The sequence below is a fragment of the Spirosoma soli genome, from assembly GCF_042684525.1.
Classification (GTDB): Bacteria; Bacteroidota; Bacteroidia; order Cytophagales; family Spirosomataceae; genus Spirosoma; species Spirosoma soli.
In genome coordinates, this window is the sequence record NZ_JBHULN010000003.1 from 57672 (window position 1) to 173014 (window position 115343).

Here is a 115343-nt window from a genome sequence, read left to right on the forward strand (position 1 = left end):
AGCCCTGGCCAAATGACCCTAAGCTGAACTGCGTAGCAGTTGCTATGCTAATGTATTTTGCTTATCTGATTCTGCGCGGCTCCTTTGACGATGAGCAGCGACGCGCCCGTATTTCGGCCGTCTATAACATTTTTGCCTTTGCCGTATTTGTGCCGCTGATTTTCGTGGTGCCACGCCTAACCGACTCGTTGCATCCTGGCAACGGGGGTAATCCAGCATTTGGCAAATACGACATGGACAATAAGATGCGTATGGTGTTTTACCCGGCTGTCATCGGCTTTACACTGTTGGGGGTTTGGGTTACTGAGCTACGTGTTCGGTTACGTCGGCTGAAAGCCATATTGGACGAGTAATTCCGGAATGATTCGCCCTGTTTTTACGTTATTTTTTAAACTAGTTAGGATTCCAATGCGACTGTCTTTTCTGACAAAAGCCCCCTTAGCGGCTCTACTTCTCTTCGGCCAGAACACCATGGCTCAACAACCTGTTCAGAACGGCGTTGAGATGGCCGATCGGCTACGGGAGGATGGTAAAATATGGGTAGTCGTAGCCGTGATTGCGGCTGTATTCGTAGGTATCATCATTTACCTTGTCCGGCTCGATCGCCAGCTTGGTAAGTTAGAGAAAGAAGTTAAAGAAAAGCGCACTACCAGTTCCGTTCGATTATAGACCCAATATGAAACTCACGCACATCTTCGGCATCATTGTCATCGCACTGGCCATTGGCATCATTGTGGCAACGGCAGGCGACGCTAGTTCTTACGTTACGTTCAAGCAAGCGACTGAACTTGCCCAGGACGGCGACGATAAAATGATTCACGTTGTTGGCAAAGTAAAAAAAGACGCACAGGGCAAGATTGTCGATGTATTTTACAACCCGGCTATTGACCCAAACCACTTTGAGTTTACTTTGGTCGATACGGACAACCGGTCACAGAAAGTTGTTTACAACAGCCCTAAGCCACAGGACTTTGATCGTTCGGAGCAAATTGTAGTTATCGGTGCCATGGAGGGCGACCACTTCCAGTGCAACAAGATTCTGCTGAAGTGTCCGTCTAAGTATCAGGATGGCAAGCTGGAAACGACCGAACACACGGCTAAAACGGCACAGTTATGAGTGTTCAGGAGATAGAAAGAGCAGCAAAAGAACTGCCTGTTAATGAATTGGATAGCCTCATAAGTCGATTGTTCGACTACTTTCATGAAAAATGGGACAATCAGATACTATCTGATCTGGAAGCCGGTCGCTTTGATGCCCTTTTTGATGAACTTAAAGACGAATACGACAAGGGGCTAACAAAACCATTATGACGCACAAAACATTTGCTCGTTTTTGGAAGCGTTATAGTGATCTCCCTAGGGATATTCAAGAATTAGCTGATAAGAATTATGAGCTGCTCAAATCTGATCCGTTTCATCCGTCTTTGCATTTTAAACGCTTGGGAGGAAAGAAAAATCTTTGGTCCGTTAGGGTAGGCGATAGTTACAGAGCATTAGCTATTGAACCAGAGGAAAACGTTCTTGCCTGGTTTTGGATTGGCACTCACGCTGAATACGATAGAATTATTACTCAATGATACACACTACAGTCGGACAACTCGGCCACTTCTTCGTTATCCTGTCCTTCGTGACAGCCCTTGTAGCGACAGTTGCCTATTTTCTATCGGCGCTTGGCCGGCGCAGTTCCAGACAAAATGTTCTGGTTGAAGAGCCTCAGTTAGCATACGCCGGCGAATCGTCGTTCGGCGGCAAGACGGCTAAACGAAAAGATAGAGCCGTTACGCCCGTTAGCGAGCAGCAATCCCAGAAGGACGACTGGCGGACGCTGGCCCGATGGGCCTTTTATATCCACGGTCTGGCGGTAGTTGGAGTGGCGGTTAGTCTGTATTGGATCATCTACAATCACTACTTCGAATACCATTACGCCTGGAGCCACTCGTCGCTGGCTCTGCCCGTTCAATACGTCATTTCATGCTTCTGGGAAGGTCAGGAAGGTTCTTTTCTGCTTTGGTTGTTCTGGAACGCCATGCTGGGAGCCATTTTGATTCGCACCAGCGGTAAGCAGTGGGAAGCGCCCATGATGGCCATCTTCGCTTTGGTACAGGCATTCCTGGCATCAATGATTCTCGGTGTGGTCTTTGGTGATACGTTCAAGCTGGGTTCTTCTCCCTTCTTGCTGCTAACCGAAGCCATGCCCGATGCGCCTATTTTCACGGCCGATCCTACCTTCGTCCCTAAAGATGGTAATGGCTTGAACCCGTTGCTCCAGAACTACTGGATGGTGATTCACCCGCCCACCTTGTTTCTAGGCTTTGCCCTGACGCTGGTGCCGTTTGCCTACTGCATTGCGGGTCTGTGGCGCAACCAACCCCTCGAATGGATACGGCCTGCCCTGCCCTGGACGTTGATCGGTGCCATGATTCTTGGCATTGGTATCATGATGGGCGGTTATTGGGCCTACGAAACGCTCAACTTCGGTGGCTATTGGAACTGGGACCCGGTCGAAAACGCCATTTATGTACCCTGGCTCGTTATGGTGGGCGCGTTACATACGATGCTCATTGCCAAACGTTCGTCAACAGGCTTGAAGACAGCGGTTATTTTGACCATTGCGCAGTTTCTGCTGATTATATATTCTACCTTCCTGGCGCGTAGCGGCATCCTGGGCAACGCATCGGTTCACTCGTTTACCGATTTGGGCCTATCGGGACAATTGCTGGTTTATCTGTTGGCGTTTGTGGTGTTAGCCGTTTTTCTGGCAGCACGCAAGTGGAAATACATTCCCTCGGATGAGCAGGAAGCTTCGGTGTATACCAAAGAGTTTTGGTTGTTTATCGGCGCAACGGTGCTGTGCCTGGCCGCTTTCCAGGTAATTGCAACCACCTCCATTCCGGTTTACAATAAGATTTTAGAAGCTTTCGGTAAAGTGTCTAACCTGGCGCTGCCAGTTGATCAACCCGGCCATTACAGTAAGTTCCAGATCTGGTTTTTCGTAGTCATTGCCTTGCTGACGGGAATCGGTCAGTTTATGTGGTGGCGTAAAGTTGAGAACAAGAAATGGGATGCGCTCATCACACCCGGCATTCTGACACTGCTTATCAGCGCGGCCGTCATTGGTTCTGGTGCGATTAAAAACCCAGTATACATGGCCTTACTAGTCGCTTCGGTATTTGCTCTGGTAACGAACGGTACAATTCTGCTCGGCATTGTTAGAGGGAATTACCGGCTCTCAGGCGGAGCCATTGCGCACATTGGTATGGCACTGATGCTAATTGGCATTCTGTTTTCGTCCGGCTACTCACGGGTTATTTCCTTAAATGGCAGTGGCCTGATGATTTCCAATTCTGAGGATTTCACCAAGAACGGCAATAAAGAAAACAAAGAAAACGTCTTGTTATGGCTCAATCAGCCCGAACGCATGGATCAATACCAGGTTACGTACCGGGGTCAGCGCGTTCAGGTGCGCGATGTGCCGGGTTATGTTCCGCGACAGGATGTAGCCGTTATTGAAGGCGATTTTCATGGGGTGGCACTGCGCGATATTGAGCAGAACGGAAAGCTTTACCATAAAAAAGGAGATACCCTGGCAATGTATCCTGAGAACGTCCACTATGCGGTTGAATACCGTGAGCCAAGCGGTAAAGTATTTACGCTTTACCCTCGAATCCAGGTGAACCAGCGCATGGGAGTGGTGCTCTCGCCCGATAGTCGCCACTCGATGGACCGCGACATCTATACGTACATCGCTACGGCTCCCGATCCGATGGAAGAGTCTAAATGGGAGAAAACCGAAACCTACAGCGTCGCGGTTAAGGATACGTTTTTTTTGAATGACTACGTAGCCATACTGGATGATGTGGTTCGGACAAACGAAGTGGAAGGTACTCAGTTAGGCCCTAATGATGCCGCCGTACGAGCGCGGGTGCGCATCCTGAGCAAGAATGGGGAACAAGTGCTCAGCCCCGCCTTTATTATCAAAGACCGTATGGTTGGTCGGCGAGCTGAGACTAGTGATGAGCTGGGTATTCGGATTCAATTGAACGAGATTGACCCGCGTAGTGGCAAATTTACCTTCGCCGTTAACCGAACCCAGCGCGACTACGTCGTCATGAAAGCCTTCGAGAAGCCGCTGATTAATATTCTCTGGATTGGCACCCTAATCGTAGTGCTGGGCTTCCTGATTGCCACCATCCGGCGGTATCGGGAGTTTACAAAGATGCGCGACAAGGTCGTGGTATAACTGTATATGCCATTCAGCCTTCGGTTGGTTGTTATCAGCATGCATACGTGCTGGTAATTGCCATCAGAAGGCTGACTGCTAAAAATAGATCATGAAACTTAAGCTATCTGAAATCTTACTCTTAGCCGCTGCCGGTGGCTTTCTCGTTATATGGATAGCCGAATACCAACGGACTACGTTTGCTGACAGTTATTGGTTGTTAATGGTATGCCTGGGCTCTTTGCTGGCGTTCCAGTACGTTAAAAACCGTAGGCTTGAGCGAGAGAAGGCAATATCACCCACGATTAAACAAATGGTGGAGGACCGTACGAAAACTGGAAGCTCTGGAAAGAAGTCATCTAAAAAGAAATAGCGTACTTTGCCATCTCAGTTGGTAGACTGATCGCTGAGGTAGCATAAACTATGGAATCCTACGCCCTTCTTCTCGGCGCGTTACTCGCTCTGGTGTTAGCCGGTTTTTTTTCGGCGGTTGAAATGGCCTATGTATCCGTCAACCGACTCTATTTTGAGCTTCACAGTAAGCAGGGCCCTCTGGGCGAAAAGCTTGTTTCGGGCTTTTTAAAGAATCCTATTTTATTTGTTGGCACAACCCTGACAGGTAACACACTCTTTCTGGTGTTATATACTGTCTTAGGCGTAACGGCCCTGAACCCGTTGCTAATGGCATCAATTCCCGATGCCTACGATAGTCCTGTCCTGTTGGTCGTTCTTGAAACAATCATTTTAACGGTTATTTTCCTGCCACTGGCCGATTATCTGCCCAAAAGTCTGGCGCTCATTCATCCCGACCGTTTTTTAGAGTGGCTGGCCGTACCGTTATGGGTCATTTATCAGGCCATTGCTCCCATTGTCCGGGTGCTGGTCGGTACGGCCCGCTTTTTCATTCGTTACGTACTGGGCAAACGCAATCCAGAAATCAGGCCGGTGTTTGGGCTAACGGATCTCAACCACTACCTCCAGCAACTCAACCAGAAAGCCGATACAGAAGAAGACGTTGAAGTAGATACGCGTATTTTTAACAATGCCATTGAATTTCGTGATGTTCGCGTACGGGATTGCCTCGTTCCCCGTACAGAGATTGCAGCCGTCGCCGTCGATGATACGGTTGAAGAGCTGCGTCAGGCGTTTCAGGACAGCGGTCACTCAAAAATTGTGGTGTATCGGGATACAATCGATGATGTAATCGGGTATTGTCACGCCCTCGCTTTGTTTCAGAAGCCTGCGACAGTAGAAGAAATCATTACGCCAATCATTACGATTCCACAAACAATGCCCGCTCAGGATTTACTGCTGCGTTTTTTATCGGAGCACAAAAGTCTGGCGCTGGTTGTCGATGAATTCGGTGGCACGGCCGGCATCGTGAGTGTTGAAGATATGGTAGAGCAGATCTTCGGCGAAATTCAGGATGAATATGACACGAACGAAGATTGGGTGGAGCGACAGATTGACGAAAACAACTGGCTGCTAAGCGCCCGGCACGAGATTGAGGACTTGAATGAAAAATACGACTGGGACATCCCGGAAGGAGATTATGACACCCTCGGTGGCTTAATTCTGGCCACAAACGAAGACCTGCCTCAAGTGGGCGATGTTATTGACTATTCGCCGTTCCGGTTTACAATCATTTCAATGGATGGCACCCGCATTGATACCGTGAAAGTATACCGCCACCGGTCCGATTAAGTGGGTGGTTGTTTGATGGTCATAGATGACTAATTTCCTCTGTCAGACGGGCAGATACACCCGAAAAGTTGCCCCTTCATCCAGCTTGCCACTCGCCGTTATAAGACCGTGGTGATTTTCGACCACTCGCTTGCAGATCGCCAGTCCGACACCGGTACCGTCGTATCGTTGCCGGTTGTGCAGCCGCTGAAACACCTGGAAGATGCGTTCAGCGTGTTTTTCATCAAAGCCAATACCATTGTCGGCCACGCAAATTTCGTGATACTCAAGGTTGGGGTTTAGGCCGGGAGGACCCGCAGCCCCCGGCACCGTCTGGCAGGATACATGAACAACTGGCTGGCGATTGGTCGGCCGGAACTTGATGGCATTCATTAACAGATTACCGAATAACTGGTGCAGTTGAGAATGATCTCCCCGAATGGTTGGTAACTCGCTAACGTTGAGGCTTACTTTCATCTCGGCATATTCACTCTGAACCTGATGGCAAATGTCAGCGAGAATGTCATTGAGAGCAACAAACCGAAACGGTTCCCGGTGGGTGGTGATACGCGAATAAGCGAGCACATCTTTGATCAGCGCTGACATACGCCCGGTCGCCAGTTGCATCCGGCTGATGATGTCCTGGCCTAGTTCGCCTAACTGGGGCGCAAACTGCTCCTGAAGCATATCGCCAAAAGCGACGATTTTACGTAGCGGCTCCTGCAAATCATGACTAGCCACGTAAGCAAACTGCCTCAGGTTATCGTTGACGTGCATGAGCTCACGATTCGACTGTTCAATCTGTCGCTGATAGCCCTTGCTGGCTGTGATGTCGACCAGGGTCAGAACGATACCATCGCCCCACTTAACCACCGACAGTTCGTACCATCCTGATAACTCATCGTAGTTGTACTCCTGCTCAAATCGGGTTGACTCCCCGGTTTCAATGACCTGCACGTATCGATCAAACAACCCGGTTGCGATCACATGTGGAAAGTATTCGAGCATGGTATGGCCAATCACTTCTTCGTCGGTGCGGGTGGGGTTTCGGCGGTTAGCCTCATTCTGGGCCTCGTACCGGAAATCGACAATCTTCCCCGTAACCGTGTCCCGTATAGCACTGAAGGCAATGATAGCATTGGAGGAGCTATCCAGCACCGACCGAAGCAACTCGGTTTGTTGCTGATTGGCGAGTTCCGCCCGCTTCAGGGCTGTTACGTTCACAAATGTGGCAATGACGCCATCACGAAACGGCCGAATGCGAATATTGAACCAGCCTTCGTAGCCATCGACTGACAAGTAAACGCTATCAATCTTAGCGGGCGCACCTGTTTCAGCCACTTTAATATGCCAGTCTAATACACCGTTCGTTTGAGCGGCTGGCCAGACCGTTGTATATAACTGATCAACAAGATCCTCTTTGGAACGGAGCGTCATGCGTTCGGCGTCAACATTGACATGCGTAAACTGGAAATCGACAACCCGACCGGATTCGTTGCGCACCGACTGCATAACAACAATCCCGGTTTGGGTATTGTCCAGAATGGCCTGGAGTAACTCGGTCTCCTGCTGTTGTGATCGCTCCGCTTCTTTGAGGCTGGTAATATCTGACCATGAAGCCAGTACACCATCTTCGAACCGCGTCAGGGACTGAGCCATCCAAATGTTACCAGCTACGTAATGGTGTTCAATTTGCATGGGAACGCCGGTCTCAGCCACTTGCCGATATTTGTCGAAAATACCGCTATCCCACCCTTCCGGATCAGACGTAAGCATGGTTTCGGTGAGTATCTGCTCCCGCGGCATACGTGCCATAGCTACGGCCTGATCGTTACACCACAAGACCTGAAAGTCGATGATTTGCCTGCTTTCGTCGCGAACAGCCTGGCAAAGCAGAACCCCCGTGAGCGAATTTTGTAAAATACTCTCCAGGAGCAACTCCGGAGGTTGCGTAGGTAGGTTAGTAATCATTCGTTACGTAATGAGGAAGGATATGGAGCGGTTGAACAATCTAAGATAGAGTCATACTATATCCGTTTTTAACAGATGTACAACCATCTACAACTTATTTTATTAAACGGCTGAATTGATAAACTCCTAAAGAAGAATACACTCGTTTGTTTACTTTTGATGCGGTTAATTTTACTTTACGCTGTGGACTCACTCGTTATTCAACAAACCGTAGCCCGGCATCTGCTGGAAGTACAGGCCGTTCGGCTGCAACCTACTACCCCGTTTACCTGGAGTTCGGGCTGGAAATCACCTATCTACTGCGACAATCGCGTTACGCTCGCTTATCCGGCGGTTCGGACTTTTATTAAGGAAGCTCTGGCCGCGGTTATTCGCCAGCAGTACCCAACCGCTGACGTCATTGCGGGTGTGGCTACGGCCGGTATTCCGCAGGGCGCTTTAGTAGCCGATGCGCTGGACCTCCCCTACTGCTACGTCCGCCCGGAACCTAAAGCCCACGGTATGGGCAAACAGATTGAAGGTCATCTGGAGCCCAACCAGCGGGTAGTTGTCATCGAAGATTTGATTTCTACGGGTGGCAGCTCGCTGAAAGTAGTAGAAGCCCTGCGAACGGCGGGCGCTGAGGTGTTGGGGATGGCTGCCATTTTCACGTATGGATTTCCGCAGGCCGACAAAAATTTTGCGGAGAAAAACGTCTCCCTTGTTTGCCTCAGCAACTATGACGCTTTATTGAAAGAAGCCCAGGCGCTTAACTACATCCCTGCAGACGCCATGTCATCTCTTGCCATTTGGCGCGAAAACCCAGCCGCATGGGGTGTATAGCCGTCTAGGTTCACTGAACTGAGCATCTAAATACCAAAATCTTACCGTTACCCGTAACTAATTCGATAACCATCATGGCAACCATCAGCGCCCGCATTGAACGAACGCCGTACGAAACGCATCTCTCAACCGATTCGCAGGTAGTCGTATCCGACGAACCGCTCGATGTTGGTGGGCAAGATCGCGGGATGCGGCCGGGCGAGTTGCTGGCGGGTTCGCTGGCAGCCTGCACGGTCATTACGTTGCGGATGTACGCCGACCGCAAAGGCTGGCCACTCGAATCGGCCGTTGCTCATGTAAACTATGCGAGTGATCCAGAAACGAAACGGTCGCTTTTCAGTATGAAGTTGATTTTAAATGGTGATTTAGATCAGGACCAACGTGCCCGATTGCGGGAAATGGCTGACCGATGCCCCATTCATCGAACCTTAGAGAACCCGATTGATTTTGAGACTATATTGGTTGAGTAAACCGATTGATCATTATGAGCCAAACTGACCCTAAGTCCGGCGCCGACATCACCAAAACCTACACCAATGGCGAGATCACCGTCGTGTGGAAGCCTAACGTATGTATTCACTCCAAACTCTGCTGGACTCAACTCGTTGAAGTTTTCAATCCCCGAGCCCGGCCGTGGGTTCATATGGACGGTGCTAGCACACAACGAATCGCCGAACAAGTGGATCGCTGTCCGTCAAAAGCGTTGAGCTATTTCCGCAACGAAGAATCCATCAAGCCAGAGGATGTTCAGGCCGAAAGCATTGTTGAGCCGTTGCCCAATGGCCCATTGCTGGTGTATGGCAATCTCCGAGTTAAAGACGCCAGCGGTCACGAAACCCAGAAACATAATGTTACCGCCTTTTGCCGGTGCGGAGCCAGTAGTAACAAACCTTACTGCGACGGCTCGCACGTGAAAGCAGGTTTCCAGGGATAACGCATTTGGGAGATTTTTACACCTGTTTTCTGTACAAGCCTGCCGACCTTTGCTCCAACTTGTCGGCATTTGTATGAGTAACGAAAACGTAGCGTTGAAACCACTCTCTATTGAAAACGCAGCCAGATTAGCTGATTTGGCCAATAACGCCAACATCTGGCAGCAGCTTAAAGACATATTTCCGCATCCGTACACCCTAGACGACGCCCTATTTTTCATTACCGGTGTACAGTCGGGCACGTTTGGTATTGTAGAGAGCATCTGGTACCGAGATGAGTTTGTGGGTATTGTTAGTCTGATTCCACAATCGGACGTGTACCAGCGTAATGCCGAAATCGGTTACTGGCTTGGTGAGCCATTTTGGGGTAAAGGGATTGCTACAGAAGCCATCAGCCAGATGGTCAGAAAAAGCTTTGAGCAACAACCTGGCCTGGTACGACTATTTGCCGGCGTGTTTTCTTCTAACCCCGGCTCTATGCACGTATTAGAGAAAAACGGCTTTATCCTGGAAGGCATCTCGCCCAAAGCAATTTTCAAGAACGGAACCTTACTGGACGAACATCGCTACGGTCTGGTACGAACAACGTAGGCCATGGACTCACTAATTGTTGAACGCATTCTAGCCCGACTGGGCCGCCCTGATCTGGTCAATATACTGGCCAATGATCTCAGCAACTCCGAGCTTAACTCGGTGCTGATGGACGTGTTCAGCCGAAAAACAGGCCAACTATCACCGCCCGAGCTGCTCAAAAGCTACCGATCCAACCGCTTCGTCAGTCCCGCCGATATTGATGTGTTGGGCTTGCGCGAATTAGAAAACACGGTCTATGTAACCTTCAACCAGCTTGGCTTCACGCCCGTTGAGTTATCGCCGGTAGCCCCGCTGGGTAGCTGCTCGGTCGTGGCCACGGCCGACCAGAACAAGATTCTCTCGGCCAACCGTAACACCGAAGTGATGGCCGACGCTACCAATGCGTTGGCGCTATACATTGCCGACCTGAAGCACAGTGGTGCCTGGCAGTACCAGTCGCCGACCGATCGGCTGCACATGAGCACTATTCATCGGCATCTTCGGACGCCCCCTGTACCCAAGCTTCCTGGCTTCCGTCCTCACTTTAAAATTGCTTGTCTGGTCACGTCTGGTAAGGACACCGGAAGTTATCAGTTCGAGAAAGAGGCCCTGAGCGAACATATTGCCGCTACGACAGCTTTGTTTAGAGAACGGTTAGGCATCAACAAACTAGCCTTCAGACTTTTGCCGCGCAAAGGTTACCCCGATCCGGTGGCATTGGTGCAGCTGCTTCGCGATTACGTTGGGCAACAGCATGAGCAGGTTGCTGTGAAAGCGGCAACAGATACCGTTGGCGATAATAACTACTACAAAGGCCTACAGTACAAGATTGATATTGAGGTAGCCGGTCAGACGATAGAGATTGGCGACGGTGGCTTTGTGGACTGGACTCAGCAACTCCTTCAAAACAAAAAAGAACGACTTTTAACGACCGGAATCGGCATTGAGTTGCTATATCGATTGCTCGCTAACTAAATTTGGGCACTTAGCGCCCAAACGTAGTTACGCCCATGCACCAGGCCCGCGTCTTATTTGAAGAAGAAACCGCCCCGTTTTTCCAGTTGGCGTATCCAAACGAGCCGCTCCGTTCGCTAATCGCTTACTACTTTGAGATTAACCATACAAAAGCTGATGCACAACCTTTGTCTATAAAGTGCCTTCCTAACATGACCGGCCTGATTAATGTCAGTTTAAGTCAGGTTGACTGGTTATCACGTAACGAGTTTACGGGGAAACAAACGCTTGTGAGTGGCGCCAATGTGTTCGGCTGTGTTACCGACTCACTCGAGAGTTTGTATACGGCCGGGGTGCATGAGTTTTATATCAAACTAAAGCCGGGGGCTATTCAGCAGCTAACGAATTTGCCAGGTAGTGAATTAGCGAATCAGTTTGCGCAATTAACTGACGTATTTACCCTACCCAATTTTAGCGAATCCATTCAGAACGCAAGCTCATTTGCTGACCGGATCAAGATTACAGAAGCGGCTTTTTTACCCTTCACATCGGCAGCCAATACCGATTGGCGGTATAAGCTCGTGCAGCAGGCGGTGGCCCACTTTGATACCACGGATAGCCTTAACAAACCACAACAGCACCTTTACAGGCTTTGTCACGACCTGGGCGTATCGTACAAATCGCTGCACCGGCATTTTACGACTGTTGTTGGTTACTCGCCCAAATACTGCCAGCAGCTCATCCGGTTTAAACGAGGACTAAAGCAGTACAAACAATACGGCAGCACCTACGATTTCGAAACTATTGGCTATACCGATTTTTCACATTTCGTGCGTGAATGCAAGCAATTAACCCAACAAGGCCCCTCGGCGTTGTAATGCGGGTCTCTGTGTAGGAAACAGCCGTTCATGGTCCGCTATGGACCCCTTGCGCAGGGCGGCCTGAGCCGTGAGGATTGTTAATATAAGACCGCTAACCTCTTATCTTAGTTATGTTTAACACAACTTTTTTTGTCATATATTGGTCTCAGGTTAGCATAAAGCCACTTATATAACACCTTTTTCAACGGAATGAATATGAAAAACTCTCTCTTATTAACTCTCGTAACTCTTTCTATTTTTATCCAATGTTCACCCAATAAATCGGTGAAACCTGTAATTGATAACGAACAAGCTAGCATTCAGCTCATGAAAGAACTAGTGCCTCAGCTCACAGGTACATGGACAATGAAACAGCTTCAAATCAAATACCAAAATAGCCCCCAGCAAATTGGGCTTAAGATTAAAAAAGATACCACCCTAACCAATTTTGCTACATTAACGCTGGAAAGGGCTTCCATACAAAATAACCCTATCCGTGACCGATATGAGGGTAGTATTCAGTATAGTACTAAGATCTATCCGATACGTTTCGATTTGCTAGCTGGCTCCCTAAATGGAAAGGGTCCCAAAGCTTACTTCTTGCTTGATTACAACTTCCCAATTGGATATTCAGGTACTACAGAAAAGGAAGCCTATTTTCTGGAACAGATTGGCATACTATTAGAAACTTTTGCCTTGGAAACGGCTTCTGGAAGCATGACCTGGCATGGTTTAAACCGGGGGGTTGACCAGATCGATCTGATTAAAAAATAGTATTCTTTTAAGTGTTAGCATTAAAACGCATAGATGCTATTCTGCTTTTATTGGAATGACATAAGTGTTACTATTCCCGGACTCGTTCAATAGCTACACTTATGTAAATGAAGATAATTGAGAAGCTGACTTGCGGGCGCTTGATGTATGGTCTTGGAAATGTCTTATTTTCAGAAGTCGTTTATCAGTAATCAAATCATAACACTTGCTGGAATAGGCCTTATTGTAGGCTGGTGAGGCCGCCTGGTAATCGCATTGATAACAAAGGCTCGACGATTGAACCACCAGGGCAACTGGAATTAGAGAAGCTGGTCTGATAAAATTTCTTAGAAGTAAAATCAACCCGAATAAGATGGCGGGTATACTCAATAGTTGACCCATGTTAAGGCTCATACTATCTTCAAAAGTGACTTGGTTTTCTTTGAAGAATTCCCAGACGAAGCGTAGGCCAAATACCCAAATCAAGGAGATACCTAACATGGTTCCCGATGCCGCTTGGTTACGGTAGTTCTTCCAGTACCAGAACAGCCCCATGAATAAAAGCAGGTAAGATAACGATTCATACAGTTGGGTAGGATGGCGAGGTACTTGACTGAACTCGTGATCCCTTAAGAAAATAAAAGCCCAGGGTACATCAGTCGGTTTACCAAAAATTTCGGAGTTCATTAGATTACCGAATCGAATAAAAGCCCCTGCTAAAGCTCCTACAATGCAAATTCGATCACTAACCCACAAAAATGTTTGACCACTGGTTTGACTTGACCGACGATGTGAGTAAAGCCAAAGGCCAATAATGATGCCTAATATACCCCCATGGCTAGCCAACCCGTTAAAGGGGGGTGTTATGATGTATAACGGATCTTGAATGAACATGTAAGGTTCATAAAACAAAAAGTGTCCAAGTCTAGCCCCCAAAATCGTTGAGATAACCACTGTTATTAGTAACGAATCCGTATCAGAAAGGGGCTTCTTCTCCGTTCTAAAAATGTGGATCATAATCTGAACACCAATCAAAAATCCGGCAGCGAATAGTAAGCCATACCATCTTACTGGCCATGAGCCAATACGAAAAATTTCGGGGTCAACGTCCCAGATAATGTATTGAAGCATATTTTCCTGGTGTATAAGTGGCTTTCTGTAAAGAGTACCTAATTTAAAGCAAAACGGGCAGATAGTATAACAGCCCGTTTACTCTATCTGTTCTACCCTTGTTTTTTCAGCAAACGCTGCTCCAGTGTATCCCGGTAGCTACCCGCCAGCGGAATTGTTACGTTGCCAACCGTGAGTTGATGCCGTTCAATTTTACGGATCGCTTTCAAGGCTACGATATACGATTTATGCACGCGAATGAACTGATCGGCGGGCAACGTAGCCAACATATCGGCAATGGTCATGCGGGTGTTTACTTGCCGGTTTTGTTCGTGGATAAACAGCAGATTCGTGTCCGATTGAATGTAGAGTACCTCGTTTAAATTGACCCGCACCCAATCATAACCGTCTTTCACGAAGATACTCGACGATCCCTCTCGTTGCGGCATAAGCTGAGCGTAGGCTCGGTTGCAGGCCTGTAAAAACCGACTAAACTCGATGGGCTTCAGTAAATAGTCGAGCGCCTGTAACGTAAAACTCTCCACGGCATAATCGGTGTAAGCGGTCGTGAAGATGACTGGTTTCTGTAACGGGGTAACGAGCCGGGCGAAATCCGTACCCAACACGTCGGGCATGTGAATATCCAGAAACAACAGATCAACCCGCTGACTGTGCAGAAACGCCAGCGCATCGGTTGTACTGATAAACGTTTGCGAGAGGGTAAGAAACGGCACTTTGGCCGCGTAACGCTGCAATACGTCCAATGCCGCCGGTTCATCATCAATAGCAATTGCGTTGAGCATATCGGGTTACAGATTAAGGGTCAGGGTGACAATAAACGAATCAGACGTCTGGGAAATGTCGAGCGTATGCCGTCCCGGATACGTCAGCGCCAGCCGTTGCCGAGCGTTGGCAATACCAGTGCCAGCGCCCTGTCTGGCAACCAGAGGCCGAGGCAAACTATTGGCTAAGCGCATGTGCAACTGTCGGTTTTTAACCGTTATACGCAGGTCAATGTACGACGGCTGCACAAAACTAATGCCGTATTGAAACGCATTTTCGATGAACGGAATCAGCAGCAACGGGGCAATCTGTGTTGGTTCACCGTCCCAATCGAGCTGGGTCGAAAGCCGAAGCGTATCGCGCTGAGGCAAACGAGCGCGCTGGAGGGCCAGGTACATCTCCAAAAATTGCAGCTCTTTTTCAATCGACATATGGGGTTGTCTGGACTCTTGTAGTGTGAACCGCATGATACCCGATAATTGCTGAATCAGGTCGGCCACGGTTTCGTTATCGACGCGCTGCGCTTCATTATAGATCGTATTTAACGCATTGAACAGAAAATGAGGGTTAATCTGCGCCTTCAGGGCGGTCAGTTCGGCTTCGGTTTTCTGCTGAACCAGATATACCTGCTCCCGACGGGTCCGAAAGGCATCGGCTACGTACCCAAAGGCAATAATGAAGGCCAGCAACACGGCCGTAACGAGCAGATTTTCGTCGACAAACTCGCCTTCGTGGTCAGTACGAATTTGCAGGACTTCAAATAACAGCCACGCCAGCACGCAGATCCAAGTCCAGTAATACAACCGCGTTTCCCCTTGATGCATCCACCGACGAAAGGCCAGCCGATAGTTGAGTAACGCCATGTACCAAAGAAATACCAGCAGAACAATGATACCGAGCAGATATCTCGCCAGCCCACCAATATCCGGGGCAATTTCGTCGCTTCGCCACACACCAGCATACAGCCGCCATCCCCAGTACGTTAACAAACTGATCAGGACAAGAGCAAACAGCAGTACAGCATATGGTTTTCGGGACACTACCACAGCGTTTAATTGGATAATGGTGACTCAATGCGTTTCACTTTACGCAGTTCACGCTGGGCCTGCTCTTCATTGATGGGCGCCAGAAGCAGCGTACGGCTTAAAAAATCGATTTCTTCCACGGCTTTTACGTAATACGTCTGACCAGGCTGTGCAATAAGCCAGAGTATCTGGTTGTCTGAAAAATAATCTTTTACTGACTCAAGTTTAACACGACCCGGCAAAACATCCACTTGAATATATCGATTGGTAGGAAGTTGGGTCTTCTCTCTATCATTGATTTTGATAGCGTAAGCGTTGCCACCAAACTCCCGTTGGCGGTAGATAATGACGCGGGCCTGATCCGATCGAGGTTGCCAGAATCCGTCATTCAGGCTAATCAATAGCCACAAAGGGGCAAATAACAGCGCTTTCATCACTTACCTAATTTTCGGTAATTACTGGAGAAGTAATACGTACCCTGGAAATAGAACTGGCTGATGCGGTCGGTTGGGGCCCCTGTCAGCTGAAAAGCGTCGGAATCCCAGGCGTTGGCTCGTATGCCGCGCCGATAGCCCAGGCGCAATACGTGTTCGATACTCTGCTTGCGTTTCTCACGTTGGCTATACTCAATATTGACGTCCCAGAAATTATTAGTTAACCTTAACGAGGGAATATTACCCGCCTGATTGTATTGCAGCACGCTTTGAAACGGAACGACCTGGTTGGTCCGGCGGTAGACACTGTATTCGTAGGCAACTCCACCAATGCCAGCATTGATATACAATCGTCGGTTACGGCTATTTACTACATCGTACCCGAGTAAAGCTCCCGTATAACCAACGTTAACTTTTTTGGCTACCAGTGCTGATTCTTCGCGAGGAAGAGCGGTAAAGCCAAACCTAAACCCGGTCTGAATCATAAGTTTGAGTCGTTGGTAACGGCCACCAACTCCAAAGTTGATCAATGGATCGAGGTGACCAGCTGGCTCAATCTCGTTGCTTCGAAAAAACGATCGGATTTGAGGTAGACTCGTCGATGTGAAGGTGAGGCCAAGTTCAGCCATTAAACCGTACTTAAAGTCACTTTTTGGTGGAAGCGTACCGATCGCTGTCGAATCTGTGGTTTGGCTTAGACCAGGATAACTTGTGAGCAGGAATAAAAGTAAGAAGCGTTTCATAATTTATTTACGTTTTAACGCTCCAAAGCAAACATGGCTCAGTTTACCGGCCAAAGGCGTGTGGTAAAGCGAGCCATGTTTGTGGGAAAATAGCAAAACTTTGTGGTCAGGCCCTCCGCATCGGATCCACAGCTGTATCCTTGACAATCACCCAACGAGGACTAATTAACGTGAATTCGGGCATTTGTTTTGGCCCCTAAGGGCCTTTATAGCACAGTCGGTAGGAAAAGCCCCCATATGTAGGAATCATGTGCCGTCAGGTTCACAACCATTTTGTACCTGACGGCACATGATTCTTCTTCCGACGCTGTGCTGTGAAGACCCTTGGGCCCTCTTCCAATCCCGAATTCACGTTAGTTATCAATCTTCGGACAGCATGTAGCTCAGGTCGGACCCGTGCGTTGGATAGGCCAGTAGCATGTCGCCAAGCGCTTTTGCAGAAATACGGTGCTTAATCGCCAAAGTGAATAAATTTATGAGTTCGTCGCTGCCCGACCCCAGGATGTGCGCTCCCACAACTTGATTGGTATCTTTGTCAACCAGGGTTTTAAAGCCCGAAATAAACTCGTTAGTACGTCGGCTGCTATACCAATCGGTTGTTTCCTGAAACAGTACGTTTACCTGACGCCCTTGTTGGCTGGCCTGTTCTTCCGTTAGACCAATTGACGCTAACGGCGGCACGGTGAAAACCGTCGTGGGGACAGGGTCATTCATGAACGTTTGTTTATTGCCATTCAGGATATTATCCGCTACGATACGCCCTTCATACGACGCCAGTGGGGTTAGCGGTAATCCTTTATCGGCCACGTCACCACAAGCATATACGGCCGGGTTCGATACGCTCTGTAAATACCCATTCACCTTAACCCCTTTTTCACCAACGTCGACGCCCGCTTTGTCGAGGGCCAACTCAGCAACATCGGCTACCCGACCGGCGGCATGCACGACCAGTCTAGTAGCCAGCGTCTCCGTTTTTCCAGACTGTTCATAACAGACGCTTAGCTCATCTGACTTTTGTTCTACCGCTATCACATTGGCCTCTAGTACAATATGAACGCCAATGGCCTCCATCGCTTTTACCAGCAGATTCACGACATCGGCGTCGAAGCCCTCCAATGGCCGCATGCCCTTATGCAAAATAGTTACGTTAGCACCGGCACGGGCGGCAATGTGCGCAAACTCGAAAGCGATGTACCCCCCGCCCACCATGACAATCTCGCTGGGTAGTTGTGGCAACTCCAGAAAGCCAGTACTGTCAATGAGCAAGTCTTCGCCCGGTATGCCCAGCGGTTGGGGTCTTGCACCAGCTGCAATAACAATGTGTTTCGCCTGTACCTCGTCCTGACCAACGCGCAGACTATTCGGCGATGTAAACGTAGCTATACCGTGGAACGACTGAAGCCCCAGGTCGTCAAACTTCCTGACGGTGTTGTCAGGCACCGGATCAGTAAACGTTTTCTTGAAGGCCATTAGCGCAGGCCAGTCAATGGTGGGTACCGACGTAATGCCTTTGTCAGTCATTTGAGTTGCCCGAGCCACGACTTCAGCCGCACCAACGAGTACTTTCTTGGGGTCGCATCCCCGTTGCGAACACGTTCCTCCAAAGGGAAGCTTGTCAATGATAGCTACGGTTTTGCCGGCTTGTCGGGCCTTCTGGGCAACGGTTTGACCCGCCGACCCGGTGCCGACAACAATAAGATCAAAGGTTTGCATAGCGGTAGTGAGTAAAGCGTGTGCTCCAGGAAGTAACTAACAAAATCGCATAATGGACAAAAAAGAATCAATTTTAATGGTATCATCGATCAGGTAGACGGCTCCCTTACCCAAGACTACACACCTGGACAATGTAGAAAGGATTCGCAGACTATCTTCGTAACTTATGCGGTGTCGGGGTAGTAAACTCATTTGTCCTGAGTGTCTATCAAAGCAACCTACTTTTATCTTTGCGAATCAACGGTCTAGCGGAATTATTGTCTATATGCTGGTCAAAAAACTACTGGTTTTAAGTCTGTATCTATCTTTTGTTTCGCTCATCGGCTACGGGCAGTCGGTTCCCAACCCTACAGACACGAGCTACATCATGACGTTGCTCAGAAAAGCAGAAGCCATTGAGATGCAGCAGCCCGAAAAAGCCCTGCAAGAGTACCAGAGAGCCTATACGTTCTCCAAAAAAATCAATTACACAAAAGGCTATTTCGAGACTGTTAAGCTGACAGCTTATTTGCTCGATATGCTGGGACGCCACGATGAATCATACAAACTGGCGGCTCAGGGCCTGCAAAAAGCGTTACGCGATACGTCGGAACAATACCGGAGCACGTGCTATTTCGCCTTAGCGCAGTCGGCCATGTGGCAGGGGAAAAACAAAGAAGCAATTGTGAATTTTAAAAAAGCGGCTCCCTTCATGCTGGCGCATAAGAATCGCCGAAAAGCAGCCGTTATTTGCCAGAATCTGGGGCTTATGTACAAGGAAGAAAAGCTCTATGCGCAGGCACTCTTGTACTTTAACCGAGCGCTTAAGTACGATTCCATCGCGAAAAGCTCGCCAACGGACCTTGCTTATGACTATCATAGTATAGCAACCGTTTATATAAAGCAAAATCGGTTGCAACTGGGAATGAGCTACCTCCATAAAACCCGGTCACTGCTCGATTCAACGAAGGAACTTCACCTTCTGACCAAAGTGTATGCCGATATTGCTAATGTGCAGAAGGAGCAAGCCCGGTTCGATTCGTCACTGTATTATTACCAGAAAGCCCTACGCCTGAACCGTTCGCTGAACAACCCGCTTCACGAACTGCATTTGCTGGCCGGGCTCGCCGAAACCTACAACGAAATGAAGCAATACGGATTAGCTAAATCGTTGTTAGACAAAGCTTATGCGCTGGCAAAACAGCACAATGTAGGCCTGTCAGAATTTCGCAACATCTACCGCGAATACGCGAATGCTAACCTAGGGTTAGGTAATTACAAAGGGGCTATCCCCTGGTATGATAAGTATATACAAACCAAGGATTCGCTCTCGACGATTGAGGCTAAGGCGTTGCTGGAAGAGTATGAACTAAAGCTCCGCCAGGCCGAAGCCGGACAGAAACTCGCCGAAAAGCAACGGCGAATAGACCTGTTGGAACAGGCTCGTCAGCGGCAGAATTTATGGATATTAATAGCGGCTCTGGTTGGCGTATTGATAATAGGTGCGTTGGCATTCGCCTATCTATACTCCCGCCAACGTCAGCGTACCACTGAAAACGCCCTATTAGCCGCCGAGAGCGCCCACGCCCTCGAAGTTGTCCAATCAGAATTGCAGGGGCAGCAAAAAGAACGGCTGCGCATCTCCAAAGAAATGCACGATGATCTGGGAGCCTCTCTGACGGCCATCGGTCTGCTAAGCGAAGTAGTCAAAACGCGGATGGGTGCAGCAACCACGCCCGAAGTCGAGAAGATTTCAACGATTTCGGCCGACATGGTCACTACGATGAACGAGATCATCTGGTCATTGAATACCAAGAATGACAACCTCAATGGCCTGATTGCTTACATCCGGGCATACGCCAGCGAATTTATCGACAACACAAACTTACTGCTGCACACTGAGGTCAACGAGTCGCCCCAGGAAATCACCATTCGGGGTACGGACCGCCGGAACGTATTCCTCACCGTCAAAGAAGCACTTAATAACGTCGTTAAACATGCGCAGGCTACCCAGGTGTGGCTCACGATTCAACCCCAAACCGACCACCTACTCATTGAGGTCCGCGACAACGGCCACGGTTTCACCCCGAATGAACGAACGCGATTGCGCAACGGCCTCGGCAATATGCAGAACCGCATTGCCGAATCGGGCGGTGTTTGCGACATTACGTCATCAGAGCAGGGCACATTGGTGAAAATTTCGTATCCGTACCCATCCGTACCCACGGCCAAAATACTGCAAACGTAGTATAGTACTGACGAGAAAAAAGGGCCAATATTGCCAGATGAAAACCCCGATTACTGTAGCTATTGTCGAAGATAAAGAGCCCATTCGGCAGTCGTTGGCCATTTTAGTCGATGGCGCCGAGGGCTTCAGTTGTCAGGCCACCTTTGAAAATGCCGAATCGGCACTGGACTATTTGCCAAGCCATTGCGTCGATATTGTGCTGATGGACATTGACTTGCCGGGCATGAATGGTATCGACTGCGTTCGGCATTTGAAAGCCCTTTGTCCGAGCACACAGTTCATGATGTGCACCATGTACGACGAGGACGAAACTGTGTTCGACGCCCTCAAAGCAGGCGCTAACTCGTACATTCTCAAGCGTAGCCCTCCTCACAAACTGCTCGAAGCGATCACCGAATTGCACGAGGGCGGGGCGCCTATGAGCAGTACCATTGCCCGGAAAATTGCCAGTTCTTTTCACGTCAGTTCAGCCGTTCCTAACGAACTCGACGTGCTGACGCCCCGTGAGCGCGAAATTCTGGACCGCCTGTCGAAGGGCCACAGCCACAAGGAAGTTGCCAACGAACTGTTCATCAGCCCCACTACGGTCCGCAAGCATATCTTCAACATCTACGAGAAACTACAGGTACATTCTAAAATAGAAGCCGTCAATAAGTACCTGGGACGGAAATAAAGAGCGAAAAGCTGACCCAAATACGAGCAGCGTCCTTGTTGAGCGTAGCCGGCGTCTGACCCGCTACCGGCTGAATTGCCGATTGGTTGAGCGTAGTCTCCAGACTACGCTCCGGCGTTACCCGGTCTCTGACCGGAAGCCTAGCTAAGAAACACCGGTCAAAGACCGGATAACGCTATGGCGTAGTCTGGAGACTACGCCAAACTTAACGTCAACTTTCACCTTCCACTACATTAAAATCATACAAATGCGGTATTGTTGGCCCTGGAGTCGGCCGGTAGTTTTGCCACGGTGATTGACGGTAATCACTTCAAAACTTCCACCGGTTATGAAAAAACCCTTTCTGTGCTCACTGAGAACGCTGGCTTTCACCGTCTCTAAAGGCCGTTATCTGCCCTATAAACGTATTGCTTTCCTGGTTGCCGTTACGGCGTTGGGGGGGGGATCATCCTGCCAACGTGCCCCTCAGGCGTATTTTGCGCCAACCCCTCACCCGGCCGCTCAACGCCTGACGATTACACCCCCAACGCCAGAGCCGGTAGCGACCGCTTCAGTGAAAGAGGAAATTCCGGTTTCAACTAAACCTGTCTGGGAACAAACGACGGAACCCACCTTTGAACCGACGGTGGCTGCCAAAGTAGCCGAGCCCACCCGGAAGCTGACGCTCGCCAAGCGTTTGTTCGGTAGTAAATCGGTACCTCCTCAGTGCGATCAGATTGTATTGCGCAATGGTGACGTCGTTGAAGCGAAGATAAAGGAAGTGGGCGTCAACGAAATTAAGTACAAGAAGTGTGATCGGCCCGACGGCCCTGACTACACCATCGCTAAGCGCGACGTGCTCAGCATTAAGTACACGAACGGCGATGTCGAACGCTTTAATGCTACTCCTAATTCGTATAACAACAGTTCGTCGAGTGGCGGTCGCTCATCATACGATAGCCCTACTAACCCGCAGAACGACGGCCCTCGCACCGATCCGTTCGCTATCGTTGCCATTGCTACGGGTGGTTTGGCTATTCTGACGGGTTACGGAGCCTTCTTACTTGGTGCAGCGGCTGTCGTGTTCGGCGCCATAAGCTTAAGCCGCATTCGTAGAGAGCCGGGCCGTTTCAAGGGAAAAGGGTTAGCCTTAGGCGGTATGATTGCCGGTATTGTAGCGGCCGGCCTGATCCTTCTGTACATCTTATTTTGATACGTCAGCTAGCCGTTTCACAAGATTATTACGCCCGAAATTGATAGAATCTGTCCATCAGAAAAGCTCGTCCAACTCATGAAAAACTTGCTGATTGCCTTTGTCTTACTTTTAACGGTAAGTTCTTGTTTGCCCGATAAGATAGGCAAAAAAGACCCCGAGCCGGAGTTAGCCGGAACGTATCAGATGACTAGATATGTAGAGGGCAACAAAATTTATATTCCTGATGACACGGACTATAGCGGCACTGTAAACGTAACGAAGAAAAGCGACACTGAGCTTTCAATATCGGTTACAATTAATGTAGGAGGAACTTCTCTCAACTTGGGAAGTTATGACAATGCAACAATTACAAAATCCAGCGGCTCAGCCTACGACATATTGGATAATGGTACACGCGTTGGATCGATTAATGGAACCAATCTTTCAGCGAGTTATCTTACTAATACAGGTGCGCGGGTTTCACTATCCGCGAAGAAATAGTAGTTTTAAGCCTTCCAGAAGACGCCCAACTGTTGAGTCAGTTGGGCGTTTTTCGTGTAACTCCTGTATAACTTCATCTTAAATCTTTCATTGCACGATAGTTTATTATTGGTCATCTAAGCATTCGTCTCACTAACAAATGACCGTTTTATCAATTTTCTGGTTTTCACCTTTCTTCCAATCGTGAACCCTTAACCTTATACGTTCTGGCCGGTTATCCTGAAAAGAAACGTCAACGGTTATGAAATCCCGGAAAACCAGTTCGTCGTCGGAAGACGAGCCTGATAGCTCGCTGGAAGCACGGCGCGACTTTCTGAAACAATCATCATTACTCACTGCCCTCGCCCTAACGCCTTCAACTTTAGTAGTAGCCGCTGAGAACAGGATGGATGAAAAAGTAGCCGCTTATTTCGAGAAAGTCCCACTCACCATGCGGCTCAACGGCAAGCCACTCAATCTATCCGTCGAGCCGCGGGTTACGTTGCTGGATCTGCTGCGCGAACAGTTAGACATGACAGGTACGAAAAAAGGCTGTGATTATGGCCAGTGCGGAGCCTGCACGGTGCACATTAATGGCCATCGGGTCCTCTCCTGCCTGAGCCTGGCCATCATGCAAAATGGGAAAGACGTAACAACGATTGAGGGGCTGGCCAATGGCGAAACCCTGCACCCCATGCAAGCCGCTTTCATTAAGCACGATGGCTTTCAGTGCGGCTATTGCACCCCCGGTCAGATCATGTCGGCCGTGGCTTGTATCCGCGAAGGTCATGCCGACTCGGAGGCTGAAATACGTGAATACATGAGCGGTAATATCTGCCGGTGCGGAGCCTATAACAACATCGTGGAGGCCATTGCGGAAGTCAGGCAGGGAGGGCAAAAGGTATGATCAACTTCCAGTACGTTCGACCGTCAACGCAGCAAGCCGTTACCGACGCCCTGGCTAAAGACGCTAACGCTCAGTTCATTGCCGGGGGCACGAACCTGATCGATTTAATGAAGCGCGGGGTCATGATGCCCGAGCGGCTCGTAGACATCAACGGTTTATCGCTTCGTGCGATCGAAAAGCACGACAACGGCATACGTATAGGTGCTCTAGCACTGAATAGCCAGGTCGCCGATCATGCTCTCGTCCTTGAAAAACAGCCCTTACTAGCGCAGGCGCTAAATGCAGGCGCAACGGCGCAGATCAGAAACATGGCGACAGTGGGCGGCAACATCTTGCAGCGTACCCGTTGCTATTATTTCTACGACACAGCCCTGCCCTGTAATAAGCGGGAACCGGGTAGCGGTTGTGGCGCGTTGCAGGGCTTCAACCGCATTCATGCCATCTTCGGCGCGAGTGACAGCTGTATTGCAACCCACCCCAGCGACATGTGCGTAGCCTTAGCCGCCCTCGACGCTACCGTGCTGGTGTCCGGATCTAAAGGAGAACGGCGGATTCCGTTCGTTGATTTCCATCGGCTGCCCGGTAATACGCCCCAGCGCGACACGAACCTCGAACGCGATGAGCTCATCACTGCCATCGACATTCCCGATGCGGCTTACGGCAACCACGTGCATTATATGAAAGTACGCGATCGGGCTTCCTACGCCTTTGCGTTGGTATCGGTAGCGGCAGCCCTCAGTATGAACGGCAAAACGATCCGGAGCGCCCGCTTAGCGATGGGTGGTGTTGCCCACAAACCGTGGCGCTTAACCGAAGCAGAAAACAGCTTAGTGGGGAAGCCTGCCAACCAGGCTACGTTTGAACAGGCCGCTCAACTCGCCATGCGGGGCGCTAAAGGCTACGAACATAATGCGTTTAAATTAAAGATGGTGCCCAACGCCATTGTCGAAGCTTTAACAACCGCTGCCAGTTTGGCATAAACAGCCATGGAAAACGCATCTTTTAAGACCCAAATCGGCGATCCGCTAAGCCGGGTTGATGGCCGGGTAAAAGTGACGGGTGGAGCCAGATACGCGGCCGAAAACAACTTACCCGGGGTAACGTTTGGCGTATTGGTAACCAGCGCCATTGCCAAAGGACGTATTAAAAGCCTGGATACGAAAGCCGCCGAAAAGGTACCAGGTGTACTGGCCGTTATTTCCCACAAAAATTCGCCAAAAGTAGCTGGCTACGAAGCCGGTACCGACAATTCCGGATCGAGAGTATACGGTCAGGAATTCCGGGTGTTCTTTGACGATAAAATCTATTTCAACAACCAGCCCGTTGCCTTAGTCATTGCCGACACCTTTGAGCGGGCCAACGAAGCGGCCTCGCTGGTAGTGGTGCAGTACAACGAAGACAAGCACCAAACGGACATTAAAGCAAATACAGATAAAGGCTATAAACCCGAGCGCCCGGAAGACTATTCACGGGGTGAGCCAGACGCCTACAAGAGAGCACCGGTGCATATTGAGTACGAATACCACACGCCGATTCACGTCCACAACCCCATGGAGCCCCACGCAGCCGTGGCGGTTTGGGAAGGCGACGATAAGCTAACGGTGTACAACAAATCGCAGGGGGTTTCGCTGGCCAAGAAAGACCTGATAAAGGCATTCGACCTGAAAGAAGAGAACATTCAAATCCATTCGCCGTTTGTGGGTGGCGCCTTTGGCAGTTCGTCGCGGATCTGGCCGCAGGAGATGGCCGCCATTTTAGGAGCCAAAGTGGTTAAGAAACCCGTTAAAGTCGTACTCAAACGGGAACAGCAGTTCAATATGGTGGGCTACCGGCCGAGGTCGGTCCAGAAAGTTGGCCTGGGCGCTACACCCGATGGCAAGCTGGTGGGCACTACCCACGAGGCTTTTGGTCTTACGTCTATCTATGAGCAGTTTACGGAACGTACGCTCCACCCGACCAAGTCAATGTACAGTTGCCCGAACCTCAACGCGGTGTACCGGCTCGTTCCGCTCGATCTGAGTACACACTGCTGGACTAGGGGGCCTGGTGAAACCAGCGGTTCGTTTGCCCTGGAATCGGCGATGGATGAGCTGGCGTATGCTCTGAATATGGACCCGATGGCTCTCCGCTTAAAGAATTACGCCGATGTTGATCCCGAAAACAATAAACCCTGGTCGAGCAAGCACTTGAACGAATGTTACAAATTGGGCGCTGAACAGTTCGGCTGGAGTAAGCGTAATCCCAAACCACGCTCCATGCAGGCCAACGGCATGTTGGTGGGCATGGGCATGAGTTCAGGTATCTATAAATCGGACCGGGCGAAGGCTGCGGCAAAAGCCAAACTCATGGCCGATGGTACGCTCGTTATACAGACGGCCGCTGCCGACGTCGGGCCGGGCACATACACCATCATGACCCAGATTGCCGCCGATGTTATGGGTATGGACGTCAGAAAAGTAAGATTTGAGTTGGGAAACTCAAGCTTTCCGGAGGCTCCTCCGCAGTATGGCTCCCATACGACAGCGTCGGTCGGCTCCGCCGTGTACGACGTTTGTACAGCCGTGAAGGAACGGTTGAAAGAATTGGCGATCAACAAAGAAGGATCAGCGTTTTACAATGCGAAACCCGATGATCTGGTGTTTGATGATGGTACTCTCAAGCTCAAAGGTCGTTCTGCCGGGGTATCGTATGCCAACATTCTAAGGCAAAACAAGTTACCAGAGCTTGAAATAATGAAGGAATCGAAAGGTGGCCCTGAACAGGAACAATTCTCCCACAAATCGTTCTGCGCCAACTTCATTGAAGTACACGTGCATCCGACCACGGGTATGGTGCGGGTAACGAAAGTGGTTTCAGCCATTGATGCCGGAAAGATCATGAATCAGAAAACGGCCCGTAGCCAAGTACTTGGCTCAGCCGTGTGGGGCATTGGCATGGCGCTGATGGAAGAAGGTGTCATCGACCATCGCTATGGCCGGTTTATGAATAAAGACCTGGCTGAATACCACGTACCGGTCTTTGCCGACATGCCGCAGATTAACGCGATTTTCATCGATAAACGCGACCCGATCGTTGATCCGATGGGCGCCAAAGGACTTGGGGAAATAAACATGGTTGGCTTTGCAGCTGCGATCGCCAATGCAGTGTACCATGCCACCGGCAAGCGCATCCGTGAACTGCCCATCACGCCTGACAAGCTGATTTAATAATATATATTTGTATATAAGAAGGGCGGTCCTTGTGCAAGGACCGCCCTTCTTATATACAACTTGTGGCTGGTTGATGTAGCCTGGTGCGGGCTGCGTACCAACAGCTACGTCCGGGTAATAAATTGCTGACGCTTACTGCCCGGACGTGGCCGTCCGGGCTACTGCCTTACACAGCTCTTTCACCCCTTTTACGATTAACTCCCTGATCTATTTACGCTACTGCCACATACAACTCTTCCCGCTGTTGCTTCACGCGTTCGTCGGTCAGGTACTCGTCGTAGGTCATTAGCTTATCAGGGATACCCGCCGGACGGTCGGCCGCTGCCGGTGATCTCAATGATGCGGTTGGGGACGTTCTGGGCGAACGGATGGTCGTGGTTACGCGTTTCTGCATCAACTACGTAGTAGAAAAGTACTACACTGCGCTACGAAACAGGTGGTTGGCTTTTAGTGTATTCGTCCAGATACTCTTTGGTGAGCCTGTAAAACTGGCGGGCGTAGTCAAGCGATTGGTGAGCTTCTTCAACAGAAATGTCAGTTTCCAGGTCATAATCACCTGATTGGCGAAGTTGGAAGGCCGCTTGTATCCAATTAATTGTTTCGTGGGGAAAGCGGCCGGTTCGTATGAATAATTCGTAAAATTTCCCCTGCACTCCAGAATGCCGTTTGGTTTGGACACCTTCGGTGTAAAGCAGGGCCGTTAAACAGTAAAAAATAGCGTAGTAAGCGCGGTTTGCCGCTGCAATCGTAAAACCACCATTCAAATCATGCGCCGATTCATTCAACGTATCTTCGGCTCGTTCCAGAGCCAGTTGCGCTTCGTAGCCTTTACTCATAACCGAATACCCTCCTGACGGATTGCCTGGTACACACCCTGCTCAGATGTGTTTAGCCTCTGTTCGGAAACCGGCAAAACGGAAACCATAATACCGTGTTTCAGACTAAGCTCAGCACTGATGGGAGCTAACTTAAATATCTCGGCCGCCGGTCGGGTGGCGGGATCTTTCAATACAACAGCAAAATCCATATCTGACTCCGGCTGATAGTCGCCACGGGCGTAAGAACCAAACAGAACCAAGCCGGTTAATTGATCGCCATAAAGTGCCAGCAGTTCCTGTTTAAATTCGGTGGCTACACGTTCGATTGAATCTGAGAGGACCATTTGCACACTGAACTGATTTTCGGCCAAGTTACACAAAACTACGCATCGAACGACGAGTTAAAAATACCAGGCGGTTAACAGGATAGGCAACAGAAAAGCCACGCCAGTTGATGCTGAGCGTGGCTTTTCGCTATAAAATCGTATGCAGTGTGTATTTACACCACGGCTTCATACAGTTCTTCCCGCTGTTGCTTCACGCGTTCGTCGGTCAGGTACTCGTCGTAGGTCATTAGCTTGTCGAGGATGCCCGCCGGGGTGATCTCGATGATGCGGTTAGCCACTGTCTGCACAAACTGGTGGTCGTGCGAGGTAAACAGGATTGGTCCTTTAAAATCGATCAGCCCGTTGTTCAGCGACTCAATCGATTCCAGGTCGAGGTGGTTGGTGGGTTCGTCGAGCATCAAGACGTTGGCGCCCGACAGCATCATCTTCGACAGCATACAACGCACTTTTTCTCCCCCGCTCAACACTGTCGCTTTTTTCAACGACTCTTCGCCCGAGAACAGCATACGGCCTAAAAAGCCCCGGATGAAGCTCTCGTCTTTCTCGACCGAATACTGACGCAGCCAGTCGACTAAGTTCAGATCGGTCTGGAAGAACTTCTCTTTCTCGGCATCCGTCGGGAAATACGACATAGTGATGGTGATGCCCCACCGGAACGTACCAGAATCCGCTTTGCGCTCGCCCGCCAGAATATCCAGCAAGGCTGATACGGCCAGGCCATCCCGGCTGTACAGGAAAATCTTGTCCTGCTTGTTAACCGTGAACGACAGGTTTTCGAACAGCTTGGTACCGTCTTCGGCGGTGTACGTCAGGTTCTCAACCGTCAGGATCTGATCACCCGGTTCGCGCTCGGGTTTGAAATTGACGTAAGGATACTTGCGCGACGACGGCTGAATATCCTCAATCGTTAGTTTTTCGAGCAGTTTAGCGCGGCTCGTGGCCTGCTTCGACTTCGATGCGTTGGCCGAGAAGCGACGAATGAACTCTTCAAGCTCTTTACGCTTATCCTCGGTTTTCTTGTTCTGGTCCTGCCGCTGCTTCAACGCCAACTGGCTCGACTCGTACCAGAACGAATAGTTACCGGCGAAGAGTTTAACCTTGCTGAAATCAACGTCGACGATCTGCGTACAAACCTGATCGAGGAAGTGACGGTCGTGTGATACGACAATGACGGTATTGCTGAAATTGGCCAGGAAGTTTTCCAGCCAGATCACCGACTCCACATCGAGGTTGTTGGTTGGCTCGTCAAGCAGCAGGACGTCGGGGTTTCCGAACAGAGCCTGCGCCAGCAGCACGCGTACCTTTTCGGAACCGTTCAGGTCGCTCATCAGCGAGTAGTGAACATCTTCTTTAATGCCTAATCCCGAAAGCAGGCTGGCCGCATCCGATTCGGCATCCCAGCCGTTCATCTCGGCAAACTCGGATTCCAGCTCAGCCGCCTTCTCGCCATCGGCGTCGGTGAAATCAGTTTTAGCGTAGAGCTCGTCTTTTTCCTGCATGATGTCATACAGGCGTTTGTTGCCCATAATGACCGTTTGCAGTACTGGATATTCGTCATAAGCCGACTGATTCTGGTTCAGCACCGACATCCGTTCGCCGGGTGTCATGGTTACCGAGCCCGTTTGTGGCTCAATTTCCCCCGATAGGATTTTCAGGAAAGTTGACTTACCAGCTCCGTTAGCACCGATAACTCCGTAGCAGTTACCGGACGTAAACTTTATAGTGACGTCGTCAAAAAGCACTCGCTTTCCATAGCGGAGTGAGACGTTTTGTACCGTGATCATGATGTGTTATCTCCCGTTCAAATGAAGCAACAAAGGTACGAATTTTTGCCGGGAAAGGGAAAGTTGCTGCTACCTGACGCCGTTGGTCCAGCTTAACATTGTATTAAATTTAGCGTATAGGTAAAAACAATAGTTTTGCGGTTGATACCATTCAATGACTCATGCTTCAGCCCACTACCCTCGCCTTTCTATCAGACCTGAAGGCGAACAACAACAAACCCTGGTTCGATGCCAACCGGCCGGCTTACGAAGCCGCCAAAGCTGACGTTGTGCAACTCGTAGCTCAGCTAATTGAAGAGTTAGGCCTTGTTGATCCGGCCATTGCCGAAACACCACTCCAGGCCAAAAGCTGCATCTTTCGTATTAATCGGGACGTACGCTTTTCTTCTGACAAATCGCCCTACAAAACCAACTTCGGTGCCTGGTTTAACAAAGGCGGCAAGAAGCTGGCCTCGGCGGGTTACTACCTGAACATTGAGCCAGGAAACAGTTTTGTAGCGGGCGGTATGTATATGCCCGACCCAACCGTACTGACCACGATTCGGCAGGAGATTGACTACAACCTGAACGAGTTTGAGGGCTTACTAAACGATCCGGCTTTTACAAAATACTTCTCCGGTTTAAGCCGTGAAGAGTCTTTGCAACGACCTCCCAAAGGCTATACCGTCGACAATCCGGCCGTTGAGTACTTGAAGCTAAAGAGTTTTACGGCCTCTCACCCACTACCCGATGCGGCCCTGACCAAACCGACCTTACCCAAACAAGTACTGAATGCATTTGCCGGTCTACAGCCGTTGGTAACGTACTTAAACCGAGCCCTCGTGGAGTAGCGTACGCTTCAGTCTTATATCCTTACCCTCCCCCTAGCCCCTCTCCTAAACTAAAGAGGGACTAGGGTAACTTGTATTACAGCGCTAAATGCTGCGATTGCACAGCTTCTCCGTAGAAAACTGTTGCCTGTCGGTCAAAATCGTCGGTCGAATCAGTGGTCAGGAAGGTTCGTCGGCCGTGTTTACTGCATTGGGCTTCAATCTCCGGATGACGTTGCAGGTAATTAGCCAAACTTTCCGCAACGATTGTGCCCTGACTAACAATAGTGACTTCAGCCGGGGCTGCCTGGCGTATTTTGTCGTACAGCAACGGGTAATGGGTGCAGGCCAGCAGTAACGTGTCAATTCGGGGCGATTGCGCTCTCAGCCGGTCGATGTGTTGCTTGACAAAATAATCAGCGCCCGCGCTGGCGTACTCGCCGTTTTCGACAAGTGGCACCCACATCGGACAAGCTTCCTGAAACACCTGCAATTCCGGAAAGAATTTTTCAATCTCAACGACGTACGACTCCGACGTTACGGTGCCACGGGTCGCTAAAACACCTACATGGCCAGTCTTGGAATAGGTACCAATCACCTCCGTCGTAGGCCGGATTACCCCAAGGACCCGTCTGTCCGGCGCTACAATTGGCAAGTCAAGTTGTTGAATATTACGTAGCGCTTTGGCCGAAGCTGTATTACAGGCCAGCACGACCAATCGGCAGCCCTGATCAAAGAGATGCTGCACACATTCTAAGGTATATTGATAAACCGTATCGAACGAGCGGGTACCGTAGGGCGTTCGGGCATTGTCGCCAAGATAGACGTAATCGTATTGAGGCAGCTTTCTAACGATTTCGCGTAAAACGGTCAGGCCCCCGTAGCCCGAGTCAAATACGCCAATGGGTTGGTTCATAGCTGTTTTACGCATTTATGTACCCAATCTGTGAATTGCTCCCTTGTCAGCTTACCGTCAGCAACCTCTAGAATAATATGTTCCTGTTCGTCAACAGAAGCTTCTATTTCAAAACCGTTCATGACCAAAATTACTTCTATGACAGGATGACCAATTCGCTTGTTTCCATCGACAAAAGGATGATCACTAATTAGCAAATAGCCAATTAAAGCCGCCTTATCTATCAGTGTAGGATAAAGGTCATTTCCATCAAACGTAGCAAAAGGTTGTACTAAGGCAGAAGCTACAAGATCGTAATGACGCACCCCAAACTCCCGCCAGATTGCTCGCTGATACGTTTGTGTAATGACAACACATCAGCGAGTTCCAAAAATATCATCAGGTCAGACGCTCGTATAATGCCTTGTTTTTAGCAAGAACATAGTCTATGGCTCGCTCAATCTTAGAAGCTCATCTACAGTCAAGTTTGCGGATTCTGCTTTTGACTGTAAAGCCGACATCTGTTGGTCAGGCAAGGTTAGTTGTATCGTTACCATGACCATTTAACGTGAATAATGGCTAGCCTTCTAGGCCTGAATGAGCGGAGCCTTGTCATCCCGACGCCAGGAGGGATCTTCTGGTGAGGGAATGCCTACGGATAAAGAAGATCCCTCCTGACGTCGGGATGACAAAGTCAAGCCATTATAACCATGTGGTAATAAAGCATTCGTTTAAGCATTTATCCACTATTCACGTTAATTAACAGTTTTTAAACTTACCCTAACAATTCCTTCCCCTGCGCCAAAGCGGCATCCAGGCCCGACGAATCCGAGCCACCGGCCGTAGCGAAGAAAGGCTGGCCACCGCCCCCACCTTTGATGTTTTTAGCAAGCTCTTTCACAACCTGCCCAGCATTGAGGTTTTTAGTCTGAATGAGTGAGTCAGGCAGCATAACGGCCAGTTGGGGTTTCCCGTTGATGTCAGCGCCCAGCACCAGTGCCAGGTTGTCCACCTTTGCTTTCAGGTCATACGCCAGTTGTTTGAGGGCATCGGCGTTCGGCACCTCAACACGTTCAACCAGACGAGTGTGGCCCGGTCCGCCGTTGCGGTTTACGGCTTCCACTTTTTCCAGCAGCTGATTTTTCAACTGCTGTACTTTTTCGTTCTGCAACGCTTCAACCTGCTTCTGCAAGGCGGTTCGTTCCTCCATAAGCGCCTGCACTGCTTTTACCAGATCTTTCGGCGCTTTCAACAGCTCTTTCAACTCACTGACAACCGCCATCTGCTCATTGACAAGCTGTTCCGCTCCGGCTGATGTCTTAGCTTCTACCCGCCGAACACCCGTCGATACGGAGCCTTCGCCCGTAAACTTGAACAGACCAATGTGGCCCGTAGCCGGTACGTGTGTACCCCCACAGAGTTCAACGGAGTAATTCGGGTCGAAGGTGATGACGCGCACAAAATCACCGTATTTCTCGCCGAACAGGGCCGTTGCGCCCATGTTCTTAGCATCGGCAATGGGTACGTTCCGTTTTTCGTCGAGCTTGATGTCTTCGCGAATTTTCTCGTTCACGATCCGCTCCACCTCAGCCAGTTGCTCATCGGTTACTTTGCTGAAGTGCGAAAAGTCGAACCGCAGCGCATCGGGACCTACGTAAGACCCTTTCTGCGCTACGTGCGTACCGAGCACATCACGTAGGGCGGCATGCAGCAGGTGTGTAGCCGAGTGGTTACTACTGGTTAAGCCCCGACGCGCTGTATTGATAACTGCGTATACCGAATCCGCTTCGGTTAACAGATCGTCGATACCGTCCACATTCTGGACAATATGGATAATCAGGTCGTTTTCCTTCTTAGTATCGAGTACGGTCAGGGTTCCGATCTGGTCTGAGTTTGAGAACAGTTCAAGCGTACCTGTATCGCCAATCTGTCCACCCGATTCGGCGTAGAACGGCGTTTTATCCAGCACCACCTGTACCTGTGTGCCCTGCTTGTTCTGAATCTTGCGGTACTTCACAATCTGAGCATAGGCCTCGGGTTGATCGTAACCGACAAACTCAACCTTATCATCCAGTTCAGCTAGATCGATCCAGTCCCCCGCTGATGATTGGGCGTCCTTGCGCGACCGTTGTTTCTGCTCCTGCAATGCTTTCTGGAAACCAGCTTCGTCAATGCTCAAGCCTTTCTCACGAGCGATCAAGGCGGTTAAATCAGCTGGAAAGCCGAACGTATCGTTCAGTTCAAAAACCGTTTCGCCGGGTATTTCCTGTTTGCCTTCGGTTGTCAATTGGCCGATAATCTGATCTAAACGACCGAGCCCGGTACCCAATGTCCGCAAAAACGCGATTTCCTCTTCTCGAATCACGGTAGCCACGAAATCGCGTTGGGCGTTCAGCTCGGGGAAGACGTCGGCAAACTGCATCGCCAGCGTTGGCACGAGCTTGGTCATGAACGGCTCAGTCAGGTTCAAATACGAATAGCCGTAGCGGATGGCCCGACGCAGAATCCGCCGGATCACGTAACCCGCCTTGGCATTGCTGGGCACCAGTCCGTCGGCAATGGCGAACGATACGGCCCGAATGTGGTCAGCAATTACGCGCATCGCTACGTCTGTCATGCTCTTGCCCGCTTCGTACTTTATACCCGACAGTTCTTCGATAACGTTGATCGTACCCGAAAAAACGTCGGTGTCGTAGTTCGATTTCTTGCCCTGAATGGCCATGCACAACCGCTCGAAACCCATGCCCGTATCGACGTGGCGGGCGGGCAGCGGCTCCAGCGAACCATCAGCTTTCCGGTTGAACTGCATGAACACCAGGTTCCAGATTTCGACAACCTGCGGATGGTCGGCGTTGACGAGTTCTTTGCCGGGCGTCTCGGCAACTTCTTCCGCCGAACGTAAGTCCACGTGAATCTCGGAGCAGGGACCGCACGGCCCCGTATCACCCATTTCCCAGAAGTTATCTTTCTTATTCCCGTAAATAATCCGGTCTTCGCCAACGATAGGTTTCCAGAGATCGAACGCTTCCTGGTCGAAGGGTACGTTGTCTTTTTCATCACCCTGAAACACCGATACGTACAACCGGTCTTTGGGCAGTTTATACACCTCTGTCAGCAGTTCCCACGCCCAGGCAATGGCTTCCTTTTTGAAGTAATCACCGAAGGACCAGTTGCCGAGCATCTCGAACATGGTGTGGTGATAGGTATCAAACCCTACATCTTCGAGGTCGTTATGCTTACCCGACACGCGCAGGCATTTCTGCGTATCGGCCACCCGCTTAGAAGGGGGCGTACCGTTGCCCAGGAAGAAGTCTTTAAATTGCGCCATACCCGAGTTGTTAAACATCAGCGTGGGGTCGTTTTTGGCGACCAGTGGAGCCGAGGGGACAATCAGGTGTTCTTTGGAGCGGAAGAAGTCGAGAAAATGCCGACGTATTTCGTGGGAAGTCATTGTTCAGTGAGCAGTTATCAATCAACAGCCAGCAGCCAACAGTTGGATTCTGAGAAACACAGCAGCCAGAAAGCCAACCATAGCCTGTTAGTAAGGCAATTCGTCCCGCAAAATTACGGCAAAACTTGCGTTTATTCAGGCAGATTGGGAAGTTTGTCCAATGGACGGTTCAGGTAAGCTATACTACGGGATTAAAGAAGTGGCAGAGATGTTCAAGATCAATGCCTCCAAGCTGCGCTTCTACGAAAAGGAGTTTCCTACGTTTCAGCCCAAGAAGAACCGCTCCGGCGACCGGGTGTACACCCAGGCTGACATTGACCACTTACGCGAAATTCTTGAGCTGACCACCGAGAAAGGATACACGCTACCCGGCGCCCGTGAGTTCTTAAAAAGTCGGGAAACCGCTCGCCGGGAGAACGCTCGTATGATGGGCAAGCTACTGGACATAAAAGCATTCCTCCAACAAATGCGCGATAGCCTGTAATAGGGATCAGTGAGCAGCCATCAGTTCTTACAGTGTTCAGCTTGTTGGCTGATGGCTGCTCACTGACAACTGTTAAAGTGCTTTCATGAAGGCGACTAGCGCCTTCTTTTCACCGGGAGTCAGGTGTAGCTTGTCTTCGGGTAAGGTTTGGTTGTCGAGGTTAAAGCCTAGTCCGTTGCCTCCGCCTTTGTCGTAAAAATCAACAACTTCTTCGAGCGATCTATAAACACCATTATGCATGTACGGAGCCGTTTTGGCTACATTGCGGATCGTGGGTGTTTTGAAAGCGTGTTTCTGTATATGGATCTTCGTCGTTTGAAATTTACCGAGATCCGGGTCCAGCTGCCGGTTTTCGGCGGTGGCGGGTGTACCAAGCACTTCACTTTCCGTTTTTTGATACGCCGGTGGCACCGTACCGTTGAAAAGAGGATAAAAGTGACAAGTGGCGCACTTTGCCTTGCCCATAAAGAGATTGAATCCGTGTTTTTCTTCTGACGTCAGAGCCGTAGGTTGTCCCCTAAGGTAGCGATCTACCCGCGAGTCAAGATTGGTTAGCGAACGGATGTAGCTAGCGACCGCATTCTTAAGATTTTGCTCAGTTATGCCGTCTTTATAAGTATCGGCAAACGCCTTCCGATACGCTGCTTTGTTCCGTAACGCGCTAACTGCTTTTGGTAACGACCCGTGCATTTCCTGCGTATTCTGAATAACATCACTAGCCTGATCTTCCAGAAATATTACGCGCGAGTCGGCAAACTGAGCAGCCTGAAACGTAGCATTCAACAGCGTAGGTGCGTTACGGGCGATACGTCTCCCACCGAAGCCTATGGCCAGGCTTTTTGGTTCGCCATCGGTAAAGGCTTTGTCGGGCTGGTGGCAGGTCGCACAGGTGCGCCTGGAATCACCTGACAAAATAGGGTCATAGAACAGAAGTTTGCCCAATGCAACTCGGGCGGGTGTTGGACGATCATCGTTTGTATTGACGAAGTAACCCGTATCAAAAGCCTTGAGATCGTTGAGCGTCCGGGCTTCAGTCGATAGCAGCCGGCTCTCTTGAAAAACCGGAATTTCTAATGCCTTTTGCGTATCGAGTAATAGACCACTCAGTACGTTAGCGTGGTTTGTAATAAACCCAAGCCGGTCGAAACTATTGAAGTTTTTCTCGCTTTTTAATGCGCTTATCGCTCCCGCAAACGTCCGATCGAGCAGAGTAGCCAATGCTGCATCTTTAGTAGCTGGCTCATAAATACTTACGTAGCGTTGTAAGCTTTCAAGTGCAGCGGCCGCTTCGGGTAACGAATGCGTGGAAACCGGTGAATCGAAACCGGTGATTCCCAACGAAAGCAAACGAAACACTTCTAATCGTATCGCGTCGAACACATGACTGTCAGTCATTTCGTTGGTTGAAGCTACTTTAGTCAGCCGTCCGACGTTCGATTGCAAAACAGCTGCTTTTGTTAACAGATCCTGATGCTGAGCAGGGTCGTACGGAAACAACAGTTCCTCAATTACCTGAAATCCTTCTGGTTGAATTTGCCGCTGCAAACCGTCATCTTCTTCTACTTCGGGCAAAGCTGGGCCATTTAAGCTCTTAGCCGTTTCGGGATTATAAAGCTCAGCCAAAAACTCAACGCGTTTGTAAGCCAGTCGGGCGCTACGGAACGCCGATTGCATATCAGCGACTGATCTATGAGAGAGAATGATTCGATTCAGGTGTCTGACCGATGAGTCGAGCCCGGCAATATCTTTCAGGTACTGTGCTTTTACCTGCTGCACAGGCGTAAGCCGCGGCTGAAGTAAATAATACGAAACAGCCACTATCAACCCGGTAGCCAGTACCATCAGTGTCCACCGTACACTAGTCCGATTGGCTTTGCTGACGGATGTAGCTGGCGTTTGTTCTGAAAGCATGTGAGTACAGTTTAAATACAGCCGTTTGATGAAGAAAAAAGCCTGACTGGAGACGATTCCAGCCAGGCAAGAACAGTATACGTCGTGTGGATTAACGCGGTAGTCCTTTGATTACTAAAATTTGACTAGCCTGCTTTTCATCCTTACGTTTAGAACCTCCATCAACACCTGCATACTTTGCGTCGGTCCAGGTATGTGGCTGAACGGCCAGTGTAAACGTATTTGGTACACCGATTACGTCAGAAACATCGATTAGCGAACCATATTCCCAGGCTCCAAATTTGGATGACCCACCGACGTTGTACTTGGCAGCATCAGCAGCCGTACGGCGAGGGTCAACCGCCAGCACCGGCTTCAATTCGTTCGTTTTCAGATTTAGCTGATAGATGTACGAATCGTGAGTCTCATCGCCGTAGCCGTTGGGATCTTCCTGTGTATAAAGATAGTTTTCGGTTACGCAGATATTATCTACGTTCTGAAACGCTTTAGCTGGTCCGTTCCGGTCATCGCCGTCCAGAATTACCTCCAGCGAGCCTTTCAGCGGATCAGCATCATTCAGCGTCAGACGATAAACCCGACCGTACTTCGAACGAGAATAATCAGCATTAGCTTGCGAGGTAGCCTGACCTGTCACGTTAAAATACACCTCACGTCCCGTGCTCTTTTTGCGGTAATCAACATCTTCAACCCGACCAAATTTAATGGCTTTCAGATCGTTCACTTTGGCATTGATCTGTGCACCAGTCAAGGTTTTGTGGTTCTCAACCTGCACAAACTCAACCGGATACTTGGTACCAACCTTCATATCCATTTCCTTTTGGTTGTTGTCGCTGCGCTTAAGCATATAAAGCGATCCGTTTTCCAGATCACCAACCGTGTTCGAGACATACATAGCGACCTGACCTCCATTAACGGCCGAATCATCGTCGCCGATTAGAACAATGGTTTTACCAGAATAAGCCTGTTTTGGTAAAGGAACCGCGTTTTCAGCACTCCAGCGTCCTAAACCAGCAATCTCCTTCGAAATTCCAGCCGATCCTACGTCAGCCCGTGGATTAACGCCGTGTGTACGTGACTCTTCGCCACTTTCACCGCTTGTCAGATACAAAGGACCAAAGCCATGCTCTTCCTGGGTAGCCATCGTAGCCGAACAAAGCCGCCAAAGTCCACCGTCCGAGTTAAGGATATATTCACCTTTTACAGGCTTAAACGTCTTGTCTAACGTAATTCGCGATACGGCAAAATTATCTTCGTGATTAACCAGCATGGTATACGTCCCATCGGTGTTCTTAAGTATCCCTGAGCCATCGGCTGACCCTCCAAAAACGAAGGCAGGCGACTGGTCGAGCTTGTCATCGCTTCCTATCAGCGAATAAATCTCTAGATTCTCGAAACCTGGCATTGCTTTCGCTAAGGCAGGCGTTGTGGACTGATTTTTTAGTACAACTTCCGATGTTGGGCCTGTTGGTACATTAGGGTTCTCTTCGTTCGTACAGGCGAGGGCTCCGAAAAGCGAAAGCAAAACGGTTGAAGAGAGAAAAAGTTTGTTCGTACGCATGGGTTTTTGCTTGATGTGTAGACTATTTTTCACAAAATTACCCATTGGCCCAAACAAGTGTGTACCTAAACCATTACGTGTGTGCTATCATTGCAAGGCTACCCTTAACGAAAACTTCACAAATAATTAACAAATACAGTTTATCCAAAAACCTCACCTTTCAAAACACGATCTTCGTTACGGCTATACTATTTTTACCAAATAACTAGAAACACTGATAAATTAGCGTTTCTAACCGTAACGCTACACTGTGTCTTATAACCTTCACCAAATTGGCCTGACGCTCGTTCCGGGCGTGGGCAGCATCCTTGTTCGCCAACTTATTAGCTATTGTGGCGCTGCCGAAGACGTCTTTCGCTCTCCCCTCGCCCGGCTGTTAAAAGTGCCCGGCATCGGCGACGTAACGGCCCGCGCCATCCTGAAGTCAGACGTATTGACCGAAGCTGAACAGGTCGCTAAACGCCTTGAAAAGCTAGGCGCTTCGACTTTGTTTTATACCGATAAAGCCTATCCGAACCGGCTGAAAACGCTTTACGATGCGCCAGCGCTGCTGTATTTTCAGGGAGCCGGTAACCTGAACGCACCACGTACTATTGGTTTGGTCGGCACACGGCAGGCAACCGAATACGGCCGTCGGATTACGTCGGAGATTGTCGAAGCGGTGGCACCCTACGGCGTCAACGTCATTAGCGGGCTAGCCTATGGCATCGACATCGCGGCTCACCGCGCCAGCTTAACCAACGGCTTGCCGACCATTGGTGTGATGGCCAGCGGACTAGACATTATCTATCCAAATGTCCATCAGAAGACCGCGCGGGAAATGACCACGCTGGGTGGTCTGCTCACCGAAAGTCAGCCAGGTACCAAACCCGATGCCCACCTGTTCCCGGCTCGGAACCGGATTATTGCAGGATTAAGCGACGCTATTGTCGTCGTGGAAGCCGCGGCCAAAGGGGGAGCACTTATTACGGCCGAATACGCTAATAACTACCATCGCGAAGTCTTTGCCGTGCCGGGACAGTTAAATCAGGCGTTCTCGGCGGGTTGCAATAAACTCATCCGCGAAAACAAAGCGCAAATTTATACAAGCCCCAAAGACCTGATTGAGACCCTGAATTGGGATCGGGACGTTGATCATGTGTCCAGCAAAAATATAGCCCCGGCTTTGCCCGTTGACATCACCGAAGAAGAAAGCCAGATCGTGGCCCTGCTACGTCAGTCAACGGATCTTCACATTGATGATTTAAGCTGGCAATCGCAGATTCCGATGGGCCGCCTGGCTTCGGTATTGCTTAATCTGGAGTTTCGGGGCTTTGTACGCTCGCTGCCGGGGAAGAAGTATGCAGTGGTGTATGTGTAGGCATTTCGTCCTTTAAGCCCACTCCCGACAACCGCCTTATTTTCATTTCGGAGAGCAGATACACGAGCTTTTGTACCGCAAATTCGTACGACAAACCCTCGGGACGGATGTTTGAGACACAGTTTCTTGACTCATCCGTTAAGCCCGGTTTAGGCTGGTAGGTCAGGTAAGCGCCCAAACTATCGGGCGACGATAGACCCGGTCGTTCGCCAATGAGTACTACCACCATTTCGGCGTTTAGCTGGTGCGCGATCTCGTCGCCGATGGCGACACGCCCCTGCTCAACCAGGCAGAGCGGAGCCAGTGACCACCCTAGTTCCTGCACGGCTTTCACCAGTGAGGAGACAACGGGGATGGCATGTTTGTTAATCGCCGTGGCTGATAGTCCATCGGCTAAAACGATGGCGATATCAACAGTAGATACTGTTACTGCCGATTGGCCGGTAAAAGTTGTCCGGCTCTCTGGAGTTGTGCCAACAAGGCCCCTTTGTCGGCTGGTGTCGAGGCTACCCGTACGTAGCTTCCGACCTAAATCCGGGCGCTGCAGGTACTGCCGCCGATCGGCGGCCTGACTGTGCAGTAGCAACGGGTCGGGGCAGATAGTGTTCAGCTGGTTCAGTAAACCAGACGTGTCGAGTTCAGAGTACACCGCATCACGCGCCCGGGCGTGGTCGAGCTGAAAGCTCAGTAATGCGTCGGTTGGTAAACTATGGCCGACGCGACCCTGCGCAATGCGGGCAGCCGTGTGCTGTTGCAAAAACGCCCAGGGGTCGGTGGTTGTCATAGTTCTCAGGGGAGTTATCTGGATAAACTAACCACAAAATAGCAAACAAAGCAAGCTGGTTGGGATTATTGCACTAAAGCGTTATCCGGTTGGAGATTGGAAAAAGTTGCTAAACACCGGTCGGAGACCGGATAACGCCAGAGCATAGTCTGAAACTATGCTCAACATGGCTCACTCAAATAGTTGTTAAAGGTTACAGTAAGCACTCAACTTATAGTTTAGTTTGATTCAATCACTTTTTCAACTTAGTTGGTTTAAAAAGCGGAGTATAGACTTATACAAGTTGTGGTGTTACGTTTGTATCCCGAAACAGACCGTCCATACGATCAAGAGATGTTAACTAGCCATCGATCTAAGCTTCTGCTTTGCTTAACCACAGTAAGCGTTATTGCCCATACAGCCTTTGCCCAACCTAACAATGAATCGACACCGGCTCCTAAAGCAGCGGGCAATCCGGTATTCCCCGGCTGGTACGCTGATCCCGAAGGGGTTATTTTCGGTAAGAACTACTGGATTTACCCGACGTACTCCGCTAAGTACAATGAACAGGTGTTTTTTGACGCTTTTTCGTCTCCAGATTTAAAAACCTGGACCAAGCACCCACGCATTCTCGATTCGGCAGCGGTTAAATGGGCGAAACGTGCCCTGTGGGCACCCGCTATCGTCGAAAAAGGGGGCCGATACTTTTTGTTTTTCGGCGCGAACGATATTCAAAGCAATAAAGAGTTGGGTGGCATCGGGGTAGCCGTAGCCGACAATCCCGCTGGCCCTTTCAAAGACTACCTGGGCAAACCCCTGGTCGACCAGTTTCATAACGGTGCCCAACCGATCGACCAATTTGTGTTTAAGGACAAAGACGGGCAGTATTACCTTATTTACGGTGGCTGGAAACATTGCAACATTGCCCGGTTAAAGGACGATTTTACGGGGTTCATTCCTTTTGCCGACGGTACTACGTTTCGGGAAATTACCCCCCAGAATTACGTGGAAGGGCCAATCATGTTTATCCGTAACGGCAAGTACTACTTTATGTGGTCGGAAGGGGGCTGGACCGGGCCAGATTATTCGGTAGCGTACGCCGTTGGTTCGTCACCGTTTGGCCCGTTCGAACGAGTTGGCAAAATCTTGCAGCAGGACCCGACGGTCGCCACCGGCGCAGGCCACCATTCGGTCATTCAGATTCCCGGAACGGACGAATGGTATATTGTCTACCACCGACGCCCACTAACTGAAACGGACGGGAACCACCGCGAAACCTGCATCGACCGGCTTTATTTCGATGAGAAGGGGGCGATCAAACCCGTAAAAATCACCACAGTAGGCGTTGAAGCGCGCTTGTTGAAATGAGTCATTGATGGTCAAGCATGGTCAGGCATAGGCAAGAACATCGGCGTTCTGAATCAATGACTTACAAAGCCTGGCCGTACTTGACAACTATTGAAGTGGTTACATAATGACCCCCTTTTTAAATTCCTTCCAGTAACCGATGGCTGGCTGAAGCGGGTAGCAGGCGTCCGTTTGTATCTATGAGATTCATTTGCAGAAGCCACTGGTCGAACTCGGGCGCGGGACGCAGTTTCAACAAATCTCTGACGTAAAGCGCATCATGAAAACTAGTACTCTGGTAATGTAACATCACATCATCGGCACCCGGAATGCCCATAATGAACGTAACGCCCGCCGTACCCAGCAAGGTCAACAAGGTATCCATATCATCCTGATCGGCTTCGGCGTGGTTGGTATAACAAATGTCTACGCCCATTGGCAGCCCGAGCAGTTTTCCGCAGAAATGATCTTCCAATCCAGCCCGGATGATTTGCTTCCCGTCGTACAGGTATTCGGGCCCAATGAAACCAACGACCGAATTAACCAATAATGGTTCAAACGCCCTCGCCAGCCCATAGGCACGAACTTCGGCGGTTTGCTGATCCATACCCTGATGCGCATTAGCCGATAGCGCACTCCCCTGCCCTGTTTCGAAATACATAACGTTATTGCCCAGCGTACCACGGTTCAACGAGCGAGTAGCTTCTAACCCTTCCTGCAACAACGCCCGATTTATGCCAAACGACGCATTCACGCCTTCGGTCCCCCCGATGCTCTGAAATGCCAGATCCACCGGTGCGCCCTGCTCAATGGCTTGTAACGTAGTGGTCAAATGGCTCAGGACACAACTCTGGGTTGGAATGGCAAACCGCTCACGTACCACATTGAGCATCTCCAGCAATCGAATGGTTGTCTGGACGTGGTCCGTTGCGGGGTTTATACCAATCACGGCATCACCAGAACCATACAAAAGACCATCAATCAGACTGGCGGCAATTCCCCGGGCATCGTCGGTGGGGTGGTTGGGTTGTAAGCGTGTCGACAGTCGACCAGACAATCCAATCGTGTTCCGAAACTTGGTAACGATCTGGCATTTAGCCGCCACAGTAATCAGATCCTGATTACGCATCAGCTTCGACACAGCCGCCACCATTTCGGGTGTCAAGCCAGTTGCTAAAGTCTTCAGCGTTGGCGTATCGGTCGGCCCGGCCAGCAGAAAGTTTCTGAAATCCCCAACGGTAAGGTGGCTGATTGGAGCAAAAGCGTCAGCATCGTGACTGTCGATAATGAGTCGGGTTACCTCATCCTGCTCATAAGGAATGACCGCTTCGTTCAGAAACGTAGTCAGTGGCAACTCTGCAAGAGCCATCTGGGCTGCCACACGTTCTTCGGCCGACTGAGCCGCTACGCCTGCCAGTTGATCTCCCGAACGCAGCGGTGTGGCCCGGGCCAGCAGCGTTTTAAGGTCTTCAAAGACATGCGTTGTCTGGCGAACAGTGTGGCGATATGACATAGGAACAAGGTTGCAATCAGTAAATATACGCTTCGGGCTCATTTGGTGAACGCGCAAACAAACCGCTTAACTTTTAGGTAATACAAGAATATACTAACACTAAACCAATTTTCGATCATGGGTAAAGGCGACAAAAAATCCCGCAGAGGTAAGATTTCAATGGGTTCGTATGGAAAGACCCGGCCGAGTAGCAGCAAGCCCTCAACGGCTCCTAAGCCAGAAGCTAAGCCTGAATCGTGAGTTAGTGTCACAAAAAAAGCGTTCCCGATCAATCAGGAACGCTTTTTTTGTAGCCTGGACGTGGCCGCTGGTACCGCACCGGTAGACCGGCCAGGCTACTACCGCGATTTCGCCTTTGTTGGTTTTGGACTTGGCTTTACGGGATCGGGGCTCGTCGGTACAACGGGTTGGGGTTCCACCGGCACAGGCTCAGAACGGCGGCTACGGCCTTCGCGAAAAATGACAAAGCCAATCAGCGCAATCAGCAGCACGTTACAGATCAAATCAATTGTGTCGCCCAGTCTGGCCAGGGGCGGATCAAACCGGAACTCAATGGTATGTTTACCGGCCGGAACCCGCATGGCCCGTAATACGTAATCAGCTCGTAGGTGCTCCGCCGGTTTATCATCGACGAACGCCTGCCAATCTTCGTTGCCCCGGTAATAAATTTCGGAGAAAACGGCCAGTCCGTCACGAGCAGCATTCACATTATAAATTAGTTTATCGGGCCGGTAACTCGTTAGCTGAATGGTGCTGCCGGTATGGTCCATCGTGGCTGGTAAATTACCCAATTGGGCCGCAAACCGTTTGTCGACCACCACCGAATCCCGCGGATTCAGCGTTTTCATGACCGCAATTTCTTCGTCAGCGTTATTCACTTGCTGCACATGCCCAACAAACCAGGCCGCTCCCAACACTTCCGGGTTCGGCACAACAGTCAGGCCAGGCAATTGCTGCGGGTTGGAGGGGTCAGGTTGACCGTTTTGCAGTACGTACTTCGCGTTCAGCATGTTCAGGATATTGAACGTATTGGGCTGAAACGCGTACGTGACCAATTCGTTATACCGACGCAGCTTTGCCGCATGGTAGCCACCGATGGAGCGATGGAAATACGACGTTCGGTTGCTGCTCATGAAGTCGCCAACCGACTCAAACACCCGATACCCCAACGATTTGTCCTGAAGAATCTGCTCGTCGGCGGGTGTTGGTTCAAACACTTGGGCGATTTGCGATTTAGGTACAAAGTCGCTGTTATTCAGGAACCGTTTATCGACGCTGAACAGGTCAAAAACGACAATGGCCAGCAGAACCGGATAAAATACAGCTGCTTTTATTTTATTCGTAATGAACGCCCACAAGGCACCTGCCGTCAATAAAATTAAAATCAGAGAACGGAAGGCGTCGCTCCGCATCATGCTCTGCCGGTCGCTGATGAGCGCCGGTTGAAACTCTTTACCCGCTTCACCAAAGTAACTGCTCAGAATGCTCGCGTCTTTTGCCGATTGAAAGGAAAACAACGTACTGCCCAACACCGCCAGAATTAGGGCAACTCCCGCCGTCAGGCCGAGGCTGATGAGTAACGGTTGCCGCAATTGAGCGAAGGTCAGCTTCTTGCTTACAATGGTCTGTATCGCCAGCGCAGCACCGACCCCGATGAATAATTGCGCTAATCCCACCGCCATGGTCATAGCCCGGAACTTGTTCAGGTATGGCAGATAATCGAACAGAAAATAGTTGATGGCAGGCAGGTATTTCCCCATTGCCAGCACCAGCAACAGGAGAGTTGCACTCAACAACCACCATCGAATTGGCTTTTGGATGATGAACATGCCCAGCATAAACAAGAACAACAGGGCGGCTCCTGCATAAGCCGGACCACCCACAATGGGTAAGTCTCCCCAATACGTTGGAGCCCCCAGCTCGGCAAACTGCTTGGCCTGAGCCGGTTCGAGGCCCCGGTTGACGAGCGCCTTATAAAACTCCGAATCCGTCGACAAGCCACCACCCGGCCCACCACCGTAAATATTGGGCACGAGCAGCGTCAGCATCTCAGCAAAGCTATAGCTGTAGGTGAACGCGTACTCTTTATCTAACCCACTCTGCGACTCGTTCTGAGCTGACTTCCCATCAGGGTTTGTCGTTTTTGCGGTCAGCTCCGACGTCCCCCGAATCGTTTCTTTGGTGTATTGATTGAGAACTAACAGGCGTTTACCAAAGCTACCAGCGGCCAACACGCCAACCACGGCTAAGGTTGCTAAACCAAGCGCCAACTGCCGGGTTTTGCCCGCCCGAAAGAGCGAGATCGCTTCGATGAGCACGTACAGGCCGATGGTCATGAACAGGTAATACGTAATCTGGATGTGGTTGGCACCCAGCTCCATACACATAAACAAGCCCGTGACAGCGGCTCCTACCCAGTAACGCCCTCGCAATATCAGGACGATACCCGCCAGCAGTCCGGCCCCGAAGCCCATGGCGTAGAGCTTTGAGATATGCCCTGCTTCGAGGCTTACCATGCCAAACGTACCGAAGCCATAGGCAACGCCACCCAATGCTGCCAGCCAGACGTTACAACCCAGCACAATCAGCAGGAGGTAAGCGCCCAGCATAATCATAAACAGCACCGCCACCGTATTGGGGACCAGCGACAGCACGCCCATCACGGCCTTATACACAAAAATATAAGGGTAATTAAAATCAATCATGTAGCCTGGCATACCGCTGAAGACAGCATCGGTCCAGAGCGGCTTCTCCCCGGTTTGCTGACCGATTTCACGAATTTCGCGGGCTGACGCCACCGCCTGCTGCACGTCGGTCATGGTCAGGGTTTTACCCGACATCACTGGTGACAAATAGATGAAAGCCAGCGCGAGCAGGCCCAGTACAGCGATCAGATGCGGGCGCAGGCGTTGAAAGAGGGTTGGTTGGTTCATAAAGTTTACTGGAACGTAGCCCAAAGATAAGGCTTTAGGCAATAACGGCGGGCGGGGCCGGCGGATTGTTGCTGGGTAATAAGCAAACAAGCCCGACACTGTTAGCCGGGCTTGTTTGCTTATTTTATTTTGTGTTCAATTATTTCCTCCTGTACTTGTCGTGTGAACTGTCAGGATCATCGTTTGGTAGAGCGGCCAGCAGTTGAAGTGTTAAGGGTTCTTCCGCCGTACGTAATTCATCAAGTCGGCCAACCCATCCATTATGTACAAATCGAATTACACTGACAGAATATCTTTCTCTTTCGCTACGAACGTATCGTCGATGCGGGCGATGAAGGCGTCGGTTAATTTTTGTACGCGTTCTTCGCCTTGTTTGACCAGGTCTTCAGAAACGCCTTCCTTAGTCAGCTTGCGGATGTCTTCGTTGGTGTCCTTGCGGATGTTACGGACGTTTACTTTGGCCGTTTCAACCTCTTGCTTCACCTTCTTAACGAGGTCGCGCCGACGCTCTTCGGTCAGGGGGGGCACACTCAACCGGATCAGTTCGCCGTCATTGTTTGGGGCTAATCCAAGATTTGAATTACGAATCGCCTTTTCAACCTCGCCGATTAGCTTTTTTTCAAACGGTTTTACAACTATGGTCCGAGCGTCGGTTGTATTGACAGAGGCCACCTGGTTAAGGGGCGTTAACGCTCCATAATATTCAACCTGAATGCCGTCCAGCATCTGGGCGCTGGCTTTACCGGCCCGAATTTTGGTCAGTTCGATGGACAAGTGCTTGAGTGCCTTTTCCATCGTATCTTTTGCATCGTCGAGAAATAGCTCGATCTCTTCCATTCTGGTATAAAGTTGTAGGGTTGTAAAGTTATAGAGTTGTAAAGTTGCACAGATGAGAGTGGCAGCAACCAACACGTTATACCTGTACAACTCTATAACCTTACAACTTATTTATTCAGGTTTCGATGTAATCAGTGTTCCGGCATCGCCATCGCCCAGCACAACCCGCATCAGACTACCCCGATCGTTCATGTTGAAAACGATGATAGGCAGGTTATTTTCCTGACAAAGCGTAAAGGCAGTCAAATCCATTACGTTTAGTTTCTTTTCGTAAACGTCTTCGAAGGAGATGGTTGTATAGCGCGTGGCGGTTTTATCCTTCATGGGGTCGGCGGTGTACACACCGTCTACTTTGGTCCCTTTGAGCACCACATCAGATTCGATCTCGATGGCCCGCAAGCTAGCGGTGGTGTCGGTGGTGAAATAGGGACTACCCGTTCCAGCACCAAAGATCACAATGCGACCTTTTTCGAGGTGACGCACGGCCCGCCGACGCACATAAGGTTCGCAAACCTGCTCCATTTTGATGGCCGACATCACGCGGGTATACATGCCATGTTTCTCGAGTGAACTCTGAATGGCCATCGCATTGATGACCGTGGCGAGCATGCCCATGTAGTCGCCCTGTACCCGATCAATTCCCGACCGTTCTCCAGACACGCCCCGGAAGATGTTACCTCCGCCGATGACGATGGCCACCTGAATGCCCATGTCCACTACTTGTTTGATTTCCTGACTGTATTGCTCCAGTACGGCGGGGTCGATGTTGTAGCCGGATGGGCCAGCCAATGCTTCCCCGCTCAGTTTAAGCAGGATTCGTTTGTACTTCGGTTCTGGTATCATGAAGTGAATTTTGCGCGGGCAAAGATAAGAAAAACCGTGGGGCATGGCGCACAGGGTTCAGCGTTTCTCTCCCTTCTACTGGGCCATTCGCTATGTTTTCTACGAAAAATCGATCAGTACCTGTCCTTTCTCGACCCGGTCTCCTTTTACAACCCGGATCGATTTTACCGTGCCATTTCCGGGTGCTTTCAAATTGTTTTCCATTTTCATGGCCTCCAAAATCAGCAGGCTGTCGCCTTTGTTGACAGTATCGCCTGGCTGGACACTTATTCCTACGATCAACCCTGGCATAGGCGCTTTTAAGTCATTCACTTTGGCTCCAGCGGCACTGGCCATCCCCATTTTTTCGAGCAACAGGTCGAAGCGATCCTTAAGTTGAACCTGGTGGATGTGGCCGTTGATTTTCAACTCAACCGTCTTGTCGTCCGAATGAATGGCCAGCACTTCTGCGGTATAGGAACGATCATTGTGTAAAATATGGAACGTCCGATCTGACAGCTTGATCAGGTCCCAGGCAAAGGATTCACCGTTTAGTGTTGGACCGGTGGGCGTGAAATCAATACTGACAGGCTGTTCGTTAAGTGTAGTTTGGTACATAGAGATAGGGTTTTCGGAATACACTTTTCAGTACACGGTAAATCGTATACCGAAAAGCGTGTATTATGTTTTATTAACGAGCCAGATGCCCAGCAAGCACACGCCCATGCCCGCAAACTGCACGGCGTAGATGGTCTCACCGTCCATAACACCCCACAGGAGCGCCACGATGGGAATCAGATACGTAACGGATGCGGCAAACAGCGGAGACGCCAACTGCATGACCCGGTTGAAACAAATTGACATTAAGCCCGAGCCGAAAACGCCAAGCGTTACCAGCGCGGCCAGTGACCAACTATTTTCTGGATTTGTTAACCGGCTGAAGAAGTCGGTCGGTAAGAGCGTTAACAGGGCAATGGGGCCAGCAAAGGCAAACAACCAGGCCGTTGACACCAGGGCGGGCAAATGACTTATGTAGCGACCAATGAGGTTGGTGTTTAACCCGTAACAAATGGTGGCTAGTACGACCAGCAACGCATAGCCGTTGATCTGAAACGAGCCCGTTGCACTAAAAAACACGAGTAGCAACGATCCCGCTAAGCCTAGCAGAATACCTGCTACTTGCCGAATTTTTAGTGCTTGCCCGAAAAAGACAGCTCCCAAAATCAGGGTGAACAGCGGACTGAGCGAGTTAAGCGCCCCCGACAATGAACTGTTCAGATGAGCGCCTGCCTGCGCAAACAAAAACGCGGGAATCACAAACCCAATAACCGACGATGCCAGCAGGGCCACCCAGCGGTGCCGCACGGATACCCGAATGTCGGCCCGTCGGCTTTGTTGCGCCAGAAAAGGCGAAAAGAACAGTAGGGCGAAGACCAGCCGACCGGCACCCACCTGCTCGGGGGGAAAGGCAATGAGGCTACGTTTGATCAGGATAAATGAGCTTCCCCATACAAAGGCAAGTGCACACAGCAACAGCCAGGCTAACAACGGGCGACTTTGCGGAATAACAACGGGTTCTTCGGTTGTCATTTGTTTCTGACAGGATAAACAGGATGGACAGGATGAAAACAAGCCAAAAATCCTGTTTAATCCTATTCATCCTGTCGAAAGAAAATCATACAAATGCCTCGGCGTAACGTTCAGCCACCTCATCCAGCACGGCACTAGTTTCGGCGTACGAATCGGCAGTAACGAGCCGCATTCGGAACGGCTTAAAATCGGGGAGGCCCCGGAAATAATTGGCGTAATGACGGCGCATCTCAAACAGGCCCACAATCTCACCCTTCCAGCGGATGGAGAAATCCAGATGCTGGCGACATACCGAGACCCGGTCAGCAATAGTCGGTGGCGCTAAGTGCTCACCAGTTTGCACGAAATGCTTGATTTCGTTAAAAATCCAGGGATAGCCAATGCTTGCCCGACCAATCATAACGCCATCCACACCGTACCGATTTTTATATTCCATCGCTTTCTCCGGCGAATCAATGTCGCCGTTCCCAAAAATCGGAATTTGAATGCGTGGATTGTCTTTAATACGGCCAATGAGCGTCCAGTCGGCATCGCCCTTATACATCTGTGCACGCGTCCGGCCGTGAACAGTCAGCGCTTTAATCCCAATGTCCTGTAAGCGTTCGGCTACGTCCTCTACGTTTTTGGTATGATCGTCCCAGCCAAGGCGGGTTTTCACCGTTACAGGCAGGTGCGTGGCTTTGACCACGGCTTCGGTCATGCGCACCATTTTCGGGATGTCCTGCAACAAGGCAGCGCCCGCTCCCCGACAGGCAACGTTTTTCACGGGGCAGCCGTAGTTAATATCGATCAGGTCAGGATTGGCCCGGGTCGCAATGCGGGTGCACTCGCCCATTGTTTCGACATCTGAGCCAAACAACTGAATGCCGATGGGACGTTCGTACTCGAAAATGTCTAACTTTTGTCTACTTTTTGCAGCATCGCGAATCAGTCCTTCTGACGAGATAAATTCGGTGTACATCAAATCGGCTCCGTTTGCTTTGCAAACCGCCCGAAATGGCGGGTCACTGACATCCTCCATCGGAGCCAGTAACAACGGGAAATCCGGCAGTTGTATAGTACCAATATTGACCATTTTCTATAATGTTATTACGTAGTCATTAGGTTGTCATTTACTGTATTCAGCTCTTGATGACGACCTAATGATAGTGACTCACACTAAAGTTTTAGCACAATCCGAAGGCGGAAATGGTTCCCTTTAACGGATTATAGCAATGAGTCAGTAAATTTACGGGAAATTATGCAGCCAATCTATACGCAGAATCGTTCTTCCTCACGCCCTCCTACCCTCGGCGGGCTTATTATGCTCATTGGTTTCGTACTTCTTGGGAGTGTTATCAGCACACTGATTTTATTCGGTATTCTGATTGCGATCAAAGGGCTCGATCCTGCCGAAGCACAGGCCTACCTTATGGAGCTAGCGGCCAATCCGACCAAGGCTTCCAACGGTTGGTATGAACTGATGACGCTTCAGGCTGTTAATCACCTGGGGTCATTTCTGCTGCCAGCTTTACTGTATTGGTCTGTCATTGAGCACCGAACCTGGAGCCAGTTCAGCCCAAGACCACTTCATCTGGTCACGGGGCTGGGCCTGGTAGTACTAGCCGTCATTACGTTTATGCCGTTTGATGGTTTGATTATCGAGTGGAATCAGAATCTGCATTTACCACAGACCTTGGCACCGCTGGAGCAGTGGATTCGCGATAAAGAGAAAGGCCTCGAAGGTGTCACCAAGTACCTCACTACGTTTAAAACCACTCAGCAGTTACTGATTGCTATGCTGGTGATTGCCGTTATCCCAGCGATTGGGGAAGAGACCCTGTTCCGGGGAATTCTCCAACGCAATTTGAGCTACTGGACGGGTAACGTTCATGTTGGCATATGGGTGGCAGCTGCGTTGTTCAGTGCCATTCACGTGCAATTTCTGGGCTTTTTTCCCCGCATGTTGCTTGGCGCGTTGTTCGGTTATCTATACCTCTGGTCTGGTAATTTGTGGGTCGCCATTCTGGCTCATTTTGTCAACAATGGGTTCACGGTGCTGATGGTCTATTTATACCAGCGAAAGGTCACATCCATGAATATAGAAAGTACGGAGGTTGTACCGGTGGCCGGAGCCATGATTTCGCTGGTGATCACGGCTGGTCTTTTATACGTCTTCTGGCGGACAAATGCTCATAAAACATCGGTAGACACCGGTGATTAATTAAGTAGTCATTTAGGGTCAAGTATGGTCAAGCGTTATCAGGCATCGTAAATTTCTTATCAATTACTATCCACGCCTGATACTCCCTGACCAAACCTAACCACAAAACGGATATGACAGAAAACTGGGAGTCAATATACACCACACCCCTGCCCCACCGGGCCGAGTTAGCCAAGGCACTGCTGGCTGAACATGACATCCCGGCGGTGGTCGTAAATCGGCAAAGCAGCAGTTACCCTACCATCGGGTGGGGCAAGAGCGAAGTGCACGTACAGGCCCAAAATGCAATCCTGGCCAAAGTAATCCTGGAGAATGAAGCAACGTTTAGCTAAGATGTCGAACCTCCAGCAGCGGGTCATTGCGGCCGTTGTAGGGGTTCCGCTCATCATTTTTATGATCTGGTACGCCGACTGGACGTTTGCGTTACTATTCTGCGTGATTAGTGCGCTTACCCAGCGAGAGTTTTACAGACTACTTGGCCTCGACGGTTTTGAGCCGCTTACGGCCTACGGAACGCTCGTCGGCACGATGGTTTGCGTACTGGCTTATTTCATTGAAACCGACATGATCGGTACGGGCAATTACTTTTTGATCTGCCCGGCCTCGTCGATGATCTTTCTGATAAAGCTGTACAAAAAGCGGGATATGAAGCCCTTTACCAATATTGGCTTCACTTTCCTGGGCATCATCTACGTGGCCATGCCGTTTGCGCTGCTGATTATTCTGGCGCTTCGGGGTGGCACTTACCATCCCATTATTATTACCGGCTGTTTGCTGCTGCTTTGGGCCAGCGACATTGGGGCTTATTTTGCCGGCACAAAATTCGGCCGTCGTAAGCTCTTTGAACGTGTATCGCCAAAAAAATCGTGGGAAGGCGCCCTCGGTGGTGCTGCGGCTGCCGGGCTGGTCGCGCTGGGCCTGGCGTTTTACGCCCCCGAACTAAGGCCCTGGCAGTGGTACTGCGTCGGCGGCATTATTGTCGTAACGGGTACGTATGGTGACCTCGTGGAGTCGCTATTCAAACGTAGCATTGCCATTAAAGACTCGGGGAGCAGCATTCCGGGGCATGGCGGCTTTCTGGATCGCTTTGACGGACTGCTCCTGGCCGCTCCGTTTATCATCACGTTCCTGAAATTGTTTACGTAGTCAATGGCTCTAATTGGTACGTTAGATAGCCCGTAAGGTTGAACAGCCAGTTACTGAATAAGGTTACCTACAGAAGGTCCTAATATTTCTTAAAATTCAGATAGTCGAAACCATATCTTGCCTTTTCCTCGTTACTTTGTATTATAGTTAGTATGCCTATGAAAAAGTTATTAACGTTATTGGCGCTGGTTCTCGCGTTTTCTGCCCTGACGGGGTTGTTTTCGACCGTACGGGCGCAGGGGCAAGAACGGCAGGTGACGTTTACGGGCTTCATAACGGGCGGTAAATCCAACGAGCCCCTACCGGGTGCTTACATCTATATACCAAAAGCGGGAAAAGGGGTTCTGTCAGCTACCAATGGCTATTTTGCGCTACCCGTTTTTCCTGGCGACAGTATCATCTTTAGTTACGTCGGTTTTAAAACGCAGTACCATATTATTCCCAATAGGCTAACAGACCTGACGTATTCGGCTGTAGTAGCCCTACAAGAGGATGTGAAGACCCTGGCCGAAGTAAAAGTATATCCCTACGCCACCGAGGAGCTATTTAAAGAAGCCTTCGTGAACCTGAAGCTACCTGACGAAAAAGAACGCGAGAACCTAGCCAAGAACATGGACCCTGCGGCTATTATGCGACAGGCGGCCACCATGCCGATGGGTGCGCTGGCCAACCACCAGAATTTTGTCAATCAGCAATTTTTCGGGCGAGAGTCGATCATTGGCCGAAGTCAGATGCCTACCTTCTCGTTTACTAATCCTTTCGCCTGGGCAAACTTCATTCGGTCCGTCAAACGGGGCGATTTGAAGAATAAAGAGTGGCGTAGCGAACTCAATAAGGCGCCCCGCGAGAACGTATCCCGAAAAGATATTTTGCAGGAGAATTAGGGACTGTAGCTATGCAGACTCCTGTAGGTTAGCACCTACCTACGGCGGGTTGCTAAAAATTCCAGAGACCATCTCTACTTTTCGGTGTAAATCCACGATTACTTAACAGGTAGTAATTGAAATATGGCTCAGGTGTAAATCGCCATAGAAAAAAGAACTATTTCGATAGATCTTGTTGGCAATTTCAATTACCTTCAAATTTGATAATTCATTCACCCTGTGTATTGATCAGCCGATTATCAAATAGTAATCAGATGTAAGGTTCAATAGTTAATTGTGGCCGGGATGCAATCAATCCACATGTAAAGCGAACAGCCTATGATCTCTAAAAAAGCAAAATACGCCTTCAAAGCACTTCGGATATTAACAGAAGAGTACGGAAAGGGACCGATTCTCATTACCTATTTGGCAGAAAAAGAAAACATTCCGCAAAAATTCCTCGAATCCATTCTACTGGATCTACGGAATCATGGCATTCTGCAAAGTCAGAAAGGAAAAGGCGGGGGCTACATGCTGCGAGTTGATCCGCAACGCGTTAACCTGGCTCAGGTGCTGCGTGTCATCGACGGGCCGATTGCTCCGACACCCTGTGTTTCAAAATACTTCTACGTTCGTTGCGACGACTGCGAAGACGAGCATACCTGTACGATTCGTCCCATTATGGAGCGGGTTCGGGATGCCAATCTAGCCGTTTACGAAACGATTACCTTACATACGTTTGCCCAGCGGGAAATCGAAATTTTGTAAGCGTACACGTTGGCCTGCGGTCACTACATGACAAAAAGAATTGTGTGGTGAGCAAGGTATGATCCTGCTTAGTGAAGGGTGGTCACGCACTAATGGATGGTTGAGGAAGCATGTGACATGATGAGGTAATAAAAACTTTACACTGCAAACGCCTGACTACCTTGTATCTTCACGAATTAGACCAATTCACAGAAGATGCGTCTCCTCAGTCATCTTTATGCGTTAGTATACACGGCCACACAAATGATGCGTGGCCCCATGCAAAAGGTTTGTCTGATTTTTTTGCTCTTTCTCAACTATCAACCGTTCAGTGTGGCCCAATCCATGGCTGACAGTGAGCAGCTATCGCGCCAGTACCCTGACTCTGCTTACCGGCTGATTAAAGTTAAGCTGGATAAGGCCGTTAGTCAGAACGACCAACGTACCGAAGGCATCTGTCGGCAGCAACTGGGTCTGCTTTTCTACCATCAGGGCAGCTACGCCCAGGCTATTGATTACCTCTTGCAGGCGCAACGACTTTTTGTCAGTCTCGGCGATGACGACCGACTCGCTCAAAACCGCAATGAGTTGGGCACGGTGTATTATTATAACGAACAAAGCGAACGGGCGCTGGCTCAGTTCAACGAAGCGTTGGCCTTTTATCGCCGAAGTCGCGATGCCCAGGGGCTGGCGCGGACCTACGCCAACATTGGCCACATCTACGAAAAGCGTAAAGACCTTGACCAGGCGTATCGTTACCAAAAGCTGGCCCTGGCTAACGGACGGATGGTCAACGACGTAGCCGGCTTAGCCAAAATCTACGAGAATTTGGGCAGCATTTTTGAAGACCGGGCGCAGTATGACTCGGCTCATTATTATTACCGGAATGCCCTAACGCTAGCTCAACAAACCCGCGACGAAATCGGTCAGATTGAGATAATCAACAACTTAGGCGATGTGTACCGTAAAACCGCGCGGTATCAACAGGGCTTAGTCCTGTCGCGGCAGGCCATGCAGTTGGCCCGGCAAAAAGGCGAGCGGTATCAACTCAGTAGCGCTTACCGCGACATTGCCAAAACGTACCGGCTCCTGAACCAGCCCGATAGCGCCTACGAGTATATTGAGCGCAGTCGCGATCTCGTCGACGAGATCTATGCTCTGGAGAATAACCGGCAGATTACGCTGCTCCAGACTCTTTACGACGTAGAGCGAAAAGACAGTGAGATTGCTCAGCTGAACGCCCAAAAGCAGGTGGACTTCATTGCGATTGTAGCCTCGGTACTGGTCTTGCTGCTGATTGGTATTTTAGGCGCCGTGATCATCAGTCGCCAGCGGCTCAAGATACGTAACGAGCAGGCGCTGAATCAGCAGAACCAGCAGATTTTTCGTACACAGAACGACCTCATGCAGGTGGCGTTGAAGAACAAGCAGTTGGAGGAAGAAAATCTGAAAAGCCAACTGGAATTGAAAAGTAAAGAGCTTACGACGCATACCCTCCAGATCATTCAGAAAAATCAGGTCCTCGAAGAGCTCAAAAATGACCTGACCGCCATTCTGAAAGATGATAAACGCGACCAGAAAAAACAACTTAAGCAGTTAGTTCAAAAAGTTAGCTTAAGCTTTAACCAAGACAAGTACTGGGCTGATTTCCGTAGCATTTTTGACCAGGTTCACCCGCATTTTTTCAATCAGCTTACCCAGCAGTTCGCCGATCTGACCGCCACCGACCTACGCCTGATTGCCCTGCTGAAAATGAACATCAGTTCGCCGGACGTAGCCACGCTCCTTGGCATTTCGTTAGACAGCCTACGGGTTTCCCGCTATCGGTTACGTAAAAAGATTGGACTAGCCGAAGGCGAATCACTCTCCGCCTACATCCAACGCTTTCCGGCCCAGGTTACGTTGCCCTCGAAAGTAGAAGCCATTTAAGCGCATCGACCCGACTTCACATTTAGGAAACAGTTTGGTAACAGTAACTTAATGGCTATTTTGTAACGCAATTTAGTGTTATTAATCAGACAGTTACGCCATTCTTGTCTACGCTGTTGCCTGTCTGCTTACGCGGCTGATTGCCTTGTTGCCTTTTTGTTCACGCCCCAAATTTGCCCGTCTCCTCTCCTTCTTCCCACCTTTGTCAGGCCAGTTAGCAGCGCCTTTTGAGCTCAGCTTTTCTGACGCCAACTTCGAATTGTCTTTTCTTTCTCTGTTAGATGAAGCGCTTACTACTAAGTCTCATTTGCCTGCTTTTTTTCCTGCGTGCTTCGGCCGGTACCATTCGGGGCCGAGCCATTGATGCCATTACGGGACAGCCGGTCATTGGGGCTACGTTGATTCTTGAAAACACAAAGCTTCACAATATCTCGGGTTTAGATGGTTCATATCAGATCAAAAACGTACCCACCGGAACCTATAAAATTCGCATCAGCTACGTATCGTACCAGACAATGACCCGTGAGGTGATCGTTGAAAGCGCGGAGCAGATCATCACGATGGATTTGCCCCTGCAAACCGAACGCGAGCGGGAAATTGCCGAGGTAACCGTGAAAGCGAAACGCGACGGGGCCAGCGACCGCACCGCCCGCGACCTCGAACGGAATGCGCTTCAGGTCACAAACATCGTATCGGGGCGCACCATCGAGCTCTCGCCCGATTTAACGGTTGCCAACGTCATTCAGCGGGTGTCAGGCATCTCGATTGAGCGTAACAGCAACGGCGACGGTCAGTACGCCATTCTGCGGGGGATGGACAAACGATACAACTACACCCTGGTCAACGGAGTCAAGATTCCAAGCCCCGACAATCGGTACCGTTATGTACCGCTGGACATTTTTCCGGCCGAACTGCTCGACCGGCTCGAGGTGTATAAAGCTCTGACGCCTAGCATGGAGGGCGATGCGGTGGGCGGAGCGATTAATATGGTGATGAAGGACGCTCCGGATCGTCCGACGATTCTGGCAAATATCTCAACCGGCTACAGTGAGCTGTTCTTCAACCAGCCGTTTGTGAGCTTTGATGCGCAACACATCAACCCAAAATCGCCTTACGAGCAGTACGGTAGTCAGTACGGCGCCAAATTTGCGGACTTCAATAAGGCCTCAACAACTTACAAAAGCCAGGCTCCTCCGCCGAACCTGCTGGGTAGCTTCGCCATTGGCAACCGGTTTTTTAACCAACGGTTCGGGGTTATGCTGGCGGGAAGTTTACAGAATACGTTTCGGGGCAGCAACAGCCTTTTTTTCAACGGCGACGTAGTTGATACCTTACGCGGCATTACCCTCGACAAATTGAGCGAGCGTCGGTATTCGGAGCAGCAAACGCGGTATGGCCTTCACGCCAAGATGGATTACAGAGTATCCGAGCGCCACAAAATTCAATGGTTCAATGCGCTCATTAGCCTAACCAACCAGCAGATTCGGGAAACGAAGTCGACACAGTTAGGCATCGGCGGTTTCGACCCGGTATTGGGAAATGCAACCCTCGGCTACGAAACCCGCTCCCGACTCACGAAGCAAAAAATTTATAACAGCACCTTACAGGGGACGCATCAACTGACACCACTGCTGGCCGTCAACTGGTCGGCGGTCTATTCACTGGCAACCAACGCCGTTCCCGATCAAACGTATGTGCCGCTGCTGGGTATCCGTAAGAATTTTGTGGACCAGCGCACCACCGTTCAGGACGGGAGCCGCCGGTGGGAGCACAATACCGATACCGATCTGGCCGGGTATCTGAACGTTACGTTTAAGTCCTCGGTGGCGGGCGTCGGTGTCGAATGGATGGCGGGTGGCCTCTACCGCGACAAACAACGGACAAATTTTTACAATAATTACACCCTACGTCCGACCAACCCGTTTGCTCAGTACGGCGTCGATTTCACCGATTACAACCAGATTGTCTGGAACGTACAGAATCCGTTGGGGTCGGTGGCCTCGGCGCTGAATTACGACGCCAGCGAGCAAACAACATCGGGCTATCTACAATTCCGCACCACCGACCAGCCGCTGGAAGTAACCGGGGGCGTGCGCATTGAGCATACCAATCAGGGCTACGCAATGAAGTTTCCGATTGGCGAAGACCAGCCCGTGGGCAGTCAGGTTTATACCGACGTTTTACCAAGTCTGCATTTTCGGTATCGGGCCACCGAGCGTACCAACTGGCGACTGTCGTACTTCCGGTCGCTTAACCGGCCTGGTTTTTTCGAGATCGTACCGTACCGGATTGTTAATGAAGAATACCAGGAGCGCGGTAACCCAAACCTGAAGCGGGCCATCGCTGACAACATCGACCTGCGGTATGAATTCTTCCCCCGTCCGCTGGAACAGTTCATGGTCGGTTTGTTCTACAAACATATTCAGGACCCAATTGAGTACACGCTGCAGAAAGACGCCATTCGCGGGCAGGATTTGTACTACGGACCGGGCAACTTCGGCAATGCCACCAACTTTGGCCTGGAAGTCGACGCCATCAAATATTTCCAGCACTGGGGCGTCAAAGCCAATTATACTTACACCAACTCCAGCATTACGACCCCAAAGTCGAAGCGCATTCGAAACGCCCAGGGCGACCTGGAAACGATTACGGTCAACCAAACCCGGCCTCTTTTCGGGCAGTCGAACCACGTGGCGAACCTATCGCTGCTTTATAAAGACACTCAGCACGGCTGGGACGGTCAGCTGGCAGCCAGCTACACCGGTGGACGTATCAACACCGTATCGCAATTCGTCGATAACGACCTGTATCAGAAAGGGTTTATTCAGATGGATGCCTCTGCCGAAAAGCGGATAGGCCGTGGTTTTCTGTTGTTCGCCAAAGCGAATAACCTGCTGAATACGCCCACCGAGATTTTCGTCAAAAACGTCAACAATAAAAACTCCGACGTACCAAATCAGGATGTGTCGGGCAAAACGCTGATCCGGCGCGACTACTTCCAACGCTCTTATTTACTGGGAATACGCTATAAACTATAACGGTAAAGCCGATGCTCCAGCATCGGTATCAAATCAACCACGGCCGATTCTGGAGAACCGGCACCTGACAAGTCAATAACCATCTATTTATCATGAAACAATTGTTTATGCTGGCCGCGCTATCGGCCACTGTGCTGGTAGGCTGTTCAAAAGTTGACGAGACCAGCACAACCGCTACCCCCGCCCCGGTAGTGAAAGAGGCCGTAGCCGGTGATGTTTCCGGCGTATGGACGAAAGGAAACACGTATAAAATTACGGGTCACTTGCAGATACCGGCCAGTCAGTCGCTGGTGATTGAAGAAGGCGTAAACGTCGTTTTCAGCGATTCGACGGTGAAGCCCGAACTGATTGTACGCGGGAACCTCTACGTCATGGGCACGTCTGCTAACCCGGTGAAATTTACCGTACCCGATGCCTGGAAGACAACGGCTAACCAGTGGGGTAATCTGTGGGGCGGAATCATTGCCGCACCCACCTGCGCCGAGATGTTGATTGATAACGCAGTTCTTGAATATGGAGGAGCCGTTACGACCGAAAACTCGCCCTCCGTTAAAGCAGGGCTTTACAAAGCGGCCGCTGGTAATCACGTTCCAGCCGTAAACTACTCAAATATCAACGGAAAGCTGGTCATCACGAACAGCCGCCTGAACAACCAGAACGAAGACGGTTTCTACATCGAGGGCGGCAAAGTAATTATTGCCAACAACAAAATTTACACCCAAGGGGTGTCGGGTGGCGATGCCATCAACATCAAGTCGGGGGTGCAGGCCGACGTAGCGTTCAACCTCGTTTATAGCCCCAACACCAACGCCCTGAAGCTGTCGAACACCGGCGATCGTACCCCGCAGGCTTATGTGGTAGCCTATAACAATACGATTGTGAATGCGGGCTGGCGTCGACCAACCATCAAAGGCGGATCGATCTGGGTCGAAGTAGGCATTCGGGCAGACTTATACAACAACCTGCTGGCTAATGACCGTTTTGGGATTAAACGCGACCCAAAAAACCCAGAAGATAACCGTACGAAAGTTAGCAATAACCTGTATTACGGATTCTCGCAGGATGGCGTGACCGGTTTCCAGCCATCGACCGAAATCCTGGCCGGTGCTAATGACATCATGAGCAAGACGGTTGGCGCCAACGATCCGAAGTTTGTGAACTACCCGCTCAACACCGAATCCAAGAACGCGGTCTTCAACACCGCCTGGGATTTCCGTCTACAAGCGGGCTCGCCTGCTCTGGGCAAAGGCACAACGACCTTCACCCGGCTTTACGCCGATGGGCTTACCCTAAACGGTAAACTTTACAAGTCGCCCGAACCTGCTTCGTATATCGGCGCATTTGGCTCGAATTAATTCATTCTGTATGGTTTGACTGTGTAGTGGTCGCTTTTCAATACGTACGCCACTACACAGTCAGTTTTCTTCAACTGCCCACCTATGCAGTCCATTCATTATAGTGTCCGGTCGTTTCATCGGCCTTTCTTTCAACTCATTGGTAGCCTGGTGTTGTTCTCGTCCTGCCAGCACATGGCGGCTCAAACCACCCTTACGTCCACAACCTCTGCCAACGTCGTGCAACCGGTTGTGATTACGGATACGGTCCGGCACGACACCGACGACCCGGCGATCTGGGTCAATCCGGCTGACCCAGCGAAAAGCCTGATTATTGGCACCGATAAAGATCAGGACGGTGGTTTGTACGTGTTCAACTTGAGTGGCAAAACGGTGCAGGCCATCCATGACCTGAAGCGCCCAAACAATGTCGACATCGCCTACGGTTTACCGCTGAATGGTAAGCCGACCGACATTGCCGTGGTAACCGAGCGCTTCACGCACAAGCTGCGGATCTTTTCGCTACCCGACATGAAACCAGTTGATAACGGCGGCCTCGACGTGTTTGTCAACGAAACCGGCGAGGGCTTCCGCGACCTCATGGGCATTGCGTTGTACAAAAACGCAACGGGAAACATCTCCGCCATCGTAGGCCGGAAAAGCGGCCCGACCGATGGATCTTACCTGTGGCAGTATAACCTGACTGACGATGGTACCGGCCACGTAAAAGCAGCGTTCGTGCGGAAGTTCGGCACCTATAGCGGCAAGAAAGAGATTGAATCCATTGCTGTCGACAATGAGTTAGGTTACGTCTACTACTCCGACGAAGGCGTGGGTGTTCGCAAGTATTACGCCGACCCCGAAAAAGGCAACGCCGAACTAGCGTTGTTCGCCAAAACGGGATTCACGGAAGATCACGAAGGCATTTCTATTTACAAAACAGGGCCTAAAACGGGCTATTTACTGGTGTCGGATCAGGGTGCCAACCAGTTTCATATCTTCCGGCGGGAAGGCGAAGCGGGCCATCCAAACGAGTACAAAGACCTGAAAGTCGTGAAAGTAGCCGCTCAGGTCAGCGACGGCTCCGACGTAACGAACGTAGCGTTAGGCAGCCAGTTTCCGCATGGTTTGTTCGTAGCTATGTCGGAGGGCAAAACCTTTCATTTTTACCGCTGGGAAGACATTGCCGGCAACGAGTTGAAGTAGCTTACAGGGTAACATCGGCGGGGTCTGCTGAACATCAATTGATGTTCAGCAGACCTCTGTTGAGCGTAGTCTCCAGACTACGCTCCAGCGTTATCCGGTCTCCGACCGGTCTAAGTCTATTGTTCCGGTCACAGACCGGATAACGCGGTAACGTAGCCTGGAGACTACGTCAAACCAAGATAATGCCGTGACGCAGTCCAAACACTACATCAGACGAACGTCAAACCAAGACTACGCTTTTTCGAGTTGCAACGTCTGACCGTCGAATACGGCGTAGGTCTTGGCGGACACCCATTCGCCTAGGTTCACGTAGCGGCTGGTGGGCGAAACGGCCAGATCGAGCGGCAGGTGGCGATGACCAAAAATATAGTAGTCGTGGTGTTGCGTAGCTTCGACTTCGCGGCAGTACTGCATGAGCCACTCGCGGTCTTCGCCCAGGAACTCTTCCCCTTTCTCCTGATTGCTGATCCGGCTCCGGCGCGACCAGGCTTGTGCAATGCCAATGCCCACATCGGGGTGCAGCCAGCGGAACACACGCCGGGCTAACCGATTCTCGAATACTGTCTTTAATCGTTTATAGACGAAGTCGCCGGGGCCGAGGCCGTCGCCGTGACCGATCAGGAAGCGCTTGCCGCCAATATCGTACCGGCGCGGTTCGCGGTAAACAGGAATACCCATCTCCTGCGTAAAGTAATCATCCATCCACATATCGTGATTACCCGTGAAGAGCACAATCTTCGTTCCGGCATCGGCCAGTTCGGCTAGTTTACCCTGCAACCGGATAAATCCTTTGGGAATACTGTGCTTGTATTCGAACCAGAAATCAAATACGTCGCCGACCAGAAAAATTACCGCAGCATCGGTGCGAACACGGTCGAGCCAGGCCACCACGGCTTGTTCACGAATACGGCTTTGTTCGGCAGAAGGCGTTCCTAAGTGAAAATCAGAAGCAAAATAGGCTTTGCGGTGGGCAGTCAATGGGATGGTTTCGACGTCAGACATGTAAGCGGCTTATTCAAGCCCAAAAATACGCAAGACTTTTGGTAGCCAACCGCTTGCTCAGTTGAAAGACAGCTACGAACCGTTCACTCAACATGTCATATAGATTGTTTCTCAGTTGGTTAACTTCCCCGACTAACGAGTAGCTAACGAAACAAACTTTATGAGCAAGCATCTTTTCATAGGATTGTCGGCCTGTTTACTCCCCTGGACCATAACCACAGCGCAGGTTCGCATTAATGATCCGGGCCGTACGGTTGAACGGAACGTGGAATACCGCGCCAACAGCAAGGTTGACCAGGGTATCAACCGGGGGCTGGATAAAGTGGAAGAAGGTGTGATGGGCATCTTCAAGAAAAAGGAGAAGCCCAAACCCGCCCAAACTCCGCCACAAACCGACGCATCCAGCACCGACGCGACGGCGAATAACAACGGTCCGGCCAGCAACGAACCAAGCCCCAAAGGCCCGGCTTCGCTCAAGTCGTACAGCAAATTCGACTTTGTGCCGGGTGAAAAAGTAATCGTTGCCGAAGACTTCATGCAGGATGCCATCGGCGATTTCCCGGCGAAGTGGAACTCCAGCGGAACGGGCGAGATCGTGACCATCGACGGTAAACCAGGGCGTTGGCTCATGCTGGGCAAGAAAGGCGAATACCTGCCCGAATACATCACCAGCTTACCCGAAAACGCCACGCTTCAGTTTGATCTGGCCTGCACGAATGACTTCAATTTTTATTCGACGGAGTTTTTTATCAACATGGCAGCTTTAAGTAAACCCGCCAAAGAATTTACAGAATGGGCACGATTTCCGACAGGAAAAGAAGGGGTTCGCGTATCATTGCACCCCAAAGATGCGGCTGGCACCGCCGGGCACACTGCGTTCGAGAATTATGCGGGCGGTGAGCAACTAATAAAAAACGAAGCCGTCCTGAATCAGTTCTTTACCGGAGGCCGCAACTTCGTGAACGTGTCGATATGGCGGCAAAAGCAGCGGCTGCGGGTCTACGTCAACGAAGAGAAGATCTGGGACATTCCGCGCGCTTTTCAGCCCGGCATTGCCTACAATGCCGTTGTTTTTTCCCTCGGAGATATGCACCAGCCCCAGGACCAGTATTACGTGAGCAACCTCCGCCTGGCCGTGGGTGCTCCCGATACCCGAAACAAACTCATTACCGAAGGCAAGTTCGTGACGCACGGGATTCTGTTCGATACCAACTCCGATAAAATCAAACCCGAATCCTACGGAGCTCTGAAAGACATTGCCAACGTATTGACCGAAAACGCCGACGTAAAAGTGCGCATCGTTGGACATACCGACTCCGATGGCGACGATGCCTCAAACATGACCCTCTCCCGCAAACGGGCCGAGGCCGTGAAAGTGGCTCTCGCCAGCAACTTCGGTATTGGTGCCGACCGTCTGGAAACCGATGGCAAAGGTGAATCGCAACCCGCGGGCCCTAACACGACGGCCGAAGGCAAAGCCAACAACCGGCGGGTCGAATTCATCAAATTATAAGTCAGGCAAACAACAGAGGCCATTCATTAGTATTACAGAGGAAACCGTTTTTCCGTGTTTATGAAAACTAAATGGCTAATTCTGGCATTCCCTGTACTATTAACGTCCTGCTTTACGGGCGATGACTCTACGAATGTTGATAACGAAAACAACGCGCAGGGTACGGGCAGTCCTTACCTGGCCCGCGAAGTAACTGGAGTTTGGCTCCTCAGCGAAGACCATCGCTTTGGCTACGATGAGCCCTGCAATGCATTAGATGAAGGGTATATCCAGCATGCATTTAACGTCAATGAAACCGACAAGCTGGAAACGCTTGATCGTCAGGAAGGCTGTGAATTTCGCTGGGCCGGTGGCTCAATCAACGTTGGTTTTGGTGGTCCCCGACCCTTTCAGTCGATGTATCATGCTGAATACCAATTTAACAAATTGTATCAGGGCAACGACGACCAGGTGTCAGGGCAGGCCGGTTCTGAGCCCAATCAAAAGCCGTCCTATCACGGTCCTGAACCGGAAGGAACCGGTGCCGAACGGCCAGCCATCGAACCGAAAGGCGGAGCTTCAGCCGATATAGACGACGACGCTTCAACCGCGGCTAACGATTCGTCGGATTCCCCAACGAACATACCGCCCGTGGCAGCCCAGTTTACCAAGCCACCCATCAGCATAGGTCGTTTTGTGGCAGTACCTAATGTGGGCGACAAAGCCGTTTGGGAACCAGCCAAAAACACGCTGCACGTCCTGTACAACAATCATATTGTTAACGTTGGGGTTCAAACGAAAGATTCTCCGGCTCAACGGCAGCAGAAAGCAATCCAACTGGCCGAGTTGATTCTTGATCGCTTCTCCGAAGATGTTGCCGACTGGAATTAATTTCATCCTGTTTAATCAGCACAAAGGGTCGCCAAGTTGGCGACCCTTTGCGTTTGGTTTCAATAGCGGTCGGTTTAAACCGACCGCTATTGAAACCACCAACTATATGCTCAGCAACCCTACGCCATGATCTTGCCCAGGGCAGTATCGTACAGCGCTTTGGCCTGCTCCGATGTCAGAATCGCCGTGTCGTCGATGATGAAATCAGAAGCCGTTACGTTACCCAGTCGGGTAAACACAATACCTTCGTCCAGATACCCCTCGATGTGCTGAAGCTGGTCCGGCGATACCGAAATCACCACCCGGCTCTGGCTTTCGCCAAACAGGAAAGCATCGGTACGGAATCTAGTGTTGGTGTCGATGGCAAAGCCTTTGTTACCCGCCATGGCCGACTCCGCCAGGGTAACAAACAAACCGCCGTCGGATACGTCGTGGGCCGATTGAATCCAGCCGTTGCGAATCATGGTTTTAATGGCTTCCTGAATCCGCCACTCGGTTTCAAAGTCGAAGCTCGGCGCGGGCGATGCCTTGATACCCCGGTACGAATACAGATATTCCGACGAGGCAATGTCGTTGGTCGACGGACCGACGAGGTAGATCCAGTCGCCTTCATTTTTGAAATCGAGGGTCATGCGGTGGCTCGGGTCTTCCATCAGCCCCAGCATACCGATGGTTGGCGTCGGGAACACGGGGCCGTCGTCGGAGCTTTGGTTGTAAAAGCTCACATTACCACCGGTTACGGGCGTGCTGAACCGGCGACACGCTTCGCCCATACCCTGCACGGCCTCCACAAACTGCCAGTACACTTCCGGTACGTAGGGGTTACCGAAGTTCAGGTTGTTAGTCACGGCCAGCGGCTCACCACCTGAGCAAACGATGTTGCGGCAGGCTTCAGCCACGGCGATCATGGCCCCTTTGCGCGGATTCGCGTTCACGTAGCGGCTGTTGCAGTCGACCGTGATCACGATTGACTTATTGGAGCCTTTCACCCGAACAACAGCCGCATCCGAGGGGGCGTTGGTGCTGCGGTTGGCCGTTCCGACCATCGAGTCGTATTGTTCATAGACCCATTTGCGGGAGCAGATATTCGGATGCGTCAGCAGGTGTTCCGCTACTTTCTTGATCTCGTCGGTATCAACGTCGTCTACGTCGTCCAGATCGAATTTGGCGAACTCCTTGATATAGGCCGGTTCGCGGTATTCGCGGTGGTACTGCGGAGCGCCCCCACCCAGCACGAGGTCGTGGGCGGGTACATCGGCCACCAGCTCACCGTAACGGTAAAAATGCAGTCGTTGTGTGTCGGTCACCTCGCCAATCTGGGCGCAGTTCAGATCCCACTTGTCGAAAATATCCTGAATAACGTCTTCTTTGCCCTTTTCGATTACGACCAGCATCCGCTCCTGCGACTCCGACAGCAGAATCTCGAACGGGGCCATGTTAGGCTGACGCGTCGGCACTTTATCGAGGTCGATAATCATGCCGTGCTCACCTTTGGCGCTCATCTCCGACGTCGAGCAGATGATTCCAGCCGCGCCCATGTCCTGAATGCCGATTACATAGCCCGTGGCAATGATTTCCAGCGTGGCTTCGAGCAGCAGTTTCTCCATGAACGGATCGCCCACCTGCACCGCCGGTAGTTTGTCGGTCGATGCGGCTGAGATGTCTTCCGACGCGAACGTAGCGCCGTGAATACCGTCTTTCCCCGTGGCCGAGCCGACGATAAATACCGGGTTGCCAACGCCGTAGGACGTTGCTTTAGCCACCTTGCCCACCTCTACAATACCCGCCGAAAAGGCGTTAACGAGCGGGTTGGTGTTGTAGCACTCATCGAAATACAGCTCCCCTCCCACCGTTGGAATGCCGAAGGCGTTACCGTAGTCGCCGATGCCTTTGACGACCCCGCGCAGCAGCCGCTTGGTCTTCGCCAGGTTCAGATCGCCGAAACGCAGTGAGTTGAGCTGGGCAATGGGACGCGCGCCCATCGTGAAAATATCGCGGTTGATACCACCAACGCCCGTTGCCGCGCCCTGATACGGCTCCAGCGCCGAGGGGTGGTTGTGCGATTCAATCTTAAACGAACAGGCCAGCCCGTCGCCAATGTCCACGAGTCCGGCGTTTTCGTCCCCGGCTTTGGCGAGCATCCGATCCGAGTCGCGGGGCAGGGTTTTGAGCCAGACGATGGAGTTTTTGTACGAGCAGTGCTCCGACCACATCACCGAAAAGATACTGAGTTCGGTGAAGTTGGGCTGACGACCCAGGATACTGATAATGCGATCAAATTCGTCGGGGAGCAGGCCCAGCTTACGGGCAGTTTCGAGCGTGGGAAGAGATTCGGTAGCGTCCATGCTTAGCGAAAGAGTGAATGAGAGAAAGAGCGAAAGAACACCGGGAGCAGACGGCCCGCTCTTTCGCTCTTTCGCACTTTCGCTCTTTAATTTGCGCCAAAATTACGTCTTTTGGGCGAAAATGGCCGCTGATGGGTTGACAAATCTCAAATCGCTCGTATATTTGCACCAAGAAAGAGAGATGGCAGAGTGGTCGATTGCGTCGGTCTTGAAAACCGAAGACTGTAACAGGTCCGGGGGTTCGAATCCCTCTCTCTCTGCAAAATCTCGCCCTCAACGGGTGAGATTTTTTTATTTATGGAAAATTTGCTCACTCGAATTACAACCGACCCAGATGTTTGCCACGGCAATCGGACCGCCGAAGCGGCCGGTTATCCGTGGCCTGCGGTACCCGGTTGAAACCATGCTTGAATTGATGGCATCTGGCATGACCCATTCGGAGATTCTAGCTGATTATGAGGATTTAGACGAGCAGGATCTGTTAGCCTGTCTTCTGTTTGCGGCTCAACTGACTAAGGTCAAACACATTAGCCGATTGGTGGCGTGAAGTTTCTTGCGGTCCGTCGATACGGTTGACGCTCAATTGCCTAAATCGTTAGCTGAGTTTCTCCGGGAAAAAGGCTTTGACGTAATCCATACACTAGAACTACCGAACCGGAACGCTACGAAGGACAGCGAAATTCGGTTATTATCTAACCAGGAAAAGCGTATTGTCATTTCCAAAGATGCCGACTTTTATGACAGTTATGCATCAAGACAGGAGCCTTACAAGCTCGTCTATCTAACAGTTGGTAATGTGACTAACAAAGAGCTTTTGCAAATATTCGATAATAATTTAATCCATCTAACCGCCATTCTGGAGCGGAGTTCAGTCGTTGAAATGAATCAGCATTTTCTGATAACGCTATTTTAGCAGGACAAGCACCAAGAAAGAGAGATGGCAAAGTGGTCGATTGCGTCGGTTTTACAAACCGAAGACTGTAACAGGTCCGGGAGTTCGAATCTCTCTCTCTGCTAACATGAAGTCTCTGCTCATAGCGGGGCTTCTTCTTTTTGTCATTTTATATTAGCCTTCTATTTATTAGTATGATTTACCCCTTTGAATAAGATGTTTTTACCTTACAATTTACACATACTTGCTCCACTATCTCTATTAACAATCATTTGCTCTTTCTTGCTATTTTCTTGCGACGACTCTAATGACCTTCCTAAAGACTTAGATGTAGCAGAGACGGTTTATATTGGCAGCGCTGATAGCAGTATGTACATTTCCAATTACGGTAACACTGCCGATAAAGAAGGTAGATTGTCGGCCTTAGACGCAACTAATGGAGCTTTAAAATGGGAGTTTACAACCAAGGAAGCTGTTGCAGCTAGCCCTACGGTAGCCAACAGCGTTGTTTATGTATCAAGCCATGATGGTAGTATATATGCCTTAGATGCGAAGACGGGTTCTAAAAAATGGGAACACTTATTATCAAATAATGTAGGACAAAGCTATTCCAGCCCTACAATATCCAACGGAATGCTTTATGTAGGGTACTCTGCAAGCATTTATGCATTGGATGCAGCTACCGGCAATAAGAAATGGGATTATATTACAAGAGGTCGAACCATTTTTTCCAGTCCTATTGTAGTTAATGGATCAGTTTATGTTGGTGCTAATGATTTTAAATTGCATGCGTTGGATGCAACAACAGGAGTATCACAGTGGGAATTCAGTACCAGTTCATTTATTCAGTCTAGCCCAACCGTGGTTAATGGGATAGTTTACATTGGAGGTACTGATGGCAAGCTATATGCTGTCGATGCAAAAATGGGAACAAAGATTTGGGAGTTTAAAACTAGTGGACCTGTTCAATCTAGTCCAACTGTAGTTGATAACGTCATCTATGTAGGCAGTGATGATAGAAAGCTATACGCCTTGAATGCAACGACTGGCGCTAAACTATGGGAATTCTTGACAGGAGATCGAGTCTATTCTAGTCCAGCAGTATCTAATGGGATTGTGTATGTAGGCAGTTACGACGGTAAAGTCTATGCAATTGATGCTACGACGGGTATTAAAAAATGGCACTTTACCACCGAGAACATTGGTGGCAACACAGTAGAATCCAGCCCAACTATTGTCAATAACACAGTTTACGTAGCTAGCCGAGCATATAAATTATATGCTTTAGATGCAGCAACTGGAGATAAAAAATGGGAGGCCGCAATCAGAGGGCTTATCTTTTCGTCTCCGTGCGTTGTAACAAAAAAAGGAGTAGTCTACCATTCAGGAGTCAGCGGTGCTCAATTGTAAAACTTATAAATTTTATGGTATCATTTAGCTTTGTTACCAATATAAATTATTAGTCAATGAGTAAGCTTATAAAGATTCGCTTTTATCATTCATTGGCTAATAGAAACACTAACCCAAAAGTTTGTATCGTAATCTATAATCCGGCGCTAGGCCACCGCGTCAGATCTTGCCATCTCCCAACACTACGTCAAGAATCGAATACAAACCAGCAGAGGTGATTTCTTTGGGCTTGGTCATCAAGAACAAGATCACGAATAGCATCCGGAAGTTGGTCCCGCTGCCATTGGCATTCGTTTCGTCCTGCATTGTCCTTCTCGTTTTCGGCAACCGACTCCCTTACTGCTCTGATGGCGTAGGCAGCGGCACCCAATTCATGAGCCGCAACATGAGCCACTGCTACGGCCTGTCCAGCAGCCAGGGCGGCAAACTTAGCCGCATCAGGCATGCCTTTGGCTGCAGCATTGGCCACAAAAGCCGCTTTGTGCGCTTGTTTCATAGGTATCTCCCCGTTTACCCAGGCCCGAGTCAAGGCTATGGCTTCTCTGGGTCGTTTATCATTGGGGTTGGCCTGCTCAAACAGGTGCAGTACGTGTTCGGCACACGTAGCGGCCCATACCGCCAGTAACTGATGGTTTACATCAGATAACGTTCCGCCCCGTCGTATGGTAATAAATCTTGGATCTCTTTCTTTCGGTAATATCATGGGGTAACCTTTTATCTCATCGGTGGATTTTCCGTACCGATCACCACTGTCAACGGCAGTTTTGCTGAACGATTCCCCGACTGACGCAATATAGCCCGAAACTTACAGTAAAAATTGCTTCGCGTACCATTGGAATACGTAATAGCCGCCCCCAATAATAAGTAGTGCGGTGGCTATTGCCAACGAAATGATCGCTGAGCCAAAGGCGCTGAAGTACGTTAAGATCATTGGGTTTTCGGGGTCGTCCAGTTTATAGACAAGGGTTGCTTTTTCGCCGACTGCCCAGTCGGGAGGAGAGCTTGACACGCTATGAGAGTAGTGGATTTCTTTACCAGTGAGGGTAGTATATCTAAAGATCGGCCGATAGGTGGATTTCCCTTTTTTACTATTCACTCTGACAAGATCTTCAACTACAGCCATCGTGCGGGTGCCTGTTTTAATAAAATCAATGGCTGTATTGAACAGGTACAGTGAGGCTAGAAGCACTAAAATGCCAACAAAGAAAGTAATTGAATAGCCCATATAGGTGGTATTTTTAGATTTGCTTACAACGTAATGGACACCCCTACTATGGGTAGCCCTGACCAATGAAGCAATTTATCAGCTATCTCCCTTGTCGCCGGTAACGACTGAGTAATCGGTAGGCTGACATACATATACCATTATCTTTCTTCTATATATTTGATTCTTATATATAAGTTTCTTATCTATGCAGCACTCTGGCAGCTTTGCCTGAGTCATGAACTCCCATACCCATGCTGCATAATTACTTCACCATCAGTAAACGCAACTTGTGGCGCAATCGTACTGTAAGCGCCATCAGTGTGCTGGGCCTGGCCATTGGGCTCGCCTGCGGATTGCTCATCTTCCTGCTTGTCAGCTACTTTTTCAGCTTCGACCGCTACCACGCCAACGCCGACCGCACGTTCTGGGTCGTTACCGATGTTCGGCACGAGGGGGTTATGCCGACCGATGCCGCCCCGCGTCCCATGGCCGAGGCCTTACGTCGGGCGTATCCGTTCGTCGAAAGCGCCGTCCGGCTCGAAACCATTTTCGGGCGCATTCTGAGTGTACCCGATGGCAAGGGTAAGTTTCTGAAGAAGTTTGAAGAATCGCGGAACATCTGTTTCACCGAGCCGCAGTATTTCGACGTGTTCGACGTCAGTTGGGTGGTCGGGGATGCCAAAACTGCCCTGGCCGCTCCTAATACTATTGTCCTGAGCGAACGCTACGTCCAGAAGTACTTTGGCAGCGAGAACCCGATGGGTCGCACGCTGCGCTTCGACAACCAGACCAACCTGACCGTTACTGGCGTCATCCGGAATCCACCGTCTAATACCCAACTGCGGTTTGACGCGCTGGTTTCCTACGCCACCCTACCCGGCTTGTTCGGCAACGATAAACAAGCCATGCAGGACTGGAAAAGCCTGGCGACCATGTGTTTTGTTACCCTGCGCGAGGGAGCCTCAGTCGATCAGTTAACGAGTGCATTCCCGAAGCTGTTACGTACCAATTACACGGCCGCCGATGCCAAAACGTTTACCTTCCATGCCCTGCCCCTCAGCGACTTAGCCCACGAGCGAAGCGGTCCGGCGCCCCGCGGCATTCTCTACGCTCTGATCGTGATGGGCTTGTTTCTGGTCAGTGCCGCCTGCATCTATTTCGTCAACATCACCACGGCCCAGGCCCTGAAACGCTCGAAGGAAATTGGCGTCCGCAAGGTGGTGGGCAGCACCCGCTGGCAACTGGTTCTGCAGTTTCTGATCGAAACATCCCTTATCACGCTGGCTGCCGTGGGACTGGCCCTCCTCCTGACGCAGCTCTGCCTGCCGATGCTCAACCGGGCGCTGGCCATGCTCAACGCCGACCTGAGCGTACTGGATTTGTTTCGTCCGCGCCAACTGCTTTGGTTCATCGGTCTGGTGCTGCTAGTCATTTTACTGAGTGGTTTGTATCCGGCCCTCGTGCAGGCTGGCTTTAATCCCATTGCCGCCCTGCGTGGCCGCATGACCACCCAACAAGTCGGTAAGGTATCCGTTCGGAAAGGACTGGTCATTGTGCAGTTCTTCATTACGCAGCTGTTCATTTTTGGTATCCTGGTCGTTATGGCGCAGTTGCGCTACATCCGGAATGCCGACCTGGGCTTTCGGAAAGATGCCGTGCTGATGATTCCCATGCCGTCCAACGACCCCATTCGGCAGGAAACCTTACGGAGTCGAATGCTGGAGGTACCGGGCGTGGCGCAGGTGGCCCTGTGCGATGAGCCGCCCGCTTCGTACCGGGCCGGGCAGACGCCGTTTCGCTACGACACCCATACCGAACCCGAAAAATTTGCCATCCACACCCGAGCCGCCGACCGCCGGTATGCCGCTGTATTTGGCCTTAAACTCGTGGCGGGTCGTAACTTTCTGACCAACGACACGACCAGTCAGGAGGTCGTAGTGAATGAGAAACTGGTGAAGCAACTTGGGCTCCCCAACGCCCGCGATGTGCTGGGCAAGCAACTTCACCTCGGCGACAAGGCCAAAACGATTGTTGGCGTCGTCAGCGATTTCTACACGAGCGATTTTCGGCAAACGATTCAGCCGCTGGCGCTGGTCAACGATGTGCGCCGTTGCCCGCGCATGGCCCTGACCATCAATCCGGCTGACGTGTCGAAAACGCTGAGTCAGGTAGACCGCGTCTGGAATGAGCTGTTTACTGAACAGGTGTTCAAGCCCCAGTTTGTCGACGAGCTGGTGGCCGGTTTCTACGTCCGGGAGCAGATCCTGCTGGGGTTAGCGCAGGCGTTTTCCATCGTGGCCATTCTGCTGGGTTGCCTGGGTTTGTACGGGCTCGTTACGTTCATCGCCGAATCGAAAACCAAGGAATTTGGCGTGCGGAAGGTCTTGGGAGCCAGCGCGAATCAGCTACTTTGGGTGTTTGGGCGCGAGTTCAGCAAACTCATTCTGGTCAGTTTCGTACTGGCGGCACCGTTGGGTTGGTGGCTCATGAGTCGGTGGTTACAGGGCTACGCGTACCACATTAACGTGGGCTGGTGGGTGTTCGCTGGCACAATGAGTTTAATTACCCTGATCACCGTATTAACGGTCGGGCGGGTCGCTTTTCGCACTGCCCTGGCCAATCCGGTTACTAGTTTGCGGGTCGAGTAGGCCACGACCACCGTTCCTAAACCGGTATAACCAATAAGCCGCTTCCTTTTACCTAAACCTATACCGTCTCCAAGATGGTATAGGTTTACGTATGGCCTGGAAACAAGTTATTGATCCGTTTAACCGTATTGGCTTGTCCGTATTGGTGGCGGCCGTGCCCATCCTGTTCGTATTCTGGGCGCTGATCATCAAAAAGATGAAAGGCTATCAGGCCAGTCTGATCGCAACGGGCCTGGCCATGGGCATCGCCGTTCTTGTCTACGGGATGCCCTTTAAACTGGCGCTGCTATCGGCGAGTCACGGGGCGTTGTACGGCCTGTTCCCGATTTGCTGGCTGGTCATCATGGCCGTTTTCCTGTTCAATATCACGGTAAAGAGCGGCCAGTTTGAGATCATTAAATATTTCATGGCATCCATTACGTCCGACCGACGGCTACAGGCGCTGTTGATTGCCTTCTCGTTTGGTTCGTTTCTGGAAGGGACCGCCGGATTTGGCGCGCCCGTTGCCATCACGGCAGCCATGCTGGTGGGGCTAGGCTTCAATCCGCTGTATGCGTCAGGCATTTGTCTCATTGCCAACACAGCGCCCGTTGCCTTTGGCTCCATTGGTATTCCCATTACGGTGGCTTCGCAGGTGTCGGGTATTCCCGAATTACCCATCTCCCAAATGGTTGGGCGAACGTTGCCGATCCTGTCGGTAATGCTGCCGTTTTACCTCGTCACGATCATTGCCGGTTTCCGAAAGGCGCAGGAAATTGGTCCGGCCGTTTTGGTATCCGGCCTGTCGTTTGCCCTTCTTCAATATGTTTCGTCTAATTTCCTAGGCCCCGCCCTACCCGATGTTATTGCGGGCTTAGGCTCCATCATTTGCCTGATGCTCTTGCTGCGCGTGTGGAAACCAAAGACCATTTGGCGGTTCGCGAATGAACCCGCCCCGATAATTAATACGGCTACTACGTACACAAGTGGCCAGATCATTCGGGCCTGGTCGCCGTTTATTATCCTGACCATCATGGTGATTGCCTGGGGGATTCAACCGATCAAAGACGCTCTTAACTCAGCGGGGATGATCCAGTTTGAGTTTCCAGGGCTACACAACGCCATTCAGGGTGCAGATGGGAGTCTGTTGCCGAAGATCTTCAAATTCAACTATCTCTCTGCAGCCGGAACGGCCATTCTGGTAGCGGCACTGATCGCCATTCCGCTGGTTGGCCTGACCTACCGCGAAGGGTTGCGCGTTTTCGGAGCTACCCTGAATCAGCTGAAGTTTTCTATCCTGACCATCGCTGCCGTGTTGGGATTCGCCTACATTCTTAACGATTCGGGCATTACGCTGACGCTGGCCGACGTACTGGCAAACACCGGTGTCATGTTTCCCTTTTTCGCGCCGGTGCTGGGTTGGTTAGGCGTGTTCATTACCGGTTCCGATACGTCGGCCAATGCGTTGTTCAGTAAGCTTCAGTATGCCACGGCGGCCTCCATCGGCGTCGATCCGGTGGTGACCGTTGCCGCCAATGTGTCGGGGGGCGTGGTGGGTAAAATGATTTCACCGCAATCCATTGCCGTAGCCGCTGCGGCTGGTAATCTGGTCGGGCAGGAGTCGCAGCTGTTCCGGTTTTCGGTGAAGCACAGCTTTATCATGCTCGCTTTCATTTGCGTCCTTACCTTAGCGCAGGCTTATGTCATTAAGTGGGTGATTCCCGCGTATCAGACGCTGGCCAACACAAACTCAAAGGCGGCTCCCGATGTGTCGAAGGGGTACACGTATCTGCTCATTCTGGCTATTCTCTTAGCCATTTTCGCGACGGCTATTCGGCGGATGAACCGGAACAGACAGCAGACGCCTAAACTGGCTAACGAACATTCCGTCAGGAACCCGTAGGACCTTTATCATTTAGAACCCTTGACCAGCCGAACCAATCGGCCCGTATTCGGTTCTTTTTTGAGATCAACCCGTAAAAAATCACTGATGAAGATTGTTGTCTTAGACGGATACACGTTAAATCCCGGCGATCTGTCCTGGGACGGTTTAAAGCAACTTGGCGATTTGACCGTGTATGACCGAACATCCGCCGACCAGGTGCTGGAGCGGTCCCAGGGCGCTGAAGTCATCTTCACCAACAAAACCCCGATCGGCGAAGACGTCCTGGCGCAGCTACCCGATCTGAAATTCATTGGCGTGCTCGCCACGGGCTATAACATTGTCAACACCGACGTGGCGAAACAAAACGGCGTCATCGTCAGCAACGTACCGGGTTACAGCACCATGTCGGTCGTGCAGTTGACCTTCGCCCTCCTGCTCGAAATGACCCTGCATGTGCAGCGCCATAGTGATTCGGTCATGGACGGCAAGTGGGCCCGTTCAGCCGACTTTTCGTTCTGGGACTACCCCCTCATTGAATTGGCCGACAAGACCATCGGCATCATTGGCTTTGGCAGCATCGGCGAGAAAGTAGCCGACGTAGCCACGGCTTTCGGCATGAACGTCATCGGCTCCAGACGGCATCCTACCGACCAATCGCACCGGACGAATTTCAAATGGGCAGAGGTTCCTGAGTTGCTGGAACAGTCCGACGTAGTCAGCATTCACACGCCCCTATCGCCCGAGACCAAAGGATTAATCAATAAAGACAACCTGACCCGCATGAAGCCCTCGGCGTTTCTGCTGAACACATCGAGAGGGCCGATTGTGGTCGATCAGGATTTAGCCGACGCCCTGAACAACGGCGTCATTGCCGGAGCCGGTATTGACGTCTTATCCGCTGAGCCACCCTCCGCTGACAATCCACTTTTTACCGCGAAAAACTGCCTCATTACCCCACACATTGCCTGGGCAACCAAAGAAGCTAGGGTCCGGCTGATGGCCATTACGGTGAGCAATCTATCCGCGTTCTTAAGCGGAAAGCCTGTCAACGTGGTCAACGCCTGAACATCATCTCATGCCCACTACTGACCATGAAACAAACCCGTGTTCTCATTGCGCCCAATGCGTTTAAACACAGTCTCAGTGCTACCGATGTGGCCCTTGCCATTCAGGAAGGTTTGCAGGAGAGTAACCTGGATTGCGTGTGCGAATGCTTTCCGGTGGGCGACGGTGGTGATGGCACGGGCCAACTAATGATCGAGAAGCTCAACGGCGTTTTAGTGTCGGCGGAAGTAGATGACCCGTTTGGCCGCAGCATTACCTCATCGTTTGGGCTGGTCAACAAAGGAGAAACGGCCATTATTGAACTAGCCAATGCGTCCGGTATTCAGCTTGTCAAGCCTGACGAGCTTGATCCGCTGCACGCTACATCATTCGGAACCGGGCAGTTGATTAAGCTGGCTTTAGACCAGGGCGTCAGCAAGATTGTACTGGCCATCGGCGGCTCGGCTACCGTTGATGGCGGAACGGGTATTCTGCGGGCATTAGGCATTCGCTTTCTGGACGGATCAGGCCAAGCGATAACAGAGCCGGAACAACTGATCGACTTAACTGAAATCGACCTATCTGACCTCGATCAGCGGGTACTGGCGTGTGATATAACGATTCTGTGCGATGTAGAGAATACCCTGCTGGGCGAGCGGGGCGCAGCCGCCGTTTTTGGTCCGCAAAAGGGCGCTACATCCGAAGGAGTAAAAAAGCTGGACGCCAGTCTGGCCATGCTTGCCCAAGTGGCCCTGCAGCAAACGGGTATCAACATGGCCGTCGTCAAGCATGGCGGTGCCGCCGGGGGGGTGGCCGCGGGCTTACATACCTTCCTGAATGCTAAGCTCGTTAATGGCATCGACTTCTTTCTGACCTTTACCGGCTTTCATAAATCGCTCGCCCAGGCCGATTGGGTCATCACCGGCGAAGGCAGCATCGACGAACAAACCCTACACGGAAAAGGCCCATTCGGCGTTGCAGCGCTGGCCAAACAAAGGGAACTTCCGGTGGTCGGTCTGGCTGGCAACGTACCGTTAACACAGAACAAAAAACTGAATCAGTATTTCGACGTTTTACTGGCGATAGGCAACGGTCCGGTAGATATTGGCACGGCCCTTCGTGAGACCAAATCCAATTTGGTACGTACAGCCTGGCAACTTGGCAACCTACTCGCTTCAAGCGCTGGCCGGTAACCTTTTTTAGGCATTGTCTCTGCAACCAGGGCAACTTTGTAGACGGTGAAGGCCTAGTAGTTGTCAGGCCACTAGATTTTAAATACTTTTTATAGATGCTACTCCTTTTTCTGAAAGCATTTGATAAGTATAAGGATGTCCGGGAGTTTAGTTGCGGGCTTAATGATATAGAATCTGCTCTAGACTTCCTGAGTAAACTAACGACTAAGGGCGAAACACTTATTGATGCGTGTATTATTGAGGACGATAGTCGTCTGGACCTGCCGGTAAACGCCTTTGATGGCGAGTTATTTAAAGGGCCTTTAAAACAATTAGAAAGCCAGTGGCAACAACTGCTGAAGAAGCCAATTGCTGATACGCCAGTTGATAAAGAAGCGGTTAAAGGTTACATTCAGCGATCCATTGTTCTAAATCGGACTCAGATTAACTACGTAACGGCTTTACTCGATCAGCTTGAGGAAAAAATACGTACCACCCAGGCGGGTAAACTGTGCTCAGCCACCAAAGAAATGTTGATTACTCTTTACAACGCTCAGATTAACAAGCACCAAAATTATCTGGCTAAACAGGAGAGTTACTACCAGCGTAAGTGTGCAAAACTTCATCAATTAAATCAAGTCTAGATTTCCCTTCTCTTATTTAGATAATTTTGAGCGCTCTCCACTCGCGTAAATAGTCTTCTTGATGCCGCTGTAGTTCAATGGTTTGGCCGCTAGTTACTAACATGGCTGTTAGCTCAGTAGTGATTTTAGATGCTTTGTTTTTATATCATGAAGAGTTGTAGATGGTTGATTATCTACTGACTAACATCGCTTGAGCAATGGGCTTAACTCCTACCCTAGATTAGTCAAACTCCTAAAAACTAGACGGCTGGTTTCTCTTAGTTACGTTCAAAAAGCTTCTGCAAGCTTTCATCAACAAATTATATTTTTAAAGGTTCTGCCTGTGACTTTCTTTGCTCGCTATAAAAAGTTAGACTTCGGTCTTGTCATTTCACTAGAATTGACCAACCACTCATTAAGTGTTATTCTCCTAAAACAAAACCTTCTTCTAAATAGAATTTCTAGAATGAAATCTTCCCATTGAAGCTGTTTAGGATTTTGTTTTTGGGATTTCAATCCCTACTGACTACTGACTGGCGCGTTTCTGTCATCCCTCCTGCCGCACCGGCGGACCGGTCGGGATGACAGAAACGCGCAGATTTTATAAATCCTAAACAGCTTCTATATTAATTAACTCACAAAAACTACCGTTAAATAAACAAAAATTAAGTAGGTCAATGAACATAATACCGTCTACTGATAGACATAGTCAAAAATCAATAACAACAAATTTTGCGGCCTTACTAACTTATTCTCCATAATTGACAAAAACATACTATTGCTATTTTCTAGAGAAAAATAATTCATTGTGCTATTACCATAAATAGCTGTATTTATTTAGACTCTATTACGTTCACTCCTATTTTTCAGCAAAGGCTCTTGTTAAGAAATAGCCATAAGTCCTGATACTGGCACGGTATTTACCGCCAACCTCGCTGATCTCCCCACTACAATGACTATAAAGCTTAGTAGGCACAATTTCAGTATCCATCTCACAACCATTTAACATATAGTCTCAACCATTATTTTGTTCATATACATACAAAGGTATCATCCTGAGATGGTATAAATCCTTACCTACACAGTATAACAAAAATTCAACAACAATACGTTAATTAATTTTTTTTATTAATTTCAAAGTTAGGTTAAGTACGCTTTACTTCATTAAATGCAACTCTGCTTACTACATGATACATTTTACTTTATCAATATAGATACAAATAGCTATTTTAGTTACATTGTATCGTATACTGTGGATGCCATTAAGTAAGGCTCCATAGACTTGGCACTTAATTTGCCTGCTTTGCTCAATATAAACGGTTGTGACCAGCTTATGTCAAATACAACTACAGTAAAAACCTACGCAGAACTAACTGAGGAACAGCTAATTGAACTGCATCGTCTGGCCCATGGCATTGTCGATGACTGGTTTTTTGAGGTTGATCAAAAAGAAGAAAGCATACACGTACGATCTGGCCATTTAGAGACAGTCTTTCGTACGCAAACAGGCAATATAGTGAGCCTATGTGGCGATGAAATCACAATGGTTCGCAATTTATGGACAATAGTTTCTCGTTGCCTGGATTGGGGGCTGGACTATAAGTAACAGCTCGATTAACTCAATCCTGCTCATTCTATCAAGGCAGGTCAACACAGCCTGCATCGCAGCTAGCGTTTTTTTTCTACTTTACCCTAGTTACGTGGCTAGCCAACGATCATTCTACAAGCCACATGTAACTAAATTTACTTTATTTTTTATTAACTCCTTCTCTTAGTTGTTTGTCCAGCGACCGCACAATAAATATTCTTCGGCTACACTGCTACTGACTTTCTCCCCAATTAAATAGCTTTTAGCACCAATTGCTCTTACTTGTTTTTCGTGAAAATTGTGAAAATAGATTTAAAATAACTTTAGGTCCGGCTGCATTATTTTTATTGATTTACTAAGTATTAATACAATTGACTTGATTGGTTTTAAGTATTCTGTATGTTTGTAGCGTACTTTACTTTAGCACCGATGAAAGCAAAAGCAATCCGTTTTTTTTCAATCAAGGAAAATAGCGAGCCAAAAGAAAAAAGCCCTTCTGAACCAGTAGCTATTACAGGTTATATCTCAACTAGCGGTAAACTGGTATTTCCCATAAAATCAGTAGCTCAGTTATCGTTTGATCCCGAATCAACTCGCTTTAAAATTGGTGTTCAGGAAGGCAAACGTAAAGTGAAGTCGCTTTTTTTAATTCCAACGACGAACGATGATCAGTCCGAAGCGTTTGAAATGCTGAAAGCGGCTAAAAGCTATACCATTCCCCTATCGTTTATCTTAAAAAAGAGTGGCATTGAGTACGATAATATGAAGTATACCTTTACAATTAAGCCGTTCGAATACGATGGCGATGTCACAGGTTACGAATTGCTGTTAGACGACCAGGCGCCTAAAGCGGAGTATACCGGAAAACCGCGCGGACGCAAGCGTAAAGCAGATGATACAGTAGCGTAATTGCAACCTCATTCAACCAATTAATTGTTTCAAGAAGAGTGATGTAACGCCTGTCACATACACTCTTCTTATTATATTGACGTTATAGTAAAAGCCAACCATGCATGCGGTCAATGACCAGGCGTTATTCTGGTGCTGAGCAACCAGGTTATCTTGTTTGCGTTTGTTAGAATTAGTAGTTTTGTAGACAGGTGGGTGTTTGGCAACCAGATGTAATTAGTTGCGCTTCCCTCCCTAATTCGAGAGCCTTACCAGACTGATGTTGGCAAGGCTTTTTTGTTAGTTTCCCTTCTAATTTGATACGTACAGCGTGAACCTACCCGCCGATCATATTCGCCTATTGTTTGGTCTCAAACTCCGCCAGCTCCGACTCGACAGGGGACTATCTGTAAGCGAACTGGCTCAGCAGTCTGGTCTTTCAGTTTCTTACGTAACCGAAATTGAGAAGGGGCGCAAGTATCCAAAAGCAGACAAAATATCGGCGCTGGCCAATGCCATGCAGGTCGATTATGACACGCTCGTTTCGCTCAAACTCAGCAAGAAGCTGGAGCCGATTTCAGATCTGCTTCGCTCAAAGTTTTTGACTGAGATTCCGCTCGAACTTTTTGGCATTGACCCATCCGATCTGCTCGAACTTTTAGCTGAAGCTCCGGCCAAAGTAAGTGCCATGATCCGCACGTTCATGGACATTGCCCTCAGCTACAACATGAGCGTAGAGCGGCTATACCTGACTATGCTACGGTCATATCAGGAAATGCACGACAACCATTTCCCCGATATTGAGGCAGACGCGGATCGTTTCCTGAACGAATACTCCTCACCAGGTCAGTTCGTTAGTGAAGCCTTACTGACCAATTTGCTGAAAACTCGTTACGATGTCCACATCGAATACTTTGATCCTCTCTCTCAACCAGAACTGATATCCCTTCGGTCCGTCTTCCGGCCAGAGCACCGTCGGCTGCACCTGAACGCGGGCCTTTCTGCCGAGCAGCGATCGTTTATTTTGGCGCGGGAGGTTGGCTTTCAATTTATGAACTTGAAAAGTCGACCGTACACGTACTCATGGGTTGAAGCGGAATCTTTCGAGCAAATTCTTAACAACTATAAAGCGTCCTACTTTGCCGGAGCAATCCTCATCCGGCGCGACGCGCTGGTAGCCCGGCTAAGTGAACTGTTTGCCCGAGATACCTGGAGCAATGATGCATTTTTGCAGCTCATTACGGATTTCGGCGCTACACCCGAACGTTTTTTTTATCGGCTCAGCAACGTATTGCCCAGCTACTTCGGCATCGATCAGTTATTTTTTTATCGCTTTAATCATACAATTGGGCAGACAACATTTCAGTTAACCAAAGAAATGCACCTGTCGCGGCAACAAGGACCTCGGGGTATGGTCGATGAGCATTACTGCCGACGATGGATAGCGCTCACCATTTTACAGGAACTGTCGTTCATGCAGCTCAACAAGGGCTTTGACGGTACGCTCTGCCGGGCTCAATTATCTGAATATGCCAATTCTGGTCACCAGTATTTGATTGTTTCCGTGGCACACCCATTTCAGGCACGGTCCGGCGAACCGGCTGCTCAACAAAACATGAGCGTCTCGATGTGCTTTGCCATCAACGACACGCTAAGAAGTAAGATGAAGTTTTTGAGCACGTCCTCAAACGACATTCCGTTTCGAGTTGTGAACGAAGCCTGCGAGCGATGCGGCATTTTTGACTGCCGCGAACGCGTTGCCGCTCCGATTGTATTACAGAAAAAACGCCAGTTCAACAGTATGAAACTGGCGGTGGAAAAATTGAAATAGTTAGGTATAGTCAAAAGTGTCAGGTGTGGTCAGGGATCTACACTTGACAACGCCTGACCCTACCTGGCCACTTCTTCACTATTCTTTTGCCAGGGTACGCTCCCACCCTGCCGAATGTGCTCCATAAGGAGCTTGACTAATTCGTCACGTTTTTTCTTGTTGATGTCAACTAAGTTTTCGGTTTCGGCGGGATCTTTTTTGAGATCATATAGTTCATAGGGAGCAAATGGAGTGGGTTGAAGCAGCTTCCAGCCACCTTGCTGAACAGCATGAATTTGTAACCCTTTATAGGTATCCTGCCCCTCACGACGCACGAAGTACAGCGGCCGATTAAGAAACAGCGAATCAGCCACGACCGTTGGCTTGGCCAGTACCGTACGAAACGACAGACCGTTGATTCGCGTGGGTAAACGCACCCCAGCCACTTCTAACAATGTAGGCAACCAATCCATCAGCTGCAGATTTGTTTCGTTTACTTGGCCGGCCGAAATATGCCCAGCCCACGTTACTCCCGAAGGGATTCGAATACCACCTTCGTAGAACTGTCCTTTAACTCCCCGATACGGTCCGTTATTGGCTTTACCGGGTCCCCAGCCTCCGTTATCACTCGTAAACACGATTAGGGTGTTCGTTGCCTGCCCGTTAGCTGCCAGCGTAGCCAGTAGGCGACCAACATTGGCATCCATGTGTTCAATAAGGGCTACTAATTTAGCCCGTTGGGGGTCAATGCCAGGTTGCCGCTTCAGAACCCGGTCAAGATAGCCGGCCGGTGGTTGCAACGGATCATGCGGAGCGGTGTAAGGCAGGTACAGAAAGAACGGGGCTTTGCTGGCTCGTCGGCCGTTGAGGTAGCGAATGGCGGCATCCGTAAACACATCCGTGGCATGACCGGGCGGGCTAATAGGCTGCCGATTATGACGGAGAAAGTTCTGACTGTGTCGGAGCTTCACTACGTAGTCGTCCATCATTCCTTCCAATAAGCCGTAGAATTCGTCAAATCCTCGTTCATTCGGCAAGTTTGGCGATTCAAGACCAAGGTGCCACTTGCCAATTAACGCCGTGTGGTAACCCGCTTTTTTGAGGTAATTTGGCAACAGCAGCCCCGGAGCGAGGTAGCCCCAACTATCTTGCACTTCATCGCGAATAACACCAGGCACGCCCATCCGTTCGGGGTAGCGCCCCGACAACAAAGCCGCCCGACTCGGCGAACAGACCGAGCTGTTTGCATAGAAGTTTGTGAACTTCAGACCGGCTTTAATAAGGCTGTCAATATGGGGAGTTTTGAGATCTGTGGCCCCGAAACAGGAAAGGTCACCGTAGCCCAGATCGTCAGCCAGGATAAAAACGATGTTAGGCGGAGGTACCTCCCCGTTGGGCTGAGATATTTTAGCGTTTGAGGAAAACGATGTGAGCGACGCAACCACCCACAGCAGTGGTATGAACAAGATTAGGAATCGATTCATGACACAATGTACTCAGGCGCTGGCAGCTCCGCAAACTCGGTTACCAGCATAGCGTAATGAAATTACACACACCGTTGACTTGTTATCTTTGCGTTGCCTATCTGCTGAACCACCATGCCACACTTTACCTTTGAGCAGCCGATCCGGCAACTGGAAAAACGACAGGGTGGCTACTACCATCTTATCATTGACGCTGATATTGTCAAGCAGTTTGAGAAGCAACGAGCCACTCGACTCAAATGCCTGATCGATCAGAAGGTCTCATTCTCCTGCGGGTTGAATCACCTCGGTGATGGCAACTTTTACATCATCGTGGCAACGCAGCAGCTTAAAAAGCTGGGCAAACAACTCGGCGACACGGTCGTCTTTGACATCTTCGAAGATCCAAATCCGCTGGGCGTCGACATACCGGAAGTCCTTCAGGTACTACTTGAACAAGATGATGACGCCAGGAAGACGTTCGACGGGCTGACCGACGGCAAAAAAAGGAGCCTGATTTATACCATCAACAGTGTAAAAGATCTTGACAAACAGGTTAGCAAAGCGTTGACTTTCCTCAACGAGCGAAAGGCAAAAAGCCAATAGCGCCACATTTTCTGCCCCAAACGGCGCAAACAACCAGGCGAATCCGCCGGTTCATGGTCATACACATCCGAGCCAGACCATGAACGTAGCTGTATTCAGCACCAAAACGTACGATCAGGAATTCTTCGACCGATTCAACGAAACCTACCGACACAGTCTGACGTACTTCAGCGCTCCCTTAAACCGCGACACCACGAATCTGACCCAGGGATTTGATGCCGTGTGCGCTTTTGTCAACGACCAGATTGACCGGGAAACCATCGAGAAAATAGCGGCAAACGGCGTGAAAGTAATTGCGTTACGTAGTGCAGGTTTCAACAACGTAGACGTGGATGCCGCTCAGCAGAGAGGAATAAAATTATTCCGCGTGCCTGCCTATTCGCCCATGGCCGTTGCCGAACACGCCGTAGCGCTCATTCTGACGCTCAATCGGAAAACGCACAAAGCTTTTAACCGCATTCGCGAGAATAATTTCTCCCTGGAAAAACTGCTGGGCTTCAATCTTCATGGCAAAGCGGTTGGGGTAATCGGGACGGGGCAAATTGGGGCCGCCTTCTGTAAGATCATGCTGGGTTTTGGCTGCTCTGTAATGGCTTACGATGTCTTCGAATCAGATCAACTGAAGAACCAGGGCGTTGTTTACGCGCCCTTCGATACTGTCCTTCAATCGTCGGACATTGTCTCGCTGCACTGCCCGGTCACGCCGGAGACCCACCACCTCATCAATACGGCTACAATTGCTAAGATGCAACGGGGCGTTATGCTCATTAACACCAGCCGGGGAGCCCTGATTGATACGAAAGATACCATCGAAGCGCTAAAAAGCGGTCAGTTAGGCTACCTCGGGATTGACGTATACGAGCAGGAAGAAGCGCTTTTCTTCCAGGATTTATCCGAGAGTATTATCCAGGACGAACTACTTACCCGACTCATGGCCTTCCCGAACGTATTGGTTACGGCTCACCAGGGTTTCTTTACCAAAGAAGCGCTTGAACAGATCGCCACTACCACCTTGCAGAACCTCACTGATTTTGAGACTGGCCAACCGTCGAAAAACGAAGTACGCGCTACCGGCTAATACCATTCCTGTTGGTCTGGATCGCATCGCCGGACAAACAAAAACCCGGTTGCTGGAAAGCAACCGGGTTTTGTTCGCTTAAGTAGTCAGACGAAACAGCGGCCCACCATAGCTTACGCGTTTTGCTTCATCCGGATGATGTTCAGCGCGGCACCCGCTTTGAACCACTCAATCTGGCCTTCGTTGTAGGTATGGTTCACCAGGAACTCGTCGGTCGTACCGTCAGCATGGTGCAACACAATCTCCAATGGGCGACCCGGTGCAAACTCCGTCAGGCCTTCAATATCAATGGTATCGTCTTCCTGAATCTTATCGTAATCAGCCGGGTTAGCAAACGTTAACGCCAGCATACCCTGCTTTTTCAGGTTTGTTTCGTGAATCCGGGCAAACGAACGTACCAAAATAGCCCGAACGCCTAGGAAACGCGGCTCCATGGCAGCATGTTCACGCGATGAGCCCTCACCATAGTTTTCATCGCCAACTACGATTGAACCAATGCCAGCCGCTTTGTAAGCACGCTGAACAGTCGGCACTTCGGCATATTCGCCGGTGAGCTGATTTTTCACGCTGTTGGTTTTGTCGTTGAAGTAGTTCACCGCGCCAATCAGCATGTTATTCGAGATGTTGTCGAGGTGACCACGGTATTTCAGCCACGGACCCGCCATCGAAATATGGTCAGTCGTACACTTCCCTTTTGCTTTGATCAACAATTTCAGGCCGGTCAGGTCGGTACCCTCCCAGGCTGGAAACGGAGCCAGCAATTGCAGACGATCTGATGTTGGGCTAACGATTACCTCCACACCTGAACCATCTTTGGCTGGGGCCTGATAGCCTGCATCCTCCACGGCGTAGCCTTTAATGGGCTGCTCGATACCTTGTGGCTCGTCGAGCTTCACCTGCTCGCCATTCTCGTTGGTCAACGTATCGGTCATTGGGTTGAACGTCAGGTCACCGGCAATGGCAAACGCCGTTACGATCTCGGGCGAAGCCACGAACGCGTGGGTGCTGGCGTTACCGTCGTTCCGCTTTGCGAAGTTCCGGTTAAACGACGTAATGATCGAGTTTTTACGAGTTGGATCGTCCATATGCCGCGCCCACTGACCAATACAAGGTCCGCAAGCATTAGCTAATACGACTCCCCCCATGTTTTCGAAGGTTTGCAGCAAACCGTCGCGTTCCGCCGTAAACCGCACCAGTTCAGAACCTGGTGTTACGGTGAACTCCGAACGCACTTTCAGGTTTTTGCTCACGGCCTGCTCCGCCACCGACGCCGACCGGGTCAGGTCTTCGTAGCTGGAGTTAGTGCAGGAACCGATCAGACCGACTTCGAGCCGCTCAGGCCAGTTGTTTTCTTTAACGGCTTTTGCAAAGTTCGACAACGGCCACGCCAGGTCTGGTGTGAACGGACCATTGATGTGTGGTTCCAGCTCTGACAGGTTGATCTCGATCAGTTGATCGAAGTACGTGGCGGAATCCTGATATACTTCATCGTCCGAACGCAAATGCGCTTTTACCGCTTCGGCGGCATCCGCTACGTCGGCCCGGTTGGTCGCCCGCAGGTAGTCGGCCATTTTGTCGTCGTACGCAAAGATGGACGTAGTAGCACCAATTTCGGCACCCATGTTACAGATCGTACCTTTACCGGCTGCTGACAGGGTTTCTGCGCCTTCGCCGAAGTATTCAACGATGCAGCCTGTACCGCCTTTTACGGTCAGGATGCCGGCCACGCGTAAAATAACGTCTTTAGCGGATGCCCAGCCGCTCAGCTTACCGGTCAGTTTTACACCGATCAGTTTTGGCATTTTCAATTCCCAGGCCAGCCCCGCCATTACGTCGCAGGCATCGGCCCCACCAACCCCAATGGCAATCATGCCTAAGCCACCCGCCATTGGCGTGTGTGAGTCGGTACCGATCATCATACCACCGGGGAACGCGTAATTTTCGAGCACTACCTGGTGAATGATACCAGCACCGGGCTTCCAGAAGCCAATGCCGTATTTATTGGAAATAGACGATAGGAAATCATATACTTCCCGGTTTTTATTCTTGGCAACATCCAAATCCTGATCAGCTCCCACTTCAGCCTGAATCAGGTGATCGCAGTGAACCGTTGAGGGAACGGCTACCTGCGGCCGACCTGCCTGCATGAACTGCAACAGGGCCATCTGCGCCGTTGCATCCTGCATGGCCACGCGATCAGGTGCGAAGTCAACGTACGCTTTGCCCCGCTCGAATGATTGGGTAGTTGCTCCAGCGAACAGGTGACTGTATAAAATTTTCTCCGACAGGGTCAGCGGTCTGCCCACTGCCTTCCGGGCTGCTTCGACGCGTTCGCCGAGGTTAGCGTACACGCGCTGAATCATGTCTACATCAAATGCCATAGCAAATAGGAATAACGGGGTTACTAAACGAATACTCTCTTAGAAACAACCAACGAATTCACAAAATGAATTCCGATTGGCGGGTCAAAATTAGAAGATTCTGCCTCGTTTTGGAAATAATGTCTGTGATGTCGGGCAAACGCAGCAATTAATCCAGTGATTCGAGGCTTACGACTTCGGCAACAAAACTGCCGGCGCTGGTACTTTTACTTATAGGAGTTGTTACATAATATGGGGGGGCGTATTGCTCCATGCGGCTTTTTAGCTTTTTTCTCACGAAATCAACCAAAAAATCACGACTAAAAAATAAATAATCTATTTACCAATACATTTAGTTATCACGAACGTACTTCCAGTAGTATATTGTCCAACTATGGGCTTTAGCTACAATAATTCACTGTATGCCAATTGAATATAATTCGACAAACTATAGCGAACAGAGTAGCTATACAAAGCCGTGGTTTATTTTTCAGTTTATTTTCACCATTCATTAGTTAACTCCATGAAACAATTCTGTACATCCCTGTCCTTATTGACATGCATCGCCTTAAGCGTCATTCTTATTTCCTGCAATGATCACCGTACGTTTCCAGCCGACGCTAAAATTGCACTCGTATCAACGTTGAGCGGTGCGGCCGAAAAACCGACGTCGGTTTCTACAGCGGCTAGTGGCTCATTTGTTGGTGTAATTGACCGGGCCACCCGAGTGTTGAGTTACACCGTTACCTACTCAGGTCTAACCCCAACTATGGGACACCTACACCGGGTTACGGCAGCCAACGGCACAGGACCGGTTGAAATCCCATTCTCCAGTTTAACTTCACCCATCGTTGGTACGGCTACATTGGCCACAGCGGGCCGGGTGGATAGCTTGATTAACGGATTTTATTACGCTAACCTACATACACCGGCCTATCCGGCGGGTGAGATTCGGGGCAATGTGCGGGTAAATGGGCAAATTAGACTAACGGCTACCTTAAGCGGAGCGGCCGAAAAGCCAACGCCAAACCCATCAGCCGCCACGGGAGCGTTTGTAGGTGTTGTTGATCCGGCTACCCGAGTATTGAGTTATACTGTTACGTATTCGGGCCTGACTCCTGTGATGGGACACCTGCATCGGATCAATGCAGCGAATGGTACGGGGCCAGTCGAAATTCCGTTTGCCAGCTTAACTTCACCCATCATTGGCACAACTACGTTGACCACCGCAACTCGGGTCGACAGTTTGCTCAACGGATACTATTACGCTAACCTACATACGACTATGTTTCCGGCGGGCGAAATTCGGGGAGATATTAAATAATAACCGGCTTACTTAGCCAATACCCAGATCTAAATCTGGCAACACTGTTTTGAAATAAGCGCATCGTCATACGTATAGCAACTAGTGTCTACTCAAGCCCTAATCGACCAACTCTCACAGGCCGATTAGGGCTTACCTCTTTTTGGGATGTGAGTAGATTTTATTTCGGTCGCTCCTTACCGGTATAATTTCATTATTGATTAATAACCTGAATCATAAAGAACAAATGCAAGTACGTTATGCCGTCGGGCCCAATGAAACCCGTCAATTCAATACGAACCAGCTCCGGGATAATTTCCTGGTTGAGACCCTTTTTGAGCCGAACACCCTCCAACTTTGTTACAGCCATTATGATCGTGTCATTGTAGGGGGTGTGCAACCAACGAGTGAATCGGTTCATCTGCCAACGTACCCTGAGCTTCGGAGCGATTACTTCTTAGAGCGCCGGGAAATGGGAGTCATTAATGTGGGGGATACCGGCACGATTGAGGTAGACGGGCAGACGTATGAACTAGGCAAATTAGATTGTCTGTACATCGGCAAAGGGAGTCAGCAGGTAACGTTCGCCAGCCAATCGGCCGACAGTCCGGCGCAGTTTTATTTGCTTTCGGCTCCGGCACACAAAGAGTATCCAACTCAGAAAGCTGCCCAAGGCGATGTGTTTTCGGCCCCAATGGGATCGTCTGACACCGCAAATGAGCGCGTAATCTACCGGTACATTCACAAAGATGGGCTACCCAGCTGCCAGCTCGTGATGGGCCTAACCATCCTGAAAACGGGTAGTGTCTGGAATACCATGCCCGCTCACGTCCACGACCGACGGATGGAAGCCTACTTTTATTTTGACCTGGACCCCGCCCACCGAGTGCTGCACCTGATGGGACAACCGACCGAAACTCGCCATATCCTCGTGGCCAACCATCAGGCGGTTATTTCTCCGCCCTGGTCCATTCATTCGGGCTGTGGCACAGCGAACTATTCGTTTATCTGGGGCATGGCGGGCGAAAACCTCGATTATGCCGACATGGACATGACCGCCATTGCCGATCTGCGCTAAGCTAACCGAGTAGCACCACGCTCATTTTTGGTAGCGTTAGTTCAATTTCCACCATTTCGTTTTCAAAAGTCCTTAAATCATGAAGCGTAACGTAACGGTTCTTCTTTGCTCACTTACCTTTTCGGCCTTCGCCCAGGCACCCGTTGATGTCGACAAGGAGTTTGCGTTTGCCGCTCAACAGTACGAGCGAATGCTGAAGGCGCACCCCGACACGACTAAGTTTCCGCAGTCGACAAACCCTGATGGCAGTATCCGCGATATGAAGTCAGATTGGTGGTGCAGCGGCTTCTTCGGCGGTTCACTTTGGTATATATACGAACGGACGAAAGACCCCGCCTGGAAGGATGCAGCCCACAAATGGTCGATGGCCGTTGCCAAAGAGCAGTATAACACGGGTACTCACGACCTGGGCTTCATGCTCTATTGCCCCTTCGGCAATGGCTACCGGCTGACCAAAAATGAAGCCTATAAGCCCATTATGTTGACCGGAGCGAAGTCATTATCCACCCGATTCGACCCGAAAGTGGGACTGATTAAGTCCTGGAACAAGTTCAGAGAGTACACCTACCCGGTCATCGTTGATAACATGATGAACCTGGAGTTTCTGTTCTGGGCTGCCAGAACGTCCGGCGACAACCAGTTCCGCGACCTCAGCATCACCCACGCCGACAATACGTTAAAAAACCACTTCCGACCCGACAACAGTAGTTTCCACGTGGTATGTTATAATCCAGATGGCACCGTAGCGGCTAAGAAAACCGCCCAGGGTGCAGCGGATAACTCAGCCTGGGCACGGGGGCAAGCCTGGGGCTTATATGGCTACACGGTCATGTACCGCGAAACCAAAGACAAGAAATACCTCGACCAGGCCCGACGCATCGCCGACTTCTACCTGAAACACCCAAACCTACCCGCAGACAAGATTCCGTACTGGGATTTTAACGCCCCGAACATCCCGAACGAAGAGCGCGATGCCTCGGCCGGAGCGATAGCGGCCTCGGCTCTATTGGAGCTTTGCACGTATGGCGGTCCGTCGGCAAAAACGTATTATCAGTCGGCGGTGCAAATGTTACAAAGTTTGGCAAGTCCGGTTTATAAAGCCAGTCTGGGAGAAAACAACAATTTCATTCTCAAGCATAGCGTGGGGAACAAACCAGGCAAGAGCGAGATCGACACGCCCCTTATTTACGCAGATTATTACTTTCTGGAAGCCCTATTGCGTTACGATGCGCTGCGCCAAAAGCCGGAGTATCGGTCCTGATAATTAGGCCAGTGCGTGCTCACGTATCTCACTACCATAAACCCTTACTTCTATGAATCGACATGTATATCGTGGCCAACTCGTGTCGGCTCTTACAAGACTAGTGCCTTTGTTGCCGGTTTTGTTGTTAACTGGTTTCGCTACTGTCTATGCAGGAACCGCTGCCGAACGGGTCAGCCGCCCAGATCGACACGGTTTGGTACCCAGGGATGTTATTGTGACGGGACGGGTAACTGACGAAAAAGGAGAGCCTTTGCCGGGGGTTAATGTTGTGGTGAAAGGTACGACACGCGGTTCAACGACAAACGAAGATGGGCGCTACCAGATTAACGTCTCCGATGGCAACGTTACGCTGGTATTTAGTGCGGTTGGTTCAAAACGACAGGAAGTAGCCGTTGGGAGCCGCTCCGTTGTGGACGTTACGCTGGAGGGCGACGCGCAAAGTCTCAGCGAAGTGGTAGTGATTGGATACGGTGAGCAGTCGCGCAAAACGCTGTCGACCGCCATTACCAAGGTAGAAGGAAAGAATATTGGCATTCAGCCTGTCAGTACGCCGGGCGAAGCGTTGGCTGCGCTGGCGCCGGGCGTACAGGTGCAGTCGGATCGGGGGGCTACGCCGGGAGCCGCCCCCACCATACGCGTACGGGGGGTGGGTTCGCTCAGTACGGGCAGCACTCCACTCTACGTAGTGGATGGCTATCCACTGCAGGACGCCAGCCAGTTCAACCTGATTAACCCCACCGACATCGAATCGCTGGAGATTTTGAAAGATGCGGCCTCCGCAGCCATCTACGGCTCACGAGCGGCCAACGGCGTCGTTATCGTAACGACCAAACGCGGGAAGGCTGGTAAGACGGCCTTTACCGTATCGGCCTACACGGGTTTTCAGGAACTCAGCAAAAAGATCAAACTACTGAACCGGGACCAGTACATTGACAATGTCAAGTACGTGAGTCGTACCCGCAATTACCCGAACACGCCAGTTCCTTACCCGGCCGTGTTCGACACCCGTCCGGACAGCCTGCCCGACACCGACTGGCAGGACGCCATTTACCGCAAGGCACTGATCGCCAGCTATCAGATTTCGGCGTCGGGTGGTACGGATAAGGTACGCTACGCCATTTCGGGGGGCTACTTCAAGCAGGACGGTATCCTGAAAAACAGCTCGTATGACCGCTATAACATACGGTTCAACCTCGATGCCGATTTGAGTCCAAAACTCAAAGTCGGTATCTCGATGGCTCCGTCGTATTCGGCTCAGATGCTTCAGCAGGCAGCCGGTCAATTTAACGGGTCGAACAGCACTGAAACTGGTGGTACCCGGGCGGTGCCGAGCGCGGTGGTTTCGGCCATTGACATGCCCCCGACGATTCCGGTGTATAAGCCCAACGGCGACTACGCCCAGGGTTTCGACGGGAACCTTAACCCTAATGGAACAGCTTTCTACCAATCGAATCTCTACAACCCGCTGGCGGTACTGGAGCTGAACAAGAATCTACTGAAAAACTTCCGAATTTTCAGCACCAGCTTTCTGCAATGGGAACCCATCCCGAACCTACGGCTGAAAACTTCGGCGGGAGCCACATTGAACATCAACGACCAGTCGGCCTACATTCCGGCAACGCTGGCCAATGAGTCTGCCCCGAAAGCCAACGGCACGAATCCCGTACTGGCCCAGATTTTCGCCCGCGAAGCGAATGGAACCGCCTTTGACTGGGTCTGGGAAAACACAGCCACCTACAGCAAAACGATTGGCAGCCACAATTTCACCGTATTGGGGTTGTATTCGCTGCAAAAGCTTCAGTCGAAAACAACAGCAACCAGCGGGCGGGCGGGCAGCTACACCACAAGCCTGCTTCCGAACCCCCTGGCCTCGCCCGACCGGGTTGGCGAGTTATCGTACGACCAGAATGCCTTTCTCTCGTTTGCCGGGCGGATAACCTACGATTACAAAAGCAAATACATCCTGTCGGCAGCCGTTCGTCGGGATGCTTCGTCGCGCTTTGGACCCAACAATCGCTTTGCTACGTTCCCGTCGTTTTCGGGAGCCTGGCGCATCAGCGAAGAGCCATTCTGGAATACGCTCAAAAATACCGTCAGCGAACTAAAGATTCGGGCCAGCTACGGCGAAACGGGTAACGCGAATATCGGTAGCTTTAACTGGACCAATAGCGTGCAAGGGCGTAACTACAGCTTTGGGGGGGTGCGGCAGTTCGGTTACGCGCAGAACGGCTTTGCCAATTATAACCTGACCTGGGAAAAGAATAACCAGACCGACGTTGGGCTGGAAATGGGCTTCCTGAACGACAAATTTACGCTGGCCATTGACTACTACAGCCGCAAAACCAACGGTATGCTGTTCCAGAAAGATCTGCCTGGCATTGTTGGTTATGCGACTAACTTCCGCACGAACCTGGGTAGTTTACAGAACCGCGGCCTTGAGCTTTCGGCACGGGCAAACCTGACCGTAGGTGCCGTGCGCTGGACAATCGACGGTAATATTTCGGGCAACCGCACCAAAGTTCTCGACCTGGGAGGTCCGTCGGCGCTGCCCCCACAGGGGTCAATCTTCGGCTGGAATAATGTCTACCAGGTGAAAGTCGGCGATCCGATTGGCAACATGTATGGCTTTCAGGTCATCGGCGTTTTTAAAACCCCCGACGATCTGGCGAAATACCCCCAATACGTCACGGGCGATAAAGTCGGCGACTGGATTATTAAGGATCAGAACGGCGATGGCAAAATCGACGAAGGTGACCGGGTTAAACTAGGTCAGGGGATACCGAAATTTATTTACGGAATGACGCACACGGTCCAGTACAAAAGCTTCGATCTGACGCTGATTTTGCAGGGTGTTCAAGGCTCCAATGTTCTCAACGGAAACCTGCGCCACATCTGGGCCAACAATGTGTTCAATACCATTCCGCTGTATTACAACAACATGTTCGACCCCGCCAACCCGACGAGAGATGTGCAATTTCCGCAGGCGGGCGCGGGCGGTATCACGCCAGGTAACAACCTGACAGACCGGACACTGTTTGATGGTTCGTTCCTGCGTGTTCGGAACCTGACCTTTGGCTACACTATTCCAGCAGCGCTGCTCCAGAAAGTTAAGCTGCAATCGGCACGGTTGTACGTGACAGGGCAAAACCTGTTCACGTTTACGAGCTACCCCTGGTATAACCCCGAAACGAGCATCAGCCAGGACTCGTCGACGCAGGCCAGCTCGGCCATCCAGCCCGGTATCGACCAGGGAGCCTATCCGGCCGCCCGAACGTATACGCTCGGTTTGAACATCAGTTTTTAACCCATCGATCCTATGAAAGCGCATACAAACTCTATACGTCTGTTCCTTGCCGCCAGCCTCACGTTGCTGGCGAGCAGCTGCGGAAAGAATTTTGTTGATCTGGTCCCACAGGATGTGATTCCGGTTGGGGGGTTCTATAAAACAGAAGCGGACATAAAATCGGCTCTGACAGGTACCTACGGCAACCTGCGGGGTATTTATAACAGCTATTACCAGTATACTGAGCTTCCCTCCGACAACACCCGTAGTTTCGGCGAAAGCGAGGTCGGTACGGGCGAGTTCGATAAGCTCACCTGGCAGTCGTCCAGCACCAACCTGCCTAACGGCTGGAACGACGCCTACCGCACGATCTCGAACTGCAACGTCATTCTGGATAAGATCACGAACGTACCGTTCAGCAGCGATGCCACCAAGAACCAGTATATCGGCGAAACCAAATTTTTGCGGGCGTTGATGTATTTCAACCTGGTTCGGTACTTCGGCGACGTGCCACTCGTACTGAAAGAAATCACCACCGAATCGGATGCCTACACCTATACACGCAGCCCGGTGGCCGATGTGTACGCCCAGATCGAGAAAGATTTACAGGACGCCGAGAAGGTCCTCCCCGCCAAATATACCGGTGTAAACATTGGCAGGGCTACGATCGGAGCCGCTAAGTCACTGCTGGGTAAAGTGCTGATCCAGGAGAAAAAGTGGCCTGAAGCCGAAGCGAAGCTCGCCGAAGTGGTCAACTCCGGCACCTATCGGATTCTGCCGAATGTGTCGGATGTGTTTGGCGTTGGCCGCGACAATAACGATGAGATTATTTTCGCGGCCCAGTACGTGAGCGGAGGCTTCGGCGAAGGCAATTCATTCGCCCATAATTTCGCCCCCCAACCATCGGGCACAACCATCATCAGTGTCACGGGCAATAGCTTTAACATCGGTACGCAGGACTTATACGACGCCTTTGAAAAAGGAGACGTGCGCCGGGATGCATTTATTGGCGTTTTTGGGACTTCACCCAATATCTACTATTGGTCAAAGAAATTCGTGTATAACATCACCCAGCAGAACGAAGGCGACAATGACTGGCCTATTTTGCGCTATGCCGACATTGTGCTGCTCTACGCCGAAGCCCTCAACAACAACGGCAAGACGAGCCCGGCCTTAACACAAGTAAACACCATCCGGCAACGGGCTGGGCTGGCTCCTAAAACTGGTTTGTCGGCCGCCGATACACAACTCGCCATCGAACAGGAACGCCGGGTTGAGCTTTGTTATGAAGGGCACCGCTGGCATGACCTCATTCGCTGGGGTAAAGATGTGTCGACAATGACCACCTTCAAAGCCAAGTATTTGACGCTGGACCCCGCCAATGCGAACATGAGCCCAGCTCCCGAGCGGAAACTGTACGCCATTCCGTTGCGCGAAACAACGCTGAACCCAAAAATAATCCAGAATCCAGGATACTGAGGTGCGAATGGTCAGGCTATGGTCAGGCGTGGCTAATACGGCGGTCCTTGGCCATACCTGACCATTCCCAATCACGCGTGCCATCCCCTCCTGCCCTGAACTATCATGAAAAACTATTTTCTGCTTTGCCTGGGGCTTTCTGTTACGCTTAGCCAGGCGCAGGTAACGCCCCGCAACCTGTTGGCGACTCGTTTCCCACTGACCACCCTCCGGTCGCTGGTTACGCGACTCGATCAGTGGAAACCTTATCCGAACACGCCCGAAGGCTGGCAAAAGGCGCTGCCCGATACAGTTCGTACGTCCTTAATCAAAGCAGGTGAGCAGGCAGTTGCCCGCCCGTTTGAATCGCTGCCGGCCACCCTGACCCTCGAATACGTACGTACGGGCAACCGAAGTCACTACGAACAAGTGTCGTTTGGCAAGCGCAACCAGCTCCTCACGCTCGTGCTGGCCGAAGCCATTGAAGGCAAAGGGCGGTTTACGGACGCTATCCTGAACGGCGTGTGGTCCATCTGTGAGGAGAGCTTCTGGGGTGTTCCGGCCCACCTCAACACGCAACGGGCGAAAAGTGGCCTGCCCGACGTGGACGATCGAACGGTGGATTTGTTTGCCGCCGAAACAGCGGCCCTATTGGCGCTCGCCGATTATTTCGTTGGCGATCAGCTGGCAAAAGTTTCGCCCCTGGTACGTCCCCGGATGTACGCCGAAACCAATCAGCGTATTTTCCTTCCATTGATGGAACATGCCGACCGCTATGGGTATTTAAAACCGGGGGCCAAAGTTAACAATTGGAATCCCTGGATCATGTCGAACTGGCTAACGGCGGCTCTCCTGCTCGAAACCGATGAAATGCGCCGAACGGAGATGGTCCACAGCGCCATGAACGGCCTGGACCTGTACATCAATGACCTAGGCAACGACGGTGGCTGCGACGAAGGGCCCAGTTACTGGTTTGTAGCGGGCGCTTGTGTATTTGATGCCCTCGAACTGCTGCACAGCGCAACCAACGGAAAAGTCAATGTCTTTAACGACCCCATCATCCGGAACATGGCGTCCTACGTTTATAAAATGCATATCGCGGGCGGCTATTTCGTCGATTTTGCCGACGCTGACCCAACCCTGAAACCCGACGGCCTCATGCTGTATCGATTCGGCAACAGCATCCGGAACGACACCCTGGCCCGGTTTGGCACCTGGGCCTACCATACGTTTAAGCAGACAGACTCTCCGTTGGGTTTCAATCGTCATCGGCGCGTTCAGAACCTGCTAACCATTCGGGAAGCAGGCAGTCAGACTCCAACGTTTCAGGACGTACGCGACGCGTGGTTTACCGACGTACAGGTAATGACTGCCCGCTCCGACAAGGGTTTGTACGTAGCCTCCCACGGTGGTCACAATGCCGAGAGTCATAACCATAACGACGTTGGTGACTTCATTTTATATGCCAATGGTCAGCCCGTCATCATCGATGTGGGTCGAGGGGCCTACACCGCCAAGACATTCTCGGCGAAGCGCTATGACATCTGGTACAATACGTCGCTCTATCACAATCTCCCGATCATAAACGGCGTTGGTCAGTCGGAAGGCCGGGCGTTTGAGGCCAGGGACGTACGATACAACGCAACCAGCAACGCATCATCGCTGGCAATGGACCTGGCGAAAGCCTATCCGGCCGCAGCGGGTGTTGACCGCTGGAACCGGTTGGTGAAGCTCGACCGGAGCCGTAATGCGGTCCTCATCCAGGACAACTACGTGCTGAGTCAACCGCCCACATCCATCCAACAGGCGTTTATGACGGTCTGTCAGGTCAATACCTCTCAGCCGGGCAAGGTGACCTTCCAGACCGCGGATGGCCATACTGTTGTGCTGGCCTACGATGCAAAGGTGTGGCAGGCCAAAGCGGAAACGATTCCGTTAAACAGTCCGGAAGATGCCACCCTCGCCAGCAAATGGGCCAATCGACCCATTCAGCGCGTTTTACTCTCACATATTCCCCGAAACACCAAAGGTCAAACGGCATTCACATTTACACTCTTATGAGATTAGTCCGCTTATTCTTAACTATTTCAGTAACCCTGCTGTCGCTGCACGAAGTCGCCCAGGCGCAGGTCGATCACATAGGGTCTGCTACGGTTCCTGATCATCCGCGCATTCTGCTGTTGAAAGGAGAAGAGGAAGCTATAAAGCGGACGACCGGAGCCGATGCCCACTGGGCGGCTCTGCACACCGCCATTTTAGGAGAGTGCGATCGATTGATCGGCATGGCACCCGTCGAGCGGATTCAGATTGGCCGGCGGTTACTTGACAAGTCCAGAGAAGCCCTGCGTCGCTTGTTCTACCTGTCGTATGCCTGGCGAATGACCCACAACGACAAGTACCTGCAACGGGGCGAAAAAGAGTTGCTGGCCATATCAGCCTTCAGCGACTGGAACCCTTCCCATTTTCTGGACGTAGCCGAAATGACGATGGCGGCCTCCATTGGGTACGACTGGCTTTACGACGGTTTGTCCGAGCAATCTCGGTCAGCCATCAAAACGGCTATTTTACAGAAAGGCATTGAGCCATCGCTAGACTCGAAAAATAATGGCTGGCTGCGAAACACCAACAACTGGAATCAGGTCTGCAATGCCGGTATGACGTATGGCGCTATAGCCATTTACGAAGATCAGCCGGAGGTGGCTAAACAGGTCATTAACCGGGCTATTGAGACGGTTACGCTACCGATGGGTGAATACAAGCCAGACGGAGCTTATCCGGAAGGTTACTCGTACTGGGGTTACGGAACCAGCTTCAACGTAATGCTGATTAGCGCTCTCGATAAACTGTTCGGGCAGGATTTCGGTCTGACCAAACAACCGGGTTTTCTGACTACCGCAGCCTATATGGAAAACATGACCGGTCCATCGGGGAAAGCCTTTAACTACTCGGATTCTGGCCTGAGTGGTGAGCTGCAACCCGCTATGTTTTGGTTTGCAGCCAAGTTGAAAGACCCCGCCCTGCTTTGGACAGAACGCCGTTATTTAACCGATGCCAGCGAGACCCAAAAACAACTCAGAGACCGACTGTTGCCAGCGGCTTTGTTGTGGAGTAATGGAGTTAATCTGGCTAGCCTTCCAGAACCGAAAAGCACGTATTGGACCGGAGCCGGTAAAAATCCGGTGGCCCTCATGCGCACCTCCTGGTCCGACCCGTTAGCCATCTATGTCGGCGTGAAAGGCGGTGGACCCAGTATCAGCCACGCCCACATGGATGCGGGTTCGTTTGTGATGGAAGCCGATGGCGTTCGCTGGGCCATGGACTTTGGTATGCAGGACTATGAATCGCTCGAATCAAAGAAAGTAGACTTGTGGAACATGCGTCAGGATTCGCAGCGCTGGCAGGTATTTCGCTACAATAACTTTGTCCACAACACCCTTACGGTTAATAATCAGCTGCAGCAGGTGGCGGGTAGGGCTCCCATCACCAGCACATCCAATACGCCTTCGTTCATGCAGGCAACCACCGATCTCGTCGGCTTATACAATGAATCGCTGGGGAAGGCGAACCGGGGGGTTGCCATTGTCAATAAAGCATACGTTGTTGTTCGGGATGAGCTCGAAACCCTGAACCAGCCCGCAACTGTTCGATGGACAATGCTGACCCCTACTTCGGTTAAATTAGTAGGAAACAATCAGGCTGAACTAACCAAAGACGGTAAGAAACTCATCCTCAAAGTGCAGGAACCAGCGACGGTAAGCTTAAGAACCTGGCCAACCGACCCTCCTCACGATTACGACGCGCCAAACCCCGGTACGACGTTGGTTGGCTTTGAGGTGCAAGTACCGGCCAGTACCAAAGCGTCGCTTTCAGTATTGCTCATTCCCGAAAAATCGGCTAAGGCCGTTAGTCAGCAGGTTCAGCCCCTGCAACAGTGGCCTCATTGACAGGATGTCGATTGACTTCTTTTAGAAAACTACTAACGTCACGCGGCCTTTCTTCGTTGCCGACGCCAACGCGAAACCAGCCAGATGACGCCAGCCACTACCAACCCCAGGGGAACAAAATAGAATACGCCAACCAACACGCTACTCACCAGCCTGAATCCATCGGCAAGATTGTGCGCTATTTGGCGGTAAAACGGCTCTTCTGGACGAAGGGCCGTTTCGGTTTGCTGGTAATAGGTGAGATTGACCGTGCTAAGGGCAATTTCGTTTTTAAGCTGTCGTAATTCCGCTTCCTGTACCTCCCGTTCCTCCTGAATCCGGGCTAGTTGCTCCTGCACTTTCAAGACATCGGCCACCGATTTAGCTTGTTTGAGTAGCTTCAGGTACGTTTCTTCAACGGCCTTTTTGCTTTTAATTCGAGCCTCAACATCTACGTATCGGCGGGTAACGTCTTCAGCCGTTATGGTCTTTGTATCCGTGAAAATAGATTCTTTCAGGACCAAATCGATAAACGCATCCAAACGGTCGGCCGGAACGCGAACTGTCAGCGCATTCTCGATGCTGTTGTCTGACTTCGTTTCATTCGAGTTGGCCACTTGCCCATTCACCTGGCGAACCGCTTGCTCAATCGCCTTTCCAGATGCGTTAAAATCGCTTACCCGAATGCGGAGTTGCGCATTACGGACAATCTTTCGTGTGGCAGGTACTGTCGGTTGAACAGACTCCTCAACCGCCGTTGGTGGAGCTTCTTGTTCGGGAGCCGACAATTTCATTTGAGATACCTCGGCAGTATCCGGTGCCTCCGGCCTGGATTGACAAGCTACTGCTAGGGAAATAAAAACGAAATAGAAAAATTTATTCATACTATTATGATGCTTAGTACAGGCAGAATGCACACATAAAGCCAAGTTTTTTTAATGTATCAAAACATATACCTTAAACGCTCATTTATAGGGTTTTTGGCAGCACAAACCGAACGTTGATTCGGTACATATTGTTACTTATGTACAACTAATCCTCGGCTTTCATTTCAACGTACATACCCTGACCAGTTGCATAAGTCAGGGCTTTTGCGTCTATATTTGGCTCCATGCCTTTCAGATCGGGCCGAGTAGGCGGTACGTGATGCAAGGCAGTGGATATCCATCAACCTGAACAACCTATTATGTCGAAAAACTTAGTCATTGTGGAGTCGCCGGCGAAGGCGAAAACCATAGAAGGCTATCTGGGCAAAGACTTTACGGTGAAGTCGAGCTTCGGTCACGTACGCGACCTGCCTAAAGATGGGTTGGCTGTAGATGTGACGAACGGCTTCCAACCGTCTTACGAAATTTCGCCCGATAAGAAGAAACTGGTCAGCGAACTGAAAACGCTGGCGAAGTCGGCCGAAGAGGTATGGCTCGCTACGGACGACGACCGCGAAGGTGAAGCTATTTCCTGGCACCTGAAAGAAGCCCTTGGTTTGCGAGACAACACGAAGCGGATTGTCTTTCGTGAGATTACCAAAAATGCTATCCAGAACGCCATTAAGTCGCCCCGGACCATTGACGTCGACTTGGTGAATGCCCAACAGGCCCGGCGCGTACTCGACCGGCTGGTTGGCTATGAGCTTTCGCCGGTACTCTGGCGTAAGATTAAGGGCGGTAGTCAGGGGCTGTCGGCAGGTCGGGTGCAGTCCGTTGCGCTTCGGCTTGTTGTGGAGCGCGAACGTGAGATCGACAAACACCAGTCGAAATCGTCGTTTAAGGTGACGGCACAATTCATTGTGGACGGGAATAAGGTGCTGAACGCCGAACTACCGAAAAACTTTGCCACTTCCGGCGAAGCCCGCGCGTTTCTGGAAGCTTGTATTGGCGCTACGTTCACGATCAAGAACTTAGAAACCAAGCCAGCCAAGAAATCACCCGCGCCACCGTTTACGACCTCGACCTTGCAACAGGAAGCATCCCGTAAGCTAGGTTACTCGGTTGATCGCACCATGCGCATCGCCCAAAACCTGTACGAAGCCGGTAAGATTTCGTACATGCGAACGGACTCAACCAATCTGTCGCAGGAGGCTATTGACAAGGCGAAAACCGAGATTGAGACGGAGTTTAGCCCCAAATACGTGCAGACCCGGCAGTTTAAGACCAAGAACGAGTCGGCGCAGGAAGCCCACGAAGCCATTCGCCCAACGAACTTCAACGACCGCAACGCCGGGGCCGACCGAGACCAGAAACGTTTGTACGAACTGATCTGGAAACGGGCTATTGCTTCGCAGATGGCCGATGCACAACTCGAACGCACGACTGTAACGATCAGCATTCGGTTTGCCAATGGCACACAGCTCAATACGGTTGCGATGGTGGATGATAGTCCATTCGTTGATACGCCAAAAGCGGAGCCGCAGAAGTTACCGACCGAACTCGTTGCTCAGGGCGAGGTAATTAAGTTTGATGGCTTCTTACGGGTTTATCTAGAATCGAAAGACGACGAGGAGGACGAAGACTCGAAAGGCATGTTGCCTCCGCTGACCATCGGACAGACGTTGAACCTCGGCCAGATGAAAGCAACTGAAAAATTCACTCGTCCGCAGCCCCGCTATGCGGAAGCGTCACTGGTGAAAAAGCTAGAAGAAATGGGTATTGGTCGTCCGTCGACCTACGCGCCCACGATTTCTACGATCATTAACCGGGGTTACGTTGTGAAACAGGATAAGCCCGGTCAGGAGCGCAAATACGTTGAGTATACGCTGCAACGTAACCAGATTAGTGAAACGAGCGGTAAGGAAACTTTCGGTTCTGAAAAGGCCAAGCTCTTTCCGACCAACACCGGTATGGTTGTGTGTGACTTCCTGGTCGAGTACTTCCCCGACATTGTCGATTATAAATTTACAGCAACCGTCGAGAAAGACTTTGATGAAATTGCCAGCGGACGACGTAACTGGCAGAAGATGCTGGAAGGCTTCTACGGGGATTTCCACAAGAACATCGAAGACATTCAGGGATCGTCAGGCGTATCGTTTAAGACAGGCGAACGCGTCCTTGGCGCCGATCCGGCCACGGGCAAACCCGTTTCGGCGCGATTGGGTAAATACGGTGCTTACGTACAAATTGGGGAAGCCAGCGACGAGGAAAAGCCCCGTTACGCTAACCTGCGTGACGGTCAGCTCATCGAAACGATTTCGTTGCAAGACGCCCTGAGTTTGTTCTCACTACCCCGCGAAGTTGGTTTTTTTGAGGACAAACCCATGGTCATTGGCATCGGTAAGTTTGGCCCTTACGTAAAGCACGACGACAAGTACGTTTCATTGACGCGGGAAGACGACCCGTATACAATCGATGCGGACCGTGCGGTTCAACTTATTCAGCAGAAGCGGGCCGAATCGGTAAGTGAAGCCCTCGGTGAGTACGAAGGTAAGCTTGTCACGACTGGCAAAGGACGTTTCGGCCCTTACGTGAAGTTTGAGGATAAGTATATTTCGATCCCACGTAATGAGCAGCTAATGAACCTGACCCTCGACCGGGCCATTGAACTCATCGAAGCTAAGCGGGTAGCGGAAGCCAACAAATACATTCGGGAGTTCCCCGAAAACCCAGCCGTTAAGGTTGTGAACGGTCAGTATGGGCCGTATCTGGCCGTTGGCAAGCGGAATGTCAAGATTCCGAAAGATGTCGATCCGGCGTCGCTGACCTTGGAAGACTGCTTACGGTTGGCGGGTGATGACCCAGCTCCCGCCAAAGCTCCAGCGAAAAAAGCAGCTGCCACGAAGGCAACCGCTGCAAAAGCGCCAGCTAAAGCAAAAGCAGCGACTACGACTAAAAAAGCAACTGCTGCTAAGAAGAAGTAACTGCTTTCTTTGCTCCTAACCAATTAACGACCGTTCAGTAAGCACCCCGTCAGGTTCTGCTACTGAACGGTTTTTTTATTACCTGCCTTCGGCAAAACCTCGTTATTTTGCCGATTCAATCTCACCACTACGTCTTGTTACATGAAGTATCTGTTGCTCCTGTTATTGCCCATCACATTAGCTGCCCAGACCGACAACCAATACAATCTCATTCCATTTCCGGCCCGATTTGCTGGTCAAAACGGCCAGTTCGCCCTTTCGTCTACCACACGTATCGTCGTGTCTCCAGCGAATGACGCAGCGGCCAAATCCGTGGCCCAAACGTTTAGTAACCAGCTCAAAGCAAGCAACCATGTGGCGTTGACCGTTGCGCTAGCCAATCCGGCGCTGGCTAAAGGTGCACACATCTTTCTGACGATTAATAAAAAGCTCAATCTGGGCGATGAAGGCTATAAGCTAACCGTTACGCCCGGCCGGGTGCTGTCCGAGGCTTCGACCCCAAAAGGGCTTTTCTACGCTACTCAAACGATGCGGCAACTGCTACCCGCCGACAGATCGGCCAGGGTAACCATGCCCGCCTGCCAGATTACCGATAAGCCACGTTACGCCTACCGGGGCATGCACCTGGACGTATCCCGCCATTTTATGCCGGTCGCGTTTGTCAAAAAGTATATCGACCTGATGGCGATGCACAAGCAAAACACCTTTCACTGGCACTTAACCGACGATCAGGGCTGGCGAATTGAGATTAAGAAATACCCAAAGCTAACGCAAATCGGTAGCCGACGTACCGAAACACTCATCGGTCAGTATAACCAGAACTACCCCCAGCAGTTTGACGGCAAACCACAGGGCGGTTTTTACACGCAGGAAGAGATTCGCGACGTAGTGCGTTACGCTCAGGCTCGCTTCGTGACGATTGTCCCGGAAATTGAAATGCCAGGGCATGCACTCGCAGCACTGGCGGCTTATCCGGAGCTGAGTTGTGATCCCGCTAAAACCTATCAGGTCGCTACGAAATGGGGGGTTTTCGACGATGTATTCTGTCCGTCCGAAAAGACGTTTGGCTTTTTGCAGGACGTGCTGACCGAAGTAATGGCCTTGTTTCCTGGCCGCTACATTCACATCGGGGGCGACGAATGCCCGAAAACAGCCTGGAAACAAAGCGCCTTTTGCCAGGAGTTGATAAAGAAGAATGGCCTGAAAGATGAGCACGAACTCCAAAGCTATTTCATTCGGCGCATTGACAAGTTTGTGACTAGCAAAGGCCGGGCCATTATCGGTTGGGACGAAATCTTAGAAGGTGGCCTGGCCCCCAACGCAACAGTAATGAGCTGGCGGGGTACCGAAGGCGGCATTGCCGCGGCTAAACAAAAGCATAATGTGATTATGACGCCCGGTTCCACCTGCTACCTCGACCAATATCAGGGTAATCCAGCCACCGAACCTCTGGCCATTGGTGGTTACCTCCCGCTCGACAAAGTATACGCCTATGAACCCACGCCCGCCGAGCTGACACCCGATCAACAGAAATACATTCTGGGCGTGCAGGGCAACCTCTGGACCGAATATATACCCAATACTCAAAGTGTCGAATACATGGTTTGGCCCCGTGCGCTGGCCCTGGCGGAAATTGGCTGGATACCGGCAGGTCCGCGTAATTTTGAGGACTTTGCGCAGCGGCTCAAAAATCACCTGCCTAAACTTGATAACATTAACTACGCCCGGCGGCTGTTCGATATCTCAGCAACGACCCAGGCGAACGACCAGGGCCAGATACAGGTAAAACTAAGTAAGCTGGACAGCGATAGCCGAATCTTTTATACGCTCAACGGCAAAGAGCCGAACGAACGTAGCACCGAGTACATCGGCCCGATAACGCTCAACAAAACCACTACATTACGGGCCATGACGCCCACCGGCGGAAAACTGACCCAAACCTTCACCCTCCATAAAGGCAAGAATAAGTCATACACGTACGCTATTAGACCGGATGCCGACAGCGATGCCCAAAATGCAAAGCTGACCGATGGCGTACGAGGTGACACGCCCCGCAGCCTACGCGAATGGGTATATTTCTTTGGTCCCGGCATGGATGTCATTCTCGACCTGGGCGAAGTGACAAGCGTTACCAAGGTTTCGTTGAACTTCCTGAAAGTGATTCTGGACAAGAACTTCCCGCCCACATCCGTTGACATTGCGATCTCGAAAGATGGAGCCGATTTCAGGGAAGCCATCAACCAACCCGTCAAGTACGAGCTAACCGGCCCCTGGGACATTCTGCCGGTTGTGGCTGATTTCAAAACGGCCCGCGCTCGTTACGTTCGGATTCGGGCCAGCAATGCGGGCGTTTGCCCAGCCGGTCATCCCAACGCAGGCGCAAAAACCTGGTTTGCTACCGACGAAATTGTGGTGGAATAATGCCACTTTTACGTATCTTGTCTCAATGAATACACGAAAAAAAATTGTCGTTTTATCGGGTGCCGGCATCAGTGCCGAAAGTGGTATTCCTACCTTTAGGGCCTCGGATGGCTTGTGGGAAAATCATCGCATCGAGGACGTAGCAACGCCCGAGGCCTGGCAGCGTAACCCCGATCTGGTTCAGGATTTTTATAACCAGCGCCGAAAGCAGGCCCTCAGTGTACAGCCCAACGCTGGTCATCTGGCCCTGGTAAAGCTGGAAGAAAAATATGACGTAACAGTGATTACGCAAAACGTCGATAACCTGCACGAGAAAGCGGGGTCATCGCATGTAGTTCATTTACATGGTGAGTTATTTAAGTCACGCAGTACGCGAGATCCCGATTTAGTTTATGAGATCGAAGGTTGGGAAATAAAAAAAGGCGATCTCTGTGAAAAAGGCTCGCAGCTACGGCCCCATATTGTTTGGTTTGGCGAAGCGGTGCCCATGATGGACGTAGCGCTGGAGATTACCGAACAGGCGGATATTTTTATTGTCGTCGGCACATCTTTAAATGTGTATCCAGCTGCTGGACTCGTATACGCCGTTCGCCCAGGAACGCCCATTTATGTAGTTGATCCCAATATTCCGGATATGCACCGACGTGACAACACGACATTCATTGCCGAACCAGCAACGATTGGCCTAACGCAGCTGGCGAATCAGTTGCTGGCGGAATGAGTTCAGTAGCTTCCACACCGCAAAACTCAATCTACTCGTCACCAGCCGGTGGCTGCTCAGGTCCGTGAATACTCCGCCCGCCATATCGCCAGGACGCTTGCTGCTCGGTTTGAATGAATTGCTTCAGGCTGGCTTCGCCGTCGGCATTGGGCGTAAAGCTTTCCTCAGCCGCCTGCGCCATCTGGTTTAATTTCTTTAACGCTTGCTGTTTATCCGTCTGACCCAGTTTAGCCCGTTCTACCGACTCCCGCAGCGTTTGGATCGTTTCATCATACACCGTTGTCGGCACGGCGTAGGGGCGGCCCCCCTTTCCTCCATGGGCGAACGAAAAACGGGCCGGATCGCTGAAGCGGGAGGGCGTACCGTGGATGACTTCGCTAACCTGAGCCAGCGATTGCAGCGTACGAGGCCCCATTCCGGGCATCATCAATACGTCTTCAAACTGCTTGGGTGCTTGCTGCTGGGCCACCCATAACATGGCCCCTAGTCGCTTCAAGTCCACATCTGTGGCTTTAACGTCTTTCCGGGTCGGCATCGCTAAATGACGAGCCTCGGCTAAGATTTTCTCGGGATGTTCACCCATAATCGCTAACATAGCCGCCTGCGAGGGTTTCGCTTCCTTAGCCACTAAATTCAGGATCGTGCCTTGCGAAATACCGCAGACCGCCGTATGCGGCTCTTCAACGAACGATTGCAATGAGGCCGAATGCCAGTGATACCGGCGGGCCATGCCCGTTTCTCCTTGCATTCCCTGCTGAATCACCGACCAGTTACCGGCTGTGTTGACTACAAAGCTGTGTAAGTAAAGTTGAAACCCGTCCTGCACAGCGGTGTTATCGACTTTAGCGCTTAGGCGGCTACAGTACGCTAGCTGGTGACCATCTAATCCCGTTTTATCTCCCACCCGTAGCAGTTCGGTGGGGGTTTGCAGCGAACTTTTGCCTTTACCACCACAGACGTACAAGCCCAGCTCCTGGGATCGGGGATTGATCACCCGCTTGAGGGCGGCAGTGACGGCAGTTGTCACGCCCGAGGAGTTCCAGTCCATACCCAGCACCGCTCCAAAACTCTGAAACCAGAAGGGGTCAGCCAGTCGACGCAAAAACGCATCCGAACCATACTCCTGAAGGATGGCTTCGGTGATACCCAGGCAAAGGGCATTCATCCGATCCGATAACCACGATGGGATGGGACCGCGGTAGAGAGGCAAATCGGCAGAACCAGATTTTTTCATGAGTAATACAGGTTGATGGATTGAACAACTAATTTATCGGTGCTTTGGATTAGACGCCAGCTCTATACAAACCGGATGTCGGAAACAGCTTACAGCGTGGTCGTTGACCAACCCGGCGGTCTGCATGAGCCCGTAACAGGTAGCCGGACCCAGCAGCGAAAATCCTCGTTTCCTGAGCTCCCCACTCATCCCTTCGCTTTGGGGAATCGATACCGGGGGCAGTTCGGGCTCGGGTCGTTGCCGATCCAGGGGAGAGCCGTCCACAAAGTCGTAAAAAAACGACAGGATGCCTTCAGAGCTTCCTATCTGCTCCTGCAAGGTCAGCCAGGCCCGAGCGTTGGCTACGGCAGCCTCCAGCTTCCTCCGATTGCGGATGAGTCGCGGGTTAGCCAGCAGAGTCTCCAACTGGGCAGGCCCCAATCGAGCGAGCCGCTCGGGGTCAAATCCGGCTAATTCGTCCCGGAAGTGTTCCCGCTTTTTGAGGACGAGCAACAGACCGATGCCTACCGAAAAGGTGTGTAGGACGATGTACTCAAACAAAAGGTCCGTGTCCCGAACCGGCTCGCCCCATTCGTGGGCGTGGAAATCGTGCAGGTACGGCTGGCGCTCGAACCAGCCGCAACCCGATGGTCTATTTGTCATTAGCTGTTCTCCAGGCGTTTGGTGTGATAGTGGTTCAGCCGCAACAGCAGGCTCTCTAATTGCTCAAGCTCCTGAGTCGACAACATGTGAAACAAATCATCGCTAATCTGGTCCATCTGTTCCGTTGCTTGTTCGTAAACCGTCTGCCCCTCGGCCGTGAGCGCTACCCGCTTCTGGCGTCGGTCGGCGGGATCGACTCGCTCCTCGGCCAGGCCTTGTTTGATAAGCCGGGCGAGCATCTGGGTACCGGTGGTCGCTTCCAGCAAATCACTCTGAAACAGCTGCGTTTTGGTGGGCTGCTGCATGTGATGAGCCCCGGCTAACAAGGAAAACTCATCGATGCTTTGCAGGGGATGGTCCTCAAAATGCTGTTTGAAGGAAACCCGCATGAAGCGCGAAAGCCGCCAGATCAGCATCCCGATTTTGTCAATCAGGCGCACGTGATCGTAGCCCGTTACGCTGGCGGACTCCTGTTGGGAAGCTTTCTTGGGAGCCGACGTTTCCGGCAACGACTGCCGAAGCAACCACCCCCCAAACTGAGCCAGATCAGGCGGTAAGCCGGCCGCGCTACACTCGCCAACATACCGCTCCCACAAAACAATCAACGGCACAATACTGGGCTGTTCTGAAGTCATCTAAATTAATATTTCAGAAATGTAATAAAAAAATACCGTTCTGCCAGAACAAACAAATTACTAACGTAGTTAATATTCCAATAATGTAGCAATTTATACCATAACGGTAGTTAATAAGGTAAAGTTCGCCTAAATAAATCGGTCCGTCATGCATGCTAATCGCTCGCTCCGCCTTTTATTTCTAACCATTTTTCTCGACCTGATGGGCTATGGACTCATTATCCCGCTGCTACCCAATTATACCCGCTCTCTGGGAGCTTCAGCGGCCATGGTCGGCGTAGTGACCGCAGCCTATAGTCTGACACAGTTTGTTTTCGGACCGGTGCTGAGTAGTCTTTCCGACCGCTATGGCCGTCGGCCCGTGCTGCTGCTGACCATCGCGCTGAATGTGGTCGCTTACCTGCTCTTTGGCTGGGCGCAAAGCCTGCTGTTATTGATCGGTTCGCGGCTGCTAGCCGGACTGGCCTCGGCTAACTTGTCGGTAGCCCAGGCCTACATCGCCGATAGTACGCCACTCGAAGGACGGACCAAAGCGCTGGGCATGATTGGAGCTGCCTTAGGATTGGGCTTCATCTTCGGGCCGCCCGTGGGCGGGGCCGTCAAGTTTTACCTGGGTATCGAGTGGGTTGGCTACGTGGCTGCTGGCTTAGCCGCCCTCAACTTAGCACTGGCCCTCATCCAGTTGCCGGAATCACTCCCCGCTACCCGTACGGGTCGGCCCATCCGCTTCTTTGATGCATCCGTGCTGGCGGCAGTGGGGCGTTCTTCCCAGTTATCGCGCTTATTTACCGTCTATTTTCTGTTTACCCTCGCTTTTGCCATACTGACCGTAACGGGTGCGCTGCTCTGGCGTGACCGCTTCGCCCTCAACGATGCCCAGATCGGCTATACGTTTGCCGGGATTGGGGTGATCACCGCCGTTATTCAGGGAGGACTGCTGGGTAAACTCGTTGCCCGATTCGGGGAGCGTTCCCTGATGCTCACGGGTCTTTTTCTGATGGCCCTTAGTCTGGCCACCATGCCGTTTATTCCAGCTTTGGCCTTTATGCCGGGCGAAGTGGCCCTGATTATTCTGTTCGCGATTGGGTATGGTCTGGTGTTGCCGGCCAGTACCGCTCTGGTATCGCGGGCCTTCAGTCTGGCTGAACAGGGCCAGATATTGGGACAATATCAGAGTGTGGCCGCCTTGGCGCGGATCATCGGTCCCGTTGCGGGAGCCGCCCTCTACGGCTGGAACGTAGGGGCGACCTATCTAATTGGGGGCGGCATCATGCTCGTTAGCCTACTGCTAGCTCAGGGAATTGGGCAATCTGCATCGGTTATCAACCCGTCAACCTCCGCTTAAGGCTATGTCCGACCCGAGAACGAACCCCAGTCCGCCGGTAGCTGAGCCTTGGGAAGCCTCTAAAGAATATAATTCGGTGATACGTACGCTCATTCAGGCGCTTAAACCGGCCTCATTGCGACTTTATCCGGGCGATTTGTTCTTGTTGATTGGCCCCGCCGGATTGGGCAAAACTACTTTGCTCTCCATGCCAAACTGCGTGATTTACCCTCCGGGGGAAGGGACGCCTGGCCGACCAGTCGACCACGAGCCTGAAAGAGAATCAGCTGGCCAAGTTTCGGTTGCAGCACATCGGGTTTGTCTTTCAGAGTTATAACCCGGAAATTCTTGCAATGGGGCGAAAATTACGGTCGCTTCGGCGACGCAGGGCGGTCTGTGCCGTTGGCCGTTGCCATCCGATTCAAACCGCAATGGCGGAGACCGTGAGAATTACGATTCGTGCCAATGACTATTTATTCTCCTTAAAAGTAGCGTTTCGTGGGACGATTATTTTTATTTTAGAACTATCAACTCCAGCTAGTAGCATACAGAGTCAACTCGCTAACAGTTAAGTAATCACTGGGGTTAAAAAGCCTATTATAGTAAGCGACGCTAACCACCGCCTGAATAATGCTGCTTCACCCGCTCGATGGCCTGATTCTGCTCTCCCCAGTTCAGCAACTGTTCCAGAATAGGCATTAACGACTGGGCCAGTGGGGTTAACGAGTACTCGACCCGGGGTGGTACTTCGGGATAAACGACCCGCTCCACAAAGCCATCCCGCTCCAATTCCCGAAGCTGATCGGTCAGCATCTTCTCGGTAATCAACGGAATCGCCCGGCGTAGCTCTCCAAAGCGAATAATGCCACCGTTGATCTGCCAGAGGATTATCATCTTCCACCGGCCATTGATCAGAATCAAGCTGCTCGTCAGAGGACAGTTGGTAATCATTTGCAGCCGGTTCTGCGAATTCGACGAATTCAACTTTCTCATAGTCAGCACACTATTATTTTCGTAAGTGGCACACAATTTCGTAACTACTTGATTAACAATAGGTAAAAAGGCCAACTTTGTATCGTTGATCGGGACGAAAAAAGCAAAACCGGTCAACGATGCGACGATGAATCCGGTACAAATTGATATACTCTCCGATCTGGTTTGCCCCTGGTGCTACATCGGCCGACGACGGCTGGAGGACGCACTGACTCAGATTCCCGAGGTCGAAACACAGATTCACTGGCAACCGTTCGAGTTGTTCCCACAGATTCCAGTAAGCGGTGTGGAACGCCACACCCACATGGCCCAGGTGTTCGGCTCAGCCCGTCGGCGCGATGCTGTATTCGCCGAGGTGGCCCGCACCGGCCAGGCCGAAGGAATAGACCTGCGCTTTGATACCATTCTGCACTCGCCTAATACCTTCCTCCTGCACCGTTTGCTCTGGAAAGCCGGTCAGCAGGGGTATCAGGATGCCCTGGCTATGGCTCTGTTCAAGGCGTTCTTCACCGAAAACCGGGATTTAACCCAGCGTACCCAGCTGGACACTGTATTGGCCCCTTTCGGGTGGTCGCCAACGCAACTTGACCAGTTCCTGACCAGCCATGAAGGAGCCGCGACGGTTCGACACCAACAACGGCTTTACCGGTTTGCGGGCATTACCAGCGTACCGACCTATATTTTCAACAACCAGATTATGCTGGTTGGCGCCCAGCCACCCGAGCAATTCGTGAAAGTCATTACCCAGGCGGCCCGGATCGCTCCGCTACCGGCTGAGGTCTAATCCAAGCTTCATTACTTATCCAGTCAAACTACTAAATTTTTATGAATCAGCAACTTTTGTTTGAGCCGTATCGGCTCGGTGACCTGTTATTGCCTAACCGAATGGTGATGGCCCCGCTGACGCGCAACCGCGCTAACTCGCCCGGCGACGTACCGACCGAGTTGATGGCTACCTACTATGCTCAACGAGCCAGTGCCGGTCTGATCATCTCCGAAGCCACTCACGTTTCCCCGCAGGCTGTAGGCTATATCCACGCGCCGGGGTTGTTTACCCTGTCTCAGGTGGTAGGCTGGAAGCGCGTAAACGAGGCCGTACACCAGGCGGGTGGACGCATCTTCGCTCAATTGTTCCACACGGGCCGCATGTCACTTTCTTATTTTCAGCCCGGCGGTCAGCCTCACGTAGCGCCTTCGGCTATACCGGCTCAGGGCTACAAAGCAACAATCTATGCCTACGATGGCAGCTTAACGCAGGTACCATATGGCGAGCCACGTGCCTTAGCGACGGATGAGATTCCGGGCATCATTGCGGACTTTGCCCAGGCAGCCCGTCAGGCCCAGGCAGCCGAATTCGATGGTATCGAAGTCCACAGCGCCAACGGCTATCTCTTAGAACAGTTCCTGAATCCGCTGACCAACCAGCGCACCGACGAGTGGGGTGGCTCCATCGAAAACCGCAGCCGATTAACCCTGGAAGTGACCAAAGCCATCGCTGAGGTCTGGGGGCCTAACCGCGTTGGCGTACGTTTCTCACCCTTCGGTAATCTGCACGATCAGCCCTCGTACCCTGAAACCGAAGCCACGTATCTGTACCTGGCGGCTGAGATGCGCAAACTGGGCGTAGCTTACATTCACCTGTTCAACCAGGCTACGTTCGGTACGGGTGGTTTCACCGCTGATTTTCTGGCCCGGATCAATAAGACCTTTGGCGGAACGATCATCCTCAACGGCGGGCTAACCTTCAATACGGGTACCGAAGCCATCGCTGCCGGACAAGCTGATCTGATTGCCTATGGCCGGGCGTTTCTGGCCAACCCGGACTTAGTCGAGCGGTTCCGGCAGGGTGCTCCACTCAACGAGGTCAACGGGGCACGACTCTACGGCGGTGGCGCTGA

Annotated in this window: 99 protein-coding genes and 2 tRNA genes (2 of these 101 cut by a window edge); 66 read left to right on the forward strand and 35 right to left on the reverse strand. The window is 50.9% G+C overall.

Annotation, left to right across the window (positions count from 1 at the left end):
- From ccsA (ACFSUS_RS06330) to ACFSUS_RS06360, 7 genes are all read left to right on the forward strand, one after another.
- Positions 1-353, forward strand: partial view of a cytochrome c biogenesis protein CcsA gene (gene ccsA / locus ACFSUS_RS06330; protein ID WP_381520675.1) — the 3' portion only. It extends 307 nt beyond the left edge of the window; the window shows 353 of its 660 coding nt (coding positions 308-660); its start codon lies beyond the left edge, outside the window; it ends in the stop codon at positions 351-353.
- A 55-nt stretch (positions 354-408) separates the two neighbouring features.
- Positions 409-669, forward strand: a complete 261-nt coding sequence (locus ACFSUS_RS06335; protein WP_381520677.1) for a CcmD family protein — start codon at positions 409-411, stop codon at positions 667-669.
- A 7-nt stretch (positions 670-676) separates the two neighbouring features.
- Positions 677-1117 carry a cytochrome c maturation protein CcmE domain-containing protein gene (locus tag ACFSUS_RS06340; RefSeq protein ID WP_381520680.1) on the forward strand — a complete coding sequence of 147 codons (441 nt, stop codon included), beginning with the start codon at positions 677-679 and terminating at the stop codon, positions 1115-1117.
- On the forward strand, positions 1114-1311 hold the full coding sequence (locus tag ACFSUS_RS06345) for a hypothetical protein (RefSeq protein WP_381520683.1): 198 nt from the start codon (positions 1114-1116) through the stop codon (positions 1309-1311). Before ACFSUS_RS06340 ends, ACFSUS_RS06345 begins: the two co-directional genes overlap by 4 nt.
- Positions 1308-1577 (forward strand): ParE family toxin-like protein, encoded by a 270-nt coding sequence (locus tag ACFSUS_RS06350; protein ID WP_381520686.1) that lies wholly within the window; start codon positions 1308-1310, stop codon positions 1575-1577. The genes ACFSUS_RS06345 and ACFSUS_RS06350 overlap by 4 nt, the downstream gene beginning before the upstream one ends.
- Positions 1574-4240: a cytochrome c biogenesis protein CcsA gene (gene ccsA, locus ACFSUS_RS06355; RefSeq protein WP_381520689.1), complete on the forward strand. Its 2667-nt coding sequence runs from the start codon at positions 1574-1576 to the stop codon at positions 4238-4240. The genes ACFSUS_RS06350 and ccsA (ACFSUS_RS06355) overlap by 4 nt, the downstream gene beginning before the upstream one ends.
- 402 nt (positions 4241-4642) lie before the next feature.
- Complete coding sequence (locus ACFSUS_RS06360; protein WP_381520692.1) at positions 4643-5923, forward strand: hemolysin family protein; 1281 nt, start codon at positions 4643-4645, stop codon at positions 5921-5923.
- Between the two features lie 42 nt (positions 5924-5965).
- Here the strand turns inward: ACFSUS_RS06360 and ACFSUS_RS06365 are convergent, their stop codons facing one another.
- Positions 5966-7873 carry an ATP-binding protein gene (locus ACFSUS_RS06365; RefSeq protein ID WP_381520694.1) on the reverse strand — a complete coding sequence of 636 codons (1908 nt, stop codon included), beginning with the start codon at positions 7871-7873 and terminating at the stop codon, positions 5966-5968.
- Between the two features lie 159 nt (positions 7874-8032).
- On the opposite strand from ACFSUS_RS06365, the gene pyrE reads away from it, so the two are divergent.
- The 7 genes from pyrE to ACFSUS_RS06400 all read left to right on the forward strand — a co-directional run bounded on the left by pyrE (position 8033) and on the right by ACFSUS_RS06400 (position 12788).
- Entirely contained in the window at positions 8033-8695 is a 663-nt protein-coding gene (pyrE, locus tag ACFSUS_RS06370; protein ID WP_381520697.1) for an orotate phosphoribosyltransferase, read from the forward strand.
- A gap of 74 nt (positions 8696-8769) precedes the next feature.
- Positions 8770-9165 carry an OsmC family protein gene (locus ACFSUS_RS06375; RefSeq protein ID WP_381520699.1) on the forward strand — a complete coding sequence of 132 codons (396 nt, stop codon included), beginning with the start codon at positions 8770-8772 and terminating at the stop codon, positions 9163-9165.
- Between the two features lie 14 nt (positions 9166-9179).
- Positions 9180-9629, forward strand: coding sequence for a (4Fe-4S)-binding protein (locus ACFSUS_RS06380; RefSeq protein ID WP_381520702.1), 450 nt, complete (start codon positions 9180-9182; stop codon positions 9627-9629).
- A 73-nt stretch (positions 9630-9702) separates the two neighbouring features.
- Entirely contained in the window at positions 9703-10218 is a 516-nt protein-coding gene (locus ACFSUS_RS06385; protein WP_381520704.1) for a GNAT family N-acetyltransferase, read from the forward strand.
- A 3-nt stretch (positions 10219-10221) separates the two neighbouring features.
- The gene (locus ACFSUS_RS06390) at positions 10222-11175 is read left to right on the forward strand and encodes a hypothetical protein (protein ID WP_381520707.1); all 954 of its coding nucleotides are present in this window, start codon (positions 10222-10224) and stop codon (positions 11173-11175) included.
- 35 nt (positions 11176-11210) lie between these two features.
- Complete coding sequence (locus tag ACFSUS_RS06395; RefSeq protein ID WP_381520710.1) at positions 11211-12032, forward strand: hypothetical protein; 822 nt, start codon at positions 11211-11213, stop codon at positions 12030-12032.
- A gap of 198 nt (positions 12033-12230) precedes the next feature.
- On the forward strand, positions 12231-12788 hold the full coding sequence (locus ACFSUS_RS06400) for a hypothetical protein (protein WP_381520713.1): 558 nt from the start codon (positions 12231-12233) through the stop codon (positions 12786-12788).
- A 99-nt stretch (positions 12789-12887) separates the two neighbouring features.
- Here the strand turns inward: ACFSUS_RS06400 and lgt are convergent, their stop codons facing one another.
- The 6 genes from lgt to ACFSUS_RS06430 form a co-directional block, all read right to left on the reverse strand.
- On the reverse strand, positions 12888-13898 hold the full coding sequence (gene lgt, locus ACFSUS_RS06405) for a prolipoprotein diacylglyceryl transferase (RefSeq protein ID WP_381520715.1): 1011 nt from the start codon (positions 13896-13898) through the stop codon (positions 12888-12890).
- 92 nt (positions 13899-13990) lie between these two features.
- Positions 13991-14680 (reverse strand): LytR/AlgR family response regulator transcription factor, encoded by a 690-nt coding sequence (locus ACFSUS_RS06410; protein ID WP_381520718.1) that lies wholly within the window; start codon positions 14678-14680, stop codon positions 13991-13993.
- A gap of 6 nt (positions 14681-14686) precedes the next feature.
- The gene (locus ACFSUS_RS06415) at positions 14687-15700 is read right to left on the reverse strand and encodes a sensor histidine kinase (protein ID WP_381520721.1); all 1014 of its coding nucleotides are present in this window, start codon (positions 15698-15700) and stop codon (positions 14687-14689) included.
- 11 nt (positions 15701-15711) lie between these two features.
- Entirely contained in the window at positions 15712-16119 is a 408-nt protein-coding gene (locus ACFSUS_RS06420) for a hypothetical protein (RefSeq protein ID WP_381520724.1), read from the reverse strand.
- A complete protein-coding gene (locus tag ACFSUS_RS06425) occupies positions 16119-16862 on the reverse strand; it encodes a hypothetical protein (protein WP_381520726.1) in 744 nt (247 codons plus the stop codon). Before ACFSUS_RS06425 ends, ACFSUS_RS06420 begins: the two co-directional genes overlap by 1 nt.
- 360 nt (positions 16863-17222) lie before the next feature.
- Positions 17223-18575, reverse strand: a complete 1353-nt coding sequence (locus ACFSUS_RS06430; RefSeq protein ID WP_381520729.1) for a dihydrolipoyl dehydrogenase family protein — start codon at positions 18573-18575, stop codon at positions 17223-17225.
- Positions 18576-18840: 265 nt separating this feature from the next.
- Between ACFSUS_RS06430 and ACFSUS_RS06435 the strand changes: the two genes are divergently transcribed.
- The 7 genes from ACFSUS_RS06435 (at position 18841) to ACFSUS_RS06465 (ending at position 27242) form a co-directional block, all read left to right on the forward strand.
- On the forward strand, positions 18841-20802 hold the full coding sequence (locus tag ACFSUS_RS06435; RefSeq protein ID WP_381520732.1) for an ATP-binding protein: 1962 nt from the start codon (positions 18841-18843) through the stop codon (positions 20800-20802).
- 37 nt (positions 20803-20839) lie between these two features.
- The gene (locus ACFSUS_RS06440) at positions 20840-21475 is read left to right on the forward strand and encodes a response regulator (RefSeq protein ID WP_381520735.1); all 636 of its coding nucleotides are present in this window, start codon (positions 20840-20842) and stop codon (positions 21473-21475) included.
- A gap of 328 nt (positions 21476-21803) precedes the next feature.
- The gene (locus ACFSUS_RS06445) at positions 21804-22667 is read left to right on the forward strand and encodes a DUF4190 domain-containing protein (protein ID WP_381520736.1); all 864 of its coding nucleotides are present in this window, start codon (positions 21804-21806) and stop codon (positions 22665-22667) included.
- A gap of 78 nt (positions 22668-22745) precedes the next feature.
- Positions 22746-23150, forward strand: a complete 405-nt coding sequence (locus tag ACFSUS_RS06450) for a hypothetical protein (protein WP_381520738.1) — start codon at positions 22746-22748, stop codon at positions 23148-23150.
- Between the two features lie 241 nt (positions 23151-23391).
- Positions 23392-24036, forward strand: a complete 645-nt coding sequence (locus ACFSUS_RS06455) for a (2Fe-2S)-binding protein (protein ID WP_381520740.1) — start codon at positions 23392-23394, stop codon at positions 24034-24036.
- On the forward strand, positions 24033-25016 hold the full coding sequence (locus ACFSUS_RS06460; RefSeq protein WP_381520743.1) for an FAD binding domain-containing protein: 984 nt from the start codon (positions 24033-24035) through the stop codon (positions 25014-25016). Before ACFSUS_RS06455 ends, ACFSUS_RS06460 begins: the two co-directional genes overlap by 4 nt.
- A gap of 6 nt (positions 25017-25022) precedes the next feature.
- Entirely contained in the window at positions 25023-27242 is a 2220-nt protein-coding gene (locus ACFSUS_RS06465) for a xanthine dehydrogenase family protein molybdopterin-binding subunit (RefSeq protein WP_381520746.1), read from the forward strand.
- A 214-nt stretch (positions 27243-27456) separates the two neighbouring features.
- Here the strand turns inward: ACFSUS_RS06465 and ACFSUS_RS06470 are convergent, their stop codons facing one another.
- The 4 genes from ACFSUS_RS06470 to ACFSUS_RS06485 form a co-directional block, all read right to left on the reverse strand.
- A complete protein-coding gene (locus ACFSUS_RS06470) occupies positions 27457-27639 on the reverse strand; it encodes a hypothetical protein (protein ID WP_381520748.1) in 183 nt (60 codons plus the stop codon).
- Between the two features lie 31 nt (positions 27640-27670).
- Positions 27671-28081 carry a HEPN domain-containing protein gene (locus tag ACFSUS_RS06475; protein WP_381520751.1) on the reverse strand — a complete coding sequence of 137 codons (411 nt, stop codon included), beginning with the start codon at positions 28079-28081 and terminating at the stop codon, positions 27671-27673.
- Positions 28078-28407, reverse strand: a complete 330-nt coding sequence (locus ACFSUS_RS06480; RefSeq protein WP_381520754.1) for a nucleotidyltransferase family protein — start codon at positions 28405-28407, stop codon at positions 28078-28080. The genes ACFSUS_RS06475 and ACFSUS_RS06480 overlap by 4 nt, the downstream gene beginning before the upstream one ends.
- 155 nt (positions 28408-28562) lie before the next feature.
- A complete protein-coding gene (locus ACFSUS_RS06485; RefSeq protein ID WP_381520756.1) occupies positions 28563-30194 on the reverse strand; it encodes an ABC-F family ATP-binding cassette domain-containing protein in 1632 nt (543 codons plus the stop codon).
- A gap of 161 nt (positions 30195-30355) precedes the next feature.
- On the opposite strand from ACFSUS_RS06485, the gene ACFSUS_RS06490 reads away from it, so the two are divergent.
- Positions 30356-31024, forward strand: a complete 669-nt coding sequence (locus ACFSUS_RS06490) for a DUF2461 domain-containing protein (RefSeq protein WP_381520759.1) — start codon at positions 30356-30358, stop codon at positions 31022-31024.
- 76 nt (positions 31025-31100) lie between these two features.
- Here the strand turns inward: ACFSUS_RS06490 and murI are convergent, their stop codons facing one another.
- The 3 genes from murI to alaS form a co-directional block, all read right to left on the reverse strand.
- Positions 31101-31919, reverse strand: coding sequence for a glutamate racemase (gene murI, locus ACFSUS_RS06495; RefSeq protein ID WP_381520762.1), 819 nt, complete (start codon positions 31917-31919; stop codon positions 31101-31103).
- Positions 31916-32224 carry a type II toxin-antitoxin system death-on-curing family toxin gene (locus tag ACFSUS_RS06500; protein WP_381520765.1) on the reverse strand — a complete coding sequence of 103 codons (309 nt, stop codon included), beginning with the start codon at positions 32222-32224 and terminating at the stop codon, positions 31916-31918. Before ACFSUS_RS06500 ends, murI begins: the two co-directional genes overlap by 4 nt.
- Positions 32225-32673: 449 nt before the next feature.
- Positions 32674-35349, reverse strand: a complete 2676-nt coding sequence (alaS, locus tag ACFSUS_RS06505) for an alanine--tRNA ligase (protein ID WP_381520768.1) — start codon at positions 35347-35349, stop codon at positions 32674-32676.
- A gap of 160 nt (positions 35350-35509) precedes the next feature.
- Here alaS and ACFSUS_RS06510 point away from each other — a divergent pair, with 160 nt between their 5' ends.
- Complete coding sequence (locus tag ACFSUS_RS06510) at positions 35510-35833, forward strand: MerR family transcriptional regulator (RefSeq protein WP_381520771.1); 324 nt, start codon at positions 35510-35512, stop codon at positions 35831-35833.
- 72 nt (positions 35834-35905) lie between these two features.
- On the opposite strand, the gene ACFSUS_RS06515 is transcribed toward ACFSUS_RS06510, so the two are convergent.
- Together ACFSUS_RS06515 and ACFSUS_RS06520 are read right to left on the reverse strand one after the other, a co-directional pair.
- Complete coding sequence (locus ACFSUS_RS06515) at positions 35906-37744, reverse strand: cytochrome c peroxidase (RefSeq protein ID WP_381520773.1); 1839 nt, start codon at positions 37742-37744, stop codon at positions 35906-35908.
- A gap of 91 nt (positions 37745-37835) precedes the next feature.
- On the reverse strand, positions 37836-39302 hold the full coding sequence (locus ACFSUS_RS06520) for a hypothetical protein (RefSeq protein ID WP_381520776.1): 1467 nt from the start codon (positions 39300-39302) through the stop codon (positions 37836-37838).
- A gap of 250 nt (positions 39303-39552) precedes the next feature.
- On the opposite strand from ACFSUS_RS06520, the gene dprA reads away from it, so the two are divergent.
- Complete coding sequence (gene dprA, locus ACFSUS_RS06525) at positions 39553-40662, forward strand: DNA-processing protein DprA (RefSeq protein ID WP_381520779.1); 1110 nt, start codon at positions 39553-39555, stop codon at positions 40660-40662.
- Here the strand turns inward: dprA and eutC are convergent.
- Positions 40595-41446, reverse strand: coding sequence for an ethanolamine ammonia-lyase subunit EutC (gene eutC / locus ACFSUS_RS06530; RefSeq protein ID WP_381520781.1), 852 nt, complete (start codon positions 41444-41446; stop codon positions 40595-40597). The two genes, dprA and eutC, sit on opposite strands and share 68 nt — an antisense overlap.
- Before the next feature lie 333 nt (positions 41447-41779).
- Here eutC and ACFSUS_RS06535 point away from each other — a divergent pair, with 333 nt between their 5' ends.
- A complete protein-coding gene (locus ACFSUS_RS06535) occupies positions 41780-42793 on the forward strand; it encodes a glycoside hydrolase family 43 protein (protein ID WP_381520784.1) in 1014 nt (337 codons plus the stop codon).
- Between the two features lie 118 nt (positions 42794-42911).
- Here the strand turns inward: ACFSUS_RS06535 and ACFSUS_RS06540 are convergent, their stop codons facing one another.
- Positions 42912-44285: an ethanolamine ammonia-lyase subunit EutB gene (locus ACFSUS_RS06540; RefSeq protein WP_381520787.1), complete on the reverse strand. Its 1374-nt coding sequence runs from the start codon at positions 44283-44285 to the stop codon at positions 42912-42914.
- A 117-nt stretch (positions 44286-44402) separates the two neighbouring features.
- Here ACFSUS_RS06540 and ACFSUS_RS06545 point away from each other — a divergent pair, with 117 nt between their 5' ends.
- Positions 44403-44525, forward strand: coding sequence for a 30S ribosomal protein THX (locus tag ACFSUS_RS06545; RefSeq protein WP_381520790.1), 123 nt, complete (start codon positions 44403-44405; stop codon positions 44523-44525).
- A 98-nt stretch (positions 44526-44623) separates the two neighbouring features.
- On the opposite strand, the gene ACFSUS_RS06550 is transcribed toward ACFSUS_RS06545, so the two are convergent.
- From ACFSUS_RS06550 to dusB, 6 genes are all read right to left on the reverse strand, one after another.
- Complete coding sequence (locus ACFSUS_RS06550) at positions 44624-47218, reverse strand: hypothetical protein (protein ID WP_381520792.1); 2595 nt, start codon at positions 47216-47218, stop codon at positions 44624-44626.
- Between the two features lie 276 nt (positions 47219-47494).
- Positions 47495-48055: a ribosome recycling factor gene (frr, locus tag ACFSUS_RS06555; RefSeq protein ID WP_381520795.1), complete on the reverse strand. Its 561-nt coding sequence runs from the start codon at positions 48053-48055 to the stop codon at positions 47495-47497.
- A 111-nt stretch (positions 48056-48166) separates the two neighbouring features.
- Positions 48167-48898 (reverse strand): UMP kinase, encoded by a 732-nt coding sequence (pyrH, locus tag ACFSUS_RS06560; protein ID WP_381520797.1) that lies wholly within the window; start codon positions 48896-48898, stop codon positions 48167-48169.
- Positions 48899-48997: 99 nt separating this feature from the next.
- Positions 48998-49495: an acetyl-CoA carboxylase biotin carboxyl carrier protein subunit gene (locus ACFSUS_RS06565; protein ID WP_381520800.1), complete on the reverse strand. Its 498-nt coding sequence runs from the start codon at positions 49493-49495 to the stop codon at positions 48998-49000.
- Positions 49496-49558: 63 nt separating this feature from the next.
- Positions 49559-50467 (reverse strand): DMT family transporter, encoded by a 909-nt coding sequence (locus ACFSUS_RS06570; RefSeq protein WP_381520802.1) that lies wholly within the window; start codon positions 50465-50467, stop codon positions 49559-49561.
- 85 nt (positions 50468-50552) lie between these two features.
- A complete protein-coding gene (gene dusB, locus ACFSUS_RS06575) occupies positions 50553-51542 on the reverse strand; it encodes a tRNA dihydrouridine synthase DusB (RefSeq protein WP_381520805.1) in 990 nt (329 codons plus the stop codon).
- A gap of 228 nt (positions 51543-51770) precedes the next feature.
- Here dusB and ACFSUS_RS06580 point away from each other — a divergent pair, with 228 nt between their 5' ends.
- From ACFSUS_RS06580 to ACFSUS_RS06620, 9 genes are all read left to right on the forward strand, one after another.
- On the forward strand, positions 51771-52670 hold the full coding sequence (locus ACFSUS_RS06580; RefSeq protein ID WP_456243009.1) for a CPBP family intramembrane glutamic endopeptidase: 900 nt from the start codon (positions 51771-51773) through the stop codon (positions 52668-52670).
- Positions 52671-52783: 113 nt separating this feature from the next.
- Complete coding sequence (locus tag ACFSUS_RS06585; protein ID WP_381520810.1) at positions 52784-53002, forward strand: putative signal transducing protein; 219 nt, start codon at positions 52784-52786, stop codon at positions 53000-53002.
- Positions 52983-53816, forward strand: coding sequence for a phosphatidate cytidylyltransferase (locus ACFSUS_RS06590; protein ID WP_381520812.1), 834 nt, complete (start codon positions 52983-52985; stop codon positions 53814-53816). Before ACFSUS_RS06585 ends, ACFSUS_RS06590 begins: the two co-directional genes overlap by 20 nt.
- A 158-nt stretch (positions 53817-53974) precedes the next feature.
- Positions 53975-54700 carry a carboxypeptidase-like regulatory domain-containing protein gene (locus tag ACFSUS_RS06595; protein WP_381520814.1) on the forward strand — a complete coding sequence of 242 codons (726 nt, stop codon included), beginning with the start codon at positions 53975-53977 and terminating at the stop codon, positions 54698-54700.
- Positions 54701-55018: 318 nt separating this feature from the next.
- Positions 55019-55447 (forward strand): RrF2 family transcriptional regulator, encoded by a 429-nt coding sequence (locus tag ACFSUS_RS06600; RefSeq protein WP_381520816.1) that lies wholly within the window; start codon positions 55019-55021, stop codon positions 55445-55447.
- Positions 55448-55642: 195 nt separating this feature from the next.
- Positions 55643-57355, forward strand: coding sequence for a tetratricopeptide repeat protein (locus ACFSUS_RS06605; RefSeq protein WP_381520819.1), 1713 nt, complete (start codon positions 55643-55645; stop codon positions 57353-57355).
- Positions 57356-57636: 281 nt separating this feature from the next.
- Positions 57637-60393, forward strand: coding sequence for a TonB-dependent receptor (locus tag ACFSUS_RS06610; protein ID WP_381520821.1), 2757 nt, complete (start codon positions 57637-57639; stop codon positions 60391-60393).
- A gap of 92 nt (positions 60394-60485) precedes the next feature.
- Complete coding sequence (locus ACFSUS_RS06615; protein WP_381520822.1) at positions 60486-61748, forward strand: right-handed parallel beta-helix repeat-containing protein; 1263 nt, start codon at positions 60486-60488, stop codon at positions 61746-61748.
- A gap of 174 nt (positions 61749-61922) precedes the next feature.
- Positions 61923-62933: a phytase gene (locus tag ACFSUS_RS06620; protein ID WP_381521294.1), complete on the forward strand. Its 1011-nt coding sequence runs from the start codon at positions 61923-61925 to the stop codon at positions 62931-62933.
- Positions 62934-63164: 231 nt separating this feature from the next.
- Here the strand turns inward: ACFSUS_RS06620 and ACFSUS_RS06625 are convergent, their stop codons facing one another.
- Entirely contained in the window at positions 63165-63935 is a 771-nt protein-coding gene (locus tag ACFSUS_RS06625) for a UDP-2,3-diacylglucosamine diphosphatase (RefSeq protein WP_381520826.1), read from the reverse strand.
- A 160-nt stretch (positions 63936-64095) separates the two neighbouring features.
- Here ACFSUS_RS06625 and ACFSUS_RS06630 point away from each other — a divergent pair, with 160 nt between their 5' ends.
- Positions 64096-65448, forward strand: coding sequence for an OmpA family protein (locus ACFSUS_RS06630; RefSeq protein WP_381520829.1), 1353 nt, complete (start codon positions 64096-64098; stop codon positions 65446-65448).
- Positions 65449-65508: 60 nt separating this feature from the next.
- Positions 65509-66318: a hypothetical protein gene (locus ACFSUS_RS06635; protein WP_381520830.1), complete on the forward strand. Its 810-nt coding sequence runs from the start codon at positions 65509-65511 to the stop codon at positions 66316-66318.
- Positions 66319-66437: 119 nt separating this feature from the next.
- Here the strand turns inward: ACFSUS_RS06635 and purL are convergent, their stop codons facing one another.
- Entirely contained in the window at positions 66438-68663 is a 2226-nt protein-coding gene (gene purL / locus ACFSUS_RS06640; RefSeq protein WP_381520833.1) for a phosphoribosylformylglycinamidine synthase subunit PurL, read from the reverse strand.
- A 175-nt stretch (positions 68664-68838) separates the two neighbouring features.
- On the opposite strand from purL, the gene ACFSUS_RS06645 reads away from it, so the two are divergent.
- The 5 genes from ACFSUS_RS06645 to ACFSUS_RS06665 all read left to right on the forward strand — a co-directional run bounded on the left by ACFSUS_RS06645 (position 68839) and on the right by ACFSUS_RS06665 (position 70965).
- A tRNA-Ser gene (locus tag ACFSUS_RS06645) sits at positions 68839-68923 on the forward strand.
- 74 nt (positions 68924-68997) lie between these two features.
- Positions 68998-69210 carry a DUF433 domain-containing protein gene (locus ACFSUS_RS06650; RefSeq protein ID WP_381520836.1) on the forward strand — a complete coding sequence of 71 codons (213 nt, stop codon included), beginning with the start codon at positions 68998-69000 and terminating at the stop codon, positions 69208-69210.
- 6 nt (positions 69211-69216) lie between these two features.
- Positions 69217-69576 (forward strand): DUF5615 family PIN-like protein, encoded by a 360-nt coding sequence (locus ACFSUS_RS06655; RefSeq protein ID WP_381520837.1) that lies wholly within the window; start codon positions 69217-69219, stop codon positions 69574-69576.
- Positions 69577-69594: 18 nt separating this feature from the next.
- Positions 69595-69680 (forward strand) — tRNA-Val (locus ACFSUS_RS06660).
- A gap of 91 nt (positions 69681-69771) precedes the next feature.
- A complete protein-coding gene (locus tag ACFSUS_RS06665; protein WP_381521297.1) occupies positions 69772-70965 on the forward strand; it encodes an outer membrane protein assembly factor BamB family protein in 1194 nt (397 codons plus the stop codon).
- 187 nt (positions 70966-71152) lie between these two features.
- Here the strand turns inward: ACFSUS_RS06665 and ACFSUS_RS06670 are convergent, their stop codons facing one another.
- Positions 71153-71668, reverse strand: coding sequence for a putative immunity protein (locus ACFSUS_RS06670; protein ID WP_381520840.1), 516 nt, complete (start codon positions 71666-71668; stop codon positions 71153-71155).
- Positions 71669-71770: 102 nt separating this feature from the next.
- Positions 71771-72190: a DUF3592 domain-containing protein gene (locus ACFSUS_RS06675; RefSeq protein WP_381520843.1), complete on the reverse strand. Its 420-nt coding sequence runs from the start codon at positions 72188-72190 to the stop codon at positions 71771-71773.
- A gap of 233 nt (positions 72191-72423) precedes the next feature.
- On the opposite strand from ACFSUS_RS06675, the gene ACFSUS_RS06680 reads away from it, so the two are divergent.
- The 8 genes from ACFSUS_RS06680 (at position 72424) to ACFSUS_RS06715 (ending at position 83830) form a co-directional block, all read left to right on the forward strand.
- Positions 72424-74820 carry an ABC transporter permease gene (locus ACFSUS_RS06680; RefSeq protein WP_381520846.1) on the forward strand — a complete coding sequence of 799 codons (2397 nt, stop codon included), beginning with the start codon at positions 72424-72426 and terminating at the stop codon, positions 74818-74820.
- Positions 74821-74911: 91 nt separating this feature from the next.
- The gene (locus tag ACFSUS_RS06685) at positions 74912-76702 is read left to right on the forward strand and encodes an L-lactate permease (RefSeq protein WP_381520849.1); all 1791 of its coding nucleotides are present in this window, start codon (positions 74912-74914) and stop codon (positions 76700-76702) included.
- An 87-nt stretch (positions 76703-76789) separates the two neighbouring features.
- Positions 76790-77749: a D-2-hydroxyacid dehydrogenase gene (locus ACFSUS_RS06690; RefSeq protein WP_381520852.1), complete on the forward strand. Its 960-nt coding sequence runs from the start codon at positions 76790-76792 to the stop codon at positions 77747-77749.
- A 26-nt stretch (positions 77750-77775) separates the two neighbouring features.
- Entirely contained in the window at positions 77776-78921 is a 1146-nt protein-coding gene (locus tag ACFSUS_RS06695; RefSeq protein WP_381520854.1) for a glycerate kinase, read from the forward strand.
- Between the two features lie 95 nt (positions 78922-79016).
- On the forward strand, positions 79017-79544 hold the full coding sequence (locus tag ACFSUS_RS06700) for a hypothetical protein (protein ID WP_381520858.1): 528 nt from the start codon (positions 79017-79019) through the stop codon (positions 79542-79544).
- 1261 nt (positions 79545-80805) lie between these two features.
- Positions 80806-81129 (forward strand): hypothetical protein, encoded by a 324-nt coding sequence (locus ACFSUS_RS06705; protein WP_381520861.1) that lies wholly within the window; start codon positions 80806-80808, stop codon positions 81127-81129.
- A gap of 411 nt (positions 81130-81540) precedes the next feature.
- Positions 81541-82020, forward strand: coding sequence for a hypothetical protein (locus ACFSUS_RS06710; RefSeq protein WP_381520863.1), 480 nt, complete (start codon positions 81541-81543; stop codon positions 82018-82020).
- Positions 82021-82330: 310 nt separating this feature from the next.
- Positions 82331-83830 carry a helix-turn-helix domain-containing protein gene (locus tag ACFSUS_RS06715; RefSeq protein ID WP_381520866.1) on the forward strand — a complete coding sequence of 500 codons (1500 nt, stop codon included), beginning with the start codon at positions 82331-82333 and terminating at the stop codon, positions 83828-83830.
- Positions 83831-83889: 59 nt separating this feature from the next.
- On the opposite strand, the gene ACFSUS_RS06720 is transcribed toward ACFSUS_RS06715, so the two are convergent.
- Positions 83890-85293 carry a sulfatase family protein gene (locus tag ACFSUS_RS06720; protein WP_381520869.1) on the reverse strand — a complete coding sequence of 468 codons (1404 nt, stop codon included), beginning with the start codon at positions 85291-85293 and terminating at the stop codon, positions 83890-83892.
- 114 nt (positions 85294-85407) lie between these two features.
- Between ACFSUS_RS06720 and ACFSUS_RS06725 the strand changes: the two genes are divergently transcribed.
- A complete protein-coding gene (locus ACFSUS_RS06725) occupies positions 85408-85878 on the forward strand; it encodes a YdeI/OmpD-associated family protein (protein WP_381520872.1) in 471 nt (156 codons plus the stop codon).
- A gap of 79 nt (positions 85879-85957) precedes the next feature.
- Positions 85958-86956, forward strand: a complete 999-nt coding sequence (locus tag ACFSUS_RS06730; RefSeq protein ID WP_381520874.1) for a 2-hydroxyacid dehydrogenase — start codon at positions 85958-85960, stop codon at positions 86954-86956.
- Between the two features lie 113 nt (positions 86957-87069).
- Here the strand turns inward: ACFSUS_RS06730 and ACFSUS_RS06735 are convergent, their stop codons facing one another.
- Positions 87070-89337, reverse strand: a complete 2268-nt coding sequence (locus ACFSUS_RS06735) for an aconitate hydratase (RefSeq protein ID WP_381520876.1) — start codon at positions 89335-89337, stop codon at positions 87070-87072.
- Between the two features lie 502 nt (positions 89338-89839).
- Here ACFSUS_RS06735 and ACFSUS_RS06740 point away from each other — a divergent pair.
- The 7 genes from ACFSUS_RS06740 to ACFSUS_RS06770 all read left to right on the forward strand — a co-directional run bounded on the left by ACFSUS_RS06740 (position 89840) and on the right by ACFSUS_RS06770 (position 101646).
- The gene (locus tag ACFSUS_RS06740; RefSeq protein ID WP_381520879.1) at positions 89840-90640 is read left to right on the forward strand and encodes a CHRD domain-containing protein; all 801 of its coding nucleotides are present in this window, start codon (positions 89840-89842) and stop codon (positions 90638-90640) included.
- A 226-nt stretch (positions 90641-90866) separates the two neighbouring features.
- On the forward strand, positions 90867-91697 hold the full coding sequence (gene kduI / locus ACFSUS_RS06745; protein WP_381520882.1) for a 5-dehydro-4-deoxy-D-glucuronate isomerase: 831 nt from the start codon (positions 90867-90869) through the stop codon (positions 91695-91697).
- Between the two features lie 79 nt (positions 91698-91776).
- A complete protein-coding gene (locus ACFSUS_RS06750) occupies positions 91777-92958 on the forward strand; it encodes a glycoside hydrolase family 88 protein (RefSeq protein ID WP_381520885.1) in 1182 nt (393 codons plus the stop codon).
- 52 nt (positions 92959-93010) lie between these two features.
- Entirely contained in the window at positions 93011-96265 is a 3255-nt protein-coding gene (locus tag ACFSUS_RS06755) for a SusC/RagA family TonB-linked outer membrane protein (protein WP_381520888.1), read from the forward strand.
- A 12-nt stretch (positions 96266-96277) separates the two neighbouring features.
- Entirely contained in the window at positions 96278-97723 is a 1446-nt protein-coding gene (locus tag ACFSUS_RS06760) for a RagB/SusD family nutrient uptake outer membrane protein (RefSeq protein WP_381520891.1), read from the forward strand.
- Between the two features lie 105 nt (positions 97724-97828).
- Positions 97829-99763: a heparinase II/III domain-containing protein gene (locus ACFSUS_RS06765; protein WP_381520894.1), complete on the forward strand. Its 1935-nt coding sequence runs from the start codon at positions 97829-97831 to the stop codon at positions 99761-99763.
- Positions 99760-101646, forward strand: a complete 1887-nt coding sequence (locus tag ACFSUS_RS06770; protein ID WP_381520897.1) for a heparinase II/III domain-containing protein — start codon at positions 99760-99762, stop codon at positions 101644-101646. Before ACFSUS_RS06765 ends, ACFSUS_RS06770 begins: the two co-directional genes overlap by 4 nt.
- A 38-nt stretch (positions 101647-101684) precedes the next feature.
- Here ACFSUS_RS06770 and ACFSUS_RS06775 read toward each other — a convergent pair whose 3' ends face one another.
- Positions 101685-102509 (reverse strand): DUF4349 domain-containing protein, encoded by an 825-nt coding sequence (locus ACFSUS_RS06775; protein WP_381520899.1) that lies wholly within the window; start codon positions 102507-102509, stop codon positions 101685-101687.
- A gap of 302 nt (positions 102510-102811) precedes the next feature.
- Between ACFSUS_RS06775 and topA the strand changes: the two genes are divergently transcribed.
- From topA to ACFSUS_RS06790, 3 genes are all read left to right on the forward strand, one after another.
- Positions 102812-105475, forward strand: coding sequence for a type I DNA topoisomerase (gene topA / locus ACFSUS_RS06780; protein WP_381520902.1), 2664 nt, complete (start codon positions 102812-102814; stop codon positions 105473-105475).
- A gap of 141 nt (positions 105476-105616) precedes the next feature.
- Positions 105617-107896, forward strand: coding sequence for a glycoside hydrolase family 20 protein (locus tag ACFSUS_RS06785; protein WP_381520905.1), 2280 nt, complete (start codon positions 105617-105619; stop codon positions 107894-107896).
- Positions 107897-107921: 25 nt separating this feature from the next.
- Positions 107922-108617 (forward strand): SIR2 family NAD-dependent protein deacylase, encoded by a 696-nt coding sequence (locus ACFSUS_RS06790; RefSeq protein ID WP_381520907.1) that lies wholly within the window; start codon positions 107922-107924, stop codon positions 108615-108617.
- 31 nt (positions 108618-108648) lie between these two features.
- Here ACFSUS_RS06790 and ACFSUS_RS06795 read toward each other — a convergent pair whose 3' ends face one another.
- Genes ACFSUS_RS06795 through ACFSUS_RS06805 form a run of 3 tightly spaced genes read right to left on the reverse strand, consistent with a single transcriptional unit; the run spans position 108649 to position 111128 of the window.
- On the reverse strand, positions 108649-109851 hold the full coding sequence (locus ACFSUS_RS06795; RefSeq protein WP_381520908.1) for a DUF763 domain-containing protein: 1203 nt from the start codon (positions 109849-109851) through the stop codon (positions 108649-108651).
- A gap of 33 nt (positions 109852-109884) precedes the next feature.
- Positions 109885-110493: a DNA-3-methyladenine glycosylase I gene (locus ACFSUS_RS06800; RefSeq protein ID WP_381520911.1), complete on the reverse strand. Its 609-nt coding sequence runs from the start codon at positions 110491-110493 to the stop codon at positions 109885-109887.
- Positions 110493-111128, reverse strand: coding sequence for a MarR family winged helix-turn-helix transcriptional regulator (locus tag ACFSUS_RS06805; RefSeq protein ID WP_381520913.1), 636 nt, complete (start codon positions 111126-111128; stop codon positions 110493-110495). The genes ACFSUS_RS06800 and ACFSUS_RS06805 overlap by 1 nt, the downstream gene beginning before the upstream one ends.
- Before the next feature lie 148 nt (positions 111129-111276).
- On the opposite strand from ACFSUS_RS06805, the gene ACFSUS_RS06810 reads away from it, so the two are divergent.
- Together ACFSUS_RS06810 and ACFSUS_RS06815 are read left to right on the forward strand one after the other, a co-directional pair.
- Complete coding sequence (locus ACFSUS_RS06810) at positions 111277-112473, forward strand: MFS transporter (protein WP_381520915.1); 1197 nt, start codon at positions 111277-111279, stop codon at positions 112471-112473.
- A 4-nt stretch (positions 112474-112477) separates the two neighbouring features.
- The gene (locus ACFSUS_RS06815; RefSeq protein WP_381520919.1) at positions 112478-112789 is read left to right on the forward strand and encodes an ATP-binding cassette domain-containing protein; all 312 of its coding nucleotides are present in this window, start codon (positions 112478-112480) and stop codon (positions 112787-112789) included.
- Between the two features lie 275 nt (positions 112790-113064).
- On the opposite strand, the gene ACFSUS_RS06820 is transcribed toward ACFSUS_RS06815, so the two are convergent.
- Positions 113065-113445: a winged helix-turn-helix transcriptional regulator gene (locus ACFSUS_RS06820; RefSeq protein WP_381520921.1), complete on the reverse strand. Its 381-nt coding sequence runs from the start codon at positions 113443-113445 to the stop codon at positions 113065-113067.
- 127 nt (positions 113446-113572) lie between these two features.
- Between ACFSUS_RS06820 and ACFSUS_RS06825 the strand changes: the two genes are divergently transcribed.
- Both ACFSUS_RS06825 and ACFSUS_RS06830 read left to right on the forward strand, forming a co-directional pair.
- Complete coding sequence (locus tag ACFSUS_RS06825; protein ID WP_381520923.1) at positions 113573-114229, forward strand: DsbA family oxidoreductase; 657 nt, start codon at positions 113573-113575, stop codon at positions 114227-114229.
- A gap of 41 nt (positions 114230-114270) precedes the next feature.
- Positions 114271-115343, forward strand: the 5' portion of a protein-coding gene (locus ACFSUS_RS06830; RefSeq protein ID WP_381520925.1) for an alkene reductase. Its footprint extends 55 nt past the window's final position; 1073 of the gene's 1128 nt are visible here — the first part of the coding sequence; it begins with the start codon at positions 114271-114273; the stop codon falls past the right edge of the window.

Coding starts and splice junctions, on each gene's coding strand:
- pyrH (WP_381520797.1), bottom strand. CDS start 48,898: ATGATACCAGAACCGAAGTACAAACGAATCCTGCTTAAACTGAGCGGG.
- ACFSUS_RS06455 (WP_381520740.1), top strand. CDS start 23,392: ATGAAATCCCGGAAAACCAGTTCGTCGTCGGAAGACGAGCCTGATAGC.
- purL (WP_381520833.1), bottom strand. CDS start 68,663: ATGGACGCTACCGAATCTCTTCCCACGCTCGAAACTGCCCGTAAGCTG.
- ACFSUS_RS06760 (WP_381520891.1), top strand. CDS start 96,278: ATGAAAGCGCATACAAACTCTATACGTCTGTTCCTTGCCGCCAGCCTC.
- ACFSUS_RS06805 (WP_381520913.1), bottom strand. CDS start 111,128: ATGACTTCAGAACAGCCCAGTATTGTGCCGTTGATTGTTTTGTGGGAG.
- ACFSUS_RS06390 (WP_381520707.1), top strand. CDS start 10,222: ATGGACTCACTAATTGTTGAACGCATTCTAGCCCGACTGGGCCGCCCT.
- ACFSUS_RS06380 (WP_381520702.1), top strand. CDS start 9,180: ATGAGCCAAACTGACCCTAAGTCCGGCGCCGACATCACCAAAACCTAC.
- ACFSUS_RS06550 (WP_381520792.1), bottom strand. CDS start 47,218: ATGAACCAACCAACCCTCTTTCAACGCCTGCGCCCGCATCTGATCGCT.
- ACFSUS_RS06685 (WP_381520849.1), top strand. CDS start 74,912: ATGGCCTGGAAACAAGTTATTGATCCGTTTAACCGTATTGGCTTGTCC.
- ACFSUS_RS06650 (WP_381520836.1), top strand. CDS start 68,998: ATGTTTGCCACGGCAATCGGACCGCCGAAGCGGCCGGTTATCCGTGGC.
- ACFSUS_RS06635 (WP_381520830.1), top strand. CDS start 65,509: ATGAAAACTAAATGGCTAATTCTGGCATTCCCTGTACTATTAACGTCC.
- murI (WP_381520762.1), bottom strand. CDS start 31,919: ATGAACCAACCCATTGGCGTATTTGACTCGGGCTACGGGGGCCTGACC.
- ACFSUS_RS06750 (WP_381520885.1), top strand. CDS start 91,777: ATGAAGCGTAACGTAACGGTTCTTCTTTGCTCACTTACCTTTTCGGCC.
- ACFSUS_RS06605 (WP_381520819.1), top strand. CDS start 55,643: ATGCGTCTCCTCAGTCATCTTTATGCGTTAGTATACACGGCCACACAA.
- lgt (WP_381520715.1), bottom strand. CDS start 13,898: ATGCTTCAATACATTATCTGGGACGTTGACCCCGAAATTTTTCGTATT.
- kduI (WP_381520882.1), top strand. CDS start 90,867: ATGCAAGTACGTTATGCCGTCGGGCCCAATGAAACCCGTCAATTCAAT.
- ACFSUS_RS06535 (WP_381520784.1), top strand. CDS start 41,780: ATGTTAACTAGCCATCGATCTAAGCTTCTGCTTTGCTTAACCACAGTA.
- ACFSUS_RS06740 (WP_381520879.1), top strand. CDS start 89,840: ATGAAACAATTCTGTACATCCCTGTCCTTATTGACATGCATCGCCTTA.
- ACFSUS_RS06425 (WP_381520726.1), bottom strand. CDS start 16,862: ATGAAACGCTTCTTACTTTTATTCCTGCTCACAAGTTATCCTGGTCTA.
- ACFSUS_RS06775 (WP_381520899.1), bottom strand. CDS start 102,509: ATGAATAAATTTTTCTATTTCGTTTTTATTTCCCTAGCAGTAGCTTGT.
- dusB (WP_381520805.1), bottom strand. CDS start 51,542: ATGGTCAATATTGGTACTATACAACTGCCGGATTTCCCGTTGTTACTG.
- ACFSUS_RS06790 (WP_381520907.1), top strand. CDS start 107,922: ATGAATACACGAAAAAAAATTGTCGTTTTATCGGGTGCCGGCATCAGT.
- ACFSUS_RS06375 (WP_381520699.1), top strand. CDS start 8,770: ATGGCAACCATCAGCGCCCGCATTGAACGAACGCCGTACGAAACGCAT.
- ACFSUS_RS06720 (WP_381520869.1), bottom strand. CDS start 85,293: ATGAATCGATTCCTAATCTTGTTCATACCACTGCTGTGGGTGGTTGCG.
- ACFSUS_RS06385 (WP_381520704.1), top strand. CDS start 9,703: ATGAGTAACGAAAACGTAGCGTTGAAACCACTCTCTATTGAAAACGCA.
- ACFSUS_RS06710 (WP_381520863.1), top strand. CDS start 81,541: ATGAAAGCAAAAGCAATCCGTTTTTTTTCAATCAAGGAAAATAGCGAG.
- ACFSUS_RS06785 (WP_381520905.1), top strand. CDS start 105,617: ATGAAGTATCTGTTGCTCCTGTTATTGCCCATCACATTAGCTGCCCAG.
- alaS (WP_381520768.1), bottom strand. CDS start 35,349: ATGACTTCCCACGAAATACGTCGGCATTTTCTCGACTTCTTCCGCTCC.
- topA (WP_381520902.1), top strand. CDS start 102,812: ATGTCGAAAAACTTAGTCATTGTGGAGTCGCCGGCGAAGGCGAAAACC.
- ACFSUS_RS06570 (WP_381520802.1), bottom strand. CDS start 50,467: ATGACAACCGAAGAACCCGTTGTTATTCCGCAAAGTCGCCCGTTGTTA.
- ACFSUS_RS06420 (WP_381520724.1), bottom strand. CDS start 16,119: ATGAAAGCGCTGTTATTTGCCCCTTTGTGGCTATTGATTAGCCTGAAT.
- ACFSUS_RS06815 (WP_381520919.1), top strand. CDS start 112,478: ATGTCCGACCCGAGAACGAACCCCAGTCCGCCGGTAGCTGAGCCTTGG.
- ACFSUS_RS06800 (WP_381520911.1), bottom strand. CDS start 110,493: ATGACAAATAGACCATCGGGTTGCGGCTGGTTCGAGCGCCAGCCGTAC.
- ACFSUS_RS06485 (WP_381520756.1), bottom strand. CDS start 30,194: ATGATCACGGTACAAAACGTCTCACTCCGCTATGGAAAGCGAGTGCTT.
- pyrE (WP_381520697.1), top strand. CDS start 8,033: ATGCGGTTAATTTTACTTTACGCTGTGGACTCACTCGTTATTCAACAA.
- ACFSUS_RS06360 (WP_381520692.1), top strand. CDS start 4,643: ATGGAATCCTACGCCCTTCTTCTCGGCGCGTTACTCGCTCTGGTGTTA.
- ACFSUS_RS06735 (WP_381520876.1), bottom strand. CDS start 89,337: ATGGCATTTGATGTAGACATGATTCAGCGCGTGTACGCTAACCTCGGC.
- frr (WP_381520795.1), bottom strand. CDS start 48,055: ATGGAAGAGATCGAGCTATTTCTCGACGATGCAAAAGATACGATGGAA.
- ACFSUS_RS06770 (WP_381520897.1), top strand. CDS start 99,760: ATGAGATTAGTCCGCTTATTCTTAACTATTTCAGTAACCCTGCTGTCG.
- ACFSUS_RS06600 (WP_381520816.1), top strand. CDS start 55,019: ATGATCTCTAAAAAAGCAAAATACGCCTTCAAAGCACTTCGGATATTA.
- ACFSUS_RS06810 (WP_381520915.1), top strand. CDS start 111,277: ATGCATGCTAATCGCTCGCTCCGCCTTTTATTTCTAACCATTTTTCTC.
- ACFSUS_RS06340 (WP_381520680.1), top strand. CDS start 677: ATGAAACTCACGCACATCTTCGGCATCATTGTCATCGCACTGGCCATT.
- ACFSUS_RS06460 (WP_381520743.1), top strand. CDS start 24,033: ATGATCAACTTCCAGTACGTTCGACCGTCAACGCAGCAAGCCGTTACC.
- ACFSUS_RS06665 (WP_381521297.1), top strand. CDS start 69,772: ATGTTTTTACCTTACAATTTACACATACTTGCTCCACTATCTCTATTA.
- ACFSUS_RS06675 (WP_381520843.1), bottom strand. CDS start 72,190: ATGGGCTATTCAATTACTTTCTTTGTTGGCATTTTAGTGCTTCTAGCC.
- ACFSUS_RS06540 (WP_381520787.1), bottom strand. CDS start 44,285: ATGTCATATCGCCACACTGTTCGCCAGACAACGCATGTCTTTGAAGAC.
- ACFSUS_RS06515 (WP_381520773.1), bottom strand. CDS start 37,744: ATGCTTTCAGAACAAACGCCAGCTACATCCGTCAGCAAAGCCAATCGG.
- ACFSUS_RS06625 (WP_381520826.1), bottom strand. CDS start 63,935: ATGTCTGACGTCGAAACCATCCCATTGACTGCCCACCGCAAAGCCTAT.
- ACFSUS_RS06795 (WP_381520908.1), bottom strand. CDS start 109,851: ATGAAAAAATCTGGTTCTGCCGATTTGCCTCTCTACCGCGGTCCCATC.
- ACFSUS_RS06345 (WP_381520683.1), top strand. CDS start 1,114: ATGAGTGTTCAGGAGATAGAAAGAGCAGCAAAAGAACTGCCTGTTAAT.
- ACFSUS_RS06440 (WP_381520735.1), top strand. CDS start 20,840: ATGAAAACCCCGATTACTGTAGCTATTGTCGAAGATAAAGAGCCCATT.
- ACFSUS_RS06580 (WP_456243009.1), top strand. CDS start 51,771: ATGCTCATTGGTTTCGTACTTCTTGGGAGTGTTATCAGCACACTGATT.
- ACFSUS_RS06430 (WP_381520729.1), bottom strand. CDS start 18,575: ATGCAAACCTTTGATCTTATTGTTGTCGGCACCGGGTCGGCGGGTCAA.
- ACFSUS_RS06670 (WP_381520840.1), bottom strand. CDS start 71,668: ATGATATTACCGAAAGAAAGAGATCCAAGATTTATTACCATACGACGG.
- ACFSUS_RS06520 (WP_381520776.1), bottom strand. CDS start 39,302: ATGCGTACGAACAAACTTTTTCTCTCTTCAACCGTTTTGCTTTCGCTT.
- ACFSUS_RS06590 (WP_381520812.1), top strand. CDS start 52,983: ATGAAGCAACGTTTAGCTAAGATGTCGAACCTCCAGCAGCGGGTCATT.
- ACFSUS_RS06445 (WP_381520736.1), top strand. CDS start 21,804: ATGAAAAAACCCTTTCTGTGCTCACTGAGAACGCTGGCTTTCACCGTC.
- ACFSUS_RS06630 (WP_381520829.1), top strand. CDS start 64,096: ATGAGCAAGCATCTTTTCATAGGATTGTCGGCCTGTTTACTCCCCTGG.
- ACFSUS_RS06820 (WP_381520921.1), bottom strand. CDS start 113,445: ATGAGAAAGTTGAATTCGTCGAATTCGCAGAACCGGCTGCAAATGATT.
- ACFSUS_RS06615 (WP_381520822.1), top strand. CDS start 60,486: ATGAAACAATTGTTTATGCTGGCCGCGCTATCGGCCACTGTGCTGGTA.
- ACFSUS_RS06700 (WP_381520858.1), top strand. CDS start 79,017: ATGCTACTCCTTTTTCTGAAAGCATTTGATAAGTATAAGGATGTCCGG.
- ACFSUS_RS06400 (WP_381520713.1), top strand. CDS start 12,231: ATGAAAAACTCTCTCTTATTAACTCTCGTAACTCTTTCTATTTTTATC.
- ACFSUS_RS06545 (WP_381520790.1), top strand. CDS start 44,403: ATGGGTAAAGGCGACAAAAAATCCCGCAGAGGTAAGATTTCAATGGGT.
- ACFSUS_RS06480 (WP_381520754.1), bottom strand. CDS start 28,407: ATGGTCCTCTCAGATTCAATCGAACGTGTAGCCACCGAATTTAAACAG.
- ACFSUS_RS06595 (WP_381520814.1), top strand. CDS start 53,975: ATGAAAAAGTTATTAACGTTATTGGCGCTGGTTCTCGCGTTTTCTGCC.
- ACFSUS_RS06610 (WP_381520821.1), top strand. CDS start 57,637: ATGAAGCGCTTACTACTAAGTCTCATTTGCCTGCTTTTTTTCCTGCGT.
- ACFSUS_RS06585 (WP_381520810.1), top strand. CDS start 52,784: ATGACAGAAAACTGGGAGTCAATATACACCACACCCCTGCCCCACCGG.
- ACFSUS_RS06410 (WP_381520718.1), bottom strand. CDS start 14,680: ATGCTCAACGCAATTGCTATTGATGATGAACCGGCGGCATTGGACGTA.
- ACFSUS_RS06730 (WP_381520874.1), top strand. CDS start 85,958: ATGAACGTAGCTGTATTCAGCACCAAAACGTACGATCAGGAATTCTTC.
- ACFSUS_RS06465 (WP_381520746.1), top strand. CDS start 25,023: ATGGAAAACGCATCTTTTAAGACCCAAATCGGCGATCCGCTAAGCCGG.
- ACFSUS_RS06725 (WP_381520872.1), top strand. CDS start 85,408: ATGCCACACTTTACCTTTGAGCAGCCGATCCGGCAACTGGAAAAACGA.
- ACFSUS_RS06825 (WP_381520923.1), top strand. CDS start 113,573: ATGAATCCGGTACAAATTGATATACTCTCCGATCTGGTTTGCCCCTGG.
- ACFSUS_RS06335 (WP_381520677.1), top strand. CDS start 409: ATGCGACTGTCTTTTCTGACAAAAGCCCCCTTAGCGGCTCTACTTCTC.
- ACFSUS_RS06470 (WP_381520748.1), bottom strand. CDS start 27,639: ATGCAGAAACGCGTAACCACGACCATCCGTTCGCCCAGAACGTCCCCA.
- ACFSUS_RS06755 (WP_381520888.1), top strand. CDS start 93,011: ATGAATCGACATGTATATCGTGGCCAACTCGTGTCGGCTCTTACAAGA.
- ACFSUS_RS06450 (WP_381520738.1), top strand. CDS start 22,746: ATGAAAAACTTGCTGATTGCCTTTGTCTTACTTTTAACGGTAAGTTCT.
- ACFSUS_RS06435 (WP_381520732.1), top strand. CDS start 18,841: ATGCTGGTCAAAAAACTACTGGTTTTAAGTCTGTATCTATCTTTTGTT.
- ACFSUS_RS06690 (WP_381520852.1), top strand. CDS start 76,790: ATGAAGATTGTTGTCTTAGACGGATACACGTTAAATCCCGGCGATCTG.
- ACFSUS_RS06395 (WP_381520710.1), top strand. CDS start 11,211: ATGCACCAGGCCCGCGTCTTATTTGAAGAAGAAACCGCCCCGTTTTTC.
- ACFSUS_RS06510 (WP_381520771.1), top strand. CDS start 35,510: ATGGACGGTTCAGGTAAGCTATACTACGGGATTAAAGAAGTGGCAGAG.
- ACFSUS_RS06695 (WP_381520854.1), top strand. CDS start 77,776: ATGAAACAAACCCGTGTTCTCATTGCGCCCAATGCGTTTAAACACAGT.
- eutC (WP_381520781.1), bottom strand. CDS start 41,446: ATGACAACCACCGACCCCTGGGCGTTTTTGCAACAGCACACGGCTGCC.
- ACFSUS_RS06350 (WP_381520686.1), top strand. CDS start 1,308: ATGACGCACAAAACATTTGCTCGTTTTTGGAAGCGTTATAGTGATCTC.
- ACFSUS_RS06765 (WP_381520894.1), top strand. CDS start 97,829: ATGAAAAACTATTTTCTGCTTTGCCTGGGGCTTTCTGTTACGCTTAGC.
- ccsA (WP_381520689.1), top strand. CDS start 1,574: ATGATACACACTACAGTCGGACAACTCGGCCACTTCTTCGTTATCCTG.
- ACFSUS_RS06565 (WP_381520800.1), bottom strand. CDS start 49,495: ATGTACCAAACTACACTTAACGAACAGCCTGTCAGTATTGATTTCACG.
- ACFSUS_RS06620 (WP_381521294.1), top strand. CDS start 61,923: ATGGCGGCTCAAACCACCCTTACGTCCACAACCTCTGCCAACGTCGTG.
- ACFSUS_RS06365 (WP_381520694.1), bottom strand. CDS start 7,873: ATGATTACTAACCTACCTACGCAACCTCCGGAGTTGCTCCTGGAGAGT.
- ACFSUS_RS06490 (WP_381520759.1), top strand. CDS start 30,356: ATGCTTCAGCCCACTACCCTCGCCTTTCTATCAGACCTGAAGGCGAAC.
- ACFSUS_RS06680 (WP_381520846.1), top strand. CDS start 72,424: ATGCTGCATAATTACTTCACCATCAGTAAACGCAACTTGTGGCGCAAT.
- ACFSUS_RS06475 (WP_381520751.1), bottom strand. CDS start 28,081: ATGAGTAAAGGCTACGAAGCGCAACTGGCTCTGGAACGAGCCGAAGAT.